108 protein-coding genes, 1 tRNA gene, 1 other RNA gene and 2 riboswitches (2 of these 112 cut by a window edge) are annotated in these 115343 nt (G+C 49.4%); of the genes, 89 read left to right on the top strand and 21 right to left on the bottom strand.

The genetic code is table 11. The features are described from left to right. Positions 1 to 93, bottom strand: partial view of a glycerol kinase GlpK gene (gene glpK, locus KNO66_RS07040; RefSeq protein WP_214741638.1) — the 5' end (the start) only. Its footprint begins 1425 nt before the window's first position; only the first 93 of its 1518 coding nucleotides appear in the window; its start codon is at positions 91 to 93; its stop codon lies beyond the left edge, outside the window. 28 nt (positions 94 to 121) lie between these two features. Next, on the bottom strand, positions 122 to 829 hold the full coding sequence (locus tag KNO66_RS07035) for an MIP/aquaporin family protein (protein ID WP_214741636.1): 708 nt from the start codon (positions 827 to 829) through the stop codon (positions 122 to 124). Between the two features lie 461 nt (positions 830 to 1290). Between KNO66_RS07035 and uvrB the strand changes: the two genes are divergently transcribed. The 3 genes from uvrB (at position 1291) to KNO66_RS07020 (ending at position 7370) form a co-directional block, all read left to right on the top strand. Next, a complete protein-coding gene (gene uvrB / locus KNO66_RS07030; protein WP_214741635.1) occupies positions 1291 to 3261 on the top strand; it encodes an excinuclease ABC subunit UvrB in 1971 nt (656 codons plus the stop codon). Further along, entirely contained in the window at positions 3262 to 6135 is a 2874-nt protein-coding gene (gene uvrA / locus KNO66_RS07025; RefSeq protein ID WP_214741633.1) for an excinuclease ABC subunit UvrA, read from the top strand. Positions 6136 to 6200: 65 nt separating this feature from the next. Beyond that, positions 6201 to 7370: a DUF4097 family beta strand repeat-containing protein gene (locus tag KNO66_RS07020; protein ID WP_214741631.1), complete on the top strand. Its 1170-nt coding sequence runs from the start codon at positions 6201 to 6203 to the stop codon at positions 7368 to 7370. Between the two features lie 38 nt (positions 7371 to 7408). Here the strand turns inward: KNO66_RS07020 and KNO66_RS07015 are convergent, their stop codons facing one another. Beyond that, the gene (locus KNO66_RS07015) at positions 7409 to 7765 is read right to left on the bottom strand and encodes a hypothetical protein (RefSeq protein WP_214741629.1); all 357 of its coding nucleotides are present in this window, start codon (positions 7763 to 7765) and stop codon (positions 7409 to 7411) included. A 147-nt stretch (positions 7766 to 7912) separates the two neighbouring features. On the opposite strand from KNO66_RS07015, the gene hprK reads away from it, so the two are divergent. The 13 genes from hprK to KNO66_RS06950 all read left to right on the top strand — a co-directional run bounded on the left by hprK (position 7913) and on the right by KNO66_RS06950 (position 18778). After that, positions 7913 to 8848, top strand: coding sequence for an HPr(Ser) kinase/phosphatase (hprK, locus tag KNO66_RS07010; RefSeq protein ID WP_214741627.1), 936 nt, complete (start codon positions 7913 to 7915; stop codon positions 8846 to 8848). A 2-nt stretch (positions 8849 to 8850) separates the two neighbouring features. Further along, entirely contained in the window at positions 8851 to 9669 is an 819-nt protein-coding gene (gene lgt / locus KNO66_RS07005; protein ID WP_214741625.1) for a prolipoprotein diacylglyceryl transferase, read from the top strand. Beyond that, complete coding sequence (ppaX, locus tag KNO66_RS07000) at positions 9669 to 10319, top strand: pyrophosphatase PpaX (RefSeq protein WP_214741623.1); 651 nt, start codon at positions 9669 to 9671, stop codon at positions 10317 to 10319. Before lgt ends, ppaX begins: the two co-directional genes overlap by 1 nt. Continuing rightward, positions 10312 to 10794, top strand: coding sequence for an acyltransferase (locus KNO66_RS06995; protein WP_214741621.1), 483 nt, complete (start codon positions 10312 to 10314; stop codon positions 10792 to 10794). The genes ppaX and KNO66_RS06995 overlap by 8 nt, the downstream gene beginning before the upstream one ends. A gap of 294 nt (positions 10795 to 11088) precedes the next feature. Continuing rightward, positions 11089 to 12561 (top strand): tetratricopeptide repeat protein, encoded by a 1473-nt coding sequence (locus KNO66_RS06990; RefSeq protein WP_214741619.1) that lies wholly within the window; start codon positions 11089 to 11091, stop codon positions 12559 to 12561. Positions 12562 to 12629: 68 nt separating this feature from the next. Then, positions 12630 to 13583: a thioredoxin-disulfide reductase gene (trxB, locus tag KNO66_RS06985; RefSeq protein WP_214741617.1), complete on the top strand. Its 954-nt coding sequence runs from the start codon at positions 12630 to 12632 to the stop codon at positions 13581 to 13583. Positions 13584 to 13703: 120 nt separating this feature from the next. Beyond that, positions 13704 to 14576 carry an RNase adapter RapZ gene (gene rapZ, locus KNO66_RS06980; RefSeq protein ID WP_031422867.1) on the top strand — a complete coding sequence of 291 codons (873 nt, stop codon included), beginning with the start codon at positions 13704 to 13706 and terminating at the stop codon, positions 14574 to 14576. A 1-nt stretch (position 14577) separates the two neighbouring features. Then, positions 14578 to 15573 (top strand): gluconeogenesis factor YvcK family protein, encoded by a 996-nt coding sequence (locus KNO66_RS06975; protein WP_214741615.1) that lies wholly within the window; start codon positions 14578 to 14580, stop codon positions 15571 to 15573. 34 nt (positions 15574 to 15607) lie between these two features. Then, positions 15608 to 16561 (top strand): DNA-binding protein WhiA, encoded by a 954-nt coding sequence (gene whiA / locus KNO66_RS06970; RefSeq protein WP_214741614.1) that lies wholly within the window; start codon positions 15608 to 15610, stop codon positions 16559 to 16561. A gap of 86 nt (positions 16562 to 16647) precedes the next feature. Beyond that, the gene (locus tag KNO66_RS06965; RefSeq protein WP_012726920.1) at positions 16648 to 16884 is read left to right on the top strand and encodes a hypothetical protein; all 237 of its coding nucleotides are present in this window, start codon (positions 16648 to 16650) and stop codon (positions 16882 to 16884) included. Positions 16885 to 16977: 93 nt separating this feature from the next. Beyond that, positions 16978 to 17493 (top strand): DUF2179 domain-containing protein, encoded by a 516-nt coding sequence (locus tag KNO66_RS06960; protein WP_214741613.1) that lies wholly within the window; start codon positions 16978 to 16980, stop codon positions 17491 to 17493. Positions 17494 to 17582: 89 nt separating this feature from the next. Continuing rightward, positions 17583 to 18026: a hypothetical protein gene (locus tag KNO66_RS06955; protein WP_353048542.1), complete on the top strand. Its 444-nt coding sequence runs from the start codon at positions 17583 to 17585 to the stop codon at positions 18024 to 18026. A gap of 56 nt (positions 18027 to 18082) precedes the next feature. After that, positions 18083 to 18778 carry a MerR family transcriptional regulator gene (locus tag KNO66_RS06950; RefSeq protein WP_353048464.1) on the top strand — a complete coding sequence of 232 codons (696 nt, stop codon included), beginning with the start codon at positions 18083 to 18085 and terminating at the stop codon, positions 18776 to 18778. Positions 18779 to 18811: 33 nt separating this feature from the next. Here the strand turns inward: KNO66_RS06950 and KNO66_RS06945 are convergent, their stop codons facing one another. The 3 genes from KNO66_RS06945 to KNO66_RS06935 all read right to left on the bottom strand — a co-directional run bounded on the left by KNO66_RS06945 (position 18812) and on the right by KNO66_RS06935 (position 22534). Further along, the gene (locus tag KNO66_RS06945) at positions 18812 to 21577 is read right to left on the bottom strand and encodes a putative bifunctional diguanylate cyclase/phosphodiesterase (protein ID WP_214741610.1); all 2766 of its coding nucleotides are present in this window, start codon (positions 21575 to 21577) and stop codon (positions 18812 to 18814) included. 157 nt (positions 21578 to 21734) lie between these two features. Then, positions 21735 to 22310, bottom strand: a complete 576-nt coding sequence (gene clpP / locus KNO66_RS06940; protein WP_012726916.1) for an ATP-dependent Clp endopeptidase proteolytic subunit ClpP — start codon at positions 22308 to 22310, stop codon at positions 21735 to 21737. 151 nt (positions 22311 to 22461) lie between these two features. Beyond that, positions 22462 to 22534: transfer RNA gene (locus KNO66_RS06935), tRNA-Arg, on the bottom strand. 118 nt (positions 22535 to 22652) lie between these two features. Here KNO66_RS06935 and KNO66_RS06930 point away from each other — a divergent pair. From KNO66_RS06930 to KNO66_RS06830, 21 genes are all read left to right on the top strand, one after another. Beyond that, a complete protein-coding gene (locus tag KNO66_RS06930) occupies positions 22653 to 23798 on the top strand; it encodes an RNA polymerase factor sigma-54 (RefSeq protein WP_214741609.1) in 1146 nt (381 codons plus the stop codon). 5 nt (positions 23799 to 23803) lie between these two features. Then, a complete protein-coding gene (locus KNO66_RS06925) occupies positions 23804 to 24061 on the top strand; it encodes a glutaredoxin family protein (RefSeq protein WP_251128070.1) in 258 nt (85 codons plus the stop codon). Between the two features lie 109 nt (positions 24062 to 24170). Continuing rightward, positions 24171 to 25199: a sugar-binding transcriptional regulator gene (locus KNO66_RS06920; protein WP_012726913.1), complete on the top strand. Its 1029-nt coding sequence runs from the start codon at positions 24171 to 24173 to the stop codon at positions 25197 to 25199. 59 nt (positions 25200 to 25258) lie between these two features. Next, entirely contained in the window at positions 25259 to 26266 is a 1008-nt protein-coding gene (gene gap / locus KNO66_RS06915; RefSeq protein ID WP_214741605.1) for a type I glyceraldehyde-3-phosphate dehydrogenase, read from the top strand. 97 nt (positions 26267 to 26363) lie between these two features. Further along, positions 26364 to 27548 (top strand): phosphoglycerate kinase, encoded by a 1185-nt coding sequence (locus KNO66_RS06910; RefSeq protein ID WP_214741603.1) that lies wholly within the window; start codon positions 26364 to 26366, stop codon positions 27546 to 27548. Positions 27549 to 27566: 18 nt separating this feature from the next. Then, positions 27567 to 28319, top strand: a complete 753-nt coding sequence (tpiA, locus tag KNO66_RS06905) for a triose-phosphate isomerase (protein WP_078147302.1) — start codon at positions 27567 to 27569, stop codon at positions 28317 to 28319. After that, positions 28320 to 29858 (top strand): 2,3-bisphosphoglycerate-independent phosphoglycerate mutase, encoded by a 1539-nt coding sequence (gpmI, locus tag KNO66_RS06900; protein ID WP_214741601.1) that lies wholly within the window; start codon positions 28320 to 28322, stop codon positions 29856 to 29858. It begins immediately after the preceding gene. 36 nt (positions 29859 to 29894) lie between these two features. After that, positions 29895 to 31187 (top strand): phosphopyruvate hydratase, encoded by a 1293-nt coding sequence (gene eno, locus KNO66_RS06895; RefSeq protein WP_012726908.1) that lies wholly within the window; start codon positions 29895 to 29897, stop codon positions 31185 to 31187. Between the two features lie 248 nt (positions 31188 to 31435). Continuing rightward, positions 31436 to 32233 carry an aminoglycoside phosphotransferase family protein gene (locus KNO66_RS06890; protein WP_214741600.1) on the top strand — a complete coding sequence of 266 codons (798 nt, stop codon included), beginning with the start codon at positions 31436 to 31438 and terminating at the stop codon, positions 32231 to 32233. A gap of 232 nt (positions 32234 to 32465) precedes the next feature. Next, positions 32466 to 33347 (top strand): UTP--glucose-1-phosphate uridylyltransferase GalU, encoded by an 882-nt coding sequence (gene galU / locus KNO66_RS06885; protein ID WP_214741598.1) that lies wholly within the window; start codon positions 32466 to 32468, stop codon positions 33345 to 33347. A gap of 21 nt (positions 33348 to 33368) precedes the next feature. Then, positions 33369 to 34577: a glycosyltransferase family 4 protein gene (locus KNO66_RS06880; RefSeq protein ID WP_251026342.1), complete on the top strand. Its 1209-nt coding sequence runs from the start codon at positions 33369 to 33371 to the stop codon at positions 34575 to 34577. Continuing rightward, positions 34574 to 35914: a glycosyltransferase gene (locus KNO66_RS06875; protein WP_078147299.1), complete on the top strand. Its 1341-nt coding sequence runs from the start codon at positions 34574 to 34576 to the stop codon at positions 35912 to 35914. Before KNO66_RS06880 ends, KNO66_RS06875 begins: the two co-directional genes overlap by 4 nt. Positions 35915 to 35961: 47 nt before the next feature. Continuing rightward, complete coding sequence (locus KNO66_RS06870; protein WP_012726903.1) at positions 35962 to 36849, top strand: YitT family protein; 888 nt, start codon at positions 35962 to 35964, stop codon at positions 36847 to 36849. Positions 36850 to 36922: 73 nt separating this feature from the next. Beyond that, a complete protein-coding gene (gene secG, locus KNO66_RS06865) occupies positions 36923 to 37147 on the top strand; it encodes a preprotein translocase subunit SecG (RefSeq protein ID WP_012726902.1) in 225 nt (74 codons plus the stop codon). Between the two features lie 102 nt (positions 37148 to 37249). Continuing rightward, complete coding sequence (locus tag KNO66_RS06860) at positions 37250 to 37990, top strand: alpha/beta hydrolase (RefSeq protein ID WP_074033592.1); 741 nt, start codon at positions 37250 to 37252, stop codon at positions 37988 to 37990. Between the two features lie 15 nt (positions 37991 to 38005). Beyond that, positions 38006 to 40411: a ribonuclease R gene (gene rnr, locus KNO66_RS06855; RefSeq protein WP_214741596.1), complete on the top strand. Its 2406-nt coding sequence runs from the start codon at positions 38006 to 38008 to the stop codon at positions 40409 to 40411. A 54-nt stretch (positions 40412 to 40465) separates the two neighbouring features. Then, positions 40466 to 40936, top strand: coding sequence for an SsrA-binding protein SmpB (smpB, locus tag KNO66_RS06850; protein WP_012726899.1), 471 nt, complete (start codon positions 40466 to 40468; stop codon positions 40934 to 40936). Between the two features lie 49 nt (positions 40937 to 40985). Then, positions 40986 to 41341: a transfer-messenger RNA gene (gene ssrA, locus KNO66_RS06845) on the top strand. Between the two features lie 114 nt (positions 41342 to 41455). After that, the gene (locus KNO66_RS06840; RefSeq protein WP_214741594.1) at positions 41456 to 41599 is read left to right on the top strand and encodes an alcohol dehydrogenase; all 144 of its coding nucleotides are present in this window, start codon (positions 41456 to 41458) and stop codon (positions 41597 to 41599) included. Positions 41600 to 41775: 176 nt separating this feature from the next. Then, positions 41776 to 42378 (top strand): hypothetical protein, encoded by a 603-nt coding sequence (locus KNO66_RS06835; RefSeq protein WP_214741592.1) that lies wholly within the window; start codon positions 41776 to 41778, stop codon positions 42376 to 42378. A 67-nt stretch (positions 42379 to 42445) separates the two neighbouring features. Further along, positions 42446 to 43405 (top strand): HNH endonuclease signature motif containing protein, encoded by a 960-nt coding sequence (locus tag KNO66_RS06830; RefSeq protein ID WP_214741590.1) that lies wholly within the window; start codon positions 42446 to 42448, stop codon positions 43403 to 43405. A gap of 37 nt (positions 43406 to 43442) precedes the next feature. Here KNO66_RS06830 and KNO66_RS06825 read toward each other — a convergent pair whose 3' ends face one another. After that, positions 43443 to 43943, bottom strand: a complete 501-nt coding sequence (locus KNO66_RS06825) for a hypothetical protein (protein ID WP_214741588.1) — start codon at positions 43941 to 43943, stop codon at positions 43443 to 43445. An 84-nt stretch (positions 43944 to 44027) separates the two neighbouring features. After that, on the bottom strand, positions 44028 to 44216 hold the full coding sequence (locus tag KNO66_RS06820) for a hypothetical protein (RefSeq protein ID WP_047795099.1): 189 nt from the start codon (positions 44214 to 44216) through the stop codon (positions 44028 to 44030). A 135-nt stretch (positions 44217 to 44351) separates the two neighbouring features. Here KNO66_RS06820 and KNO66_RS06815 point away from each other — a divergent pair, with 135 nt between their 5' ends. The 3 genes from KNO66_RS06815 to KNO66_RS06805 all read left to right on the top strand — a co-directional run bounded on the left by KNO66_RS06815 (position 44352) and on the right by KNO66_RS06805 (position 48699). Continuing rightward, positions 44352 to 45764, top strand: coding sequence for an NAD(P)H-binding protein (locus tag KNO66_RS06815; RefSeq protein WP_214741586.1), 1413 nt, complete (start codon positions 44352 to 44354; stop codon positions 45762 to 45764). Positions 45765 to 45922: 158 nt separating this feature from the next. Continuing rightward, positions 45923 to 47005, top strand: a complete 1083-nt coding sequence (locus KNO66_RS06810; protein WP_251128069.1) for a hypothetical protein — start codon at positions 45923 to 45925, stop codon at positions 47003 to 47005. 134 nt (positions 47006 to 47139) lie between these two features. Further along, complete coding sequence (locus tag KNO66_RS06805; RefSeq protein ID WP_214741584.1) at positions 47140 to 48699, top strand: SulP family inorganic anion transporter; 1560 nt, start codon at positions 47140 to 47142, stop codon at positions 48697 to 48699. On the opposite strand, the gene KNO66_RS06800 is transcribed toward KNO66_RS06805, so the two are convergent. Further along, complete coding sequence (locus KNO66_RS06800) at positions 48696 to 49025, bottom strand: YolD-like family protein (protein ID WP_214741582.1); 330 nt, start codon at positions 49023 to 49025, stop codon at positions 48696 to 48698. The two genes, KNO66_RS06805 and KNO66_RS06800, sit on opposite strands and share 4 nt — an antisense overlap. Continuing rightward, positions 49022 to 50317 (bottom strand): Y-family DNA polymerase, encoded by a 1296-nt coding sequence (locus tag KNO66_RS06795; protein ID WP_214741581.1) that lies wholly within the window; start codon positions 50315 to 50317, stop codon positions 49022 to 49024. Before KNO66_RS06795 ends, KNO66_RS06800 begins: the two co-directional genes overlap by 4 nt. Positions 50318 to 50570: 253 nt before the next feature. On the opposite strand from KNO66_RS06795, the gene secA2 reads away from it, so the two are divergent. The 6 genes from secA2 to KNO66_RS06765 all read left to right on the top strand — a co-directional run bounded on the left by secA2 (position 50571) and on the right by KNO66_RS06765 (position 60097). Further along, entirely contained in the window at positions 50571 to 52937 is a 2367-nt protein-coding gene (secA2, locus tag KNO66_RS06790) for an accessory Sec system translocase SecA2 (protein ID WP_214741580.1), read from the top strand. Next, positions 52937 to 53740 (top strand): SLAP domain-containing protein, encoded by an 804-nt coding sequence (locus KNO66_RS06785; RefSeq protein ID WP_214741579.1) that lies wholly within the window; start codon positions 52937 to 52939, stop codon positions 53738 to 53740. Before secA2 ends, KNO66_RS06785 begins: the two co-directional genes overlap by 1 nt. A gap of 133 nt (positions 53741 to 53873) precedes the next feature. Then, positions 53874 to 56627, top strand: a complete 2754-nt coding sequence (locus KNO66_RS06780; protein WP_214741577.1) for a bifunctional 2',3'-cyclic-nucleotide 2'-phosphodiesterase/3'-nucleotidase — start codon at positions 53874 to 53876, stop codon at positions 56625 to 56627. Positions 56628 to 56812: 185 nt separating this feature from the next. Next, positions 56813 to 58255, top strand: a complete 1443-nt coding sequence (locus KNO66_RS06775) for a carbon starvation CstA family protein (RefSeq protein WP_012726873.1) — start codon at positions 56813 to 56815, stop codon at positions 58253 to 58255. A 95-nt stretch (positions 58256 to 58350) separates the two neighbouring features. Next, entirely contained in the window at positions 58351 to 59022 is a 672-nt protein-coding gene (gene trhA, locus KNO66_RS06770; protein ID WP_214741575.1) for a PAQR family membrane homeostasis protein TrhA, read from the top strand. 157 nt (positions 59023 to 59179) lie between these two features. Further along, positions 59180 to 60097, top strand: coding sequence for a proline dehydrogenase family protein (locus KNO66_RS06765; RefSeq protein ID WP_012726871.1), 918 nt, complete (start codon positions 59180 to 59182; stop codon positions 60095 to 60097). 87 nt (positions 60098 to 60184) lie between these two features. Here the strand turns inward: KNO66_RS06765 and KNO66_RS06760 are convergent, their stop codons facing one another. Together KNO66_RS06760 and KNO66_RS06755 are read right to left on the bottom strand one after the other, a co-directional pair. Continuing rightward, positions 60185 to 60610, bottom strand: a complete 426-nt coding sequence (locus KNO66_RS06760) for a hypothetical protein (RefSeq protein ID WP_214741573.1) — start codon at positions 60608 to 60610, stop codon at positions 60185 to 60187. A 239-nt stretch (positions 60611 to 60849) separates the two neighbouring features. Continuing rightward, positions 60850 to 61752: an SDR family oxidoreductase gene (locus tag KNO66_RS06755; RefSeq protein ID WP_214741571.1), complete on the bottom strand. Its 903-nt coding sequence runs from the start codon at positions 61750 to 61752 to the stop codon at positions 60850 to 60852. A 214-nt stretch (positions 61753 to 61966) separates the two neighbouring features. Here KNO66_RS06755 and KNO66_RS06750 point away from each other — a divergent pair, with 214 nt between their 5' ends. The 6 genes from KNO66_RS06750 to gcvH all read left to right on the top strand — a co-directional run bounded on the left by KNO66_RS06750 (position 61967) and on the right by gcvH (position 69021). Then, positions 61967 to 64378, top strand: coding sequence for a 3-hydroxyacyl-CoA dehydrogenase/enoyl-CoA hydratase family protein (locus KNO66_RS06750; protein ID WP_214741569.1), 2412 nt, complete (start codon positions 61967 to 61969; stop codon positions 64376 to 64378). A gap of 18 nt (positions 64379 to 64396) precedes the next feature. Beyond that, positions 64397 to 65569, top strand: a complete 1173-nt coding sequence (locus KNO66_RS06745; protein WP_012726865.1) for an acetyl-CoA C-acetyltransferase — start codon at positions 64397 to 64399, stop codon at positions 65567 to 65569. A gap of 13 nt (positions 65570 to 65582) precedes the next feature. Beyond that, positions 65583 to 67367: an acyl-CoA dehydrogenase family protein gene (locus KNO66_RS06740; protein ID WP_214741567.1), complete on the top strand. Its 1785-nt coding sequence runs from the start codon at positions 65583 to 65585 to the stop codon at positions 67365 to 67367. 89 nt (positions 67368 to 67456) lie between these two features. Continuing rightward, positions 67457 to 68188 carry a hypothetical protein gene (locus tag KNO66_RS06735; protein ID WP_214741565.1) on the top strand — a complete coding sequence of 244 codons (732 nt, stop codon included), beginning with the start codon at positions 67457 to 67459 and terminating at the stop codon, positions 68186 to 68188. 47 nt (positions 68189 to 68235) lie between these two features. Next, positions 68236 to 68589, top strand: coding sequence for an arsenate reductase family protein (locus tag KNO66_RS06730; protein ID WP_214741563.1), 354 nt, complete (start codon positions 68236 to 68238; stop codon positions 68587 to 68589). 48 nt (positions 68590 to 68637) lie between these two features. Then, entirely contained in the window at positions 68638 to 69021 is a 384-nt protein-coding gene (gene gcvH, locus KNO66_RS06725; RefSeq protein WP_012726861.1) for a glycine cleavage system protein GcvH, read from the top strand. 40 nt (positions 69022 to 69061) lie between these two features. On the opposite strand, the gene KNO66_RS06720 is transcribed toward gcvH, so the two are convergent. Next, on the bottom strand, positions 69062 to 70117 hold the full coding sequence (locus tag KNO66_RS06720) for a PTS sugar transporter subunit IIC (RefSeq protein ID WP_251127311.1): 1056 nt from the start codon (positions 70115 to 70117) through the stop codon (positions 69062 to 69064). A gap of 150 nt (positions 70118 to 70267) precedes the next feature. Here KNO66_RS06720 and KNO66_RS06715 point away from each other — a divergent pair, with 150 nt between their 5' ends. The 11 genes from KNO66_RS06715 (at position 70268) to KNO66_RS06665 (ending at position 81427) form a co-directional block, all read left to right on the top strand. After that, complete coding sequence (locus KNO66_RS06715; RefSeq protein ID WP_353048541.1) at positions 70268 to 70555, top strand: thioredoxin family protein; 288 nt, start codon at positions 70268 to 70270, stop codon at positions 70553 to 70555. A gap of 449 nt (positions 70556 to 71004) precedes the next feature. Beyond that, a riboswitch (SAM riboswitch) is annotated at positions 71005 to 71111 on the top strand. A 76-nt stretch (positions 71112 to 71187) separates the two neighbouring features. Then, a complete protein-coding gene (locus KNO66_RS06710) occupies positions 71188 to 72216 on the top strand; it encodes a methionine ABC transporter ATP-binding protein (protein WP_214741558.1) in 1029 nt (342 codons plus the stop codon). Beyond that, positions 72206 to 72868 (top strand): methionine ABC transporter permease, encoded by a 663-nt coding sequence (locus KNO66_RS06705; RefSeq protein ID WP_214741556.1) that lies wholly within the window; start codon positions 72206 to 72208, stop codon positions 72866 to 72868. The genes KNO66_RS06710 and KNO66_RS06705 overlap by 11 nt, the downstream gene beginning before the upstream one ends. Before the next feature lie 30 nt (positions 72869 to 72898). Further along, entirely contained in the window at positions 72899 to 73732 is an 834-nt protein-coding gene (locus tag KNO66_RS06700) for a MetQ/NlpA family ABC transporter substrate-binding protein (protein WP_214741553.1), read from the top strand. 101 nt (positions 73733 to 73833) lie between these two features. Further along, the gene (locus KNO66_RS06695; protein WP_214741551.1) at positions 73834 to 75048 is read left to right on the top strand and encodes an MDR family MFS transporter; all 1215 of its coding nucleotides are present in this window, start codon (positions 73834 to 73836) and stop codon (positions 75046 to 75048) included. Between the two features lie 178 nt (positions 75049 to 75226). After that, the gene (sufC, locus tag KNO66_RS06690) at positions 75227 to 75988 is read left to right on the top strand and encodes a Fe-S cluster assembly ATPase SufC (protein ID WP_214742399.1); all 762 of its coding nucleotides are present in this window, start codon (positions 75227 to 75229) and stop codon (positions 75986 to 75988) included. Between the two features lie 12 nt (positions 75989 to 76000). After that, positions 76001 to 77269: a Fe-S cluster assembly protein SufD gene (gene sufD, locus KNO66_RS06685; protein ID WP_074036358.1), complete on the top strand. Its 1269-nt coding sequence runs from the start codon at positions 76001 to 76003 to the stop codon at positions 77267 to 77269. Between the two features lies 1 nt (position 77270). Next, positions 77271 to 78491 (top strand): cysteine desulfurase, encoded by a 1221-nt coding sequence (locus KNO66_RS06680; protein ID WP_031422927.1) that lies wholly within the window; start codon positions 77271 to 77273, stop codon positions 78489 to 78491. Then, positions 78481 to 78915 (top strand): Fe-S cluster assembly sulfur transfer protein SufU, encoded by a 435-nt coding sequence (gene sufU, locus KNO66_RS06675; protein WP_026825487.1) that lies wholly within the window; start codon positions 78481 to 78483, stop codon positions 78913 to 78915. The genes KNO66_RS06680 and sufU overlap by 11 nt, the downstream gene beginning before the upstream one ends. A 19-nt stretch (positions 78916 to 78934) precedes the next feature. Beyond that, positions 78935 to 80332 carry a Fe-S cluster assembly protein SufB gene (sufB, locus tag KNO66_RS06670; RefSeq protein ID WP_214741549.1) on the top strand — a complete coding sequence of 466 codons (1398 nt, stop codon included), beginning with the start codon at positions 78935 to 78937 and terminating at the stop codon, positions 80330 to 80332. A gap of 111 nt (positions 80333 to 80443) precedes the next feature. Then, entirely contained in the window at positions 80444 to 81427 is a 984-nt protein-coding gene (locus KNO66_RS06665; RefSeq protein WP_214741547.1) for an L-lactate dehydrogenase, read from the top strand. Positions 81428 to 81462: 35 nt separating this feature from the next. Here KNO66_RS06665 and KNO66_RS06660 read toward each other — a convergent pair whose 3' ends face one another. Continuing rightward, positions 81463 to 82845 carry an alanine/glycine:cation symporter family protein gene (locus tag KNO66_RS06660; RefSeq protein WP_214741546.1) on the bottom strand — a complete coding sequence of 461 codons (1383 nt, stop codon included), beginning with the start codon at positions 82843 to 82845 and terminating at the stop codon, positions 81463 to 81465. Between the two features lie 92 nt (positions 82846 to 82937). On the opposite strand from KNO66_RS06660, the gene KNO66_RS06655 reads away from it, so the two are divergent. From KNO66_RS06655 to KNO66_RS06620, 8 genes are all read left to right on the top strand, one after another. After that, complete coding sequence (locus KNO66_RS06655; protein ID WP_214741545.1) at positions 82938 to 83210, top strand: acylphosphatase; 273 nt, start codon at positions 82938 to 82940, stop codon at positions 83208 to 83210. Positions 83211 to 83414: 204 nt separating this feature from the next. After that, positions 83415 to 84734 carry a branched-chain amino acid transport system II carrier protein gene (brnQ, locus tag KNO66_RS06650; protein WP_214741544.1) on the top strand — a complete coding sequence of 440 codons (1320 nt, stop codon included), beginning with the start codon at positions 83415 to 83417 and terminating at the stop codon, positions 84732 to 84734. Positions 84735 to 84839: 105 nt separating this feature from the next. Beyond that, positions 84840 to 86021 carry an MFS transporter gene (locus KNO66_RS06645; RefSeq protein WP_214741542.1) on the top strand — a complete coding sequence of 394 codons (1182 nt, stop codon included), beginning with the start codon at positions 84840 to 84842 and terminating at the stop codon, positions 86019 to 86021. 11 nt (positions 86022 to 86032) lie between these two features. Next, a complete protein-coding gene (locus KNO66_RS06640; protein WP_214741540.1) occupies positions 86033 to 86878 on the top strand; it encodes a DUF72 domain-containing protein in 846 nt (281 codons plus the stop codon). Between the two features lie 9 nt (positions 86879 to 86887). Then, positions 86888 to 88234: a bifunctional metallophosphatase/5'-nucleotidase gene (locus KNO66_RS06635; RefSeq protein ID WP_214741538.1), complete on the top strand. Its 1347-nt coding sequence runs from the start codon at positions 86888 to 86890 to the stop codon at positions 88232 to 88234. A gap of 48 nt (positions 88235 to 88282) precedes the next feature. Next, positions 88283 to 88651 carry a YutD family protein gene (locus KNO66_RS06630; RefSeq protein ID WP_047795125.1) on the top strand — a complete coding sequence of 123 codons (369 nt, stop codon included), beginning with the start codon at positions 88283 to 88285 and terminating at the stop codon, positions 88649 to 88651. A 158-nt stretch (positions 88652 to 88809) separates the two neighbouring features. Further along, entirely contained in the window at positions 88810 to 89115 is a 306-nt protein-coding gene (locus KNO66_RS06625; protein WP_012726838.1) for a hypothetical protein, read from the top strand. Positions 89116 to 89216: 101 nt separating this feature from the next. Then, positions 89217 to 89888: a DUF975 family protein gene (locus KNO66_RS06620; RefSeq protein ID WP_214741536.1), complete on the top strand. Its 672-nt coding sequence runs from the start codon at positions 89217 to 89219 to the stop codon at positions 89886 to 89888. A 44-nt stretch (positions 89889 to 89932) separates the two neighbouring features. Here the strand turns inward: KNO66_RS06620 and glpX are convergent, their stop codons facing one another. Then, complete coding sequence (gene glpX, locus KNO66_RS06615) at positions 89933 to 90913, bottom strand: class II fructose-bisphosphatase (protein ID WP_214741534.1); 981 nt, start codon at positions 90911 to 90913, stop codon at positions 89933 to 89935. 158 nt (positions 90914 to 91071) lie between these two features. Between glpX and KNO66_RS06610 the strand changes: the two genes are divergently transcribed. Continuing rightward, entirely contained in the window at positions 91072 to 91515 is a 444-nt protein-coding gene (locus KNO66_RS06610; protein WP_214741532.1) for a DUF86 domain-containing protein, read from the top strand. A gap of 4 nt (positions 91516 to 91519) precedes the next feature. Beyond that, a complete protein-coding gene (locus KNO66_RS06605) occupies positions 91520 to 92299 on the top strand; it encodes a TIGR01457 family HAD-type hydrolase (RefSeq protein WP_214741530.1) in 780 nt (259 codons plus the stop codon). Positions 92300 to 92318: 19 nt separating this feature from the next. On the opposite strand, the gene KNO66_RS06600 is transcribed toward KNO66_RS06605, so the two are convergent. Then, the gene (locus KNO66_RS06600) at positions 92319 to 92546 is read right to left on the bottom strand and encodes a NifU family protein (RefSeq protein WP_012726833.1); all 228 of its coding nucleotides are present in this window, start codon (positions 92544 to 92546) and stop codon (positions 92319 to 92321) included. Between the two features lie 129 nt (positions 92547 to 92675). Here KNO66_RS06600 and KNO66_RS06595 point away from each other — a divergent pair, with 129 nt between their 5' ends. Both KNO66_RS06595 and KNO66_RS06590 read left to right on the top strand, forming a co-directional pair. Beyond that, positions 92676 to 92963 carry a YuzD family protein gene (locus KNO66_RS06595; protein ID WP_214741528.1) on the top strand — a complete coding sequence of 96 codons (288 nt, stop codon included), beginning with the start codon at positions 92676 to 92678 and terminating at the stop codon, positions 92961 to 92963. A gap of 198 nt (positions 92964 to 93161) precedes the next feature. Next, positions 93162 to 94448 (top strand): globin-coupled sensor protein, encoded by a 1287-nt coding sequence (locus KNO66_RS06590; protein ID WP_214741526.1) that lies wholly within the window; start codon positions 93162 to 93164, stop codon positions 94446 to 94448. 37 nt (positions 94449 to 94485) lie between these two features. On the opposite strand, the gene KNO66_RS06585 is transcribed toward KNO66_RS06590, so the two are convergent. After that, entirely contained in the window at positions 94486 to 95541 is a 1056-nt protein-coding gene (locus KNO66_RS06585) for an NAD(P)/FAD-dependent oxidoreductase (protein ID WP_214741524.1), read from the bottom strand. A 98-nt stretch (positions 95542 to 95639) separates the two neighbouring features. Here KNO66_RS06585 and KNO66_RS06580 point away from each other — a divergent pair, with 98 nt between their 5' ends. The 3 genes from KNO66_RS06580 to KNO66_RS06570 all read left to right on the top strand — a co-directional run bounded on the left by KNO66_RS06580 (position 95640) and on the right by KNO66_RS06570 (position 97992). After that, the gene (locus KNO66_RS06580; protein ID WP_012726828.1) at positions 95640 to 95876 is read left to right on the top strand and encodes a YuzB family protein; all 237 of its coding nucleotides are present in this window, start codon (positions 95640 to 95642) and stop codon (positions 95874 to 95876) included. Positions 95877 to 96079: 203 nt separating this feature from the next. Beyond that, positions 96080 to 97291 (top strand): NupC/NupG family nucleoside CNT transporter, encoded by a 1212-nt coding sequence (locus tag KNO66_RS06575; RefSeq protein ID WP_214741523.1) that lies wholly within the window; start codon positions 96080 to 96082, stop codon positions 97289 to 97291. Positions 97292 to 97452: 161 nt separating this feature from the next. After that, positions 97453 to 97992: a 2'-5' RNA ligase family protein gene (locus KNO66_RS06570; RefSeq protein ID WP_214741521.1), complete on the top strand. Its 540-nt coding sequence runs from the start codon at positions 97453 to 97455 to the stop codon at positions 97990 to 97992. Between the two features lie 60 nt (positions 97993 to 98052). On the opposite strand, the gene KNO66_RS06565 is transcribed toward KNO66_RS06570, so the two are convergent. Beyond that, entirely contained in the window at positions 98053 to 98640 is a 588-nt protein-coding gene (locus KNO66_RS06565; protein ID WP_012726825.1) for an ECF transporter S component, read from the bottom strand. Between the two features lie 163 nt (positions 98641 to 98803). Further along, positions 98804 to 98946, bottom strand: a riboswitch (FMN riboswitch). A 98-nt stretch (positions 98947 to 99044) separates the two neighbouring features. On the opposite strand from KNO66_RS06565, the gene KNO66_RS06560 reads away from it, so the two are divergent. Further along, positions 99045 to 99401 carry a HesB/IscA family protein gene (locus KNO66_RS06560; RefSeq protein WP_214741519.1) on the top strand — a complete coding sequence of 119 codons (357 nt, stop codon included), beginning with the start codon at positions 99045 to 99047 and terminating at the stop codon, positions 99399 to 99401. A 110-nt stretch (positions 99402 to 99511) separates the two neighbouring features. After that, positions 99512 to 100366 (top strand): Rossmann-fold NAD(P)-binding domain-containing protein, encoded by an 855-nt coding sequence (locus KNO66_RS06555; RefSeq protein WP_214741516.1) that lies wholly within the window; start codon positions 99512 to 99514, stop codon positions 100364 to 100366. A 41-nt stretch (positions 100367 to 100407) separates the two neighbouring features. Here the strand turns inward: KNO66_RS06555 and KNO66_RS06550 are convergent, their stop codons facing one another. Next, positions 100408 to 101385: an NAD(P)/FAD-dependent oxidoreductase gene (locus KNO66_RS06550; protein ID WP_074033516.1), complete on the bottom strand. Its 978-nt coding sequence runs from the start codon at positions 101383 to 101385 to the stop codon at positions 100408 to 100410. A gap of 263 nt (positions 101386 to 101648) precedes the next feature. On the opposite strand from KNO66_RS06550, the gene KNO66_RS06545 reads away from it, so the two are divergent. The 6 genes from KNO66_RS06545 to KNO66_RS06520 all read left to right on the top strand — a co-directional run bounded on the left by KNO66_RS06545 (position 101649) and on the right by KNO66_RS06520 (position 109112). Beyond that, positions 101649 to 102860 carry an NAD(P)/FAD-dependent oxidoreductase gene (locus KNO66_RS06545; RefSeq protein ID WP_214741514.1) on the top strand — a complete coding sequence of 404 codons (1212 nt, stop codon included), beginning with the start codon at positions 101649 to 101651 and terminating at the stop codon, positions 102858 to 102860. A 127-nt stretch (positions 102861 to 102987) separates the two neighbouring features. After that, positions 102988 to 103305: a YuiB family protein gene (locus tag KNO66_RS06540; protein ID WP_214741512.1), complete on the top strand. Its 318-nt coding sequence runs from the start codon at positions 102988 to 102990 to the stop codon at positions 103303 to 103305. A 116-nt stretch (positions 103306 to 103421) separates the two neighbouring features. Further along, a complete protein-coding gene (gene glcT / locus KNO66_RS06535) occupies positions 103422 to 104255 on the top strand; it encodes a glucose PTS transporter transcription antiterminator GlcT (protein ID WP_251128066.1) in 834 nt (277 codons plus the stop codon). Positions 104256 to 104475: 220 nt separating this feature from the next. Beyond that, complete coding sequence (gene ptsG / locus KNO66_RS06530; protein ID WP_214741510.1) at positions 104476 to 106002, top strand: glucose-specific PTS transporter subunit IIBC; 1527 nt, start codon at positions 104476 to 104478, stop codon at positions 106000 to 106002. A 110-nt stretch (positions 106003 to 106112) separates the two neighbouring features. Next, a complete protein-coding gene (gene ptsG / locus KNO66_RS06525) occupies positions 106113 to 108152 on the top strand; it encodes a glucose-specific PTS transporter subunit IIBC (RefSeq protein WP_214741508.1) in 2040 nt (679 codons plus the stop codon). A gap of 126 nt (positions 108153 to 108278) precedes the next feature. Then, the gene (locus tag KNO66_RS06520; RefSeq protein ID WP_214741506.1) at positions 108279 to 109112 is read left to right on the top strand and encodes an aldo/keto reductase; all 834 of its coding nucleotides are present in this window, start codon (positions 108279 to 108281) and stop codon (positions 109110 to 109112) included. A 49-nt stretch (positions 109113 to 109161) separates the two neighbouring features. Here the strand turns inward: KNO66_RS06520 and ptsP are convergent, their stop codons facing one another. Next, positions 109162 to 110880, bottom strand: a complete 1719-nt coding sequence (gene ptsP / locus KNO66_RS06515; protein WP_214741504.1) for a phosphoenolpyruvate--protein phosphotransferase — start codon at positions 110878 to 110880, stop codon at positions 109162 to 109164. Between the two features lie 325 nt (positions 110881 to 111205). Here ptsP and KNO66_RS06510 point away from each other — a divergent pair, with 325 nt between their 5' ends. Together KNO66_RS06510 and KNO66_RS06505 are read left to right on the top strand one after the other, a co-directional pair. Beyond that, the gene (locus KNO66_RS06510; protein WP_214741502.1) at positions 111206 to 112648 is read left to right on the top strand and encodes a leucyl aminopeptidase; all 1443 of its coding nucleotides are present in this window, start codon (positions 111206 to 111208) and stop codon (positions 112646 to 112648) included. A 132-nt stretch (positions 112649 to 112780) separates the two neighbouring features. Next, positions 112781 to 113440, top strand: coding sequence for a DUF429 domain-containing protein (locus KNO66_RS06505; protein WP_214741500.1), 660 nt, complete (start codon positions 112781 to 112783; stop codon positions 113438 to 113440). A 10-nt stretch (positions 113441 to 113450) separates the two neighbouring features. On the opposite strand, the gene ytvI is transcribed toward KNO66_RS06505, so the two are convergent. Beyond that, entirely contained in the window at positions 113451 to 114584 is a 1134-nt protein-coding gene (gene ytvI, locus KNO66_RS06500) for a sporulation integral membrane protein YtvI (RefSeq protein ID WP_214741498.1), read from the bottom strand. 85 nt (positions 114585 to 114669) lie between these two features. On the opposite strand from ytvI, the gene KNO66_RS06495 reads away from it, so the two are divergent. After that, positions 114670 to 115343, top strand: the 5' portion of a protein-coding gene (locus KNO66_RS06495) for a MazG nucleotide pyrophosphohydrolase domain-containing protein (protein ID WP_251127310.1). It continues 100 nt past the right edge of the window; the window shows 674 of its 774 coding nt (coding positions 1-674); the start codon lies at positions 114670 to 114672; its stop codon lies off the right edge, out of view.

Below are 115343 nucleotides of genomic sequence, written 5' to 3'. Positions count from 1 at the left end.
TGTGACGATTTTTCCATCATGATCAAAAATGATTGCCCGTGAACTTGTCGTTCCTTGGTCCAATGCTAAAATGTAACGTTTTTCTTTCGCCATATGTGAGTTCCTCCTTCAAAATTATGTGTTAAGGGACGAGAATGCCATAAACGAGAGCGGCGATGACGGCACCGATGATCGGACCAACGACCGGGATCCATGAGTAACCCCAATCTGAAGAGCCTTTTCCTTTAATCGGAAGAAATGCGTGTGCGATACGTGGCCCGAGGTCACGTGCAGGGTTGATCGCATAACCCGTTGTTCCACCGAGTGAGAGACCGATTGACACGATCAAGAAACCGACGATGAGCGGATTGAGTCCATCTGCGAATGTGTTTGCCCCGAATGACAATAATGCAAAGACAAGGACGAATGTTCCGATAATCTCACCAATCAAGTTCGATGGCGTGTTGCGGATTCCTGGAGCTGTCGAGAACGTCGCTAGTTTCAAACCAGGATCGTCTGTCGCATCATAGTGTGGCTTGTAGTGGACATAAACCAAACATGCCCCAATGATGGCTCCAATAAACTGGGCAAGGATGTAGAGTGGGACATCGGCCCATGGGAATTCGCCTGCTGTCGCGAGACCAATCGTGACGGCAGGGTTGATGTGTGCGCCTCCGTAAATACCGGCTGCGTAGACCCCGACCATAACGGCAAGACCCCAACCCATTGTGATGACAATCCAGCCAGAGTTTTCCGCTTTGGAATGGCGGAGGACGACGCCGGCGACGACACCGTTACCGAGCAGAATCAATAGCATCGTACCAATAATTTCACTGACAAATGCTGACATGTGATACTCCCCTTTCTCCCTTATCAAATTGACTTACCACTTCATTATATGCCCAAAATGTAAGCGTTTTAAAACAGTGTTTTTCAAAAATCCTACTTTATTCCTACAAATGTTCACATTTACAGCTGTAAACTTCACAAAAGAGGTAAGGGACAGAGCGAAACGTTCACGAAGTGGATGATTTTTTAAAAAATTTCAGGCGTTCCACTTCATTAGGAACATAGTCCATTCTGTAATCTGTAATCCCTTATGCCACAAAAGTGATTCAGTTGAAATCGTGTTGTGATGATTTGACTGTAACAGGATGTTTCTTTTGAGACGGTAAAGGAAAAAGAAATGAACAGTAGATCGAATGTAAAAAAGAAATGAAATTCATTAGTCTAAAAGCTAATAAGCGAATATTTGTTCGTGTCTATGGTATAATCAAAGCACTTATGAAATGAGAAGGTGAGGAGTATCTTATGGAATCGATTCCGTTTGCATTACAATCTGAATTTCAACCAGGAGGCGACCAGCCTGAAGCGATTCGACAGCTTGTCGAAGGCGTGAATCGGGGTGACCGGTATCAGACGCTCCTCGGTGCGACGGGGACGGGGAAAACGTTTACCGTCTCAAACGTCATCCAAGAAGTGAAGAAGCCGACACTCGTCCTCGCTCACAACAAGACGCTCGCCGGTCAGCTCTATTCGGAGTTCAAAGAGTTCTTCCCGAACAACGCCGTCGAGTACTTCGTCAGTTATTACGATTACTATCAACCGGAAGCGTACGTACCATCGACGGATACGTTCATCGAGAAGGACGCCTCAATCAATGATGAAATCGATAAGCTGCGTCACTCGGCGACGTCGGCTCTGTTTGAGCGCGATGACGTGATCATCGTCGCATCCGTTTCCTGTATATACGGGCTCGGTAACCCGGAAGAATACCGGAGCCTCGTTTTGAGTCTTCGCGTCGGCAAAGAGATGGGACGTGACGAGATGTTACGTAAACTCATCGACATTCAATATGAACGGAACGATATCGATTTCCAGCGTGGTCGTTTTCGTGTCCGTGGGGACGTCGTCGAGATCTTCCCGGCATCGCGTGACGAACATTGTATGCGCATCGAGTTTTTTGGTGACGAAATCGACCGCATCCGTGAGATGGACCCGTTGACGGGGGAAATTATCGCGGACCGTGACCATGTCGCCATCTTCCCGGCATCCCACTTCGTCACACGTGATGAAAAATTGCAAAAGGCAATCGTCAACATCGAAGCGGAACTCGAAGCACAGCTTGAGAAATTCCGTGAAGAAGGGAAACTGCTTGAAGCGCAGCGACTCGAGCAACGAACGCATTACGATTTGGAAATGATGCGTGAGATGGGGTATTGTTCAGGAATCGAGAACTATTCGCGCCACTTGAACTTGATGCCGGAAGGTTCGACTCCATACACGTTACTCGATTACTTCCCAGAAGACTTCTTGCTCGTCGCCGATGAGTCGCACGTGACGCTCCCACAAGTACGGGGGATGTATAACGGGGACCAGGCACGGAAACAAGTGCTCGTCGACCATGGCTTCCGTCTCCCTTCGGCGAAGGATAACCGTCCACTCAAGTTTGATGAGTTCGAGAAGAAAGTCTCACAAGCCATCTTCATCTCGGCGACACCAGGGCCATACGAGCTCGAACATACACCGAATATGATCGAGCAGATCATCCGTCCGACCGGGTTACTCGATCCGACAATCGAGATCCATCCGATCAAAGGTCAGATTGACTACTTGATGGATCAGATTCGCGAACGCATCAAGCGTGATGAGCGAGTGCTCGTGACGACGCTCACGAAGAAGATGGCAGAAGACTTATCCGATTACTTGCGCGAAGCGGGAATCAAGGTCAACTATATGCACTCTGAGATCAAAACGCTCGAACGAATCGAAATCATTCGTGACCTTCGTCTCGGAAAATATGACGTCCTCGTCGGAATCAACTTGTTGCGGGAGGGTCTCGACATTCCAGAGGTCAGTCTCGTGACGATTCTCGATGCCGACAAGGAAGGGTTCCTTCGTTCGGACCGCTCGCTCATCCAGACAATTGGACGAGCGGCACGTAACGCGAACGGACATGTCATCCTGTTCGCAGATAAGATGACCGACTCGATGGCACGTGCCATCGAAGAAACGGATCGTCGTCGGTCGATTCAACAGGCTTATAATGAAGAACATGGCATCACCCCGCAGACGATTCGTAAAGACGTCCGTGGTGTCATCCGGGCGACGGTCGAGGCAGAAGAGGAAGCGCTCGAATCGCTCAGTACGATGAAGCCGGCCGAACGCGAGGCGGCGATTGCCAAATTAGAAGAAGAAATGAAGCAAGCGGCGCGCGACCTCCAGTTCGAACGCGCGGCCGAACTGCGTGACTTAATCTTGGAGTTGAAGGTAGGGAATTAAATGGCTGAAAAGAAAAATGCGATTGTCATCAAAGGGGCACGCGTCAACAACTTAAAAAATATTGACATCGATATCCCCCGTGACCAGCTTGTCGTCTTGACGGGCTTGTCCGGCTCCGGAAAATCGTCACTTGCGTTCGATACGATTTACGCGGAAGGACAGCGACGCTACGTCGAGAGTTTATCTGCCTATGCTCGTCAGTTCCTCGGACAGATGGATAAGCCGGATGTGGATACGATCGAGGGACTTAGTCCGGCCATTTCAATCGACCAGAAGACGACGAGTCGTAACCCTCGCTCGACGGTCGGGACGGTAACAGAGATTTATGATTACCTGCGTCTATTGTTCGCAAGAATCGGAAAACCGGTCTGTCCGAACCACGGCATCGAGATCTCGAGTCAAACGATCTCGCAGATGGTCGACCAAGTGATGGAATTGCCGGAACGGACGCGACTCCAAATTTTGGCGCCGATCGTTTCAGGACGTAAAGGAACGCACGTGAAAGTGTTCGACTCGTTGAAAAAAGAAGGATTCGTCCGTGTCCGCGTCAATGGCGAAACGATTGAATTGACGGATGAGATCGAGCTCGATAAAAACAAGAAGCATTCCATTGAGGTCGTCGTCGACCGTCTCGTCGTCCGACCCGATGTCGAAGGTCGTCTTGCGGATTCACTCGAGACGGCATTACGTCTCGCTGACGGACGCGTCATCATCGATAAGATGGACGGGACCGAGCTTCTCTTTAGTGAGCATCATGCCTGCCCAATCTGTGGTTTCTCAATCGGTGAGCTTGAACCACGTATGTTCTCGTTCAACTCGCCATTCGGGGCATGCCCGACGTGTGATGGTCTCGGGACGAAACTAGACGTCGACCCAGAACTCGTCATCCCGGACCCGTCGAAGACGTTGAAAGAAGGGGCGATCGCCGCATGGCAGCCGACGAGTTCCCAATACTATCCGCAACTGTTGGCTGCGATGTGCCAACACTTCAATATCGACATGGACGTGCCGTTCGAGCGCCTATCGAAGCGTGACCAAGACCTCGTCTTGAACGGGTCTTCAGAGGAATCGTTCCTTTTCCGCTACGAGAATGACTTCGGTCAAGTACGGACGAACACCATCTTCTTTGAAGGCGTGCTCCGGAACATCGAGCGCCGTTACCGTGAGACGACATCCGACTACATCCGTGAGCAGATGGAAATGTATATGGCGACACATGCGTGCCCGACATGTCACGGCTATCGCTTGAAAGAAGAGTCGCTCGCCGTCAAAATTACGGGCCAGCACGTCGGACAAGTGACGGAGAAGTCGGTCGTGAACGCGCTCGCGTTCTTCGAGGAACTTAACGAGCAGTTGAGCGAGAAAGATATCGCCATCGCGCGTCTCATCCTACAAGAGATTCGGGAGCGACTCAGCTTCTTGAATAACGTCGGTCTCGACTACTTGACACTCTCTCGTGCCGCAGGGACCCTCTCCGGTGGGGAAGCACAGCGGATTCGTCTCGCAACACAAATCGGGTCTCGCCTCACAGGTGTCTTGTACGTCCTTGATGAACCATCGATTGGTCTTCATCAACGTGATAACGACCGGTTGATTGCGACCCTTAAACAGATGCGGGACATCGGCAACACGCTCATCGTCGTCGAGCATGACGAGGACACGATGATGGAGGCCGACTATTTAATCGATATCGGACCAGGCGCCGGGGAACATGGCGGACAGGTCATCGCTGCCGGGACACCGAAGCAACTGATGAAAAATAAAAACTCACTCACCGGTCAATATCTTGCCGGGAAGAAGTTCATCCCACTTCCGGCTGAACGGAAGATGCCGGACGAGCGTTTCTTAAAAATCGTCAAGGCAGAAGAGAACAACTTAAAAGACGTCGACGTCTCCATTCCACTCGGGATGTTCGTTGCCGTAACGGGCGTCTCGGGATCGGGTAAATCGACCCTCATCAATGAGATTCTCTATAAATCGCTCGCCCACAATATGAACCGTGCGAAAGCAAAACCTGGGAAGCATAAGAAGATTGAAGGGCTCGAGCATATCGATAAAGTCATCGATATCGATCAATCCCCGATTGGGCGGACCCCTCGTTCGAACCCGGCGACGTATACGGGCGTATTTGATGACATTCGCGACGTCTTCGCCTCGACGAATGAAGCGAAGATGCGCGGCTATAAAAAAGGTCGTTTCAGTTTCAACGTCAAGGGTGGTCGTTGTGAAGCATGTCGCGGTGACGGGATCATCAAAATCGAGATGCACTTCCTACCGGACGTCTATGTTCCGTGTGAGGTCTGTCACGGGAAACGTTATAACCGGGAGACGCTCGAAGTGAAATATAAAGGGAAAACGATCGCGGACGTCCTCGATATGACGATTGAGGAAGGTCTCGACTTCTTTGACAAGATTCCAAAAATCAAGCGGAAGATTCAAACGATCTATGATGTCGGTCTTGGCTATATGAAACTCGGTCAGCCGGCGACGGAACTCTCCGGTGGGGAAGCCCAGCGTGTCAAACTCGCCTCAGAGCTCCACAAACGGTCGACCGGGAAGACGATTTATATTTTGGATGAACCGACGACTGGACTTCATGTCGATGATATCGCGCGCTTGTTGAAAGTGTTGCAACGCCTCGTTGAGAACGGGGATACGGTGCTTGTCATCGAGCACAACCTCGACGTCATCAAGTCGGCCGATTATTTGATCGATCTTGGGCCAGAAGGCGGCGATGGCGGGGGACTCATCGTGGCGACGGGAACGCCGGAAGAAGTAGCCGAAGTATCAGGTTCCTATACCGGTAAGTATTTGAAGCCGGTTCTTGAGCGAGACGCCGCTCGTGTGAAACCAAAAGCAGGAAAAAAGAAATAAGTATAGAAATGGTGAGAAACGGGAAGCTAATTGACGTGCAACCAAATTGAAGGGGGAAAATGAACGTGAAACAAGAAATGCGTGAACTGATTCTCCAGCAAGTGAAGGAAGGCAAGATGACGATCGAGGAAGGGATGACACAACTGGAGCGTCTCGAACGACTTGAGCCGGAACAGGTCCAGTCTCTCGAAGCGCGACAGGATACCGAAAAGGTGGATGCCTATTCGGTCGAATCGCTCACGACGAAACTGACATCTGCAGTGGAGGGGCTCGTCACGAAACTTCGTGACAGCGACTTCTCCTTCAGCTCGAACTTTGGACCGGAAGTGACGTATTCGAAGTCGTTCCCATTCACAGGCAGTGAGATTTCGCTCGATCTCTTCAACGCATCGGCGACGATTGTCTCGTCAGATGCCGAAGATTGTGAGCTGATCGTCACAGGTCGTCCGCTTCGTCAACAGGATGCAGACAAAGCGCTCGAACAATTACAGTCGGCGGTCAAACATTCCGTCATCGGCGACCGTCTCGTCGTTTCGCTTCGTGACAAGCTCGTCCGTGCCCACGTGGAACTGTACGTCCCACATCATCATTTCAATCATCTGCATGTCCAAACGTTGAACGGGGAAGTCCGTGCCGATGGACTCGATGTTGATAACGTCCGTGTCCAAACGGCGAACGGTCGTGTCGTTCTCCATGATGTGCATGCATCGGAACTCTTATTGAATACCGGAAATGGAACGGTCGAGGTTGAAGGCGTCGAAGCGGAGCTCGTTCATGTTCGTACCGGAAACGGTGCTGTCATCGTCGGTGGGAAGTATGATAAAGCATCCCTTAAGACGGGGAACGGGAACATTCGTGCAGAACTGGCGACAGCTCGTCCAGCCAAATTCGAACTCGCGTCACTCGCCGGTAACATTCGACTCGTGTTACCACACGGCGTCGAGGTCGAAGGGGAGCTCGAGACGAACTTTGGTGGTCTGCACTGCCTGCTCGACGAACTCGAGATCATCCGTGACCGCAAGGACGTCGCGCAGCGTCGCCTTGAATTCTTGTCCGGTCGTGGTCAAACCCCGCGCATCGAAGTCGAGGCAGGAACACGAACGGGTACGATCGATTTGGAGCATGGTTCGGTCTATACGCCATCCACGTTCCTTGACGAAGAGAAGACGGAACCGTCTGACCCGGTCGATCCCGTTGACCCGGGCGATTTGAACAATCCGTTCCATCAACAATAAGCAAATCCCGAAGGCTGAGCCTTCGGGATTTCTTTTGTTCATAAATTCATTTCGTACTCCATCTGTTGCCAGTCCATCATCTGAGAATCAAACATGGCAAAGGAACTAATAACAAATACGATAAAGAGCACCGGCCCGATAATTAAGAGAATGAACCCGAGCAGTCGCATCGATCTCGAGCGGTTCCAGTAGAAGATGATGGCGACGATCATGGAGATGAGCGCGCCCGATAAAAAGAAACCAATGATGTTTAAAATGAACAGGAGTAAAACCGTTTCATTTTTTGTCGAGGCATATTCCGTCCACATGTCAATCAATGATTTGATGATATAGACGAGTGAGCCGATCCCGATGACTAGCGCAAATAAGATGACAATACCAAAGAAGCCTTCCATTCTTTCACCTCCTGTTAAGTCTGTATCTTACATACGAAGATCAAGTGGGAAGGTTTCAACAATTTTTTGACACGTTGTTCATCACTTCCCTAGCCCTTCCTCGAAAGAGCTATGATACAATAATGAGCGTGAAAGGGGCAGATACTGATGCAAAATATCGTACGTACAGCTCAAGTCGTTGAGCGTTTTAAACTTCAAGTCATTGCGGGAGAAGAGGGGCTTCATCGTCCGGTCGCGACACCTGACCTGAGTCGACCGGGTCTCGTCCTTGCCGGCTACTATACGCACTATGCGAAGAACCGCCTGCAAGTGTTAGGAAAAACAGAGTTAACGTTTTATGCGAGTCTCTCAGAAGAGAAACGCCGGGAGCGTGCCCGCATTTTATGTACGGAACAGACACCTGGGATTTTGATCACACGCGGCTTTGACATTCCGAAAGAGATCGAAGAGGAAGCGGAAGCGGCGAACGTCCCTCTCATGCGGACGAATGCGGTGACGACATCCATCGAGTCACAAATCACGAACTTCTTGGAGATGGAGCTTGCACCGATGACGGCGATGCACGGCGTGCTCGTCGACATTTACGGTGTCGGTGTCCTCATCAAAGGACAAAGTGGTGTCGGTAAATCGGAGACCGCGCTTGAACTCGTCAAACGGGGGCACCGTCTTGTCGCGGATGACTCGGTCGAGATTCGTCAAACGGGTGACCAACTCCTGGTCGGGTCAGCGCCGAAGCTCATTCGTCACTTGCTTGAGATTCGCGGGATCGGCATCATCGACGTCATGACATTGTTTGGTGCGGGTGCGGTTCGGTCACATAAAAAGATCAGTCTCATCGTCAACTTGGAAAACTGGGATCCGGGCAAAGTGTACGATCGTGTCGGACTTGACCATAACACGATGAAAATCATCGATAGCGAAGTCCCGCTTCTGACGATTCCTGTTCGACCTGGTCGAAACTTGGCGGTCATCATCGAGGTGGCAGCGATGAACTATCGTCTGCAAAACATGGGAATCAATACGGCTGAAGAGTTTGCGGAACGTCTCGCGAACGCGATTCAGGACACTGAAGGAGACTTGTGATCATGGTAGAACCGACATTTGATCGTGTAGCGTTTGAGATTGGCTCTTTACCAATCTATTGGTACGGCATGATTATTGCCTTTGGCGCGATGCTTGGACTCATCCTCGCCTTATTCGAAGCCAAACGAATCAACTACGACTCAGAACGACTCGTTGATGTCGTCATCTGGTCGATTCCAATCAGTATCATCTTTGCCCGGATTTATTATGTGACGTTCCAATGGGATTATTATTCAGAAAACCTTGGTCAAATCATCGACATCCGTCAAGGTGGGATTGCCATCCACGGGGCCATCTTTGGCGCACTGCTTGTCGTCATCGTTTACTGCATGCGAAAATCGATGTCGTTCTGGAAAGTGACGGACATCTTGGCACCATCGCTTCTCTTGGGACAAGCCGTCGGACGCTGGGGAAACTTTATGAACCAGGAAGCCCATGGCGGCGAGACGACGCGTAGTTTCCTTCAGGATACGCTCATGCTACCGGACTGGATCGTCAATCAGATGTATATCGACGGGGCTTATTACATTCCGACATTCTTATATGAAAGTGTGTGGAACATCACAGGGGTCATCCTCCTTGTCGCATGGCGCATGATCGGAAACCCACGACGCGGGTACATCTTCTTGTCTTATCTCGTCTGGTACTCGATTGGACGTTTCTACATCGAGGGACTTCGTACGGACAGTCTCATGTCAGGCGATTTGCGTGCGGCCCAGATGGTGTCCATCGCTATGATTCTGTTCGGGATCGTCATGATGATCCTTCGTCGCAATGCGAAACGATATAACGACCCATCAGAGAAAGGACTGTTTGATTAATGGATACGCTCTTATTTGACTTAGACGGCACATTGCTTGATACGAACCCGCTCATCATCGCAAGTTTTCGTCATACGTTTGAATACTATTTCCCGGAACAGACGTATCGGGACGAAGACATCTATCGCTTCATCGGACCTACGCTTGAAAAATCGTTCCGGGAACTAAATGAACCGGAGTGGAAAGAGATGCAGGCGTTCTATCGAAGCTTCAACATCGCGATGCACGACCAACTCGTCGCAGAGTACCCGGGTGTGATTGAAGGGCTGTACCGACTCCATGCAAAAGGCTATAAGATGGGAATTGTGACGTCGAAAGGGCGTCCTGTCGTCGAACGTGGACTCCGTTTGTTCGACATCGACCACTTGTTTGACGTCGTCGTGACGGCGGACGATGTGAAAAACGAAAAGCCCCACGCTGAGCCGGTCGAACGTGCCCTTCAAGCACTCGGTTCGTCAGCGGAACGTGCCGTCATGGTCGGAGACAACGACACGGATATCTTCAGCGGGAAGAATGCTGGAACGAAAACGGTCGCTGTCGGTTGGGCCCTCAAGGGGCGCCCGTTCCTCGAATCGCTCGAACCTGACGTCATCATCGACTCGATGGAACATTTCGAGGCATGGCTCGACGAGGTCGGCGTTCATGCGTAAGACAAAACGGTATCGAATCGATGGACCGAACCCGCTATGGCAGATGTATCGGACCATTCGATTCCTACGTGTCTTCAAAAACACGTCAGTCGTGCTCATCGGACGTTACTTTCCGTCTGTGAAGGCGAAACGTTGGCTTTACCAGACGTTCCTCGGAATGAAGATAGGCGAGCATAGTGCGCTCGCCCTTATGGTCACACCGGACGTCATGTTTCCAGAACGCATCACGATCGGCCGGAATACGGTCATTGGCTTCAACTCTACGATTCTCTGTCATGAATATCTCGTCGACGAATATCGGATCGGAGACGTCATCATCGGTGACGAGGTGTTGATTGGGGCGAACGTCACCATCTTGCCGGGCGTGACCATCGGAGACGGAGCAGTGGTCGGCGCGGGTGCGGTCGTTCATCGTGATGTCCTACCGGGAGAACGGGTCGTCGGTGCAAAGCTTCAATCGTTGACACATATTTGACACAATTTTTCGCAAAATGATTTCACGACGATTTTGTTTAAATGTGATCAAGAATACTTGAGCGGTATCACTTTTTTTTAAAGAGATGCCGTTTTTTTATGGATACTTGTACAGAAATGCCGTCATCATATTTTCGTTCAAAAACAATTTTTGGACCTAGTAAAAAATATTCATTATAGAGGGAATATAGTCGCAATTTTTTTTAACTTTTTCAGTTGCTCTCGTTGTTCGAGTGCGGTATTCTTATCCCTGCAACTAAAAAAAGATTTAGAGATGATGTGGAGGATTTAGAATATGGAAGCGAACTATGAAGCAGTATTGACGCTACCCGAACCAGAATCTCCGCTCGCTGCGGAGCTCCACTACTATAGAGGTCGTCGTGCGTTACGAGAAGGTCGCCTAGATGAAGCGACTTTTTTCATGGCTGAAGCGACAGCGGCAGCCACGCATCGCGTCGACTATCATAAACAGTATGCAGAACTGTTATTTGAAGTAGGGGAGGTCTACCACGCCAATGATGTGTGGAAACGAGTATTAGAGCTCGATGAGACCGCAACAGAGGCGCTATACCATTTAGCCAGTAACTGTGCCTATGTCTCTCAATATGAAGAAGCGGCGAACTATGCGTCCGAGTACCTTGCGCGTGACACAAAAGGTCACTACACGGAAGCCGTGCAGTCCCTTCTCGAACTGATCGAACTCGAACAGGAGCTCGAAGACGAAGAGGAAGACGAATTGATCACGTGGCATACGGAAGCACAACGTCAAATCGATAAAGGACGGTTATTTGCGGCGAAAGCTACGCTCGAACGTCTGATCGGACAGTACCCTTCGTTCTGGCCGGCCTATAATAACCTATCGGTCGTCAGCTTTTACCTCGGTGATGATCAAGCGGCATTTCGGACACTCGAATATGTGCTCGATCAAAATCCAGGTAACTTGCATGCCATCTTGAACACGATTCTCTTGCTTCATGAAGCGGGACAATCGGAAGCCGCGGTGCAATTGTCAAAACCGCTCACCCATGTTCGGCCGCTCCAATTTGATTTACGTTATAAATTGGCGACGACACTCGCACTCGTCGGGCATTACGACCGTGCGTATGAAGAATTGCGTTTATTGAAAGACCGCGGATTCCGCGGGGACCCATTGTTCGGGCATTGGCTCAGTGTGTCTGCCTATAAGACAGGACGATTCGAAGAGGCGGCCACTTACTTGAACAAGGAAGAAATGAAACAGTTCGAAGAGAAACAGAGCTTCGATATCCGAGAAAATCTCGAATTTCGTTCGGCGCTCGTCCAAGGACTGCGTCAAGAGAGTGATTTAGCTCGAATCGAGATCATCCGAATCATCTCCAACTTAAAGGATGACGAGGCGTTTGAAGCGCTCGCGTTGACAAACGTAGTGACAGAAAATGAAACGGTCCGTGCATTCGCCGAGATGTGTCGTGCCGACCTTTGTCAGCAACCGTTCACAGGTGATGCTCGGGTCAAACGCGCGTTTGACGCGCTCGTCTTGGCGGAAGCGCATGTGTCAGAAGCGGAACGGATGAGCCTTGAAGGTGATTTCTATGAGCGTTTCGCGACACTTCTCATGTCGGATGAAGCATTTATGGACGTAACGGCATCGGCCGCTGCGCTCGTCTGGATGTTTTATACGAAACGAGATGCGTTGATTCTCGAAGACTGTGCGAATGCCTTCCACCTTTCAGTCGACACGTTGACGGAAACGGTCCGTTCGTTCAAGCAGACACTCGAACAAGCATAAAGATAGACGATACCCATACAGGTTTCTTATACTAAAGGCAATCAATTTCTTGCAGAGGTGGAATCAACATGACAGAAGAAAAAATTTATGACGTCATTATCATCGGTGCCGGTCCTGCCGGAATGACCGCTGCGCTATATGCTTCACGTGCGAACCTTTCAACGCTTATGATCGAACGCGGGATTCCAGGTGGCCAGATGGCCAACACGGAAGACATCGAGAACTATCCAGGGTACGACAGCATTCTCGGTCCTGACTTGTCTCAAAAGATGTTCGACCATTCGAAAGCGTTCGGAGCGGAGTATGAATATGGGGACGTGCAACGCATCTCGGATGAAACAGAATATAAAATCGTGCATGCGCACAATCGTGACTATAAAGCACGTGCGATCATCCTCGCCTCTGGTGCTCAGTATAAGAAAATCGGCGTACCGGGTGAAGAAGAACTCGGTGGCCGTGGCGTATCGTATTGTGCGGTATGTGACGGAGCCTTCTTCAAAGGAAAAGAGTTATTCGTCATCGGTGGTGGCGACTCGGCTGTTGAGGAAGGTGTCTTCTTGACACGTTTCGCGGATAAGGTGACAATCGTTCACCGTCGCGATGAGCTCCGTGCGCAAAAGATTCTTCAAAAACGTGCGTTCGACAATGAGAAAATCGACTTCATTTGGAACCACACATTGAAAGAAATCACGGAGAAAGACGGTAAAGTCGGTGGCGCTCGACTCGTTAGCACGGTCGACGGTACAGAGACAGACTACGAGATCGATGGTGTCTTCATCTATATCGGGATGAACCCGATCACTGGATTTGTCCAAGACCTCGGCATCACAAACGAGCAAGGCTACATCGTCACGAACGAGGCGATGGAAACGAATATCCCTGGGATCTTCGCTGCCGGTGACGTGCGTGAGAAAACGCTCCGTCAAGTCGTCACAGCGACGAACGACGGATCGATTGCCGCTCAGAACGCTCAACACTTCATCGAGGGGCTCCTCGAATCGTTGCAAGAACAAAACGCATGATTCAAGACGGGAGGACTGCGGGGAACCGCGGTCCTTCTCTTTTTTTCGGACGTTCGTTATACTAGATGGAGAGAGCTACACACACGGCTCGGTTGTCAATTTTAAGGGGGCGTCAGCGAGATGGAAGATTTTAAAGGATTAGAAGAATTGATCATCATCAGTGGGATGAGTGGGGCTGGGAAATCAGTCGCTATGAATAGTTTTGAGGATCTTGGCTATTTCTGTGTCGATAACTTGCCACCGGTTCTCTTGCCACAATTGATCGATGTCATCAGCTCGGTCCGACCGAAAATCGCGGTCGCCATCGATACACGTACGAGAGACTTTATCGATAGCCTGTTCATCGTCATCGACGATTTAGAAAAGAAAAATGTCCATCCGCATCTCCTATACTTAGAGACACGAGACGATGTGCTCGTCCGTCGCTATAAAGAAACGAGACGGTCCCATCCGCTCGCACCGGAAGATGCACCACTCGTCGGCATCAAGATGGAGCGTGAGCTGTTAGAAGGATTCCGTGACCGGGCTCACACGCTCTATGATACGAGTGAATTGAAGCCGCAGATGTTGAAGGACCGCATCCTTCAACAATTCAATGAGGAACGAATCCCGTTCACGGTCAACTTTATGTCGTTTGGTTTCAAACATGGGGTGCCGCTCGATATCGACTTGTTGTTCGATGTCCGTTTCATCACGAACCCGTTCTACATTCCGGAACTCCGTCCGCTTACAGGTCAGACGACGGAAGTGCAGGAGTATGTCATGTCCCATCCAGAGGCGCGAGCGTTTTATAAGAAGTTGATCGACATGCTAGAGTTCCTCCTCCCGCAATATAAGCGAGAAGGAAAGACGCAAGTCGTCGTGGCATTCGGCTGTACCGGTGGGAAGCATCGGTCGATCACATTCGCCGAGAAAGTATCGGAACATTTCGCTGAGCGTTATAACGTGAAGACGGTTCACCGTGACCTCGCTCATGCGACAAAGGAGAAGTGACATGAGACGAGAACGGAAAGTAGTCGCCATCGGTGGGGGGACAGGATTGTCCACTCTTGTCCGTGGACTGAAACATTATCCGCTCGATATTACGGCAATCGTCACGGTCGGGGACGACGGTGGAAGCTCAGGGCGGCTTCGTGACGAGTTTCATATGTTACCGCCAGGAGACATTCGTAACGTTATCTTGGCCTTATCGGAAGTCGAACCGTTAATGGATAAGATTTTGCAATATCGCTTTGATACCGGATATGGCTTAGAAGGACATTCGCTTGGGAACTTGATGCTCACGGCAGCGACCCACATCTGTGAGGGTTCGTTCGTGAAAGCGATCGATGTCATGTCGCAACTCTTGAACGCGCAAGGAAAGGTATTGCCTGTGACAGAGACGCTCATGACGCTCGCGGCCGAGTTTGAGGACGGTACCATCATCAAAGGGGAATCCAAGATTCCGCTCCATCAGCAACCGATTAAACGTCTGTTTTTACTCGAGGATGGCATCGAGCCTGCCGCGGGCGTCGTTGAGGCCATTGAAGCGGCGGACGTCATCGTGCTCGGTCCGGGGAGTCTTTATACGAGTATTATCCCGAACCTGCTCATCCCAGCGGTCCGAGAAGCCATCGTCCGCTCAAAAGTCCCGGTCGTCTACATTTGTAACGTCATGACACAGCCGGGTGAGACGAAAGGCTATGATGCGATGAGGCATTTGAAAGTCATCGAATCGTATCTTGGGAAGGCATCGATCGATACCATCGTCGTCAATAATGAGCCGATTGATGAAGAATATTTAGAGCGTTACCGGGAGGACGGATCGGAAGAGGTCCGTTTCGACCGCAAGAAACTTCGGAACTATGGCACGAACGTCCTCGCAGGGGACATCGTCGATTATAACCGGGAGTACATCCGTCACGATTCCGACGCCATCGCCGGACTTGTCATGCAACGGGTGCTCCGCATCAAGAAGCCACGCTCGTTTCAAGAATTAGAATTGAAATAAGGAATGTTGGAAAGAGAGAAAGGAGGGGGACTCGATGAGCTTTGCATCAGACGTGAAAAAAGAATTAACACAACTTGAAGTGAATGACGCTGAAGCGAAAGCAGAATTATCGGCACTCGTTCGAATGAACGGCGTCATCTCGCTCGCCCTTGGACGAGGCATGACCCTCGATGTCTCGACAGAAAATGCCTCGATCGCCCGTCGCATGTATTCATTGATGAAACGCCTGTATGATCATCCGTTAGACTTGTTCGTCCGGAAGAAAATGCGTTTGAAAAAGAATAACGTCTACATCGTCCGGGTATCACAGCATGCGGAGACGATGCTTCGGGACCTAGAGATTCTCGGGGAGAACTACGAGATGATCCGGACATTGAACTCGGATATGACAGGTGACGAGAATCTGGCGCGTGCTTACTTGCGTGGCGCTTTCCTCGCGGGTGGTTCCATTAATCATCCAAAAACGTCGTCGTATCACCTCGAAATCTATAGTTTATATGAGAACCACAACCATTCGCTACGTGATTTGGCGAACCGATTTGAGCTGAACGCGAAGACGCTCGAACGGAAAAAAGGACATATCCTATATATGAAAGAAAGCGAGAAAATCTCAGACTTCCTCAAGTTGATTGGGGCGACCCGAGGTATGCTGGAGTTTGAAGATGCGCGCATTATTAAAGATATGCGCAACTCTGTCAACCGCCTCGTCAACTGTGAGACGGCCAACTTGAATAAAACGGTCGGGGCGGCTTTGCGTCAAGTCGAGAATATCAAATTCTTGGAGCGGACGGTCGGGCTTGACGTCTTACCGAAGAAATTGCGCGAAATCGCCGAACTGCGTGTCACGCACCAGGATGTCTCGTTACAGGAACTCGGTGAAATGCTCGAATCCGGTCCGATTTCGAAGTCAGGAATCAACCATCGACTTCGCAAAATTGATCAGATTGCCGAACGTGTGCGTAGCGGTGACGAAATCGCATCCTCGTGACGCGGTTGCACCAAAACCATTCTTCCTATATAATAAGCAATTGTGTATAGGTTTTATGAAAAGCGAATTAAAGGAGCTTCATCATTATGTCGAATGAAAAGAAAAGATTATCGCTCACGATTGACGCTAAGCTCGACCAGGTCATCACAGAGCGCGCAAAAGAAATCGGGATTCCAAAAAGTGCACTCGTCACGTTTGCCACTAGCCTCTTCTTGAATCAGCTTCGTGCGGAAGAGTTGTTGAATGGAGATAAGAACGCGATCTACGAAGTCATTCGTAAAGACTACGAGTTGCTCACAAGCGTAAAGAATCTAGATAACTAAGTGAAAGGTTGACTTCGGTCAGCCTTTTTTAGTTGCATCTCTGTTGGAAATTTGGAATAGTGGTGGTAATGAATTTGAACGGAGGTCGATTGAATGGGTCAAATCTTACTCATCCTACTGCTACAACTTGTTTACGTTCCGGTATTAACGCTACGGACGATCATGCTTGTGAAAGGGAAGACCGTCATCGCCGGTTTATTTGGAACGCTAGAAACGCTCATCTATATCTTTGCGCTCGGGATCGTGTTCCAAGATTTGACGACGGTCGGAATGATTGTGTACGCGGTCGGATTCGGACTTGGGATTTTACTTGGTGGCTTTGTCGAACGGAAGCTCGCCATCGGTTACAACATGATTCAAGTGCATACGAAAGAATATCCGGCGGAACTCATCCAACAGATGCGCGACAATGGATATGGTGTCACGCATTATCAAGGGCAAGGACGTGACGGGGTTCGTTATCGTCTCGACGTATTGGCGGCTCGGACACGAATGAAAGAGTTGCGTGAACTCGTTGAGAAGCATGAACCAAAAGCATTCCTCGTCGCATTCGACCCGATCGACTTCAAGGGCGGTTATATGATGAAAGGACTGCGTCGTCCGAAATGACGCAACGGACTCACGAAAGTGGGTCTTTTTTTGTGGAAGTAGGGATTTTACGTCATCACAGGGAACTAGTGAAGAAAGGAGATGAGACCGTGAAGCGTAATCGACGTTTTTGGATTGTCCTGCTATGTTTACTTGTTGGGGTGGGCGTCATCTATTTTGCGGTGACGTTGTTTGGTGACGGGGAAGATCCAGTCAAACCACCGCTCCCGACGGTTCGGGTCGGATCGGTGACAGCGGAAGTAGAACAGTCAACGTATTGTTGGGAATCCGGTAATCAAGCGACATGTGCAGACTATGGGATGCCGGAAGCGGATGACCTTCAACTGATTACCGTCAAACCGGGCGACCGAATCGATGTTGTCTATCATGCCGACCCGATGGAGTCGAGTTTCAATCGAATTGAGTATGGCGAACTCGTCCCTTCAGAAGCAATCGTCCCAGATGAACCTGGGGTCTATCTGTATGAAATCGGTGGGGAGTGGAAACAAGGCGATAGTCGTTATGTATTCGGTGTCCGAGTTCCTGAAAAGTAAGCCTTGACCTGCCTCTAAGGGACGACTGTACAGTGAAGATAGGAGGTGGGAAAACAGTGATTCCGGTTGGGAGAGTGGCACATGTGACCGGGTTGTCGGTCAAAGCGATCAAATTTTATGAAGAACGTGGATTAGTCCGTCCGACACGTACCGACAATCAGTATCGAATGTACGGAATGGAAGAAATTCGACGGTTGAGTGAAATTAAGCGATTGCGCCAAATCGGACTCCGTCTAGAACAAATCCAGTCGGGTCGATCGATTGGAGTACTATTGGAAACACGATTGGATGAAGTTCAAGCAGAAATGGAACGCCTTCATCGAATCGAGAGGCAGATTCGATTGATGCAATCAGGAGGGAACGACATGAAGATTCGATACGAGACGTTGAATGAAGCCACCCCTGTCTATGGATATGGTGGTACATTAAAGGAGATTCCGAAATTGTGGGGCAAGCTTCAACTAGAATTGACGACGGACGAGTCGTATGGGGTTTGTCTTCCGCAGGAGAACGGTTATGTCGCGGGGATGACAAAGCCGGTGTCGGCGGAAGGCGCGCGCTGTGTTGAACTGACGACAGGGAACTACATCGTCGCCACGGTGGAAGGAGGCATCCCGATGATCCAATCGACGTATGAACAGTTGTTGAACGTTCCGGACGTGACGTTACGAGATGCGGTCGACTTTGAACGGTATATCCACGGGCAAGGGGGAGCGGACGACATCATTGAGATTTGGATGCCCATCGAATAGAGAAAAGAACGCATCCACTGATGCGTTCTTTTCTTAAAGGAAATGATGGAGATGTAACGTATTTTTAGCTTGCTCCGGAGTGAGATGGAAGGCATGCTCAGTAGCGCCCTCTAGTAAATTCTGTTCAATTGGTTCTAGTTCATATGTGTAAATCCCGTCCTTGAGGTCGGGAGTTCCGATGATGGTTACGGGAATCGGATGTTCTAGCGATTTCATTAGAATGGAGAACTGTAAAAAATCGTTTGGCGGTAAGAATAGTGTTGTATACAACTTGAACGACTTGTTTTCTTCCATCGATACTAAAGCCGGTGCGCGGCCCAAATCAGACAGGAACGACTGGATGCGAGAAAAAATCATTTGAACGGGAATCAGCATCGTGTGACCATCGAGTGAACTCACTTCCGTTGGGGGTAAATACGTTTGGTCAAGAAGACGAATCATCTGCTCGCTCTCGACTGGCGGACTGAAAAGATAACCTTGAATCGTTTGCACGCCATGGTCTCGCAACCAGTTCAAGTCACGGAAACATTCGACACCTTCAACCACAACCTCCATGCCAAACTCTTTCGCAATATACATCAAGCTTCGGACGATGGCCTGTGATTTCACATTTTCATGAATGCCATGTGCAAAAATCCGATCAATCTTAATAATTTGGACATTATAATCCTGCACGTATGCGAGTGAGGAGTAACCGGTCCCGAAGTCATCGAATGACACAGTGATGCCATAAGAATTTAACGTCTCAAACACGGCCTTCATTCGATCACGGTTTTCCAGCAGCGTCGATTCCGGAATTTCAATTTCTAAATAACGAGGAAGGATGTTGTGTTTCGTATAGGATTGCTGAATTTGTTGCATATAGTTATCTAGATAGAAATAGGAAGCCGGAATATTTATTGAAATCGGGATGCACGTAGGTAGCTGATTCATAAATCGACATACTTCTTCGATTAAAAAATCCGTCAGTTCCACAATCTGTTGGTTGTGCTCAATCAAGGGAATAAACTCAACAGGCGAAATAGGTCCCCAAGTCGGATGCATCCATCGCATTAGTGCCTCAGCACCAACAATTTTGCCTGTCCACGCATGAACTTTCGGTTGATAGACAACAAACAGTTCTCGATTCTTGATGGCGGTGCGTAAATCATTAATCAACGTATAGCGACGCAAGGATGGTAAATCGACACTCGATGAGTAAAATGCCAAATTAGAATGTCCTTGTGTGTAAGCGTGATTCGTCACCTGAACGGTATGGGCAATCAGTTCGTTTGCCGTCATCCCGTCATGTGGGGAACGACAGACACCGACAGAAACGTGTGGGAAGATTTCATATTCACTGATGCTATAAGCGCGTTCAGATAAGGTGATTAACTTTTCACCGAAACGCCGGGTTCTCTCGTCCGTCCAATAACAAGGAATGACGATGCAATATAAATCCTCATAAATGACAGCTAATAACGCATCATCTGGGACGTAAGGTTGGAGCTCGGCAATCGTTACTGCATTCCATTCATCTGCCAATTCAAAGCCGAGTGTCTCTTTCACCTCTGTGTAGTGATTGAAAGAAATTCCGATCATGGTGACGGATTGCGCGTCTCCTAACAGTTCTTCGATGTGTGTCTTTAATGTATCTCGATTGGTGATTCCCGTAATCGGATCTACTGTTCGTAATGTGGTGATTTCTTGTTCCTGTTCTTGCAGTCGTGTAATATTTTTTAAATAGGAACGGTAACCGGTTACATTTTTATCTGGATCCCATAGCGGTTCACGCTTCTCTTCAACCCATTTCAATTCATCGTTCACATATACGCGGTATATGTAAGTACCGGATTCACCCTTTAACGTCTCATGACGAGAGGAGATGAGCAGTTCCAGATCTTCCGGATGAAGAAATTGCTTCCAAAATTCGAGAGTGATGTCAGCGGGCTCGATCTCAAATCCGATCATACGGAATAGACCGGGGGAAACGTGTTGGAATGTATCGCTCTGGAAGTCAAACTCCATCATCCCGGCTTCGATAAACTGATTGAACTTCTCAATCTTCTCATTGTCGGTTTGGTAGATGGATTGATCAATCACCGCGCAAGTGAGTAGTTTTCGATCCGTGGATAAATGACTACGTACAATGAAGGGATAGTATTGCGACTCATCCAAATGAAAGATGCGCACAACAGACTCCCGCATCTCCATCTCAGGGTCAATCATCAACTCACCAAGAATCTTTAAATACACATTCAAATCATCAGGATGGAGTAACTGTTTAAAGAGTAGTGGTGTATGTGTTTTAGATGAAAAAGAGGCGAGTCCGAACATATTTTTCAATGATCCAAATGTTTCGAAATAGTGAGTCTCTAAATTGAACTCAAATAAGGCGAGACCGTGGATGTCGCCAAAAACTTGACGATAAGCATCGAAGCGTATGCGTTCTCGTGCGAGCTCAATCGCATTCGTTCGTTCCATCACTGTGAACACCATAGTGATTTCAGGGTAGACGGAGACAGGGACGGGCATCAATTGAAATAGACGGTTCGACGATTGAAGATGAACTTGAATCTCATCGCCTACCGTGGGATTTGATTCCGCTAATGGAATCAAATCGTTCGAAAGTGTTTCAACAAATATGTCGATTGATTCTGAAAGCAACTTTTCGAACGAAGGATTGACGAGCAAAATTCCGTCATCTTTGGTAAGGGCACATATGGCTTCAGGTGAATGCATCCAATACTCCAATAATGAGACATGACCATACGAATCATCAAACGGAATAATTGAACTGAAATGTAATAATTTTTTCAAAATAAACCTCCCGATTTGGCTTATATAATCTATTTATTCCTATTTATTATAGGATTATCGCTCTAAAAAGGGGGTCAATATCTTTTTGAACTGTAGATTGTCCAGTTTGATCTAAAAAAAGACACACATCCAATCAGGATTGTGTGTCTTCAGAAAATTAACGTGTCATGACCTTGTCGATCAGACCGTAGTCTTTCGCTTGGTCAGCTGCCATGAAGTAGTCACGCTCTGTATCGCGCTCGATGACTTCAAGTGGCTGGCCAGTGTTTTCTGCCATGATTTGGTTTAACTTTTCACGCATTTTGATGATGCGTTCCGCGTGAATCTTAATGTCTGACGCTTGGCCTTGCGTGCCGCCGAGCGGTTGGTGAATCATGATCTCTGCGTTCGGTAATGCGAAGCGTTTTCCTTTTTCACCGGCTTGGAGCAAGAAGGCACCCATCGATGCAGCCATTCCGATACAAATCGTCGACACGTTTGGCTTGATGAAGTTCATCGTGTCATAAATCGCCATACCCGCTGTAATCGAACCTCCTGGGCTGTTGATGTAGAGTGAGATGTCCTTCTCTGGATCCTCAGCTGCGAGGAAGAGGAGCTGTGCGACAATCGAGTTCGCCACGTTGTCGTCAATCGCACTTCCGAGAAGGATGATACGGTCTTTGAGCAAGCGTGAGTAGATGTCATACGCGCGCTCCCCACGGCCTGTCTGTTCGATAACTGTTGGAATTAACATTGAATCTGCCTCCTTTATGTAGGTTGTAATTTCATCATACCTGTATAGTCAATGTTGGTCAAACGATAGTCATCGTTTTTCACCTATTCCACGATTTTTGCGTCGTGAAACGAAAAAGAGGCCAGGCAATCTGCCTGACCTCAACATCTGATACACCCGGAGAGATTCGAACTCCCGACACCTGGTACCGGAAACCAGTGCTCTATCCCCTGAGCTACGGGTGCATATGTGTGACACGAATTTATTATACATTTGTTTTATTAAAAAAGCAATCCTGTTCGTTATGCTTTTTTGAGCATGAAGGAAGCGGGTTCGTTACAATGGAAGTGAGGGGGGAGAGCGATGCAACGGCAAGAGCAAAAACAAGTCCAACAGCAACAGATGACGCAAGATCTCATGCAGCGGTTACCGGTGCTTGAAGCGGACCGTCTCGCACTTACGTTTCGTCTAGCGCGTTTGGCGCGACACAATTCAAACATTCATGTTGGGAGTGGGGACCTTGGATGGGTCGCGGATGCGGCGAGCGCGTTCGAAGAGAAGTTGTTCACCCAGATCCGGGAAGGGAGCGGGAGCGAATCGGAACAAGAACTTAGACGACAACTTGTCCTCTTGCTCGATCATCGGGGACTGTTGCCGGACACGAATGAGGTGTTGGCGGAACGACTCGGTGTCGACGTCGCCCAAATCGAACAGGCGAGACAGGCACTCTTATTCCTTGAACCGACGGGGATCGGAGCAAAGACGGAACGAGAGTGTCAGTATCGGCATGCGATTGAACATGAGGACCCTCGTGTCGTCGATGTATTCGATGCGATTGAGAGTGGGGTAAGCTATCAACAGATGGCAAGCGTACTCGAAATTACAGATGAAGAGATCGCACGTCTAGAGCGCATCGTCGCGACACTTCCAAAACGTCCTCTATTATATGAAGAAACGGGTCAGGTTTTTCCAGAAGTTGAAGTACGATACGAAGAGGGAAGACTTGTTACAAAATGGCTCAGTCCGGAACTCGACGAAACGCGTGTCGGGAATGACCGTGAGGCGAAATGGTGGATGACATCGCTTGCGATGCGGAATGAGACGTTACGTGAAATCTGGTCAGTCATCGAGTCTCGTCAGACCGAGTGGCTAAAAGGTGAACTCGTGCTCCATCCGCTGACCCGCCGGACCGTGGCGCAACAAATCGGAAAGCATGAATCGACGGTCGGGCGAGCGATTCAAGGGAAGTTCGCTAAGACTGAAGGTGGCATCATGGAGTGGCGACACTTTTTTGTCCGTTCGACGAGTCATGGACATTCGCCATTTATGATCAAACGAACGCTCGCAGAACTGATTCAACGGGAAACGGCACCGCAAAGTGACCAGACACTTGCGAACGAGCTCGCTCGATACGGCTATCACGTAACAAGGCGGACCGTGACGAACTATCGGGAAGAACTCGGATTCGGTAACTCGCGTGAGCGCGAGCGACAGTTGTGGAAGGGATGACAAATATGAAATTTACATTATATAAACGTGACAATTGTTCACTGTGTGACGAGGCGCTCGTCATGCTCGAATGGTTACAAGAAGATTATCCAATCGAACTCGAACAGGTCGACATCACGGGAGACGAGGTACTCGAGGCGAAGTACCTCTTCGAGATCCCTGTTCTCATACACGAAGGGAAAGTCATCAGTCAAGGGCGATATGATGACAACAAAGTTGAAGATTTTGTTAAGTATACGCTTACATCGAAAAAAAACGTTTGAAGGGGTTGCCAGACGGAAAAGTGATTGATAAGATGAACTCGTAGCGGTGGGACGCAAATAAAAAAGTGGGACAAAAATTGTCCACACTGAAAGTCGAGGGGGTATGAGCATGATCCAGCAACTGATTCACGTTCAGAAGCAAATTGTCCCTGACCTGCTCGATACGCTCCGACATCGTTACGATATCTTACATTATGTCCGCTTGATGCAGCCGATTGGCCGCAGGACACTCGCAACGAGTTTGGGACTGACCGAACGGGTACTCAGACGAGAAGTTGACTTTTTGAAAGACCAAGGTCTTCTTTACGTCGCTACTCAAGGAATTTCCCTCAGTGAGACGGGACGAAACGTCTTACGAGACTTGCACGAGATCATGGGAGAACTTCTCGGAATCTCAGAAGTGGCAAGAGAGCTCGAAGAGAAATTAGGGGTTCGCCAAGTCGTCATCGTACCGGGTGACTCAGATGAGACATTCTGGGTTCAACGCGATATCGGACGTGCGGCGGTCACGCAACTAAAAGCGCGGCTCGCACCGGATGATAATGTGATTGCGGTAACGGGAGGAACGACGATGGCATCGGTTGCGGCGATGATGTCGCCCGATAAAAAAGAACGCCCGATGCATTTTGTGCCCGCACGTGGGGGTCTCGGAGAAACGCTTGAGCTTCAAGCGAATACTGTCTGCTCACGCATGGCGGACCGGGCCCACGCAGACTATCATCTTCTACATATTCCGGATGAAGTATCGCAAGAAACGTTTGACCGGATGGTAGAGGAACCTAGCATTAAAAACGTGCTGGAAATGATTAGAGCGGCTCGAATTGTGGTACATGGAATTGGTGAGGCAGAAACGATGGCAAAGCGCCGTCACGCATCACCGGAGCATTTGCGGATGATTGAACGGCATGACGCCGTCGCCGAGGCATTCGGATATTATTTCAATGCTGAAGGTGAAATCGTCCATCGCGTCAAGACGGTCGGGATCCAACTCGAAGAGCTGGATGACATGGATACCGTCATCGCGGTTGCCGGAGGGAAATCGAAGGCACAGGCGATTGCCGCTTATGCGAAACACACGTCGAACATCATTCTCGTCACAGACGAAGGTGCGGCGAAAGAATTATTAACTTGTTATTAAAGAGTTGACCCCCCGTTGGCTCTTCAATAAATAGCTTCTACCCTAAGGAGGAAATTAACATGGCAGTAAAAGTTGGTATTAACGGATTTGGACGTATCGGTCGTTTGGCATTCCGCGAGATCATCAAAAACGAAGGAATCGAAGTTGTTGCAATCAACGACTTGACAGACACGAAGATGCTTGCGCACCTTCTCAAGTATGACACGACACAAGGTCGTTTCGACGGAGAAGTTGAAGTACACGACGATCACTTCCTCGTAAACGGAGAGAAAGTTATCACGCTTGCTAACCGTAACCCTGAAGAACTTCCATGGGGAGACCTCGGTGTAGACATCGTTCTCGAATGTACTGGATTCTTCACTTCAAAAGAAAAAGCTGAGCTTCACTTGAAAGCTGGCGCGAAGAAAGTTGTTATCTCTGCTCCTGCTACAGGTGACATGAAGACTGTTGTTTACAACACAAACCACGATATCCTCGATGGTTCTGAAACAGTTATCTCAGGTGCTTCTTGTACAACAAACTGCTTGGCTCCAATGGCTAAAGTACTTCAAGACCAGTTCGGAATCGTTGAAGGTCTCATGACGACAATCCACGCTTACACTGGCGACCAAAACACGCTTGACGCTCCACACCCGAAAGGTGACTTCCGTCGTGCGCGTGCAGCTGCAGCGAACATCGTCCCTAACACAACAGGTGCTGCAAAAGCAATCGGTCTCGTAATTCCTGAACTTCAAGGAAAACTTGACGGTGCTGCACAACGTGTACCAGTTGCTACAGGTTCACTCACTGAGCTCGTAACTGTACTCGACAAGCAAGTATCTGTTGACGAAGTAAACGCAGCAATGAAAGCAGCAGCAAACGAGTCGTTCGGTTACACTGAAGACGAAATCGTTTCTTCTGACATCGTTGGAATCACATACGGTTCACTCTTCGATGCGACTCAAACAAAAGTAATGACAGTTGGCGACAAGCAACTCGTTAAGACAGTTTCTTGGTACGACAACGAAATGTCTTACACTGCACAATTGGTTCGCACACTCAAGCACTTCGCTAACATCGCGAAGTAAGTTCGTGAACTAAATAGAATCAAATAGGAGCGGAAACAAGAGATTGTTCTCCGCTCTATTTATGAAATGACATGCACGACATATGGAGGCGAAAGTTATGAACAAACAGTCTATTCGTGACATCGATGTAAAAGGGAAACGCGTCTTTTGCCGCGTTGACTTCAACGTTCCACTCAAAGATGGCGTCATTCAAGACGAAACTCGGATCCAAGCTGCACTTCCAACAATCAAGCACTTGCTTGACGGTGGTGCGAAGCTCGTCCTTGCGAGCCACCTCGGCCGTCCAAAGGGCGAGAAGAACCCTGAGTTCTCACTTGCTCCAGTAGCGAAGCGTCTCGCTGAGCTCCTCGGAAAAGATGTACCGCTCGTCGAAGAAGCATACGGCCCGGTCGCAGAAGAAGCGGTCGCTAACCTCTCTGAAGGCGATGTCGTCGTTTTAGAGAACGTTCGTTTCTACCCAGGTGAAACGAAAAACGACCCTGAACTTGCAAAAGGATTCGCAGCACTTGCTGACGTATACGTCAACGACGCGTTCGGCGCGGCTCACCGTGCACACGCTTCAACTGAAGGGATTGCACACCACGTGGATACAGCTGTTGCTGGTCTCTTGATGGAAAAAGAACTTGAAGTTCTCGGTAAAGCTCTTTCTAACCCAGACCGTCCGTTCACGGCGATTATCGGCGGGTCGAAAGTAGCGGATAAGATCGGGGTCATCGACCACCTTCTTGACATCGTTGACACACTCATCATCGGTGGCGGACTCTCGTACACGTTCTCGAAAGCACTCGGGCACGAAGTTGGGACGTCACTCCTTGAAGAGGATAAGCTTGACCTCGCTCGTCAATTCATGAAGAAAGCAGAAGATAAAGGCGTGAAATTCTTAATGCCAATCGACTGCGTCATCACAAAAGAATTTGGCGAAGAAACGTATGTCGGCCCAGTCGATATCGACTCGATCCCAGCGGATCACATGAGTCTTGATATCGGACCGAAGACAGTCGAACTTTACGCGGATGCGATTCGCGAATCGAAACTTGTCGTTTGGAACGGACCGATGGGCGTATTCGAACTCGATAAATACGCAAACGGAACGAAAGGTGTCGCTCAAGCACTTGCGGACAGCGATGCATATTCAATCATCGGTGGTGGTGACTCAGCCGCTGCGGCAGCCAAGTTTGGTCTTGCTGACAAGATGAGCCACATCTCAACTGGTGGTGGCGCGTCACTCGAATTCATGGAAGGTAAAAAACTTCCAGGTGTCGAGGCGTTGAACGACAAGTAATTTAGAGGAGGGTTATCGATGCGTAAACCGATTATTGCAGGTAACTGGAAAATGAACAAAACACTCTCGGAAGCTGTCGCTTTCGTGGAGGAAGTTAAAAACAACATCCCGTCTACTGACAAAGTAGATGCAGCGATTGGTGCTCCGGCACTTTTCCTCGCACCGATGGTAGAAGCAGCTAAAGGGTCAAACTTAAAGCTCGGTGCACAAAACATGTACGACAAAGATAGCGGTGCCTACACTGGCGAAATTAGCCCAGTAATGGTCGCTGACCTCGGCGTGACGTATGTCATCCTCGGTCACTCAGAACGTCGCGAGTACTTCGGCGAATCAGATGCGTTCATCAACAGCAAAACGAAAAAAGCGTTCGAACACGGTCTTACGCCAATCGTTTGTGTCGGTGAAACACTTGAAGAGCGCGAAGGCGACAAGTTCGAAGAAGTCATCAAAACACAAGTCGAAGGCGGTCTCGCTGACCTCTCTGCTGATCAAGTCAAACAACTCGTCATCGCGTACGAGCCAGTTTGGGCAATCGGTACAGGTAAATCAGCGGACGAAGCTGACGCACAAAGCTCTTGTAAGTATGTTCGCGACGTGGTGAAAGGTCTTTACGGTGAAGACGTAGCGGCTGCAGTACGCATCCAATACGGTGGATCTGTTAAACCTGAGAACATCAAAGAGTACATGGCACAAGAAGACATCGACGGCGCACTCGTCGGCGGTGCTTCACTTGAAGCCGCTTCGTTCCTCAAATTGTTGGAGGCGATTTAAATGGCTAGACCAGTCGCACTCATCATCTTAGATGGTTTCGGGATGCGTGACGAATCGTTCGGTAACGCGGTCATGGCTGCGGACAAACCGAACTTCGATCGCTACTGGGAGCAGTATCCACATACGCTCTTAAACGCAAAAGGCGAGTACGTCGGTCTTCCAGAAGGACAGATGGGGAACTCGGAAGTCGGTCACTTAAACATCGGTGCCGGCCGAGTCGTCTATCAGTCACTCTCACGCGTCAACAACGCAATCAAAGACCGTTCGTTATTCGACCGTCAGGCGATGAACCATTTGGCAGGACATGTGAAGAAGCATGACTCGAGCCTTCATATCATGGGCCTCGTATCAGATGGCGGGATTCACTCGCACATCAATCACATGTTTGCTATCGTTGAGTTCGCAAAACTCCACGGCATCGAAAAAGTGTACATTCACGCGTTCACGGACGGCCGTGACTGTGATCCGAAATCAGGAGCTGGTTTCCTCAAGGAAACAGAAGAAAAGCTTGCTGAGCTCGGTGTCGGTCAAGTCGCTAGCGTGTCTGGTCGCTACTATGCTATGGACCGCGACAACCGTTGGGAGCGCGTCGAGAAAGTATATGACGTCCTCGTAAACGGCAAAGGCGAAGTCGGTACGGACCCAGTCGAGGTTCTCGAGAAGTCGTACGAGAACGATTTGACGGATGAGTTCGTCTTACCGACTGTCATCGAAAAAGATGGCAAGCCAGTCGCAACAATCCAAGACAACGATGCGATCATGTTCTTCAACTTCCGTCCGGACCGGGCAATCCAGTTGTCGAAAGTGTTCAAAGAGAAAGCCGGATTCGAAGGCTTCAAACTCTCGGACAAACATCCTGAGAACCTTCTCCTCGTTTCGATGACGAAGTACTCGGATGACGTCGACACGGATATCGTGTTCCCACCGGAAGATTTGAAAAACACACTCGGGGAAACACTCTCTGCACAAGGATACAAACAACTCCGTGCCGCAGAAACAGAGAAGTACCCACACGTCACGTTCTTCTTGAACGGACAAAAAGAAAAACCATTTGAAGGGGAGGATCGTCTCCTCGTCCCTTCACCGAAAGTCGCGACATACGACTTGCAACCGGAGATGAGCGCGTACGAACTTACGGACGGCTTGCTCGAGCGGATCGAGTCGGATGAGTATGATGCATACATCATCAACTTCGCGAACCCGGATATGGTCGGTCACTCAGGGAAGCTTGAGCCGACGAAGAAAGCGATTGAAGCGGTCGACGAATGCCTCGGTAAAGTAGTGGACGCATTACTTGCTAAAGGTGGCGCGGCCATCATCACAGCGGACCACGGGAACGCAGACATCGTCACGAACCCGGATGGCTCGCCGATGACGGCGCACACGACGGAACCTGTTCCGTGTATCGTCACAAAAGAGGGAGTCGAACTGAAACCAGTTCTCGAAGGCGCACTTTGCGACCTCGCCCCAACCCTTCTCGACCTTCTCGGTGGAGAGCAACCAGCTGAAATGACTGGTTCGTCAATCGTTACAAAATAATACAACTATTTTTCAAGCGAAAAGGAGCGATTTTTCATGTCAATGATTACAGAAATTTACGCACGCGAGATTTTAGATTCACGCGGTAACCCATCAGTAGAAGTAGAAGTCTTCACAGAAGACGGCGGTTTCGGCCGTGCCCTCGTCCCATCAGGCGCATCAACAGGTGAGCACGAAGCAGTTGAGCTTCGCGATGGCGACAAGTCACGTTACCTCGGTAAAGGTGTCTTGAAAGCAGTTGCGAACGTGAACGACACGATCGCACCAGAACTTATCGGCTACGATGTCTTCGACCAAAACGCAATCGATGCGAAAATGATCGAACTCGACGGTACGCCAAACAAAGCAAAACTTGGTGCAAACGCAATCCTCGGTGTGTCAATGGCAGCCGCTCACGCAGCAGCAGATGAGCTCGGTCTTCCACTTTACACATACCTCGGTGGATTCAACGCGAAGACACTTCCAACACCAATGATGAACATCATCAACGGTGGTTCGCACGCGGACAACAACGTGGACTTCCAAGAGTTCATGATCATGCCTGTCGGCGCGCCAACATTCCGTGAAGCGCTCCGTATGGGTGCTGAAGTATTCCACGCCCTCAAATCAGTTCTTTCTGGTATGGGTCTTAACACAGCTGTCGGTGACGAAGGTGGTTTCGCACCAAACTTGAAGTCTAACGAAGAAGCAATCACAGTTATCCTTGAAGCGATCGAAAAAGCTGGTTACAAACCAGGTGAAGACGTCTACCTCGCAATGGACGTTGCCTCTTCTGAGTTCTACGACAAATCAACTGGTAAATACGAACTCGCTGGCGAAGGCAAGTCACTCACAACTGCTGAGCTTGTAGACTTCTACGCTGAGCTCGTTGACAAATACCCAATCCTCTCAATCGAAGATGGTTGTGACGAAAACGACTGGGATGGCCACAAGCTTCTCACAGACAAAATCGGCCACAAAGTTCAACTCGTTGGGGATGACCTCTTCGTAACGAACACATCGAAACTTGCTGAAGGTATCGAAAAAGGAATCGCAAACTCGATCCTCATCAAAGTTAACCAAATCGGTACGCTCACAGAAACATTCGACGCGATCGAAATGGCTAAAAAAGCTGGTTACACAGCAGTCGTCTCTCACCGTTCTGGTGAAACAGAAGATGCGACAATTGCAGACATCGCTGTTGCGACAAACGCTGGACAAATCAAAACTGGTTCACTTTCACGTACAGACCGTATCGCGAAATACAACCAACTTCTCCGCATCGAAGACATGCTCGGCGATGTAGCGAAATACGACGGCATCAAGTCGTTCTACAACCTCAAAAAATAATTGATTGTTTCAGGTCCGCTTTATGGCGGACCTGTTTTTTTATGGATGTTTTTCAACCCGTCCTGGCGGCACCGGTGCTTTCTGCAGGCAATCCACGGAGCCTCCTCGCGCTTACGTGCTTGCGGGGTCTCCGCGAGATTGCTTTCCTGCAAGAGTCACGGTGCCGCTTCGACGGGCGCGAACGCTCTGTGTCGAACCACCTCGTGTTGTATACTGAACGTGACTGACAAAAAGTAGGGGGAAATTGGATGAACCAATCGAATGAGCAAGAAAAAAGGTTGAGCGGTGGGAACGTGTCAACTGTCTATAAAAAGGGGAATTACGTCTATCGCACTCAAAAGGAAGGCAGCGAGCGTATTCATCGATGGTTACGTCACTTGGAGGCAAAGCAACTTTCCGGAGTACCGCGTTTTATTGGAATCGATGATCGAGGAAGAGAAGTGTTAACTTACTTGGAAGGAGAAACCGCAGACTATCCCTTGAAGTCTTACATGTGGTCCGATGAGGCGATTCAGGATGTTGCACGACTAATGAGACGTATACATGATGCGTCGACAGATTTTGAGTGGTCGTCAGATTGGTCACCGATTGACAACACGCCTCAACCGCTAGAGGTCATCTGTCATAACGATTTCGCCGTCTACAATACGATTTTCCATGAAGGAAAAGTGGCGGGAGTCATCGATTTTGATTTGGCCGCACCGGGACCGCGGGCTTGGGATATCGTCTATGCCCTTTATACGTTCGTTCCGCTCAGTCGTCGCCATCAAGCTGAAACAGGGGAAGTCGTCTATTATGATGCCGATCGAGACGATGCAATCTATAACAAGCGGGTATCCTTGTTTCTCGATGCCTATGGTTGGGAGCAAGCGGAGGTCGACTTGTTCGACATGTTACAACGACGCATCGAAGCGCTCTGTCTGTTGATGAAACGAAAAGCCGCGGAAGGAGACATCGCCTTCCAAAAGATGATAGACGAAGGGCACTACGATCATTATCAAGAGGAACTTCGATTCATTCGAACGCATGGACGGGAGTGGTTCTGAAACATTCGGGAGCGGGAATATATAAAGTGAAGGACGAGTAAGGGGGCGATTCTCGTGATGATGTTAGGATTCCTCTTCTTAGTATTGCTCATCGGATTCGGCATTTGGTACTATCTCAAATCGCAGCGAGATGACGATTGGTCGTGACATTTTTGTCACGACCTCTCTTTTGTGTCAGAACACACAAAATTTGGGTATACTCTCTACATAACGAGTAAAGGAGCCAATGCTTATGACACGAGTACGTAAAGCCATCATCCCAGCCGCCGGTCTCGGCACCCGCTTCCTTCCTGCCACGAAAGCCATGCCGAAAGAAATGTTGCCGATCGTCAACAAGCCGACCATCCAGTTCATCGTCGAGGAGGCCGTCGCTTCAGGTATCGAGGACATCATCATCGTCACGGGGAAGAACAAGCGGGCGATTGAAGACCATTTCGACCGTGCGCTCGAATTGGAGCAGAACCTTGAATCGAAAGGGAAGACGCGCTTGCTCGAATCGGTCCGACACTCCTCGAACTTGGCGAACATTCACTACATACGCCAACAGGAGCCGAAAGGTCTCGGTCATGCGATCTGGTGCGCCCGGAAGTTTATCGGGGACGAACCGTTCGCCGTCTTACTCGGGGACGATATCATCGAATCCGACGTGCCGGCGACGAAGCAGTTGATTGACCAATATGAGGCGCACGAACGTTCGATCATCGGGGTACAGCGTGTCCCGTATGAAATGACGAACCGATATGGTATAATTGACCCGCTTGCCGTCGAAGGGAAGCTCATCCCGGTGAAGACGTTTGTCGAGAAACCACCTGTCGATGAGGCCCCGTCGAACTTTGCCATCCTCGGTCGCTACATCTTGAAACCGGACGTCTTTGAGGCGTTATCGGGGCAAGAGGCAGGAGCCGGGGGCGAGATTCAATTGACGGATGCGATCGCACGCTTGAATGAGGCGCAGACGGTCTTCGCCTACGAATTTGACGGTCGACGTTACGACGTCGGAGAGCCGATCGGGTTCGTCGAGACGACGATTTGCCACGCGCTCAGCGATCCTGATTTAAAAGATGACGTCCATGCCCTATTGAAACGGCTCGTGGACGAACTTGATCAACAGTAAGGTGTGTTATTTTTGAAAACAATGCTTATGGTGTGTCAAAACTATTATCCGGAGATCGGCAGTGCCGGCAACCGGATGCAAAACATTACGCATTTGATGAAACAGCGCGGGTATGAAGTCGAGGTCATCACGGCCGCTCCTTCGTACCCGAGCTTTGATATGTACCAGGACGACCGTTTCTGGAACGACCAAGAGTTGAACGACCAACCGTTCATCAAGCGACTCATCACGAAGAAACGGAAGCATACGTCCAACATGGTCAGTCGTCTCTTCCTGTTCCTCGAACAGATGGTCAAAGGAATCCGGGAAGTCCGTAAGCTCGAATTGAAGCCAGACGTCGTCTTTGCGACGACCCCTTCTTTTTTTATGGCGTTTGTCGGTGCTTACGCGAAACGAAAGTATCGCGTCCCGTTCATCTTGGACGTCCGTGACCTTTGGCCAGAATCGGTGAAAGGGGTCGGTGTCTTCAAGTACGATTGGGTGCTCACGCCAGCGTTTTGGATGGAGAAACGACTGTATCGTGTCGCCGATGAAGTCATCATCAACTCGGAAGGATTCCGTAGCTATCTTCGTCAGCGCGGTGTGCCGAATGAGAAGATTCACTACATGCCGAACTCGATCCGGGAAGCGGAGCGCACGCTCGAGCGGACGATCCCACCGGACGACCGGATGGAGATCTTATACGCCGGGAACATGGGCCTTGCCCAAGATGTGTCGTTGTTACTCGAACTTGCCGAACGATTCCGGGACGAACCACGGATTCATTTCAAATTGATCGGCTACGGTTATCGGAAAGAAGAGTTGAAGCAGACGATCAAAGACCGTGGCTTCCAAAACTTCTTGTTCCTCGAGGCGATGCCACGGACAGAGGCGTTTCAGGCGATTAAAAATGCGGACGTCGCATTCGTCAGTCTGATCGAACAAGAAGTGTTCGATACGGTCATCCCTGGGAAACTCATCGACTATATGGCAGTCGGCAAACCGATTGTCGCAGCAGTGTCAGGCCATGCGGCGAATGTCATTGAAGCGGCGGAAGTCGGCTACGTGTCACGGAAACGTGATATCGATGAGATCGAGCGGATCCTACGGAAGCTCCTCGACCGACCGGATTTACGGGAGGCACTCGGGGCGAACGGGATTCGTTACGTCAAAGAGAATTTATGTTGGGAAGAGAATATCGACGTGTTAGATCAAGTCGTACAACAGTTAGTGATGGAGGAAACACGATGAAGTCAGTATGTATGTTTGTATGGAACCATTTTACGAATGATGCGCGCGTCCTTCGTGAGTGCTCGGCACTCGCCGAGGCAGGCTATGAAGTCGATTTGATTGCGCTTCAAGATCCGAAAAATAAAGAGCTTCCAAAAGAAGAGATGCGTCCGGAAGGCTTCCGCGTCATCCGCGTGAAGCGTCAACCTTCGATTCTCGTCAATGCGCTCAAGTTTGCGAAGAAGACCTATCAATGGGTGAGCGAGAAGCGGACCCGCCAAATTGGGGCTGGACTCGTCGGTGCCGGGTTGTTCCTACTCGCGCCGATCACGATGCTCGCACTTGGAGCGGCCGTCGGGACAGTCTTGTTGCCGCAAGTGCGTAAGCAAATCGTCAACGCGAGTGCGATGCTCGAGATGGTGTTCGCTTCGACGAAAAAATCGTATGACTTTTATCATGCGAACGATTTGAACACGCTCCCGCAGGCACTCCTTGCGGGAAAAGTGTTCAACAAAGGTCGGATCGTCTACGATTCGCACGAGGTACAGACGGACCGTACGGGTTACGGCTACATCCAAAGTAACCTTGAAGGCTGGCTCTTGCCGTTCGTCGATACGATGATGGTCGAGAACCATACGCGTGCGGCGCACAACGAAGAGTTGTACGGATTCTATCCGTACGTGCTCCACAACTATCCGTTCTACCGTCCGCTCGACTTCTCGCTCCGTAAGGACTTGCATGCACTCCTCGACTTACCGAAAGACGAGAAGATTCTCTTGTATCAAGGGGGCATTCAAGCGGGGCGCGGTCTCGAACAGCTCGTGCTCGCGGCGAAAGACTTCAAAGAAGGCACGCTCGTCATGATCGGGGACGGGAAGCTCAAACCGACGATTCAACAGTTGATTGAGACGGAAGGGGTCGGCGACCGCGTCAAGATGATTGACAAAGTACCGGTCGAAGCGTTACCTTACTATACGATGAACGCCTATTTAGGCTTCCAAGTATTGAACAACGTCTGCTTCAACCACTACTCGGCCTCGTCGAATAAATTGTTCGAGTATTTGATGGCCGAAGTACCGGTCGTCTCATGCGACTTCCCTGAAATCGAACGGGTCGTTGCGGGGAACGATGTCGGGGTGCTCGTCGATTCGCACGATCCACAATCGATCGCGGACGGCGTCAACCGGATGATTGAAGACCAAGCACTCTATGCGCGTGTCAAAGAGAACACGAAGACCGCGCGTGAGAAATATAACTGGGATTTGGAAAAAGAGGCACTCTTGAACGTCTACGCGAACGCCGCGGAGCGCAAGTTGCCGATTATGAAAGACGGTGCGCCAAAGCCAGTACAATCTTAAGACTGCGGCTTTTGCCGCGGTCTTTTTTCTATGGAGGGAGGACATTTATGAAACGTCAACAACAACATCTATTGCGCCAACAAGTATGGCGCAAGCTACAAACCATCTCGGTGAAGGACATCGCCTGGATCATCGCGGGCTCCTTCATTCTCTCGTTCGGGGTCAACTACTTTACCGTACCGAACGACTTCTCGGAAGGTGGCCTGCTCGGGGTCACGATCATCCTGTACTACGTGTTCGGCTGGGATCTCGGGCTCACGTCGATTATCGGGAACGGGATTCTCTTTATCGTCGGCTATAAGCTGCTCGACCGTCGGACAATGGTCTATTCGGTCATCGCCGTCATCGCGACGTCATTCTTTCTCAGTCTGACGCACGACTGGGGCAGCCCTGCCGAGGACAAACTGCTTGCGGCCGTCTATGCCGGAATCATGATCGGGGTAGGGATCGGCATGGTGCTCCGTGTCGGCGGGACGACCGGCGGGGGCGTCATCATCGCCCGTCTCATGGAGCGCTATCTTCACTTGAGTGTCGCCGTCTCGATGTTCATCATCGATGCGATCGTCGTCGCCACGTCCGGCTTCTTCTTAGGGGAACAAGTCGTCCTCTATACGCTCATCGCCATTATCATCGGTTCATGGGTCATCGACCTCGTCGCGGAAGGTCTCAACATCCGCAAAGCCGTCACGATCATCAGCGATAAGCAAGAAGAGCTCGCCGTTGTCTTAACGGAGACACTCGGACGCTCGGCGACGATCATCCATGGACACGGCTACTATACGAAGCAGGATAAGAACATGTTGTATATGATCGTCGACAAACGTCAGATCGCGCCGCTCAAAAAAATCGTCCAAGTAACGGACGACCGTGCCTTCGTCGTCATCCACCAGGTGAAGGAAGTCATCGGGGAAGGGTTCAGCTACCCGTCCCGATAATTTGAATGCTGGTGTTTTATTGATAACTTCTATATAATAAAAGGCGTGTAAATAGAAGGAGGAACTGACTACTATGCAAACGATCGCTACAATCAGCCTACTTGTCGTGGCTGTCTTATTGATTGTCGTCGTACTGCTCATGTCAGGTCGGTCGCAAGGTCTTGGAGCGATTGCAGGTGGCGCGGAGCAGTTGTTCGGACGCCAGAAAGCACGCGGCTTCGATGCTGTTTTGAACCGAACTGCAGCTGTACTAGGCACTTTGTTTTTCATTTTAGGATTACTAGTCGCATCATTATGATGATAAGGCTGATCGTTCTCGATTTTCACGTGAGGCGGTCAGCTTTTGTTTTTTCGATTTATTTTTTGGGAATAATGTAGATACGAGGAGATGACAGATAAAATGAAAGTAACAGCACCAAAACCGTTCTTCTTCGAGGGCGGAAAACGTGCCGTGTTGATGTTACATGGCTTCACTGGATCGAGCGCGGATGTCCGCATGCTCGGTCGCTTCCTTCAAAAAGAAGGATACACATGTATGGGACCGATCTATCGTGGTCATGCCGTCCCACCGGAAGAATTACTCCAATATGGACCAGAAGACTGGTGGGAAGACGTCTTGAACGCCTACCAGACACTCGTCGACAAAGGCCATGAGGAGATCGTCGTCTGCGGACTCTCGCTAGGTGGCGTGATGTCGCTCCGTCTCGCCGAGGAGAAAGACGTCAAGGCGGTCATCCCGATGTGCGCGCCGACGGGAATCGATGCCGAGGACCGCTTGTATAAAGGAGTCCAGGCATATGCCCGAGAATATAAGGGTAGAGAAGAAAAGTCGCCGGAACAGATCGAGCAGGAGATGGCAGAGTTCAAACCGATGCCAACGCTGAAAGATCTCCGTGCCTTCGTCCGCGACACGGCGTCGAAGCTCGAGGACATCTTCGTCCCGACACTCGTCGTCCAAGGCGCCAAAGACAACATGATCGACCCGGAATCGGCGAATCAAATTTACGAGGCGGTCAACACGTTCCAAAAAGAGTTGCTCATCTATGAGAACTCGGGACACGTGATCACACTCGACAAAGAAAAAGAGAAACTGCACCAGGACGTGCTCGATTTTCTCGAAACGTTAGACTGGTCAGTCTAAGAAGGAGGTGTCACGTTGAATTTACGTGACCAATTACTAGAGATCTTGCAGGCGAGCGAGAAACCGCTCTCTGTCGATCAACTGACCGAGCGATTACAGCTCGCGTCGACGGATGACTTTAAAGAGCTCATCCGCACATTGAATGCCCTCGAGGAAGAGGGCGCCATCGGCCGGACGCGGACGAACCGTTACGGGACGCTCGCCACGCTCGGACAAGTCGCGGGAATCATCTCGATTCACCAGCGCGGCTTCGGCTTCTTGTCGGTCGAAGGGGAAGCGGAAGACGTGTTCTTGCCGCCCGACCAACTGAAGGACGTCTACCATGGCGATACGATCCTCGTCAAAAAACGCGAGGACAACCGTGGCAAGACGGAAGGGATTTTATTGAAAGTACTGAAGCGCGGACTCTCCGAATTCGTCGGGACGTATACGCTCCCAAGCGGTCGACTCGACCAGTTCGCCTTCATCGAGCCGGATGACAAACGCATCAACTTCTGGCCGGTCGTCAACCCGGACAAGTCACTCGGTGCCGTCGACGGACATAAAGTCGTCGTGCGCATCACGAAATATCCGGACGGACGCTTCGCCGGTGCCTGTGACGTCGTCCGCATCATCGGGCATAAGAACGACCCAGGTGTCGACATCTTGTCGATCGTCTATAAGCACGGCATTCCGACGGAGTTCCCGGAGGACGTGATCGCTCAGGCGAACGCGGTACCGGACGAGGCGGACGAGAAAGACTTCATCGGCCGCGTCGACCTTCGTGACGAGACGATCTTCACGATTGACGGCGAAGATGCGAAAGACTTGGACGATGCCGTCCACGTCAAGAAACTCGATAACGGCAACTACGAGCTCGGTGTCCATATCGCCGACGTCTCACATTACGTGAAAGAGGGCTCACCGCTCGACGTTGAGGCGCTCGAGCGCGGGACGAGTGTGTATCTCGTCGACCGCGTCATTCCGATGTTGCCGCACCGACTCTCGAACGGGATCTGTTCCCTTAACCCGCACGTCAACCGCTTGACGCTCAGCTGCGTCATGGAGATCTCCCCACAGAACGGGAAGGTCGTTCGCCATGACCTGTTCCCGAGTGTCATCAAGACGACGGAGCGGATGACGTATACGAACGTCCGTGAGATCATCGAACGTGATGACGAAGAGACGTTGAAAAAGTACGAACCGTTCATCGGTGAGTTCGACCTCATGGCCGAGCTTGCGGAAGTCCTTCGGAAACGCCGGAATTCGCGCGGTGCCATCAACTTCGATTTCGCCGAGGCGAAAGTCGTCGTCAACGAGGAAGGGAAGCCGGCAGATATCGTGCTTCGTCCACGTTCGGTCGCCGAGAAGTTAATCGAGGAGTTCATGCTCGCGGCCAACGAGACGGTTGCGGAACACTTCCACAAGATGGACGTGCCGTTCATCTATCGTGTCCACGACAATCCGAAGCCGGACAAGCTCGACTTCTTCTTCGACTTTGTCGCAAACTTTGGCGTGCATATTGAACGCATCAAAGGGCAGACAGTCGAACCGAAGACGCTTCAAAAGATTTTGAAGGCGATCGACGGAGAACCTGAAGAGCCGGTCATCAGCACGATCATGCTTCGTTCGATGCAACAGGCGAAATATGACGACGTCTCGCTCGGTCACTTCGGACTCGCGACAGACTTCTATACGCACTTCACGTCACCGATTCGTCGTTATCCGGACTTGATCGTCCACCGTCTCATGCGCACGTACGTCTTCAACAACGATTTGTCGGAGCAGACGATCGCGAAGTACGAGGACCGTCTCGGGGCGATTGCCGAACAGGCATCGAAACGGGAACGTCGCTCGGTCGACGCAGAGCGCGAGACACAGGCGCTCAAGAAAGCCGAATACATGGAAGCCCATCTCGGTGAAGAGTTCGATGGTGTCGTCGCCGGCGTCACGAACTTCGGGATGTTCGTCGAGCTTCCGAATACGATCGAAGGGCTCGTTCGTCTCCAGTCGATGGATGACTACTATCACTTCGATGAGTCACAGCTTATGCTTCTCGGGGAGCGGACGAAACGTCAGTTCCGCATCGGGGACGCCGTCCGTGTCAAAGTCGACGCTGTCAACTTAGACGAGCGGACAATCGACTTCACGGTCGTTGGTATGCCGAAAAGGGAACAGTCAAGCCGTCGCCAACCGACGACGATCAAAGCGAAAGGCGGCCGTCCGAAGAAGGACGAGAAAGACCGTCGTGGCGGTCGCGGTCGGGACGACAAGAAGAAGCGTGGCAAACCAGGAAGACCTGGCAAGCCGGGCAAACCAGGTGAGAAACCGAAACGAGACAGGGAGAAGTCTTCCCAAGGTCGTTCGGCACTCGACCTGAAGAAGAAAGACAAGCACAAACGAAAAGGCGACGCCAAACGAGGTGCGAAGAAGCGTCGCTGACGGGGAAGGGGTCGTCCCTTCCTCCGTATCTTGTAGATAAAGGACTGAATGTGTATGGCCAAGAAGAAAGATTCGAACGCACTCGCCCAAAACCGCAAGGCGTCCTTCGATTACGCAATCGAAGATACGATTGAGGCGGGCATGGTGCTCACAGGGACGGAAATCAAATCGGTCCGTCAATCGAAGATCAACATCGCGGATGCGTACGTCCGGTTCGATGGGGGCGAGGCGACGCTTCACAACTGTCATATCAGCCCGTTCGAACAGGGGAACCGCTTCAACCACGATCCACTCCGCGTCCGAAAGCTATTGTTGCATAAGAAGCAGATCAATCAGCTCATCGGAGCATCAGGGCGTGACGGCTACACGATCATCCCGCTCAAAGTGTATATCAAGAATGGGTTCGCCAAGTGCCTGCTCGGCGTCGGAAAAGGGAAGAAGAAGTACGACAAACGCGAGGACTTGAAGAAGAAAGACGCGAAGCGTGACGTCGACCGTGCGATGCGCGATCGGCAAAAATACTGACAACGGATCCTAATTGTGGTATATTAAATAAAGTACCAATTACCACCCCGGGGACGTTATGGATTCGACGGGGGTAGGTCGGTCGTATGTGGCGTGTCGAGGGGTCGGCCTCGTTAAAACGCAAACGCCTATAACTGGCAAAACTAACACACAACTCGCAGCAGCCTAAGTGCCCTGCGGATCCTGACATCCATCGCTTGTGTGGATGATTTTCAGGGTCTCAAACTAAGCAAGCTACGCTTCAACCTCGCCGTCTGAGGGCGCGAAGAAGAGATGAAACAGACTGGATGCGACAACGCCTGTTTATCGGCAGTGTCACATCGAGATTCAATAGATAAACTACACACGTAGAAGCATACGTTACGATGCCTTCGGACGCGGGTTCGACTCCCGCCGCCTCCATTTTGAAGCAGTCTGTAACGACTGCGATCAATGATTTTCATGAAGACCTTCTAATTTCATTGAGATTAGAAGGTCTTTGCTTTTGATTGAATCCAGAAAGAAAGGAAGGTGAAGATTATGGGAAAATATCAATTAGACAAGAGAAGCAAAGTGGCTGCGGCGAAATACCAGGACGGCAAAAAGCCGACTGTCTCGAACAAGAAGGAACGGTTGAACCAGCTTCGTGAAGCGTATTTGCAGAAGAAACAAGAGAAGAAGTGATCTGACAAAGGATTATTGAGTACCTGCTCATTAATCCTTTTCTTATGGATAGCGGACACCGGTCATTAGGTTTTTGATGGGAATCAAGGGATTGAGCATTGTTTTGTTGAATAGAAACTACGAGTTGTTTTTTGAAAAAACGTCAAATAAACATACATACCATAGGAGGAGTTCACATGTCTAAAAAATCGACGGAATTGATTGTGAATGGGGTCAAAAAATATGGCCCGACAGTAGGGAAACTTGCATTAAAACATAACAAAGAAATCATGGGGGCTTTAGGGTCAATCAATTTAAAGAAACGACCTAAGAACACGGATGACTCGGAGCAAAGCCCTAAAAAAGCCAAGAACAAACATCCGCGAAAGCAACGGTATCAGTACTATTTAACTGAAGTGACGCCTACGCTAGACACTCGAAATCGAGATGAGTTGTTTCAATATAGATTAGAAGTGGAGCAATGCATTCAACAAATCAAAATGGAGCAAGCACAAGACATCGTCATCAAAAAACAAATTCATGAGGGGCGGATCAAAGAGTGGGAATCCATTCTCTCTCACATCGTGAGTCAAATGACCATCAAGGACTATATGGAATATTTGAGACTGTTCAACAACCCGGAGTATCAAAGTGACTATTTCACGGGCTTTGAAGGCGATGTAGAGAAGTTCAAAAAATTGAATACGGTCGAACAGTATGATGCGCTCGTTCAGTATGTTCATGAAAAGACAATGATTGAAATCGAACAAATCAAAAGAGAGTTTTCTGCTCCTGTATGAAGCGCCGCGATCCACTTCTTTTCTGCATTCGCTATAATCAATAGTGTAATGGATGGAGGTGGAGTCGTTGGGATGGGATTTAAGTGTCGCTGAGGCGAAAGATGTGTATTTAACCGAATCAGACCTATGGCGCTTTACACAACAATTTCTGATGAACGCTTCTCATACGACGACGTACAAACACGTATTGATGAGGGCGTTACTTGAATGTACGACAGAATTGAATGAATCAGGAGTCCTGTCATTTCATCAGATTGCCAAGCATGTGACGAAAATCTATTGGAATCTCATCGTCAAGCATGGGCTGACACAGATGAATCAATTGGGGAAGCAGAGCGTTGTTGAAAAAGCGATGGTCTCCTTTCAGAAAGAACACAATATTCCATCTGTTTGGAACTTCGACCGTTTACCAGAACATCAACAAAATCAATTGATTCGGAACGTGAATCAATTTTATAAAAAATACGTATACGGTTCTTTCTATCGCTCCTTTAACGAAACGATTTACTCTTTCAATCGAAAAGAAGAGTGGATTCAACTCGTTCCAGCGTATGTCGTTTTCTTTGAAAAATATAAGCGTATTCTCATGAACGTGACAAACTATCAGTTAGCCATCTTTTTAGAAAAATACAATTCCCAGGATGCGATGGAACGAATTTTGAGCAAGCTGGAGTTTGTGTCTGCCCGTCAGTCGCTTGAGGAGTTTAAACAAATTTTATTAAGTCACGGGCACTCAATGTGCTTCTATTGCCTAAAGCCTGTAAAACAAATTCACGTGGATCATTTCATTCCTTGGTCTTATATGCAAAATGATGTCTTATGGAATTTTGTGCTGTCATGCCCGACATGTAATACGAGTAAAAATAATCGATTAGCGAATATCGATTATCTTTACAATTTGGTAGAACGAAATCATGAACTGCGTACGGCAGAACACATGTCTACATACAAAGAATCGAAACTCATTCATTTGTATCACTATGCCGTTCAAAATGGCTATGAAAACAATTGGACTCCGAAGGCATGAAAAAAGTCGAACCTCGTCAAATAGGTTCGACTTTTGTTCAGTCAAACACTCGACTGATCCAGCGTTTGAAAAAGGGTTGGCCTGATTGTGTCACGCTATGATTGTCGAGCTCCACCTCTTCGATCGTCTCATTCGGAGACCTCAATTGAATCGTCATCTCGTCACCTAGCCCGGTCGTGACACCACTTTCAAATTGAAGATTTCTTGTCACATAAGCGTTTGCGTATAAGAAACCGCCTTTTTCATCCACTTGTACATCCTGAATCGTATAGTGGAATTGCTCGACCCAATCTCGTTGACCGAGGAGTAGCCGGACGACGTCATCTTCGTGTGACAGTTTCGTTCGCTCAATGTTATCGAGTGGAGTATGTGCTTCAATCGCTGCTTGCTGCGCTTCTAAGATATCTTTGAAGTGATGTGTCGCAACTTCCGTCGTCCATGCAGCGGAACCTGTCTTCGACTCGGTCGCATAATGGAAAAGAGCAAATCCAATCAAGGCGAATAACGCCAGGACACCTACTCGTTTGAACTGTTTCATCGTCGAGCTCCTTCCATATCAATTCAAGATTGAAGACGTTAAAAGGTAGTCAATGAACCTCTCGCTATTACTCGAGGACATGACTTATCGACCGGTGATTTGATCCAACCAATTCGCGACCAAGTCCGCACTGCCATCTTGGAACATAAATATGGATACCCCGACCATCACAAGTCCGACTAAAATCAGTCCACCTTGTTTCGCGCTACTTGCAATCCCTCGCACGATGAGGATTACTCCCAATCCAAGCAAAAGAAAGTACCAAAATCCCATGAATATCCCTCCTTTTTCTAATTATTCTCATTTTAGTATGAATCGGTCGAGCAGGCTCTACATACTTAGACTGATTTATCTTTTTAAAAAGACGGGTACATTACCTCTATGCGAATAATTAGGGGAGTGACCATTATGCGGAAAACGATTGTCATTGCGGGGGCGAGCGGCTATATCGGCTCGAACGTGATGGAGCAGCTGAAAGAAGAGTATGACATCATCGCTTTATCGCGATCGACGAAGAATAAAGAAGATGAGACCCATATCACGTGGCGTGCCTGTGATTTGTTTTCATATGAGGCAACAAAAGAAGCATGTGAGGGCGCGGATTACGCGATGTTCCTCGTGCACTCGATGATTCCGAACGGCGGCTTGACGCAAGCGACGTTCGAGGACATGGATGCGCTCATTGCGGATAACTTCGCTCGGGCGACGAAGGAGAACGAAATCAAGCAAATCGTCTATTTGAGTGGGATCATCCCGAAACAAGAGAAGACGTTGTCGCGTCACTTGAAGAGCCGACTCGAGGTCGAACGCATCCTCGGCGGGCAAGGGATACCGGTGACGACGATTCGGGCTGGACTCATTATCGGTCCGGAAGGTTCGTCGTTCCCGATTTTAGCGAAGCTCGTCAAACGATTGCCGTCGATGATATTGCCACGCTGGACGAAAACGGAGACACATCCGATCGACATCCGTGAAGCCGTTCAAGCGCTCATCTCGGTCGTCGGTGCCGAGTCGCTTTATGACCGTCATATCGACATCGGGGGTCCCGAGGTGATGACGTATCGGAAGATGATTGAACAGACAGCCGAAGTCATGGACAAGCGTCGCGTCTTAATCGACTTCCCGTTCCCGACAATCAAACTATCGCGGCTGTGGGTCATGGCCGTCACGGGTGAACCGAAGGCGACCGTCTATCCGCTCGTCGAGAGCATGGGGCATGCGATGGTGGCGGAAGATACGGTCGAAGGCATCGGACAAGGAGAGATTCCGTTCAAACAGGCGGTCGAGCATGCGCTTGAGGAAGAAGAGAAGCAATCCTCGGGCGGTAAGAAGAAAAAACAACCGAAATCGTATACGGTCCGTTCGATTCAGCGGTTCGGTCTGCCGCAAGAGAAGTCGGCACTTTGGATGGCGGACACGTACTTCGAGTGGCTCGGTCGTTTCATGTATCCGCTCATTCAGACGACAAAAGAAGACGATGATTGGGAGATCGCGCTGCTCGATCCATCGTTCGTCGCGCTTCATCTATCGCTTGAACGAGAAGCGACGGACGATATGGCATCCTTTGCGATTGATGGGGGCAAGTTTGTCAAGTTGAGTGAAGAGAATAAGACAGGGCGTCTCGAGTTCCGGCGATTACCAGAATCGGATGAAGGACTCGTCGCCATCCATGAGTTCGTACCGGCCCTCCCGTGGTGGTTCTATACGAAGACACAGGCGAAAGCCCATCTCGTCGTCATGTGGTTATTCGGTCGTCATGTGAAGTTGCTGGCGAAAGACGCGGAAGATGGCGATCAAGTCGTAGAGGCTCCGACGAATTGAAGGGAGACGCATCGAAAGGTGCGTCTTTTTTGATTCCAATTTTCGGAAGTACGGTACAATCAATGTAATCTCGTCAAAAGTAGAGAGGTGTACCCAGGACAAAACACCTAAATTCGAATCAAAAGCTTGAGGTTGAAAATAGAGGAGTGATCAGATTTATGATTCAACAAACGAATAATGAAAAGCGACTCAAAGTGTTTAGGCATGCCGAGGTCGCTGAACCGAGATTTCTTGGTGAGGGTGCGTGGCATGAGGCGTGGAAAGTCGTAAAAGATGGTTGTGAACGGGTTCTGCGGATTCCGAAAGAAGTGGCGTATGGAAAGCGAGTGATGTTCGATTCCAATGCCTTGACGGCAGAGTACGCGGCTACGAAGCTATATTACCAGTCCGTCAACCAAGCCGCTCCTGGAGCGGCGCCTGATTTTTACGAATTTTACGTGTCTCCTGATTTCACGTATACATTAGAGTCGTTCGGAGGCGATTCGCTTTCGTTACATACAATGACGATAGAGCAAGCTGCCCATATCGGAGTCCAAGTAGGGGAAATCTATCGGAAAACGGATCAAATTGAACACGGTGTCGAAGGACTCGGATATTTGATCTGGACGGAAGAAAAGAAGCTGCATGGTAGCTTGAGCGGGGACCTACATACGTTTGTCCGAGAAGAAAGTGATGAACAGTTGTCAGATTTTAAAGCGTTATGTGAAGCATATCCTGAAATTCAAGACGATGTAGTAGCACAAATGCTTCATGCGGCGACAGAATTGCGGAACAAACAGGTTTCTGTCCCAAGTCTTGTTAACCAAGATGCGTCTCCTGAAAATATTTTATTGAAAGGGGATCGAGTCTGTTTAATCGACCCGTACCCGATTGTCTATGCACCGCGAGGCATGGCAGGGAACTTCATGAATTTATATGAGAACTACTTTCTCGCGTTGTCACAAACGGAGCGCTACCGAAAGCATCAGTTTGATACGTGCGAAGACCAGTTGAAAGCCATCGCAACAGGATTTCTCGAAGGTTATTGTGACGGAGACGAAACCATCATTCGTGAAGTTCGAGGAGAACAACTGCTCCAATTACTGGAGACGGTGTATCTCCATCACCAGTTGTTAAGCCAAGAAGAATTGACGCGAGAAGATATCATTCGTTATGGAGATAAGCAGGCCATCACCACTCGGTTATTCGAATTGAACGATTCGCTCAAACAGCTTGCTAGGACATGTTTGACCGAACAATGATCGCTGTACCCAATCATAGACATGGTGCTTGTTTTGTACATTCTGTTAACGTTTTTCTCAATCCGTTTACAAGCCCTCTTTCCAGGCGTACACTGAACTCGTTTTTGAACTGATTGGAAAGAAGGAATGTATGTATGATGCAAGACTCACTCTCCACGCGTGAGATGTGGCAAAAGGATATCTCGGCCGGAATCACAGTCGGTGTCGTCGCCATCCCGCTCGCCATGGCATTCGCCATCGCCTCAGGGGTCCCACCGGTGTACGGGCTCTACACGTCCATCTTCGCCGGAATCCTCGTCAGCCTGTTCGGAGGCTCGACGTTCCAGATTGCCGGACCGACGGGGGCGTTCATCCCGATCGTCTCCGGTGTCGTCCTCGCATACGGGTATGAAGGGTTGCTCGTCACGACCGTCCTCGCCGGAATTTTGCTGCTCCTCATGAGCTTGCTTCGGGTCGGACGGCTCATCCGTTTCATGCCTCGTGCTGTCACGATTGGCTTCACGGCTGGGATCGCGGTCGTCATCTTCGTCGACCAGCTCGATGAGTTGTTCGGGGTCACCTTTGAGAAGGCACCACATTTTCATGAGAATCTGCTTCGTCTCGGTCAGGCGTTGCCCGAAGCGAGCCCTTGGCCGATTGTCATTGCCGGAATCGGCTTTTTGACGCTTTGGCTCGTCCCGAAGCTGCCGTTCCGTTTACCGCTCTTACTCATGGCGATGCTCGTCCCGACGTTTGTCAGTGTCCTCATCCCGGGTGAGGTCGCGACCATCGGAAGTGCATATGGCGGTATCCCGAGCGGACTGCCGGAATTCAACTGGCTTGCGATCGACATCAACCTGATCACGACGCTCCTCCCGTCCGCATTCGCGATTGCCTTCCTCGGTGCACTCGAGTCACTTCTTTCGGGAACGGTCGCCGACGGGATGGCAGGGACGAAGATGAAACCGGACAAGGAACTGTTCGGACAAGGGCTTGCAAACGTGATCACGCCATTCTTCGGTGGGATCCCATCGACAGGTGCCATCGCCCGGACGGCGACGAACATTCAGGCGGGAGCGGTCAGTCGACGTGCCGGGGTCATTCACGGACTCACGGTGCTCGTTGCGGTACTCGTCCTCGCGCCGTTCGCGAGTTACGTACCACTCGCCGCACTCGCTCCGATTTTGATGCGGGTCGCCTGGAACATGTCCGAACGCCATCACGTGATGGCGATGTTGCGTCATCGTTCATCCGAGTCGCTCGTCCTTCTCGTCACGTTACTATTGACGGTATTCGTCGACTTGGTCGTCGCCGTCGAGGTCGGCGTCATCTGTGCGCTCGCGCTCTTCGCGAAACGAATGGCCGATACGATCGATGTACGCGAACGGACAGAACGGTACGTCACACGAGACGGCCAAATCGTCTTCAGTGTCGAAGGTCCGCTCTTCTTCGGTGCAGTCGAGTTGTTCGAGCACGTCCTCCATCACATTCATCGGGAACCGAACGTGTTCATCTTCAACTTCCACCGCTGTCCCGTCATCGACGTGACCGCGGTCGAAGAGTTGCGGCGTGTCATCACCGAACTGAAAGCGGCCGAACGTCACGTCATCTTCGCGCATCTGTCACCCTCGGTCCGCGCGACGCTTGCTCACTATGGTCTGCTTGACGGAATCGAGACGTTCGAGACGACCCAGGAAGCGATCGAGGCATCTTAACGAACGGACAAGATGTCGCCGAACGGGACGCGGCGCACCTCGCCGTCGAACAGCTCGACCTCGCGCTCGGCATAATAGATGGCGTGGACGTAGCCGCGCATGCTTTTCGTCAAGCCGTCCACGAACAAGGTCACCTCGACTTGGTCGCCTTCACGGATGGCCCGTTCGAGCTCGGTTTGCCAAAGATAGAGGAGCTGTTCGTCCAAGTCGGGTAGTTCGATCTTTTGGATTTGGGCATAATAACGTTTCAGTAGGGCGACGTGCTCGGGCATGAGAAATGGGATCCATTTCAACTCACCCCGGTCACGATAGCTGGTCTTGCTCATGAGGAATCGCCTCCTTGTTTATGTCCGCCGATTAGACGTTGGCGCGTCCGGAGCGGACTGTCTTTTAGTAGGCTCGACGCCGGTCGGATTGTGCCACGACCGAACCGGACGTTCAAACCGTCAATCAAATCGAGGAAGTCGAGCCGTTTCGCTTTCGCCCATTCGTCTTCAAAAAAGGATAACTGGACGTGGTCGCTCCGTGGCTCGAGTTTGCCGAGAGCGACCGACACGTAACGGACGGCCTCCGTCTCTTCCCAGCCGTCTAAAAATAGTTGCAATAAGATGGGGAGAAACTCTTGCTCGTCCGCTGTGAAGCGGGGGAGCTTCTTTTGTTTACTGAAGCCACCCCGGTCGCTCGTCCGCGTATAGCGCACCCCGAGATGAATCGTCCCTCCGACGAGTCCCGCTTGCCTGGTTCGCATCCCGACTTCGACCGCGATCGCCTGTAGGACGAGCCGGATTGCGGAATACGTCGTGTAATCTTTCATGAGGGTGATGCCGTGTCCGATCGACTTCGGTCGCGTCCGTTTCGCCCCGAACAAGGAGCTCGCCGGCAGGATGGTCGGGGATTCGTCGATGCCCCAGGCGTGATGCCAAAGTTCTGCACCGATGACACCGAACTTTTCATGAAGGGATTCGAGCGGATAGCAGGCCAAGTCCCCGATCGTCCAGATGCCGAGCCGCTGCAGGTGGACCGCCATCTTCGTGCCGACGCCCCACATCTTCTCGATCGGCGCCGGGTGGATAAGCCGTTCGACGTCGTGGAGAAGACACGTGGCGACCCCTTCCTTTTTCGCATGCAAATCGAGGACGAGCTTGGCGAGGACGTTGTTCGGTCCGATGCCGATGGTGACGGGAATGCCCGTATAGCGAAAAATCGTCGCACGCATGAGGTGGGCGACGTGCTCGTCACTTCCGAACAGCCGCTCCGTCCCCGTCATGTCGACGAGCGTCTCATCGATCGAATAGACGCGAATCGCCTCGGGCGGGGCGAACTGATGGAGGATGTGGATGATTTGGATGGAGACGTTCAAATAATGACTCATCCGCGCCTCGGCATACAAAACGTCCCGTCGTTCGTGCCACGGGAGGCGGTCGATGTGGAAGCGGCGTGACCCGGTCTTGATGCCGAGCTGCTTCATCTTCGGGGTCGCGGCGAGGACGAGTGCCCCGCTGTCCTGCAGGTTCGAGAGGACGACGAGCTTCGTCTTGTAAGGATTTTTGTTGCGCGCGGCACACTCGCAACTGGCATAGAACGAGACGCTGTCGATACAAAAGATTCGTCTGCGCATCGTCACCACTCCTTTTTACGAACAAATGTTCTGTTTTTTTTCATCGTAACACGGTCTCACGTCATCTCAAATAGTGAATTGAAAATATTTTTACAAATACTTTTTGAAAATTAACCAAAATTTATAGGTTTTCACGTGTCTAAAAACCAACTTTTAGGAAGTTTTCGTAAAAAAGTCTCCGAATTGGTTCGATTTTCGTTATAATAGACGAGTATGTAAGTGATGAATTGATAGAAAGATGGAGGCTATTAGTGTGATCCAATTTGTAAAACAGTTAACGAATGATCAAAGCCGGCGTTTGAAAGCGTACGAACGACGGGTCGCGCGTATTAATGAATTAGAGACAACGATGAAAGCCCTCTCGGATGACGAGATGCGTACATATACGGAGACGCTCAAAGCACGTCTCTTGAATGGAAAGAAAGTGGATGACATCGCGGAAGAAGGGTTCGCTCTCGTCCGCGAAGCGTCAGTCCGTGTGCTCGGCATGCGTCACTATGACGTCCAGCTCATCGGTGGGTTCGCCCTCCTCGAAGGGAACATCTCGGAGATGCCGACGGGGGAAGGGAAGACGCTTGTCGCCGCTTTGCCGAGTTACGTCAAGGCGCTCGAAGGAAAAGGCGTCCACGTCATCACGGTGAACGATTATTTGGCGAGACGTGACGCGGAACAAATTGGGAAGATTCACGACTTCCTCGGGTTGACGGTCGGTTTGAACGTCCCGGACATCGAAGCGGACGAGAAGCGTTCCGCATATCAGGCGGATATCACGTATGGGGTCGGGACAGAGTTCGGGTTCGACTACTTGCGTGACAACCTTGTCCATAAGCCGGAAGAACGAGTCCAACGTCCGTTCCATTTCGCCATCGTCGATGAAGTCGACAGCATCTTGATTGATGAGGCGAAGACGCCGCTCATCATCGCGCAGAAGGACCGGTCACATATCCGCTTGAAACAGTTGGCGCAACAGATCATTTCTGAGTTCGAGGAGACCGACTACGAGGTCGACCTCGAGTCGAAATCTGCGACGTTCACGGAAGAAGGAATCGTCAAGATTGAAGAGCTGTTCGCCATCGATAACCTGTTCAGCGCCTCACACCAGGTGCTCTATCACTATCTCGTCCAGGCACTCCGTGCGAACGTCTTGTTCGAACTTGACGTCGACTATATCGTGCGTGAAGACAAGATCGAACTCATCGACTTGTTCACGGGACGCATCATGGAAGGTCGGAGCTTGTCAGAAGGGTTGCATCAGGCGCTCGAGGCGAAAGAAGGCGTCACCATCACCGAAGAGAACAAGACGACGGCGGAGATTACGATTCAGCACTATTTCCGGATGTATCCGCTCGTCGGTGGGATGACGGGGACGGCTCAGACGTCACGTCAAGAGTTCTTGAAGACGTACAACATGGACGTCGTCCAAGTGCCGACGAACCGCGAACGTCAGCGTGTCGACCATCCGGACCGCATCTTCATGACGACCGAGCAAAAGTATGCGGCGGTCACTGAGAAAGTGGCGGAACTACATGCGACGGGACGTCCGGTCTTGATCGGAACGACCTCGATCGCACAATCGGAAGCCATCAGCAAGCACTTGAAGAAGAAGCGGATCGAACATGACGTGTTGAACGCGAAGACGGTCGCTCAGGAAGCGGATATCATCGCGGACGCCGGTCAATTCGGCAAAGTGACGATTGCAACGAACATGGCCGGACGTGGGACGGACATCACGCTCGACGCAAAAGCGAAGGAAGCGGGCGGTCTCTTCGTCATCGGGACGGAGCGCCACGAGTCAAAACGTGTCGACAACCAGCTCCGCGGTCGTTCGGGGCGTCAAGGCGACCCGGGTGCGACCGAGTTCTTCGTCTCGCTCGAAGATGAAATCGTGAAACGCTATGCGGCGCAGAAGTTAGAGCGCGTGGAGAAAAAATTGAAGCCGAGCGCGACAGGTGAAGTCTCGTCGAAAGATGCGATCGAGATCATCGAATATGCGCAGACGACAATCGAAGGACTCGGCGTCTCGATTCGAGACTACTTGTTCAAACTCGATGACGTCTTGAACGAGCAACGGAATATCATCTATATGATTCGTAACCAGGCCGTCAACGCAGATGCGGACGCCATCACGAAAAACGTCCTCGGCATGATGCGTCTCGCCCTCGAGAACAGCATCGACATGCATGTGTCGGATGAACTCGTGCCTGAGGAATGGCCGATCGATGAGTTGAAAGATGACTTGCGCTACTTGACGATGCAGGAGCCGACATGGGCGAATGACATCGCGGATACGCGTGAACTGAAGGATGCTTTAAACGACTGGATGGAGGCGATCATCGCTACGACGGCGTCGCGCCTCGAACAGGACGACATCGTCCTCTTCGCCAAAGAGTCGCTTCTCCGCGCCGTCGACATGAAGTGGACGGATCATTTGACGACGATGAGCGGATTGAAAGAAGGGATCGGGCTTCGCAGCTACGGTCAGGAAGACCCGAGCCGTCAGTTCGGAAAAGAAGGATTGGAAATCTTCGAACAGACGTATATCAATATCGCCCGGGATGTCACGACGGAACTATGCCAGCTCGACCGTTATTTCGCTGAGATGGCAGAGGAGGAAGTATAATGTTAGGATTTCGTAAACGTAAACAGATTGAGACAGGAAATAAAGAGGGAGGGCGCCAATTGACGCTCGTCATCGACGACGCGATGGGGATCCCGAAAGAGGACGAGTACGTCTTCCGTTATCATGCGAAACGACTCCCGCCACTTCTCGATAATCAGCTCTCGATTGAGTTATTGAATGCCGAATCGCTCGGGCATGACTTGTCGATTGTGGCGTTGTTCCGCAACACGCTTCCGAGCTCATTCGAGATCAACGAATTGCCGGTCCTCTTGTTGGACGCGAATAATGTCCCGATTGGCCGGAAAGTCCTCGGACGTTCTGAACTGCCGAGCTTTGAGGCGTGGACGAGCAAACCGGTCTACTTGGATTTCTTCTTGGATGAGATGTTCGGAGAAATAGAATCCTACGACTCGCTCCGACTCGTCTTTCAAATGAACCCGATTGACCCGCTTCAGCCCGTGTCACCGGGAGAAGAAGCGAAGTTCTCGACACGCGCATGGCAACAGCTCATGCGGACAAACATCTCGACGCCACCAGTCGGGGAAAACGAGTTCAACTTGATGCTCGTGTCGGTGGAGAAGGAAGAGACGGATGTCACGGCGACGATTCTCCTTCGCAACGGATACGACCGCCACTTGAACGTCGAGAAACTCCCGCTTGAACTCGTGAGTGGCGAGGACGTGGTCGGCTTCACGATGATTCGTCTTGAAGAGCCGGTCTACGGTAAGCACGCATACCCGGTATCGGTCACATTTGAAGAAATCGAAGGCGATGGACCGTTCACCGTTCGCATCAAACAATAATAGGAGGATAGACCTAATTTTTGTAAAGGAAATTAGGTCTATTTTTATACGAAAATTTAATAGGAGGGAAAGACAGCTGGTGTTATATTGAATATGGTTAGACAATTATCAACCAAAAAAAGGGGACAATCACATGAAAACTGCATTGAAATGGTCAATCGCGACCGCGCTCGTGTTACCAACCGTTTTGCCGCTACAGGCACCGAACGTCATGGCGGAAGTCGACCAGGATATCGTCAAGCTTCGTTTCTTAGAGACGACAGACTTACATACGAACATCACGAACTACGATTACTTCCAAGACAAAATCGATAACACGATTGGATTGACGAAAGTCGCGACACTCATCAATGAACATCGTACAGCCGCTGGGGAAACGAACACATTCTTGTTCGATAACGGGGACACGATTCAGGGGACACCGTTTGGCGATTATGTCCGTGAAAGCCAGGCTGGAAAAAATGAAGCGTTTGAACATCCGATGTACAAGGCGATGGCCGCATTGAACTATGATGCCGTCACACTCGGGAACCATGAATTTAACTTTGGTCTCGAATTCTTATACAACGCGATGGAGGGATCGAAAGGGAAACTTCGTTTCGTCAACTCGAACGTCAAAGATTTAGAAGGCAACCCGATCGTCTCGAAGTTCAACGTAGATGGACAAGAGGTCCAAATCATCGAACGAACGGTTACAGACATGGATGGAGAAACGCATACGATCAAAGTCGGTGTATTTGGAGTCGTCCCTCCGAAAATCATGTCATGGGATTCGGGGAATCTTCAAGGTCGTGTGACGGCAGAGGATATCATCCCGTCCGCACGTGAAGCGGTTCAAAAATTGAAAGACCAGGGAGCGGACGTCGTCGTCGCCCTCGCGCACTCAGGTATCGGTGACAGTGCGACACTTGCAGATGAACAACTCGACAGCGAAGAGAACGTCGGTTACGCACTCACGAAGATTGACGGACTCGACATGGTCATGACGGGGCACCAACACGGTCGCTTCCCGGATGCGAAAGGCATGTTCGCTTCATTCCCGAACGTCGATATGACAAAAGGGACAATCAATGGCAAACCGGTCGTCATGGCGAACAACCAAGGGAAAGACCTCGGTGTCATCGACTTCGAGCTTGAACTTGTAGACGGCAAGTGGCAGATTCTTGACGCGTCGGCCGCGCTCGACTCGGTGACGGCAGATACGGCGGTGGATCCGACGATTCAAGCGTTGATCGAAGACGACCACGTGGCGACAATCGACTACATCAACCAACCGGTCGGTGAGATTCAAGATGATATCCAGAGCTACTTCGCACTCGTCCGTGACGATGCATCGGTTCAGTTCGTGACGAACGCACAGAAGTGGTATGTCGAGAAAGAGCTCGAGACGAACCCAGAACTTTCTGCATATAAAGAGTTGCCGCTCTTATCAGCGGGTGCGCCGTTTAAAGCAGGTGGACGTGAATTGACGGACGCAAGCTACTACACGAATATCCCGAAAGGGCAAATCGCTTTGAAAAACGTTGCGGACCTTTACGTGTATCCGAACACGCTCGAAGTCGTCAAAGTGACAGGGAAAGATGTCATGGATTGGCTCGAGATGTCAGCGGGTGCGTTTGACCAAATCGAAGAAGACGACGAGAACTTACTCAACCTTCAATTCCGTAGCTACAACTTCGACATTCTCGACGGTTTGACGTATGAGATTGATGTCACGGGTCCTGCGAAGTTCGATGTCGGTGGGAAGCTCGTCAACGAGAACGCGAACCGCGTGAAGAACGTCGAGTACAATGGACAACCGATCAAGATGGACCAAGAGTTCTTGGTCGCGACGAACAACTATCGTGCGGGTTCTTCATCGTTCCCAGGTCTTGGTGGCGGCAAGAACATCGTCTATCGCTCAGCGTATGAGACACGTAACGTCATCTCGGACTACATTGTGTCGAGTGGCAGTAACTTGGACTACAAAGCCGACAACAACTGGAAGATTGTCGCGGACGCAAAACGTTCGGTGACGTTTGAAACAGCGGATGCAGGGAAGCAGTACTTGAACCTTTATGAAGGAATTGAAGCGACGGACGCGACACGTGAAGATGCGGCAGGTCGTCTCTTCCGTACCTATACGACGGAGCTCGAGGCAGCACCGGTTGATTTGACGCTTTCGGTCGATGTGATCAAACCGGGTGCAAAAGTTGTAACCGGGAAAACGGCGCCAAATGCGAACGTGACATTGAAAGATGGCCAAACGATTCTCGCGACGACGACAGCCGATGCAGAAGGGATGTACCGTTTGACGGTCAAACCATTGAAACTTCGTCAGTCGTTGACGATTGAAAGCGAATTGAATGGGAAGATGATGTCAGAAACGAAAGTCGTCGGTGCAGGATTTGTTGGGACACCGGCAATCTCGAAGCGTTTGACGTACACAAATTCAACCGTGTTGACAGGAAAAACGACGGCAGGAGCTACACTCGTCCTTAAACGGGACGGAAAAAAAGTAGACTACGCGAAGGCTGACGAGAATGGGAACTTCACGTTCAAGAGAAGCACAGGATTCTTTGCGGCGAAATATGAAATCGAAGCGAAAGACGTATCAGGAAAAGAAGTCAAGACGACATCGTTTGAATTGAAAAACGTAATAATTTCAACACCGAAGACAACAAAAGGTGTGAAGGCCGGCACGCGTGCCTTGGTCGGGAAAACAACACCAGGTGCGACGGTCGTCTTGAAAGACGCAAAAGGCAAGCAAGTCTCGAAAGTACAGGCGAGCTGGTCTGGAACGTATACGTTCACATTCAAAAAAGGTCTTGCGAAAGGAACGTACAAAGTCATCGCAAGCGAAGCGAACGGTTCTGGGTCAAAACAATCGATTCTCAAGTTGAAATAAGTACGGAACGGCGTCCAATTCGGGCGTCGTTTTTTGTCGAATAAAAGTGTCTAGAATGTGAATGAAAGCCCTTACAATATCATTTGGTCTTATGTATAATCAAACATGTAATCGGTTACATGACACGTGTAAACCGAAGAGCCGATGGGGTTCGGCTACATATGTACGGAAAAGGGGACTGACAGATGATTACATTCTTCGTCGCACTCGCACTACTTTTGGTCGGGTATTTGGTATATGGTCGTTACGTCGAGAAGACGTTCGGCATCAAGGAAGAGCGGACGACGCCTGCCTATGCGTCTCAGGACGGCATCGACTACGTGCCGATGGGTAAAAAACGGAACTCGATGATTCAATTGCTCAACATTGCCGGTGTCGGACCGATCTTTGGACCGATCATGGGGGCGCTCTATGGACCGGTCGCCTTCCTTTGGATTGTGTTCGGGTCCATCTTTGCCGGAGCGGTACATGACTATTTGACAGGAATGATTTCCCTTCGTAATAACGGGGCACACTTGCCACAACTAGCGGAGAAGTTCCTCGGACGTTCGCTCCGCCATATCGTCAACGGATTCGCACTTTTACTTCTACTTCTTGTCGGGACGGTGTTCGTCACGTCTCCGAGTAACATGATCAACAACTTGTTCGATGGGAACGCATCGACGCTCACCATCGTCATCTTCGCTGTGTTCGCTTACTACATCTTGGCGACGCTTCTCCCGGTCGATAAGATCATCGGGCGCATCTACCCGTTCTTCGGGGCGCTACTTGTCATCAGTGCCATCGGGATCGCGGTCAGCTTGTTCGCACAAGGATACAAGATTCCAGAGATGACATTGACGAACATGCATCCGGACGGCTTACCGATCTGGCCGCTCCTCTTCTTCACGATCTCATGTGGGGCGCTATCTGGTTTCCATGCGACACAGTCACCGATCATTTCGCGGACGACGATGAAAGAAAGCAACGGTCGTGAAATCTTCTACGGCATGATGATTGCCGAAGCGGTCATCGCGATGATTTGGGCTGGAGCGGCGATGGCCATCTTTGAGCCAGGTGAATTACTTGGACTCATCAGTGCGGGCACTCCGGCACTCGTCGTGCAAGAAGTGGCGACACTCATGCTCGGCAGCATCGGCGGCACGCTCGCGATTCTCGGAGTCATCGTCTTACCGATCACGTCAGGGGACACGGCATTCCGTAGCGCACGGATGATCATTGCGGACTACATGTCGATCGCACAGAAGAAGTTCTCGTCACGTCTTTGGATTGCACTTCCACTCTTTGCAATCTCATACGTGCTCACGAATATGGACTTCCAGATGCTTTGGCAATACTTCAACTGGGCGAACCAGACGACGGCGGTCATCGCACTGTTCGTCGGGGCGATGTACCTTTACATTAAAGGGAAAAACCACTACATCGCGCTCCTTCCAGGGACGTTCATGTTGTATGCGGTTTGGTTCTACATTTTGACAGCGCCAATCGGCTTCAAACTGGACGGAGTTCTTCCGTACGTCATCTCGACACTCGGGACGTTGACGCTTCTCGTCTTGTTCCACAAGCGGGCACGCGCGATGCGAGCTGCACAAATGGAATGTGACGTTCCGGTGAAAGAAGTCGCATAATCTCGACACGGGCTAATCGGTAGCCCGTGTTTTTGATTGCGTTCAAATCGGGAAATGTCCATACTAGAAGGAACAGTTACGGAAGGTGGGAGCACATGAAACAAGATCAACTCAAAGAGATGCTCCATGCCGACACGCTCGGGGAAGAGATTGCGAGCGCGGTCACGCACGGCTTAGGAGTCATCTTCAGCATCGTCGCCCTCGTCCTGCTCATCATGAGCGCGACAGAAAGTGGGAGCACATGGAACGTCACGGCGGTCAGTGTGTTCGGGGCATCGATGATTTTACTCTATCTCTTCTCGACACTCATGCACGCGATTCCGCATCCACGGGCGAAGCGGGTGTTGCAAGTGTTCGACCATGCGGGGATTTACTTACTCATCGCAGGAAGTTATACGCCGTTCGCCCTCGTGACCCTTCACGGGACGCTCGGTTGGACGTTATTCGGGATTGTGTGGGGTGTCGCGATTCTCGGGATTGTGTGGAAACTGTTTTCGACCGGAAAGTACATGTGGGTGTCCAATGTGACATACCTCGCACTTGGCTGGATCTGCATCATCGCCATCCGTCCGTTGTATGAATCACTCGGTCATCAAGGGTTCATGCTTCTCCTCGCAGGAGGGATCGCCTATTCGGTCGGCATCGTGTTTTACGTGTGGCAAAAACTGCCGTTCAACCATGCCATTTGGCACTTGTTCGTCCTAGCGGGAAGTGTGTTCATCTTCCTCAGTATTTTACTCTATGTCGCACCTTCGACAAGCCTATAAGACAGCCGTCCTACGGGGCGTCTGTCTTTTTTGAAAAGTTGGGAAGAAAGTGCTGCAAACGGTTACAAAAATACAGACGAAATGACGTTTGTGTGTCATAATAATTGCAGACATCATCATAGAGATAGATGGGTGTAAAAGTAAGGGGGAAAATCAGATGGAAAAAGTGTTGCGCGATGGATTTATCTACATGTCACAAAACAAAACACTCAACAGTTTGGCAAAGAAATATGGCCTACGATTTGGTGCATCACGCTTTGTAGCGGGGGAAGACTTTAAGGCTTCTGTCCCGACGATTCGCGAATTGAACGCGAAAGGGTTGTCGGTCACGGTCGATCATCTCGGGGAATTTATTAAGACGGTTGAAGAGGCGAATACGAATCGCGACGAGATCATGCGTGCGATTGAAATTATGGCAGAAGAGCAATTAGATGCCTATATGTCACTCAAGCTGACGTCACTCGGATTCGATATCTCGGACGAGTTGATTGAAGACAACATGCGTCAAATCTTGACGGTCGCACAACGAGTCGGGGTCTTTGTGGCCATCGATATGGAAGATGAGCAGCGCTGTGAGAAGACGCTCGAATTGTTCAAAAAGCTGAAGTCTGAATTTGACGGTCTCGGAACGGTCATCCAGTCGTACTTGTACCGCTCAGAAGATGACATCAATCATCTCGCGCCGCTCAAGCCGAACCTTCGTATCGTCAAAGGGGCATATAAAGAGCCGGCGACGGTCGCGTTCCCTGAAAAAGAGGACGTGGACCATAACTACGTGAAGCTCGTCAAACTCCATCTTGCGAACGGGAACTACGCATCCATCGCGACACACGATGACCATATGATTGACGCCATTATCGAGCACGTCAAAGAGAACAACATCCCGCTCGACCAGTTCGAGTTCCAGATGTTATACGGCATCCGCGTCGAGCGTCAACTCGAGCTCGTGCGCCAAGGATACAAAGTCCGTGTCTACGTGCCATACGGTCGTGACTGGTACGGCTACTTCATGCGCCGTCTCGCGGAACGTCCGGCAAACGTGGCGTTCGTGTTAAAAGGCATGGTGAAGAAATGAGAAAAGCACGAACGTCCGTCGAGGACGTTCGTGCTTTTTGATGTATAGATCACGTCGATGCGTTCGGTCATCTAACTACCGGAGGTGTTACGATTTCTTGTTCTCGTCCTCGCTTACCCAAAAATCTGGACCGATTTGATCGGACAGCCAAAAGAACAGTTCTTGATGTTCTTCTGGATGCACATCGCGTAGAGCACCTGGATTGAATATATACTGTTTATTTTGAATGAAATCTTCTCGGATAAAATCAGTCATATGGTACGGACCATATCCGTAGGAAGTATTTACGTCAGGCGGAGGATTTTCTTCCATTCGAATAGACATATGTGTTTGCGCTAAAAATGTAAACATTCGCGCAAGGGCGAGATAGCCTTCAGCGTTGCCGACGAAGTTGACGCCTGATTCATTCAAATTGATTTCCATCTTAGCATCATGGTCAAAATGCGGGTCGAACTCTAAAATATCTTCGTCGTGCTCTTCGTCATACGCATCATCATTGTATGGGTTTGTCATTGACTAGCCTCCATATTTACCTATTTGTCATTAGTATACTTGGTGTACGACGTAGATGGTCATGTTATTTTTCAGTGGTCCGTCGGCGCCCTGACTCATGCAGGAAAGCAATCCGACGAAGACCCCGCAGTGCCGGGAACGGCGCGAGGAGGCTTCGGGATTGCCTGCTGAAAGCATGGGCGCCGAAAGGACGCACTGCACAAAAAGAAGACTCAGCTACGAACTGAGTCTTCAATCCATTATCCGTTAATCACTGTACCACCGTTTACGTGAATGACTTGACCACTGACGTACGTCGAATCATCGCTTGCGAGGTAGACATAGGCCGGTGCGAGTTCGGCCGGTTGCCCCGGTCGTTTCATCTCGGAAGAGTCACCGAACGATTTCACTTTCTCCGCGTCAAACGTTGACGGGATGAGCGGCGTCCAAATCGGTCCCGGGGCGACCCCGTTGACGCGAATCTTCTTGTCCGCCAAGTTTTTGGCAAGCGAGCGAGTGAATGCCGTGATGGCACCTTTCGTCGACGCATAGTCAATTAATTGGTCGTTTCCTTCATAGGCCGTGATTGAGGTCGTATTGATGATGCTCGCGCCTTCTTTTAAGTAAGGGAGCGCCGCTTTCGTTAAGTAAAACATGCTGAAGATATTCGTGCGGAACGTCTTCTCGAGTTGATCGTCCGAAATGTCGAGGAGCGATTCCTGTGGATGCTGCTCGGCGGCGTTGTTGACGAGGATGTCGATCCGGCCGAACGTCTCGAGCGTCTCTTCGACGACTCGTTGACAGAAAGAAGATTCTCCGAGGTCGCCTTGAAGTAATAGACAGGCTTGACCTAAGTCCTCAATCCGTTCTTTCGTCGCTTCCGCGTCCTCGAGTTCGTTCTGGTCCTTATAGACGATGACGGAGTTCGCACCTTCGTGGGCGAAAAAGATGGCGACCGACTTTCCAATCCCAGAATCCCCACCGGTGATGATGGCGACCTTATCTTTTAACTTGTCACTTCCTTTATAATCTTCCCGTTCATAGATGGGGAAGGGTTCCATTTTCGAATCGATTCCCGGTTGGTGTGCCTGTTCTTGTGCCTTCTTTTTAAATGCCTCAAAATCTTTTCGACTGCCTACGGTGTTCAGACGATTATCGCGCATGTATACATTCCCCTTTCTGAATTTGACTCTTTTTGTCTATACCACACCCATTGAAAACTAATCGCTCATTCAAAAAATGGAATGAAATTGAAAAATGAACGCTTGCGAATGAATGTTCATTCATTTATGATAGAAGAGTAAACACGATGGTGATTGCGATTTTTTTTACGCGTGAAATGAATCACTATTCATTCTCATTTTAGGGGGGAACACTATGACGAGTCACATCGAACAATCAACCGACCTCCGTTTGACGAACTCAATTCGTTTTGCGGTCGTCATCGGTTCAGGAGTAATGGGGGCGGGGATTGCGGCTCACTTGGCGAACGCGGGGATTCGTTCGCTCATGCTCGACATCGTACCACGTGAATTGACAGCTAAAGAGGAAGCGAAAGGGTTGACGCTCGAGTCACCAGAAGTACGCAATCGCATCGCCTCAGAAAACCGTCAAAAACTATTGAAACAAAATCCAGCACCACTCGCGACAGCCGATCATCTCAACTTCATCGAAGTCGGGAACTTAGAAGATGACTTAGAGCGTTTGAAAGAAGCGGATTGGGTCATCGAAGTCGTCGTCGAACGTCTTGATGTGAAGCAACAACTCTTCGAGAAGATTGCACCTTACATCCGTGAAGATGCGATTCTCAGCTCGAACACGTCAGGGATCTCCATCGAAGCGATGGCAAGTGCCCTTCCGGAAGGATTGAAATCACGCTTCCTCGGGACGCACTTCTTCAATCCACCGCGCTACTTGAAGTTGCTCGAACTCATCCCGACGGAGAAGACAGCACGCCCAGTCATCGACTTCATGTCACGTTTCGCGGAAGATCGTCTTGGAAAAGGTGTCGTCGAAGCAAAAGACACACCGAACTTCATCGGGAACCGCATCGGGACGTATGGTCTTCTCGTCACGTTCGAAGAGATGCTCAAACAAAACGCTTCAATCGGAGAGATGGACTCGATCACAGGTCCACTCATCGGTCGTCCGAAATCGGCGACATTCCGCACACTCGATGTCGTCGGAATCGACACGTTCGTCCACGTGGCGGGTAACGTCTACGAGACGCTCGAAGCTGGGGAAGAGAAGGACACGTTCGACGTTCCTTCAGAAATGAAGCAACTCGTCGAAAAAGGCTGGATCGGACAAAAGGCCGGTCAAGGCTTCTATAAGAAAGAAGGCAAGGTCATCCAGGAATTGAACCTTCAGACGTTTGAGTACGAACAATTGAAAGCGATTACAGGTCCTGAGCTCGATCAAATCAAGTCACTTCCAGGCTCAAAAGCGAAGTTGAAAGGTGCCATCTTGAACAAAGGTCGCGTCGGACAATTGCTCTGGCCAATCACGGCGAAGACGCTCGCTTACTCGGCACGTCTCACTGGTGAGATTGCCGATACGATTGTTGCGATTGACGATGCGATGAAGTGGGGCTTTGGTTGGAAATTCGGACCGTTCGAGATGTGGGATGCCCTCGGTGTGGAGAAATCAGTCGAGCGTATGAAAGCGGAAGGCTATGACGTCCCGGCATGGATCGATGAGATGCTTGCTGCAGGCAACACGTCATTCTACAAGGGAGACCAGTATTACGATAAAGCGTCGAAGGCGTATGTCGAGAAGACCGTCAACCCGAAAGAATTGAAACTCAAACCGCTCGCAAAATCAAACGGCATCATCTTAGAAAACGGTGGGGCACGCCTCGTCGATATCGGCGATGACGTCGTCGCACTCGAATTCACATCACCAAACAACGCGATCGGTGTCGACATCATGCAGATGATCGAACAGTCGATCGACCGCGTCGAGCAAGACTTCAAAGGAATGGTCCTCGCCAACGACGGCAAGAACTTCTGTGTCGGTGCGAACCTTGCGATGATGCTCATGGAAGCCGAAGACGAGAACTGGTTCGAACTCGATTGGATCATCAACAAGTTCCAACAAGTCGTTCAAAAGATTCGTTATTCAAGTCGTCCGGTCGTTGCTGCACCGTACGGTATGACGCTCGGTGGTGGAACGGAAATCAGCTTACCGGCAGCCCGTATGCAAGCCGCACTTGAGACATACATGGGTCTTGTCGAAGTCGGTGTCGGCCTCATCCCTGGTGGGGGCGGAAACGTCAACACGTACCGTCGACTCCTTGAGCAGACACCAAAATCGATGCAAAATATCGAGAAGGCTGCGCAACAGACGTTCGAGAACATCGCGATGGCGAAAGTATCGAAGTCGGCATTTGATGCTAAAGCACTCGGTTACCATCGTGCGGTCGACGGCATCTCGATGAACCGCGATCACTTGACGTTCGATGCGAAACAAACGGTCCTTGAACTGGCTGACGGGTACACGGCACCGGTTCGTGAGAAGTTACCGGTCGTCGGTCAAACAGGTAAAGCGACGCTCGAACTCGCGGCGTACGAAATGTTCTACGGTGGTTATATTTCAGAGCACGATTTGAAGATTGCGAAGAAACTCGCACACGTCATCAGTGGTGGCGACTTGGCATACGGTACGCTCGTCGATGAGCAGTACTTCCTTGACATCGAACGCGAAGCTTTCTTAAGCCTCATCGGAGAGCCGAAGTCACAACAACGGATGCAACACATGCTCGTGAAAGGCAAACCACTACGGAACTGATAAAGGGGGACAATACAGATGAGGGAAGCAGTCATCGTAGCCGGCGCACGGACGCCGGTCGGAAAAGCAAAACGCGGATCGTTCCGTAACGTTCGTTCGGACGAACTCGCGGGATATGCCATCAAGGCAACGCTTGAGCGTTCAGGATATAAAGGCCCGATTGATGACGTCATCATGGGTTGTGCGATGCCAGAAGCGGAGCAAGGGATGAACATCGCTCGCTATGCGGCGGTCCGGGGGGGACTGTCGCACGAAGTTCCAGCGATCACCATCAACCGCTACTGCTCGTCAGGCCTTCAAGCCATCGCGGACGCGGCGGCCAAAATCATGATCGGTCAAGCGACGGCAATCATCGCCGGCGGTATGGAATCGATGAGCCAAGTGCCGATGGGTGGTCACGTCATCCGTCCAAACCCACATATCATGGAGACGGCACCAGAGTACTACATGAGTATGGGGCATACGGCAGAACGTGTCGCAGCTGAATACAACATCTCGCGCGAAGACCAAGATGCATTTGCCATCAACAGTCACCAAAAGGCGGCGGCAGCCATCGCTGGTGGCAAGTTCCAGGAAGAAATCGTTCCTGTGACGGTCATCGAGCACGTACTCGGTGAAGACGGGAAAGTCGCGGAAGTGGAGAAAGTCGTCAAGCATGACGAAGGTGTCCGCGCCGATTCGACAATCGAAGCGCTCGGTAAACTTCGCCCGGCTTTCAAAATTAAAGGGTCGGTCACGGCGGGTAACGCTTCACAAGTATCCGACGGAGCAGCAGCAGTTCTCGTCATGGATCGTGAAGAAGCAGAACGCCAAGGGTTGCAACCGATGGCCAAGTTCCTCTCGTTCGCGGTCGGCGGTGTCCGTCCGGAAGTGATGGGAATCGGACCAGTCGTCGCCATTCCGAAAGCACTCGAGATGGCTGGCGTGAAGTTAGAAGAAGTCGGATTGTTCGAGTTGAACGAAGCGTTCGCGAGTCAGTCACTCGGTGTCATCCGTGAACTCGGCATCGATCCATCGAAAGTGAACGTGAACGGCGGCGCCATCGCCCTCGGTCACCCACTCGGATGTACTGGAGCAAAACTCTCTGTTTCGATCTTGCATGAGATGAAACGACGCAATGAGAAGTATGGGGTTGTCACGATGTGTATCGGCGGCGGAATGGGCGCGGCTGGTGTCTTCGAATTACTTTAAGGGGGAATCGGATATGGAACGTACAGAACATGAATTGATTAAAGGCGGTAGCTTTGTCATTGACGCACTCGACGCAGAGCGTCTCTTCACACCAGAGGATTTCTCAGATGAGCATAAGATGATTGGGGACACGACGGCTGGATTCGTCGATGACCGCGTCATGCCAGTTCTCGAGCGCATCGAGAAACACGAGTTCGACCTCTCTGTCGAATTGTTGAAAGAAGCGGGCGAGCTCGGTCTTCTCGGAGCAGACGTTCCAGAAGAGTACGGCGGTTACCAACTCGATAAAATCTCATCTTCGATCATCACGGAGCGCTTCGCGAAAGCACGTTCGTTCGCACTCAGCTACGGCGCACACGTCGGGATTGGGACGCTTCCGATCGTCTTCTTCGGATCAGAAGAGCAAAAGCACAAATACTTGCCAAAACTCGCGACAGGCGAATGGATCGCGGCTTACGCCCTCACTGAGCCAGGCTCAGGGTCTGACGCCCTCGGTGCGAAAACGACAGCTGTCTTGAACGAAGCGGGCACGCACTACGTCTTGAACGGTGAGAAACAATGGATCACAAACGCTGGCTTCGCAAACGTCTTCGTCGTCTACGCGAAAATCGATGGCGACAAGTTCAGTGCCTTCATCGTCGAGCGTGACTTCAAAGGAGTCTCAACAGGCGCAGAAGAGCAGAAGATGGGAATCAAGGGCTCGTCGACACGTACGCTCATCCTTGAAGATGTCGAAGTACCAGTCGACAACCTTCTCGGTGAAGTCGGAAAAGGTCACGTCATCGCCTTCAACATCTTGAACGTCGGTCGTTACAAACTCGCAGTCGGAGCAGTCGGTTCATCAAAACGTGCGTTCGACCTCTCGGTTCAATATGCGAACGAGCGTAAACAGTTCAAGACACCGATCAGCCAATTCCCACTCATCCAAGAGAAGTTGGCGACGATGGCAGCGAACATCTATGCGATGGAAAGTTCAGTCTATCGTACGGGCGGCTTGTTCCAAGATAGCTTGGACGCACTTGGTGACGAGAACATGCGTGACGGATCAAAAGTCGCACAAGCGATCGCAGAATATGCGATCGAATGCTCACTCAACAAAGTATTCGCTTCTGAAACGTTCGACTACGTTGTCGACGAAGCCGTCCAGATTCATGGTGGATACGGATTCATGGCAGAGTATGAAGTCGAGAACCTCTACCGTGACTCGCGCATCAACCGCATCTTCGAAGGAACGAACGAAATCAACCGTTTGATCGTCCCAGGTACGCTCCTCAAGAAAGCGATGAAAGGTGAATTGCCGCTCCTCGCAGAAGCACAAAAACTTCAAAAAGAGCTCATGAGCTATATGCCACAAGAATTGGATGGCTCACCGCTCGCTCGCGAGAAGATGCTCCTTTCGAACATGAAGAAGATCAACTTGATGGTCGCAGGTACGGCTGTCCAGAAGTATCAACAAGACCTTCAAAACGAACAAGAAATCTTGGCGAAGATTGCAGACATGATCAGTGCCATCTATGCGCTTGAAGCAGCCATCGCTCGTACAGACAAAGCGATTGGACGCACAGGCGAAGAGAAGAACACGCTCAAAGTCCGCTATACAGAAATCTTTGCGGAGCAAGTATTCAAACAAGTCGAACTCATGGCGAAAGAAGTGTTGTACGCAGCGGCGTCTGGCGACGAGCAGCGTATGCTTCTCTCGGCAATGAAGAAGTTCAGCCGCTATCAGCCGATCAACGTGATCGGGACGAAGCGCGAAGTCGCAGCGAGCCTTATCAAAGCGAACAAGTTTATCGTCTAATCAAATGGACAGAAAGGGTGGACCGGACGCGGTCGACCCTTTCTTTTTTTGAGCTCTGCCACGTACAATAGAGACGAGGGGGAGAGACGATGACAAAACGAGATGTATTACTCGACCGGATGGAACGAATTGGGGAATCGGTCGCCGCACATGAAGGAACGCTTATGTTGCTTGCACTAGGTTCGATCGGACAAGAGACGGAGCGGTTGGATGAGTATTCAGACCTCGATTTCTTTTTGATTGTCGAGGATGGGCAGAAGGCGCGCTTTATCGACCGACTCGACTGGCTCGAGGTCGAACCGCTTCACTATCAGTTCCAAAACACGAGAGACGGACATAAGATCATGTATCATGACGGCATTTATGGTGAGTTCGCCGTGTTTGAACTGCACGAACTGGCGACCATCGCCTATACGCCAGGACGTGTCGTCTGGCGACGTGACGAGGCGCTTGAGGTATTTGCAACACCACATCTTGCAATCTCCCGTGAAGCAGCGGCTTATTATTTTGAAGAAGCGTTGACGAACCTATACGTCGGCTTACTACGGGAACGCCGTGGTGAGACGCTCGCCGGATTCGAACTCATTCAGGTCGCGGCCGTTCAGAACGTGTTGAAGGCGATGGGGGAACAAGGGGATCCATTCAATCCAACACGTCGGGTCGAGTCGAGACATCCAAAAATGATTTCTTTCCTGTTGTGCGGGGTATTAGGATATGGCAAGTCAGGCGTCGCGGCAGCGGCAATCTTACGTTTTATCGAAGCGAGATATGAAGTGAATGCGACGATGAAGCGAGAGATTGAACGGTTACTTGAGACGTGAATAGAATTCTCTAGATATGCTACATTGAAGAGAGAGGTGATGAATAGATGGTGACACTATATGGCTATCCACCATGCAGTACATGTAAAAAAGCAGAAAAGTGGTTGAAGGAACAAGGCATCGAGTATACATATGTCCATATCGTCGAATCGACGCCGACGAAAGAGGAACTCGCGGAATTGTGGAGACAATCAGGTCTACCGCTCAAAAAGTTCTTTAACACGAGCGGGCAAGTCTATCGGAACGAAGGGATCAAGGACAAGCTACCAAATCTATCAGAAGACGAACAACTTGAGCTATTAGTGAGCAATGGTATGCTTTTGAAGCGACCAATCGTCACAAACGGCGAAAAAACGACCGTCGGATTTTCAGAAAAGTCCTTTACGGACGTTTGGGGCTAAGTGCTATAATACAGATGTGAGTCTAATTTATTTGAGGGGGAAGTTAGGATGAGCAAAGTACCAGCAAATTTACGTTATTCAAAAGAACATGAGTGGGTAGAAGTGAACGGAACGAAAGCCCGCATCGGCATCACGGATTTCGCACAAAGCGAACTAGGGGATATCGTGTTTGTCGAACTCCCAGAAGTCGATGGTACGATTTTGCTCGACGAGCCATTCGGTTCAGTCGAATCAGTGAAGACGGTCTCTGAGTTGTATGCACCAGTATCAGGTCGCATCACGGCAGTGAACGAGGACCTCGCGGATTCTCCAGAACTCGTCAACGAGTCACCGTTTGAAAACGCATGGATGATCGAAGTCGAGTTGACGGAAGAGTCGGACCTCGACAAACTCATGTCTGCAGAAGAATACGAAGCGATGATTCAAGGATAAGTAAAACCGGCCTCTCCATTGGAGAAGCCGGCTTTTTTGTTTACTCGAAATCGAGACGGTAATGATCCGATTGGACGAGCGTCGCCCGTTCAAACACACGATAGAAGAAAATTCCGAGTGCGACCGGAATGAGTCCGAACAAGACGATGACGAGCAGGACGTTGAAGAGAGCGAATCCACCTGGCATGAGATGAAGGGCGTTCACCGGACCGATAAGTCCTGACACTCCGAACCCGGCGCTAATAGGCGTTCCCTCAATTTTTAGGATTCCTGCGAGCGCACCGAGAATCGCCGCATTCGCTAAAATAGGAAGCATCATGATGGGACGTCGGACAAAATTCGCCATCTGAATTTTCGGAGACCCGAGGAAATGGGCAATCGATGTGCCGGTCGCGTTCGCCTGCCATCCGGCGATGGCGAGACCGAATCCAGCGGCGACGACGCCAAGGTTCGCCGCACCCGCCGCAACACCGGACAAGCTGATGGCTGTTGCAATCCCGACAGTCGAGATCGGTGAGACGATTATGAGTGAGAACGCCATGGCGATCAAGATCCCCATGAGCACCGGTTGAAGGTCAGTCATCGTCATGATGAGTAGACCGATATACGTCGTGATCTGTGAGATGTACGTCAACAAGAAGGCCCCGATGCCTCCTGCAACGACAATGATGGTCATCGGCATAACTATGACCGTATACGTCTTCAAGTGGGGAGCGAGCTTCATGACAAGAAGCGTAGCAATCGCAGCGGTCACACCGGCTGTGATCACGTCACCGATGCCCGCCATCACGAACGCCCCTTCGTCGATTCGAACGGCGCCACTACCGACATACGTTGCAATCGCAATCGTTCCTGCCTCTAAAATCGATCGTCCGAACTGCATGGCGACTGCAAGACCGATTATGGCCGGGAGGAGTCGCATCGCAATCGTCGTCGCATCCAATATGAATTGAAGAGAAGGAAAATACGGAAGTATGGCTTTCGTTAATTCGCCGAGCAACGCGCTCGGGATGAGGGCAATCAGAATCGCCATGCTGAGACCGTTTAAGACGTTCATCGTGAACTGTTTCATCGTACCTGTAGCTTGTTCCGTCATCATTCATTCACCTGTCCTTCTTCTTTACTGTTATGTACAAAAGCGATAAAGTTAGAACCCATATTATTCCTCTCTCTAGAAAGAGTCAAGTGAATCATTGAAAAATTCTGAAATTTTACGAGAGCACGATTTTTGAACGGGACTCGATCGATGATTATAATGACAAGAGAGGTGAGGAAAATGATTACAGACGGATTCTTATATATATACGCCCCGATGTGTGGTACATGCGCTGTGGCAGAAAAAATGTTGACGGTTGTCGAAGCGGTCGACCCTGAAATTAAAATTGAAAAGCGCGATGCGAACTATATCCCAAAGGAACTTGAAGCTTATCAAGTGATGAGCGTCCCAGCGTTATTAAAGCTTGATAATGGCGAGGTTCGGGATCGTCTTTATGCCTTTCAGAACGTGCAACACGTCCTCTCTTTCGTGAAGTGAGAGAGGAACATTAGAATAATCTGAAAATTTTAAATAATCAGTTGACACAGAAAGTTCACGAATGGTATATTCATTACAACATCTTACTTGAACACAAAATAGGACGCGATTTTCCCGATATCAAGACGTTTTGGCGAAGCCGCTGCTACCTTTATACGAATACACGTCAGTCTTCCCTTCGATTGTCCCCCAAAAAAATCAAGCGAAGATAGATGTTCCGTATAATCGCACGGTCCAAGTCAAGATCGAGTGATGATTGGTGAATCTCCCCCATGTAAGGATGTAAATCTTGAACGGGCAAAAGATTTACATCTATGGGCTGTCCTTCCGTGACTCAAGGTGCTACGTTCTGTGTCGTCCTCGGACGGCACCTTTTTTTATTTTTTTGAAAAAAGGGTTTGACAGCAGAAAAAGCTGTCGCTATGATAAAGCTAATCGAATACACAACACTCTTATCAAGAGAGGCTGAGGGACTGGCCCTATGACGCCCAGCAACCGCGGAGCAATCCGAAATGGTGCTAATTCCAGCAAGGTGAGAAACCTTGACAGATGAGAGCAATCGTTGTCCGTACGATAAAGTGCGCACGTTTGCTCAAACGTGCGCGCTTTTTTGTTGTCAGGAGGGAAAGGTATTGATTCAATTACGAAACGTCGCCAAATGGTTCGATACGAAAAATGGTCGTGTCCAGGCGGTCGATGATGTATCACTAACGATTGATCGCGGTGAAATTTTTGGAATAATCGGATATTCGGGGGCGGGAAAATCGACGCTCATCCGATTACTCAACCGTCTCGAGTCACCGTCAAGCGGTGAAATCGAGGTCGCCGGGAGTGAGCTCACGAAGCTTAGCCCGAAAGAACTACGAGGAGTTCGCAAGAACGTCTCGATGGTTTTCCAGCACTTTAACCTTCTGTGGTCGCGCACGGTCGCAGAAAACATTAGTTTCCCACTCGAACTGATCGGGGTACCGGCAAGTGAGCGGAAACGACGCGTCCAGGAACTCGTCGAGCTCGTTGGCTTGGCTGGTCGCGAGGATAGCTATCCATCGCAATTATCGGGCGGTCAAAAACAGCGAGTCGGGATTGCCCGCGCGCTCGCTACGAATCCAGAGGTTCTCCTCTGTGACGAAGCGACAAGCGCGCTCGACCCGAAGACGACGGATTCGATTCTCGAACTGCTCGTCAGCATCAATAAGAAGCTCGGATTGACGATTGTCCTCATCACACATGAGATGCACGTCATCCAAAAAATCTGTCACCGCGTCGCCGTGATGGAAGCCGGAAAAGTCGTCGAGACGGGTCAAGTCTCTGACGTGTTCCAACATCCGGAACAACCGATCACGAAAGAATTCGTTAAACAAATCGGAGCGGTGGATGACATGTCGCTTACGTTCGAACACTTAAAAGAACGGTATCCGAGCGGTCAAATCGTCAAATTGAAATTCTTGAACGAGACGGCAGAACAACCAATTTTGTCTGACGTCCTCAAAACGCATGACATCGGATTCAACATCATCGGCGGAAACGTGACCCAGTCACAGGTAGGTGCGCTCGGTACGCTATTCATCCAACTGATTGGGGAAGCAAGTGAAATCGAACGTGCCATCACGTCGATTCGTTCGCAATCCGTAGAAGTGGAGGTGGAAAGCGATGTTTCCTAACGTAGACTGGCAAATCATGATGGAACAGACCTGGGAGACACTCTATATGACGCTCGTCGCAGGTGTGGCGACGTTTGTGATCGGACTCGCTTTAGGGTTGATTCTCTATATTACAAACGAATCACTTTTATTGAAGAATCGTCCGATTTACGTTTTTGTCAGCGCGGTCGTCAACGTGTTCCGTTCGATCCCGTTCATCATTTTAATTATCTTACTCATCCCATTTACGTTGTTCCTACTCGGTACGATGCTCGGTTCGACGGCGGCGCTTCCAGCGCTCATCATTGGAGCGGCACCGTTTTACGCCCGTATGGTCGAACTTGCGCTTCGTGAAGTCGACCGTGGGGTCATCGAGGCGGCCGAGTCAATGGGAGCGACGAAATGGCAGATCATCTATAAAGTCTTGATTCCGGAAGCTCTTCCGGCAATCGTGTCGGGACTCACGGTGACAATCGTGGCAATCGTCGGTTATACGGCGATGGCGGGAGTTGTCGGCGGTGGTGGACTCGGGAACTTGGCCTTCTTAGAAGGATTCCAACGTTCACAAAACGACGTCACGTTCGTGGCGACGGTGTTCATCTTGATCATCGTGTTCGTCATCCAATTTATCGGTGACCGACTTGTCACGAAGATTGATAAACGTTCAGCATAATTACACATATACCATTTGGAGGGATTCATAATGAAAACTTGGAAAACAGTACTCGGATTGACGGCATTATCAGCATTCACAGTTCTCGCGGCTTGCGGCGGGGAAGAGGCAGAAACAGGTTCTGGCGATGACAAAACATTGATCGTCGGTGCGTCAAACGTACCGCACGCTGAGATTTTAGAGCACGTACAAGAAGAATATGAAGCAAAAGGATACAAGCTTGAAATCAAGAAGTTCCAAGACTATGTGCTTCCGAACAAAACGCTTGCGAGCGGGGAACTCGATGCGAACTACTTCCAACACGAGCCATACCTCAAGTCACAAATGGCTGAGAACAAGGACTACAAATTCGCATCAGCAGGTGGCGTGCACATCGAGCCGATTGGTGTCTACTCACAAAAATACAAATCGCTCGACGAACTTCCTAAAGGGGCAGAAATCATCATGAGCTCATCAGTGGCTGACCACGGACGCATCCTCACGATGCTTCAATCAGAGGGTCTCATCACACTTGCGGAAGGTAAAACAGTCGATGCGACAGTCGCTGACATCGTCGACAACCCGAAAGACTTGAAGTTCAAAACAGATGTGGAAGCAGCACTTCTTCCGACGGCATTCAAGAACGGAGAAGGTGATGCGGTCCTCATCAACACGAACTATGCAATCGATGCAGGTCTCAACCCACTTGAAGATGCGATTGCACTCGAAGGAGAAGATTCACCATACGTCAACTTGATCGTTACACGTGAAGGGGACGAAGACGACGAGCGCGTCAAAGCACTCCTCGAAGTATTGACGTCTGAAGAGACACAACAGTGGATCTTGGATGAATACAAAGGTGCGGTCGTACCGGTCAAACAATAAGTCATCTCGACCCTGGAGACTTCCTCCTGGGTCTTTTTTTGTCTAGTGTTCTTTCATAAAGAGAAGTACACTACATATATGAAAGAAAAGGGGGGATTTGGATGAAGCTCAGACAGATTCATCCACTGACGTGGGGCGTCCTTTTTGGGACGTTTTTTGCACGACTGGCGACGTTTTTTGTCATGCCATTTTTTGCGATCTATCTGGCCACGCTCGGCTTTTCAGCGAGTGTGATCGGAACGATCTTTGCCGTGACGGCACTTTCAGGTCTGTTCATGAGTTTCTTCGGGGGAACACTCTCTGACCGGTATGGGCGGAAACAGCTCATGTTGATCGGGATCGTGCTCAATGCCGTCACCTTCGCAGGACTTGCGCTTGCGACGGAACTGTTTTGGTTTTACATGCTATCGATATTGATGGGGATGTCACGGTCTTTCTTAGAACCGGCTTCACGTGCGCTCATCAGTGACACGACGCAGGCAGACCAACGGGTCATCGTCTATAACGTCCGTTACTTTATGATCAATATCGCCGCGGCTATCGGTCCACTCTTGGCGGTCGTTTTGTCACTCACCGGTGTAAAGACCGCGTTCTTCGTTGTGACGGCTGTCTACATATTATATGGAATCATTATATCCATCTTATTTTATAAGTATCCGTTTGAAGAAGGAGATGGGGTCAAAGTACGCCCGCGCTTGACGGAGACGTTTCGGGTCCTGCGGGACGACCGGACGTTTCGGGCGGTCATTATTGGGATGATCTTTGCGATTATCGGCTACAGTCAGTTCAATTCGACGCTCCCGCAATTCATCGCGTTACGCGACGGACTTGAGGATGGTTCGAGATTGTTCGCCTATTTATTGACGACAAACGCCATCACGGTCCTCGTCGTCCAATATCCGATCATGCGTTTCGGGATTCGAGTCTCCCCGATCAAGTCACTTTTCTTCGGCATTTCGACGTTGTCATTTGGACTTTTGCTCATCGGATTTGCGACGGTGGAGTGGGTACTCTTTGTCGCAATGGCCATCTTTACGGTCGGAGAAGTACTGATGTTCACGATGACGGACGTTTTGACAGATGAACTCGCGCCAGAACATTTACGGGGGACGTATTTCGGGGCGATGGGATTAACGTCACTCGGACAGACAATCGGACCGATTATCGGGGGTGTATTACTCGATACATTCGGCCAGTCTTCGCTTCCTGTATTCGGAAGTTTGGCAATTTTGACGGGGTGCGGTGCCTTCTTCTTTGCGGCTGCCGTACGGGAGCGGAAAGCCGTCCTCGCAATCATTGAAGAGAATGCCGGATAATGTCTTGATTTCCTACTATTAGCATTCTCAACTTTTATCATTCTATTGAGAATGAATTCTAAGGTGAGTCGCTTGAAATAAAAAAATGACTAGTCTAAGATTAGAATATATCTAATCTACGCCATTCACTATGGCGAGAAAATACGGAAGGGGTATCCGAATGTCTAACGTACCACAAATGAAAATTGATGACCTCCGCGTCTCAATCGAAGGAAAAGAGATTGTCAAAGGTCTTAACCTAGAAATTAAAGGTGGCGAAATTCATGCCATCATGGGTCCGAACGGGACTGGTAAATCAACACTCGCATCAGCACTCATGGGTCATCCACTTTATGAGGTCACTGGGGGAAGCGTCGAATTAAACGGCGAAGATGTCCTCGAAATGGAAGTCGACGAGCGCGCACAAGCAGGGATGTTCCTTGCGATGCAATACCCGGCTGAAATCAGTGGCGTGACAAACGCGGACTTCTTGCGTTCAGCAATCAACGCACGTCGTGAAGAAGGTCAAGAAATCTCGCTCATGAAGTTCATCCGTGAACTCGATGCGAAGATGGAACTTCTCGAAATCCCTTCAGAAATGGCACACCGTTATTTAAACGAAGGATTCTCAGGCGGTGAGAAGAAACGTAACGAAATTCTTCAAATGATGATGATTCAACCGAACATCGCCATCTTGGATGAAATCGACTCAGGTCTTGATATCGATGCCCTTAAAGTCGTTGCCAAAGGCGTAAACGAAATGCGTTCAGAAGAGTTTGGCTGCTTGATTATCACGCACTACCAACGTCTCCTCAACTATATCGAACCAGACTTCGTACACATCATGATGGAAGGTAAAATCGTCATGTCTGGTGGCAAAGAGCTCGCACAGCGACTCGAAGCAGAAGGTTACGACTGGGTGAAGCAAGAACTCGGAATGACAGTAGACACAGAAGCGTAAGGAGGCTGTACGATGACCGTACAATTTGAATTGGATGCACAAGCGTTGTCGGCACGTGCAGAAGCGCTCGGCGGACCAGCATGGATGGTCAACCGTCGTAAAGAGGCAGCAGAACTTGCGCCGACACTTGCTTTGCCAAAAGTTGAAAAGATTAAGATTGATAAATGGGACTTTACAGCAGGAGATGTCGAGCTCGAACAAAAAGACGGTTTGACAGCAGATATCGAATCACTCCTCGGAGACCACCGGACAAACGTGCTCGTTGAACGCAACGGTCATGTCGTCTACAACGAATTATCGATGCCAGAAGGCGTCTTGTTCATGGGAATCAAAGAAGCGATGGAGCAACATCCAGAGCTCGTTGAGAAATACTTCATGACTGAAGGCGTACGTGTCGATGAAGAGCGTCTTTCGGCGTTGAATGCTGCCCTCACAAACGGTGGTGCATTCATCTATGTACCGAAAAACACGCAATTGAAAGATCCGCTTCAAGCCATCTTCACGATGGAACAGGCGAACGGTGCCCTCTATCACCACACGATTCTCGTCGCAGACGAAGGCAGTGAAGTGACATACATCGAAAACTTCCTTTCTGGCACGAACGAACCGCACACGGTCAACGTCGTGACGGAAGTATTCGCTGGAGAGAACGCGAAAGTCGTCTTCGGTGGTGTCGATCAGCTCGCTGAATCAGCACTTACGTTCATGAACCGTCGCGGTGTCGTCTATGCGAACGGTCGCCTCGATTGGGCGCTCGGTCACATGAACGACGGGAACTCGGTCGTCGAGACGAAGACTCACCTCGTCGGCGACAACACGTATTCAGATACAAAAGCTGTGACAATCGGTCGCGGTGCACAGAAACAAAACTTCAACATCCGTACCGACCACTTCGGGAAAGCATCTGAAGGGTTCATCTTGATTCACGGTGTCCAAAAAGACGCAGCCACTGCAATCTTCAGCGGGACATCGATGATTCACCACGGTGCGTCAAAATCGAACGGTGTTCAAACAGAGCGCGTCTTGATGCTCTCTGAAAAAGCACGTGGGGATGCCAACCCGATTCTTCTCATCGATGAAGATGATGTTATGGCAGGTCACGCAGCATCGGTCGGTCGTGTCGATGATGTTCAATTGTACTACTTGATGAGCCGTGGATTGTCTCGCCAAGAGGCAGAGCGTTTAATCATCCATGGATTCTTGACGCCTGTCGTCGAAGAACTCGCAATCGATTCGGTCAAAGACCGTCTCCGCGAAGTCATCGAAGGGAAAGTACGTTAAGATGTTGAACGCCTCGATTCGTGAACAGTTTCCGATTTTAGATCAGGAAATCAATGGACACCCGCTCGTTTATCTTGATAGCGCGGCGAGCTCACAAAAGCCGCTCGCTGTCATCGAGGCGATCGAGGACTATTATCGTCGCAACCATTCGAACGTGCATCGTGGCGTCCATACGCTCGGGACGCAAGCGACGGATGCGTATGAAGGAGCGCGCGAACGCGTCCGCTCATTCATCCATGCGGCGGTTCCTGAAGAAATCATTTTCACTCGTGGGACGACGACGGCCATCAACTTGGTCGCATCGAGCTACGGGGATGCGAATGTCGGTGAAGGCGACGAAATCGTCCTCACTCCGATGGAACACCATGCGAACTTGATTCCGTGGCAACAACTCGCCAAACGTAAAGGCGCGACGCTTCGATACGTCGAACTCACGCCGGATGGACGTGTCACACTCGATGCCGTTCAAGCGGTGTTATCAGACCGGACGAAGATCGTCGCGATGAGTCACGTCTCAAACGTACTCGGTACGATTAACCCGATTGCCGAAGTCGCGCGACTCGCGCATGAAAAAGGTGCCGTCATGGTCGTCGATGCCGCACAAAGTGCACCGCATCGTAAACTTGACGTCCAAGCACTCGATTGTGACTTCCTTGCCTTTTCTGGACATAAGATGCTCGGACCGACTGGAATCGGTGTCTTATACGGGAAGAAACAACTTCTTAAAAACATGGAGCCGGTGGAATTTGGTGGCGAGATGATCGACTATGTCGATTTGTATGAATCGACGTGGAAGGACATCCCGTACCGTTTCGAAGCTGGGACACCGATTATCGCCGGAGCGGTCGGACTTGCGGCTGCCATCGACTTTTTAGAAGAAATCGGTCTTGAGAACGTCGAAGCACACGAACGTGAACTCGCGTCTTACGCGATTGAACAGATGAAAACGATTGAAGGGATCGAGATTTACGGTCCTGAAGATCGCGTTGGTCTCGTCACGTTCAACTTGAAGGACGTGCACGCGCACGACCTCGCGACCGTTCTCGATATGCAAGGCATCGCGGTTCGTGCCGGTCATCACTGTGCACAACCACTCATGCGTCTTTTGAAGCAATCATCGACGGCACGGGCGAGCTTCTATTTGTACAACACAAAAGAAGAAGTCGACCGCTTCATCGAGGGATTACGTCAAACGAAGGAGTATTTCAATTATGAGTTTTAATAATCTCGACATGTTGTACCGCCAGGTCATCATGGATCACTATAAAAACCCAAGAAACCGCGGCGTCATCGAAGATGGCGTGACGGTGGACTTGAACAACCCGACGTGTGGGGACTCGCTTCGTCTTCAACTACAAGTCGAAGACGACATCGTTAAAGATGCGAAGTTCGAAGGGGAAGGCTGCTCGATCAGTCTCGCCTCGGCATCGATGATGACCCAGATCGTCAAAGGAAAAACAGTAGAAGAGGCGCTTCAACTCGCCAACATCTTCTCTGAAATGGTTCAAGGAAAAGAGTACGACACGGATACGTTTGACCTCGGTGATATCGAGGCGCTCTCAGGCGTATCGAAATTCCCGGCTCGAATCAAGTGTGCCACGCTCGCGTGGAAAGCGCTTGAAAAAGGAGTAGACGAGGACGCGTAAGGAGAAGGAGGAGACCGATATGGCAAAGAATATGCCGGAAATTGGCGATTATAAATACGGCTTCCATGATCGGGACGTTTCGATTTTCCGTTCAGGCCGCGGCTTGACGACAGAAATCGTAGAGACGATCTCGCGTATGAAAGAAGAGCCACAATGGATGCTCGACTTCCGTTTGAAGTCGTTGGATCACTTCAACAAGATGGCGATGCCGACATGGGGCGGAGACCTCTCGGCACTTGATTTCGACGAAATCACGTACTATGTCAAACCATCTGAAAAGACAGAACGCTCATGGGACGAAGTACCAGAAGAAATCAAGTTGACGTTTGATAAGCTCGGTATCCCAGAAGCAGAGCAAAAATACTTGGCAGGTGTCTCGGCTCAGTATGAGTCTGAGGTTGTCTACCACAGCATGCAAGAAGACTTCGAAGAAAAAGGTGTCATCTTCAAAGATACCGACACAGCACTCAAAGAAGACGAAGAGATCTTTAAAGAGTACTTCGGGAAGTTGATCCCGCCGACGGACAACAAGTTCGCGGCTCTCAACTCTGCTGTTTGGTCGGGTGGCTCGTTCATCTACGTACCAAAAGGCGTGAAACTCGAGCAACCGCTCCAAGCCTACTTCCGTATCAACTCGGAAAACATGGGGCAGTTCGAGCGTACGCTCATCATCGTCGACGAAGGCGCATCGGTTCATTACGTCGAAGGATGTACGGCACCGGTCTATACAACGAACTCGCTTCATTCAGCGGTCGTTGAGATTTTCGTCAACAAAGATGCATACTGCCGTTACACGACAATCCAAAACTGGGCGAACAACGTCTACAACTTGGTAACGAAACGTGCAGTCTGTGAAGCGGGTGGATCAATGGAGTGGATCGATGGAAACATCGGCTCGAAGCTCACGATGAAATACCCGGCTGTCATCTTGAAAGGGGAAGGCGCACGCGGGATGACACTCTCAATCGCCCTCGCTGGTAAAGGACAGCACCAAGACGCTGGCGCGAAAATGATTCACCTCGCACCAAACACGTCGTCGTCTATCGTCTCGAAATCGATTTCGAAACAAGGCGGAAAAGTATCGTACCGTGGAATCGTCCACTTCGGCCGTAAGGCGAAGGGCGCGCGCTCGAACATCGAGTGTGACACGCTCATCATGGACAACGAGTCAACGTCAGATACAATCCCGTACAACGAAATCTTGAACGACCAAGTGTCACTCGAGCACGAAGCGAAAGTCTCAAAAGTGTCAGAAGAGCAACTCTTCTACCTCATGAGCCGTGGAATCTCGGAAGAAGAAGCGACAGAAATGATCGTAATGGGCTTCATCGAGCCATTCACAAAAGAATTGCCAATGGAATATGCGGTCGAAATGAACCGTCTCATCAAATTCGAGATGGAAGGTTCGATTGGATAATTGCTTGAATAACGGACTCCCTGTAAAAAGGGGTCTGTTTTTTTTGTTATGTCCATGCCGTATGTAGGGTATGCTAAATAAGAGAATGATTCATGGAAAGGAAGGATCTACATGACACGTATTCCGCATAAAGATGATATTGACCCGAAAGATATCACTCGCATCGCCGTCATCGGTGCGGGGTGGGTCGGAGTCAGTTTTGCTTATCAATTATCGACAGCAGCCCTTTGCGAGGAGCTCGTCCTGATCGACTCGAATCATGCCAAAGCAGAAGGGGAGGCAATGGACCTGAATCATGGGATCTCGTTCGCCCCGACACCGGTCCGAATCTGGGCAGGGGATTACTCGGATTGTAAAGACGCAGACATCGTCGTCATCACGGCAGGAGCTGCACAAAAACTCGGCCAAACACGGATGGACCTCGTCGAGCAAAACGCGAAAGTCGTCCGCACCGTGACACAAGACTTGATGAAGAGTGGATTTGACGGCATCTTAGTCGTCGCGACGAACCCGGTCGATGTCATGGCACACGTCGCTTGGAAAGCATCGGGTCTACCGAAAGAACGTGTCATCGGGTCAGGGACCGTCCTCGATACGGCGCGACTCCGTTACAAGCTCGGAGACTATTTCGAACTGTCGCCACGAAACTGCCACGCTTATTATATGGGGGAACATGGCGATACTGGATTTGTCGCATGGAACAACGCGCGCATCTATGGAAAGAGTATCGATGAACTGTTGGCAGAGAACGAAAAGTATCAGTTTGAGGACTTGGAATCCATCTATACAGATGTACGCGACGCTGCTTACCAAATTATCGAGTATAAGAGTGCCGCTTATTATGCGATCGGGGTCGGCTTGCTACGTATCATCCGGGCCATCGTTCGAAATGAAAATTCCGTCGTCACGATTGGAGCTCATTTAGAAGGCGAGTACGGGGCGAGTGACGTGCATATCGGTGTACCGGCCTTGATTGACCGGAGCGGCATCCGCAAGATTATCGAGATTGAATTGACGGACGAAGAACAACAGAAGTTTGATGCCTCCGTACAAGCCATCAAAGCTGGAATCGAGAAAGTTGAACCGGCATCCTAAAAAAGATCCGACTGCGTGAGCAGTCGGATTGTTGGTTAAGACGCCTCTTCCTCGGCGATATCTTTCTTATAGTACTTCTCGGACGTGAAGAATTCGGTCGTCAATCGTTTCACTTCACCACTTAGAAGCAAGACGGCAATCATGTTCGGGATAAGAATCATCGCGAGCATCAAGTCAAGGAAGTTCCAAATCATTTGGGCGCCTCCAATTGAACCGATGACGATCGAGCCGATATAGACGGCTTTCATGATTTTTCCTGCCGTCAAACCGAACAAGTACTCGGCCTGACGTGAGCCGTAAAAGATGATGACGATGATGGTCGATAGCACAAAGAAAATGAGCGAGACGGTGACGAGTAGGCTTCCTGTGTAACCGAAGTATTCATTGAAAGCGATCGTCGTTAAGGCCGCTGGGTCTTCCATCGCACCGTCTGCAGTCCAGACACCTGAAGATAAGACGACGAAGGCAGTCGTGCTACAAATGATGAGCGTATCGATGACGATGCCGATGACGGCCCAGAACCCTTGACGTACCGGATGATCCGTCTGTGCAGCGGCATGGGCGATCGGCGCTGTTCCAAGACCCGCTTCGTTCGAATAGAGTCCACGGGCAAACCCCCAACGAATCGTTTCGGCAACGGCGGCTCCGGCAAATCCACCAAACGCGGCCATCGGTTCGAACGCGTACGAGAAGATGAGACTGAGAACGTTTGGAATCTCAGAGATGTTCATCAAGACGATGACGAGTCCGGCTCCGACATAGACGAGTGCCATGCCGGGAACGACAACCTCGGTCACTTTCGCGATGCGCTTCAGTCCACCGAAAACGATAATACCGACAAGAATGGCGACGACAATCCCGGTGATGAGCGTGTTCCCATTGAACGTCTCGCGGACTGCCGAGCTGACAGCGTTCCCTTGTACCATGATACTCGGGATGAGTTCGATCATGAGGGCGAAGGCGAACCAAGTCGCAAGCCATTTCCAACGAAGTCCTTTTGAAATGTAGTAGACAGGTCCCCCGACGAATTCGCCGGCGTCATTCTTCTCACGATAGTGAACGGCCAGGACGCTCTCTGAGAACTTAATGGCCATGCCGATGATGGCGATGACCCACATCCAGAAGATGGCACCCGGTCCCCCGAACATGATCGCTGCAGGTACACCGATGATGTTCGCGGCCCCGACTGTTGAAGAGAGCGCTGACGTTAAGGCTTGTCTAGGGCTTATATCGCCTTCACCTTTTGGCTTTTTAAAGATGCTACCGAACGTTTGCTTAAATATGTAGATGGGATAACGAAACTGAAAGAAACCGAGCTTGATGGTGAGAAACACACCGGATAAGACGAGTAACGAGATGATTGGCACACCCCAAAGCCAGTCGGAGACCTTCGTGACAAGATTAATAACATCATTCATATAACCACTCCAATTCCATTATTTTACTTAAATACTGTTTCCTAAAGTAAGGACCTCTAAACATCTTTGTCAAAATAAAGGAGGAATGTAGAATGAGAGTCGCTAAACAGTTGATTGTATCTGGACGTGTCCAAGGTGTCGGGTTTCGATACTTTTCACAAGAGACCGCTCACCAATACGGAGTCAAAGGATGGGTGCGCAATCTTAGTGACGGGACGGTCGAACTTCATGTTGAAGGCACACATGAAGACATCGAGTCATTTCAAAAAGCTTTACAAGACGGCAATCGTTTCGTCGGCGTCGAGCGAATTGACGAAGCGAAGGCAGATGATCAAGGATTCCGTAAGTTTGATATCCGTTATTAACCGCTTACATCTCCCTACGTGTGAAAGGGAGATTTTTTTGTGAAATCCACACTTCTAAAAAATAAACCTCGAATTTTGGAGATAGGGTGGTCAAATGATAGGAAGTGTGTATAATGGAATAGACCAAGCGATATATTGTCAGAAAATTTAGTTATTATTTTTTTGTTAAGTCGTTCGGAATATCAAGTGTATGGAGGTAGTTGTATGAAAAAATCGACATTGTTCCCGTTAGCGTTTACGATTTTTGCTTTATTCTTTGGGGCCGGGAACTTGCTGTTCCCACCAGAGCTCGGCGCCTTGGCGGGGGAAAACCTCGTACCGGCGATGATCGGGTTCGTCATTACGGGTGTCGGTTTACCGCTTCTTGCTTTGTTCGCAGTCGCTCGGGTCGGTGGCGGAACAGATCAAATTGCTCGTTATATTCCAAAGCGTCTCGCTCTCATCTTGACTGGATTGATGTATGTGGCCATCGGACCATTCTTCGGAATCCCGCGTACGGCCGCTGTCACGTATGAAATGGGACTCGTCCCGTTTCTTGATGCTCCATCAACTTTGACACTTGCGATGTGCTCGACCGTCTTTTTCGGGTTGACGTTCTTCTTGACACTTCGCGCTCAAAAGTTAATCGAGGTCATTGGACGCATTATCACACCAATCCTCTTGTTCTTGCTTGCCGCGATTGGAATCACAAACCTCGTTTCACCTCTCGGGGAGCCAGGAGCTCCAGCAGAAGGATTTGAGACATGGGTCGGTGCACTCGGTCAAGGTTTCCAACAAGGTTATTTGACGATGGATGTATTCGGGGCCCTCGTATTTGGGGCAATCGTCCTCGTCACGTTGAAAGCCAATGGATTGAGTGACCAAAAAGAAGCGTCTTCACTCCTTCGCTCTGCAGGGATGCTCGCCGTTACTTGTTTGATGCTCGTCTATATCTCGCTCGGTTCAATCGGTGCGAACATGACAGTCGCAGAAGGAACGACGAGTGGTGCAAGCCTTCTTCAAGCGTTCGCTGGTACGTCTTACGGACAAGTCGGAATGCTCGCGCTCGGGTTAGCGGTCTTCCTCGCTTGTTTGACAACAGCAGTCGGACTCATTTCAGAGTTCTCACGCTTCATCAGCAACCAGTTCGCTTCACTTAAGTATCATCATGTTGTCATCGCGACAACGTTGTTCGGCTTTTTGATTTCACTCGTCGGCTTGAGCTCGTTGATTCAAATCGCCGTGCCGCTTCTCACACTCCTCTATCCAGTCATGATTGCCCTCGTGCTCGTATCGGTGACGGAACGTCTGCAGCGCAATCCTGGAGTGGCGATGAAGGCAACAATTTATATGGCGCTCGTTCTCTCGTTCTTTGAAACGTGGAACGGCATCCAGCCATCTTCGGCAACTTCTTGGATTGGAAGCTTGCCAATGTCGGATATCGGACTTGCTTGGGCCGTTCCAACGATGATCGTGTATGCGATCACGCTCCTCCTTCCGAAGAGCGCGAACGAAGAGTCTTTAGCTCAATCCCGCATCTCATAAGTCAAGCCCATCCTTTGGTCGAGGATGGGCTTTTTTCTGTCTTATTGTTTGCCCATATGTGAGCTCAAACAGTAAAATGAAGAGGTGAAAAGGGAGTGACGTGTATTGACGACAAAACAAAAAAATCAATTGGCGATTCTTATGTTAAATATGTTTATCGCCGTGGCCGGGTTTGGGATTATCATTCCAATTATTCCGGATTACTTAAAGATGATTGGCGAAGGAGGGACGGCGGCGGGACTCATGATTTCCGTATTTGCGGGAGCTCAGCTCGTCATGTCACCAATTGCCGGGAAATGGGCGGATGTGTATGGTCGCCGTCTCATGATTATTCTCGGACTGATCGGATTCACCATCTCGATGGGTGTCTTCTATCTTTCGGATAACTTATCGATTTTACTCGTGTCACGTGCCATCGGTGGTGTCGGGGCTGCGCTCTTGATTCCTGCCATCTTTGCGTACGTAGCAGATATCACGACACTCGAGCAGCGAGCACGTGGGAACAGTTATATTTCCGCGGCAATGTCGCTTGGAATCGTAGTCGGACCAGGAATCGGTGGGTTCTTTGCAGAATTCGGCTTGAAAACTCCGCTACTCGTTTCGGCCATCGTCTCATTCGTCGCCGTAATTTCTTCGGTTCTTCTACTTAAAGAGCCTGACCGAGCTCCTTACGTGGCACCAAAAATCAAAGAATCGTTACCGACACAACTGGTCATGTCGACACGAAAACCATATTTCTTCGTATTAATCATCAACTTGGTTATGGCGTTTGGTCTGATGGCGTATGAATCGGTACTTGGGCTCTATGTCAGTGAGATGTTCAGTGCGACACCACAAGAGATTGCCATTATGGTAACCGGAACGGGGATTGTGAGTGTCATCGTTCAATTGTTTGCGGTGGACCGTCTCGTCGAATGGTTGGGAGAGGTCAAGGTCGTTCTTGCCTTCATCGCACTCGCTTCTTTTGGTTTCTTGTTGTCCTTATTTGCGGGGACTTATATGCTCTTCTTCGCAGTGACACTCGTGATTTTCTTATCGACATCTATTTTACGACCGGTGTTGAATACGCTCGTGTCGAAACTGGCTGGTAATGAGCAAGGTCTTGCGATGGGGATGAATAATGCGTATATGAGTATTGGGAATATTTTAGGACCGACACTTGCGGGGATTGCCTTTGATATCGATATGCGTTATCCGTTCGTCATGGGACTCGTCCTGTTACTCGTCACGTACGCAGGAACTTGGAATTGGTCGAAACGGAAAGCATCTGCCATTTCAGAGACATAAAGGAGGACGTTATGATTTACGTAGGTGTGACGGGGTGGGGGGACCACGATTTATTATATACGACCCCAGAAGAACGAAAACATAAATTAGCGACGTATGCGGGACATTTCCCGACCGTCGAAGTCGATTCGACCTTTTATGCGATTCAGCCTGTCAGGAATTTTGAAAAGTGGGATGCTGAAACACCGGATCACTTTCAATTCATTGTGAAAGTTTCCAGGGAAATGAGTGGGCACGACCGTGAACCAAAAACACCTTTGATTGAGTTGTTTGAGCGTTATCGTGTTTCTGTCGACCCGTTGAAGCAGGCAGGGAAGTTACGTGCCGTGCTCGTCCAACTCCCTCCTTGGTTCGATGTGTCAAAACCACATCTTGACTATTTGCGAACACTTCGTTCGGAGCTCGCCGATTATGAAATCGCCATCGAGTTCCGGAATCCGACCTGGTTCTCGGAAGCATTTCGGGATCGGACGCTTCAATTTTTAGTGGAACAGCGGTTCATCAATACGATTTGTGATGAACCACAGACGAAAGAGAGTAGCATCCCGTTCGTACCAGTCGTCACACATCCAGACGTGGCGGTCGTTCGCTTACATGGGCGGAATACATCAGGCTGGCTCAAGAAACCGGGAATGACGAGTCAGGAATGGCGACATGTTCGTTGCCTGTACCGATATAGCGAGGAAGAATTACAGGAGCTCGCGACCTCGCTTCGCGAGATTGACCACGAAGCGAAAGAAGTATATGTATACTTCAACAATAACTCGGCGGGAGACGCGGCACCGAATGCCAAGCGCTTGATTGAAATTCTTGGACTCGAATATGAACTCGCACCAAGACAAATCAGTTTGTTTTAGAAAGAAGGAATGGCCGTGACGAAACTTACTATTTTTCACTATAATGATCTTCACTCAAAGTTCGACCAATGGCCGAAACTTGTTTCATTTTTAGAGAAACATCGAACTGACCAAACACTCTATTTCGATTTGGGGGACCATGCCGATCGTACCCATCCCGCTACTGAAGTGACGCGTGGGAAGTTGAATGTTCGTCTACTCGAACGACTTCGTCCGACAGCCGTCACGATTGGTAACAATGAAGGCATCACGTTTCCACATGATTGGCTCGCGGAGCTATATGAAGATGCGACGTTCCCGATTTTACTTGGGAACGTATATGAATCGGACGGGTCGCGACCAGACTGGGTCGACGAGACGCTTGTTCTTGAACAAGATGGATTGAAAATCGGTTTGTTTGGGGTGACTGCTCCGTATGAAGAGTTGTATCCCGAACTCGGTTGGCAAATCGAATCACCTGTTGCGGCTACAGAGCGGGCATTGCATCAACTTGCTGGATGTGATGTGATTATCGCACTTAGTCATCTCGGTTATTATGCGGATGAACGTTTGGCGAATCGATTCCCTGAAATCGATGTCATTCTTGGTGCGCACACACATCACGTCTTGGATGAAGGCGTGACAATGAACGGCGTGTTGATTGCACAGGCCGGGAAATATGGAAAGTATGTCGGTGAGGTCACACTTACACTGGATGAAACAGGTGTGACGACAAAAGAAGCACGTCTCCACGAGTTATCCCATCAGGATGACAGTGTAGATACATTGGCTTTATTAGATTCAGAAGGAGCAGAAGCCGAGCGGCTCCTCGATATCACGATTGCGGAGACAGACGGATACGCTTCCGATTGGTTCGGTCCTTCTCCACTTGCTGATCTACTGGTGGAAGGCATGACGGATTGGTGTGAGGCTGATGTCGGAATCATTCCATCCGGTGTCGTGCTTGAAGGGCTCGCTCCCGGCAAGGTGACACTAAACATGTTGCATCGAATCTGTCCGCATCCCATCAACCCATGTCTCTTAACACTTGACGGGAAGACGTTAGCACGTTTTCTAAACGATGCGAGTGAAGACACGTTTACGAACATGCATGTGAGAGGGCTTGGATTCAGAGGGACAGTGCTCGGCGAACCGAGTCTTTATCAAATTGAACAACGCGACGGTCACTACTACGTAATGGGGGAACCGTTGAACCCGAATCGCACGTACCGTGTCGCGACGGTCGATATGTTGACGTTCGGTCCGCTCCTCCCGTATTTGGCAGATCAACCGAAGCGATATTTCATGCCTGAACTGCTGCGGGATGTGCTACGAGAAACCATCGTTTCTCGCCATGAAGTGATTCGAAAAGGATAGAGCGGTTCGCATTTGACATGCTATGATAACAGAGTGGAGGTGGAAGCGATGATTCGAGTGAATCGCCACGGATATACCGTTTTAGAAGAGAAGCGTGACGGATTTGATGAAGAAGCGTTTATCGCAAGGTATAGTGACGTGCTTGATAAATACGACTATATTGTCGGCGACTGGGGACACGGACAGCTGCGTTTGAAGGGGTTCTATGAACCGCAATCAAAGTTAGCGACGTATGAGAACCGGATTGATCACGTGATGGACTATGTATACGAGTATTGCAACTTTGGATGTCCTTATTTCGTTTTGAAGAAAGAAACGGAAATCAACGAAGAAGAGAGTGGTCCCGTCTTTGGGGGGACGAAACAAAAACTGAAGTTGAAACGAAAGTTCAACAAGACCGATGAATCAAATGTGTGAAGTGCTGAGCCGTCAGCACTTTTTTTATTACATTTGATTTCCAAATATTTCGTTTAGGTAAAAAGTCGTGACTTCCGGTTTTGAGGTTGGAAAAATGTGATAAATTGTCATTAAGGATAGTTATGTCGTTTTTGGTTTTAATCAGTGAGGTGATTTGGATGCAACATGTACAAACGACCGTCGGGGATCGGGATGACGTCCATAATCGAATTCATAATTTCGGACTCGGGATATTGGCCATGTTCTTTTTTGGCTTCCATATTATGATGACCTTTTATTTTACGGCGGCAGTCATTCTATTTGAACTCGTTCATGTGTTGATCATCCGCCGCTTTGAATATAGCCATTCGTTCTTGCGTAGCCGCGTATTCAAAGTCACATCTCACCTTGTGTTATCACTCGGGGTGTTGTTATTGATCTTATCTATGTCTCAGTTCTTTTTAGGAAACGTGATGATTCGCTAAGCGGGAAGGAAAAATCCTTTCCCTTTTTTTATGAATTTTTGAAACGTATTTTAGTCTTTTCACGTACACTATAGAAAGACTATGAAAAAGGATGGGTTACTATGAGATCTGAATGGAAACAACATGCACGGCACGCTTTGAAAGGGAAATGGTGGTTGATGGCCGGATTAGCTCTTTTATTCATCATCATCAATGGGATTCCGCAATGGTTCGCACCTGAGATGGACGTCAACTCACCAGAACCGTTCACGTCGACGGACCTTACGTTAAGTTTCGTAGCGAATGTCTTGCAAATCTTGATTGCTCCCCTTGCCATCGGTTGGTCATGGCTCGCGCTCGGCGTATCACGTGAAAAGGATGCATCCCTCTCGACGATGTTTAAACCGTTTCAAACACGTTACGTGAAACATGTCATCACGTCATTCGTGATGGGTGTGTTTCTCGTGTTATGGACATTGTTACTCATCGTACCTGGAATCATCAAAGGATTCTCGTACTCGCTGACGCCGTATATCTTACGCGATCAGCCTGAGCTTTCCGCACTCGAGTCGATCACAGAATCACGTCGTCTCATGGACGGACACAAGATGGAAGCGTTCATGCTCTTCTTGTCGTTCTTCGGTTGGTTCCTCGTCGGGATTTTGACACTCGGAATCGGTTTCTTCTTCATCGGACCTTACTTCTCGACGACGTATGCGACGTTCTACGATTCGATTCGCGACAACCAAGTTGGTTCGGACGAGCCGGTGCACGGAACGGAACAAGGCTTCTAATTAACAAAACGCCTCGCTCATTTTATTGAGCGAGGCGTTTTTGATTAGGCGTTGACTTCGGTTTTTTGTAAGTATGGCTTCAATGACAAGTGGTGTTCGGCCACTACTTTACGAATCGTACGAGTCTTCGAACGCATGACGAGTGATGTCGTTTCGACGATGTCATCTGTCAAGAACTTGACGCCATCGAGCAACTCGCCCGTTGTGACACCTGTTGCGGCGAAGATGCAGTCGTCACTCTTGACGAGGTCGTCGAGTGTGAGAAGTTGGAGGGGATCTTCTAATCCCATTGAAATGACGCGAGCCGATTCTTCTTCGTTCATCGGGTGTAGTCGAGCCTGCATATCTCCACCGAGCGCTTTGACAGCGGCGGCAGTGATGACACCTTCAGGGGCACCGCCTGTACTGATGAAAATATCGATTGGGTTCGTTTTGACGGCAGCTGCGATTCCAGCGGATACGTCTCCATCTTCGAATAGTTTGACGCGTGCGCCGACGTTCATGACGGCTTGGCGAAGATGTTCGTGACGGTCACGATCCTGCATGATCACCGTCACTTCTTCAATCCGTTTATTGTTATATTTCGCCGCTTTTTCGATGATCGACTCGAGTGGTTCATCGAGCGAGACTTTTCCTTTAAGGTTTGGACCGACGACGAGTTTATCCATGTACATATCTGGTGCGTGGAGGAGGGCACCTTGATCCGCTACGGCGATAACGACCATCGCATCTCCGAGGCCTTTTGCGACAATGGATGTTCCTTCGAGTGGGTCAACGGCGATGTCGACTTTTGGGCCGAATGTCGTGCCGAGTCGTTCACCGATGTAGAGCATCGGTGCCTCATCGAGTTCACCTTCTCCGATGACGACCGTTGCGTCCATGTTGACCGTTCCGAGGACTTCGCGCATCGCTGACGTCGCTGCGTCATCGGCCTCGTTCTTTTGCCCACGTCCAATCCATTTCGATGATGCAAGTGCTGCTGCTTCTGTTGCCCGTACGATTTCTAATGCTAATTCACGTTCCATTGTGTTGTACCCTCCGCTTTATCTCTGTTAAATGTGTTATACTTTTTACGGCTTAAATCCGTTGATTAGTGTATCACAATTTTATAAATGATGTAAATAGGACAGATTCTTTTCTCCAGAACGAAAAAGGATTAGTATTAACAACAGGGGGGATCATCATGTATTTTGTGAATAGAGAGAAGATTAATCAGACACTGGAACAAATGGAGAAGATGTTAGCACATACCGACCAACTGAGCGGCGATGCGTTCACGGTAGAACTCGCGAAACAACGAATGGCTGTCCTCCTGATGGAAGGGGTCATCGATGTAGGGAACTCGATGATTGACGGATTCATCATGCGAGACCCGGGTAGCTATGAAGATATTGTCGACATTTTACTCGATGAACGTGTGCTCGATGAAAAGACGGGTAATGCAACCAAAGCACTCGTTGGATTGCGTGCGTACTATGTCCGTGAGTTCGTCGATGCCGACGCGTCACGCTTTGATGAATGGGTGAAGACGTCAAAACAAGATTTTACAGCGTTCTCCACGCAAGTTCGTCACTATTTAGAGGTCGAACTTGGACCAGTGTCCGCATTCTTACCAGAAAGCGAGTGATTGGATGGAACCGATTAAAGGATATTTATTTGATTTAGATGGTACGATGTATGCCGGAACGGAGCCCGTTCAAGCGGCCGTTGATTTCGTCAACGAGTTAGAAGCGACGGGCGTGCCATACTTATTCGTCACGAATAACGCCTCAATGACGCAACAACAGATTGCGGATAAATTGATTTCAATGGGGGCAAATGTGAAGGCGGAAAACGTCTTGACGAGTGCGATGGCGACGGCTTTTTATATTGAGAAGATGTCTCCGGGGGCGAGCGTTTATGTGATTGGAGAAGATGGACTGCGACTCGCTCTTGAATCTCGTGGATTTCACGTCACGGATGAACCGAAAGCGGATTATGTGGTCATCGGTCTCGACCGTCACATCACGTATGAGAAGTTGGCGCGAGGGGCGATCGCCATTCGGTCAGGAGCCCGATTCATTTCGACGAATGGGGATATCGCCATCCCGACAGAACGTGGATTTTTACCAGGGAACGGTGCACTCACATCCGTATTGACGGTGACGACCGAGAAAGAACCGTTCTTCATCGGGAAGCCGGAACCGGTCATGATCGATATCGCGCTCGACATGATTGGGTTGACGAAAGAGGATGTCGTGATGGTCGGGGACAACTATCATACGGATATTCTATTTGGAATCAATGGTGGGATTCGTACCCTTCACGTCAACTCGGGTGTGCACGGTCCAGCATTTGTTCAGGAACAAGAAAAACTCCCAACCTACATGGTTGAGAGTCTAGATGAATGGAAGCACGAAAAAAAGGGATGACACATGTCTCCCTTTTTGCTTAGAATACTTGTTCTACTTCGACAATGCCTGGTACTTCTTCGATGAGCGCACGCTCAATACCGGCTTTAAGCGTGATTGTTGAAGACGGGCAGCTGCCGCAAGCACCCATCAAACGGAGCTTGACGATGCCTTCTTCCACATCAACGAGTTCGACGTCTCCGCCGTCACGAAGCAAGAACGGACGCAATTTATCGAGCACTTCTTGGACTTGATCAAACATTTCCATGGTATCTACCCCTTTCTCGTTCTACTTTATTCTAGCAAGTTTGAGAGTGTTTCTCAATCATTTACGCTGAGCGTTTCGTCATCGAGAGAAGGGGAGATTTTTGTATAATGGTTTCGAGGGGGAATGAAGATGAAAATTACAGTATATGGGGCAGAGGTTCAATGTGCCAGTTGCGTCGGCGCGCCGAGTTCGACCGAGACGTATGAGTGGCTTCAAAGTGCGCTCGGCCGCAAGTATCCGGAACAGTCCTTTTCGTTCGAGTATATCGATTTCGAACAGAGTGAAGATGAGTTTGCCCAGGCGCTTAAAGACGATGAGTGGTTTTATCCGCTCGTCTTGCTCGACGGGGAAGTGATTGACGAAGGGGTCGTTCAATTACGAAAAGTGTACGCGGCGATTGAAGCAAAACAAAATTAATTCAACCGTAGTATTTCAATCATGAAAGTGAATAGTTAATGACGAACCATGCGGTTGCAAGGTTCGTTTTTTGTTTACCTATTCTTTCGAAAACGATTTTACAACTTTTGACTAACGAGCTAAACTGAACATAACCTGTATAATTTTTATAATATTTTGAAAATTGATTCGAATCCATTACTGAAGGAGGACTGTTCAATGTTTGCCCGAAAACGAAATATGCCAATCCATTTAGACACCTCGTCCCAAATGGAGCACTTGTTGATCGATTTACCGGATGAGTTGGAACGACAACGTCAGTTGATTCGTCTCGAACGTGAAGATCTCGCCTATCTGCGTGCTTATCAACAGGAACTGCGTCAACTGACACCCCGGTTAGTTGATGTGTTTTATGAAGAGCTTGAAAAGATTGACGAGATGAAAGACTTGATTCGGCAACATTCGTCTTCGGACAAATTAAAATTGACCCTTTCCAATCATATTATGGAAATGTTTGAAGGGAAGTTGAATGAAGCATATATCGACCGACGACTTGCCATCGCCAAACGTCATTATCTGATCGGTCTGAAAGGGAAGTGGTATATGGCTGCCTTTCAAAAAATATTTGAGACGCTCGTCTTATCGATTCAACATGAGCAGCTCGATGCGGACTCGAAAATGAAACTTATGATGGCCGTCTCAAAAATCTTTAACTTCGAGCAACAAATCGTCCTCGAGATGTTTGATGATGAAGCGGACGTCGTCCGTGACCAGATGCAGCACGTGAAAGATGAAATCAGTCAGACGATCCAACAGGCGAGTGAAGATTTGGCAGCCCTCTCCCAAGAGGTCATGGCCAGTTTTCAGTCGATGAATGAACGGGCAGATGATATGAAGCATTCAAGTTCACTGACGCAGACAAAACTTAGGACGGTACTTCACTCTTCGGTGAGCGGGAAAGATACGATTTTATCAGAGACGGGACGACTTGACGAGATTGCACGGGACCTGTCCGATTCTGCTCAAGAGATCAAGGCACTTGAAAGATTGATGAATGAGATCATGACGATTGCAGATTCAGTCAAACAAATCGCCAATCAGACGAACCTACTCAGTTTGAATGCTGCGATTGAAGCGGCACGGGCAGGAGAGCAAGGAAAAGGATTCCAAGTCGTCGCATCAGAAGTACGAACGCTTGCGAGTCAGTCAAAACAAGCAGCGGAAGAAGTCGAAGATTTGGTGAAGCGGCTAACGAATCAGATGGAAGAGACATCAAGCCGAGTCCTCTCAACCGAGCAAGAGATGAAGCAGACGATGGGACGAATCAATCAAGTGACAGATGCCTTCCTCCAAATCTCTGGCGATTCGGAACACGCCGACGGACAGATGGGCAGTCTCGCTGGAGACATTGATGAAATCGTAGAGTCGATTGCCGAGCTCAAGCGGGCGACGACACAAATTGCAACGTCATCGACACAGTTAATGGATACCGCACAACGTTTATAAAAAGAGTGGCAGTCCGGCGACTGCCACTCTTTCCTGTTTATTTAATGACTTTATGTTTCCAAAGGATGCCGGACTTCAATAGTCGGGCGACTTTACCGGTGAGTGATTGTTTCCCCATGAACACCCCAAAGCCAGCCTTCTTCCCGAGGGAACCGAGCGTCCCTTTCAGTTTGATGTCTGGTAACTCCGGATAAGACAGTCCCTTCCACTTACAAAGAAGAACTTGGACGATTTGTTCGGCCTGAGCTTCTGCGAGTTGTCCGGATGGTGCATATGGCAAGCTTGCATTGTCACCAACGACAAATACGTCCGGGAGTCCCGGGACGAAATGATGTTCTGTCAACTTCACACGTCCGCCCCCATCAAGTTCCCAACCTTGATTACGTACAACGGCCACCGGTTGAATCCCGGCCGTCCAAACGGTCAAGTCAGACGGGAACAAGTCTTCATGGTTCCATAAACCATCGGCATCGACACGCGTAATGTTGGCGTTGTTGATGACTTCGACGCCGTGTTCCTCGAACCACGACTGAACGTACATCGAGACACGATTGGATAAGAACGAGAGCACCGAAGGTCCACGGTCGAACAAACGGACCGTCAAATCAGGACGGCTCTCACGCAATTCACTTGCGAGTTCGACACCGGATAGTCCGGCACCGACGACAGAAACGACCGAGCCTGGTCGTAGACCGTTGATGGCTTGTTGTGTCTTACGTGACTCTTCAAGTGTTTGAATACTGTACGTGAACTCCGCAGCCCCTTGAACGTTGTGGTATTTGTCTTCACAGCCTAGTCCGATGACGAGGTCATCATAAGGCACTTTTTCTCCACTCGCGAGCAGAACCATCTTGTCTTCGGTGTCGATGTCCGTTACTTGTCCGTATATGTAATCAATTTCTTCCGGAAAGTCGATGCGAATATCGCGGTCCGAGACCGTTCCTGCGGCCAGTGCGTAATACTCTGTTTTTAATCCATGATAAGGCAAGCGATCGACGAGCGTGACCGAGATGTCTTGTAACTGATGTCCAAGTACTCTCTCGATGACACGCATTCCCCCGTAACCGCCTCCTAAGACGACTAATTTGCGCATAATAATCCCCCTTTGTTACTCTTCAACTGTATCATGTTATAATCTGCCGTAGAAGAACCATTTTCCGATAATTCACATATAGAAAGACGGTGACATATATGATGAATCCAATCATCGAATTTTGTGCCTCGAATTTGGCGATGGGCTCACAGATTGCCCGGGCTAAATTAGAATCCGATCCAGACCTTGATGTGGTCGAATATGGCTGTACAGGCTACTGTGGTGTCTGTTCCCTTGATCTCTTTTGCCTTGTCGACGGGGAAGTCGTGACGGGTGAAACACCTGAAGAACTTGTGACGAAAGTGTATGAAAAAATTGAAGAGATGGCATGGTAAAAAGTTTGAGGGATGACCTCAAACTTTTTTATTTCACCCGTTGCATTTTAAAAAAAGGGATGTTATATTCTAAGAGGTTCGAATGTAGGTTGTCTGACGTTTAACAACGGAGAAAAAGAAAGCGTTTCAAACGGTAGGGCACATCTCTTTTCGGGTATGACACATATAATCGCTTTGTTTAATATGAAAGGAGCACAATATCAATGAAAATCATGAGTGTGGTTGGTATTTTGGCACTAATTGCAATCGCTTACATCTTCTCTACCAACCGTAAAGCCATTAAATGGCGCACGGTCTTGGCAGCATTTGCTGTTCAATTCGCATTTGCATTCCTCGTCTTGTATACGGCATGGGGACGTAAGGCACTTGAATGGATCTCGAGCGGGGTTCAAGCTATCTTGAACACAGCCGGTGACGGGATTGCCTTCGTATTCGGAACAGCAGTCGGTGGCGACAACTTCGTCTTCGCATTCCAAGTTCTTCCGATCATCATCTTCATGTCATCATTAATCGCATTGCTTTACTACCTTGGGGTTATGCAGTGGGTCATCCGTATCCTCGGTACTGCCCTCGCGAAAGCACTTGGTACGTCACGTAAAGAGTCACTTTCAGCAACAGCGAACATCTTCGTCGGTCAAACGGAAGCACCGCTTGTCATCAAGCCGTACCTTCCTACAATGACACAGTCTGAGCTCTTCGCAGTTATGGTCGGGGGTCTCGCATCAGTTGCCGGTTCTGTACTTGCTGGATACGCAGCACTCGGTGTACCACTCGAATACTTGCTCGCAGCGAGCTTCATGGCAGCACCAGCTGGTCTCTTGTTCGCGAAAATCATCGTGCCAGAAACAGAAGAGTATGATGATGACATCGAAATTGTAGAAGATGAAGAAGACAGAGCGGCGAACTTCGTCGATGCAGCGGCACGTGGTGCTTCTGACGGTCTCTTCCTTGCTTTGAACGTCGGTGCAATGCTTCTCGCGTTCGTTTCATTGATTGCGCTCGTCAACTTGATCCTCGGTTCGGTCGGCGGACTCTTCGGATTTGATAGCTTGTCACTCGAATTGATTCTCGGTTACGTCTTCGCACCACTTGCATTCGTGATTGGTGTACCATGGGCGGATGCTGTACAATTCGGTAGCTTCCTCGGTCAAAAACTAGTCTTGAACGAATTCGTTGCCTTCTCTGAGTTTGCGCCAATCATCGGTTCTGGTGATTTGTCAGCTCGTACAGAAGCGATGATCGCATTCGCACTTTGTGGTTTCGCAAACATCTCGTCACTCGCGATCCTTCTCGGTGGTCTTGGTGGTATGGCGCCAAACCGTCGTGGTGACATCGCACGCATGGGTGTCCTCGCGATTCTTGCAGGTACGCTTGCAAACTTGATGTCAGCTACATTGGCTGGACTTCTTCTTTAATCGGTATAAGAAAACGCGATCACTTCGGTGGTCGCGTTTTTGTGTTCAATGATCAGCGACGAAGGAATAAGTAGTGGTGTTTAATACATAACCGATTCGCTTAGAAAAATTTACAAAATTAATCCTCGGTGCGCTATTATTAAAGGTGAGGAGGGATTGTAATGTATGCTCTAGTAGCCTATTTTGACGAGAAAACGGATGCAGAAGTGCAGAAACTTTGGAATTCGTTAAAAGAAGAAGGAATCTCCAGCTACGCGTTTGAAATTAAAAATCTACGTCCTCATATCACGTTGGCGAGCTATAAAACGTTAGCAGTAGATACGTATATCGAGTGGTTGTTGCGGCATTATTCCAAAACGCAAGTGGTTCCAATCAATTTTGAATCGTTAGGGACTTTCATTGACTCGAAAGCAATATTTTTAGCTCCGACGTTGAATGATGGACTATCCAGACTTCATCAAAGTCACCATGCTCAACACGGAAACTTTGACGATTATTCGGATTCATTATACATACCTAACAAATGGATCCCCCACTGTACGTTGGCCAATCACTTATCCGACACGCAGATAGTAGCTGCATTTCAGTATTTGACAAAGCGTATTCAAAAAATCGAAGGGATGATTGAGTCCTTAGCATTGATTCAAGTCCCTGAGCGTAATCATGTGAAGACCCTCTATACAATAAAACTTCGTCATTGAAGCATGGGTATATACATAGAAAAAGCACCTAGAATTAAATTCTAGGTGCTTATTTATTGTTTACGCTTGAAGTTGTACGCGCTGACGTTCGATCCACGGCTTCAATTTCAAGAAGAGTGGGACGAAGAGCGCACTGATCAAGATCGCTTTAATCAAGTTGAACGGTAAGATCCCGTAAAGGACAAGGTCCGTTTTCACGGCCGGGTCGGCCATGTCTGCCATTCCGAAGAAGAAGGCGTAAGCTGGCAAGATGACGAGATAGTTTAAGATAGCGAGGCTGAGTGCCATTGTGATTGTCCCAGCAAGTAATCCAGAAGCGAGTGCTTTGTTCGACTTGCGCTTATGGTAGAACCAAGCGACCGGGTACATGAATGCGACACCTGCGAAGAAGTTTGCGACTTCTCCGACTGGGACACCGCCACCGTTAAAGACGTAGTACAAGACGTTTTTCAATCCGACGACCACGACTCCTGCGAGTGGGGAGAAGACGATTCCGGCAATGAGTGCGGGAATGTCACTAAAGTCCACTTTGAGGAATGGCGGTAAAAATGGGAGCGGGAAGTTGAATAGCATGAGTACGAACGAAATCGTCCCGAGCATCGCCAAAGTCACCATTGTTGTCAGTCGTTTGTTGCGCGTAGTTTTCATCAGAATCTCTCCTTTAGGTCGCTCCTCGATGAATGGCACCCGTCGCATATAAAAACCCGATTGCAATGAAGACAATCGGGAGAGTTTACGCGCATACGAAATAGATGTTTTCCGAAGTGGGAAAGTCCACGTCAAAGAAAACATCCGGATATCGGTCGGATGCCGCCATCTTCTCCCATCCAGACTATACTGTCGGCTTTCGAATCTCACGAAATCAGCAAGCAACGCCTTGCTCGCTCACGGGCTGAGAAGAATAAATTCTTCAATACCGCCGGTCGGGAATTTCACCCTGCCCCGAAGATGGAACGATTTAATTTTTTTTGTTACAGTTTAGTTATACAAGATAATCTACAAGATGACAAGTCAATTGACTTGAATTGAAGATAAAATAAGGAGGAGTTCAGATGATTCATTTAACAGAGTCAGCCGCACTTCAAGTGCAAGAGATGATGAAGCAGACCGAACGTCCGGATGCGCAATACTTGCGGGTTAAAGTTCAAGGTGGCGGATGTACAGGACTTTCATACGGAATGGGCTTTGATGAGGAAAAGACGGACAAAGACGTTCAATTCGACCATCATGGCGTCCGTGTCATCGTTGCAGAAGCAGACCATGGGGTCGTCGATGGGCTAGAGATTGACTACAAGCAGTCTATGCTCGGTGGAGGCTTCACGATTAAAAATCCGAATGCCATCGCCACATGTGGTTGTGGCTCGAGTTTCCGCACGGCAACGAACGCAGGTACACCAGGTAAATGCTAACCCTTTCGGACTATGGGAAACCATAGTCTTTTTTGTGCGATTCGACCAGTTACGGAACGTCGGGGAAAGGGAATGTAGGAAAGAGAATCGCATTGAAGGGGGTTAGGGTGATGAGGAAAGTATTGATTTTTGGAGGATCGCGTTATTTTGGGAAACGACTTGCCTTGCGACTCGCTGAGGCGGGGGATGATGTGACGATTGTGACGAGGGGGCAACTACAAGTACCGGAAGCCGAAGGGATTCGATCGGTCAAAGGAGACCGGCAATCGGTCGCGACGATGAAAGACTTGGCACGGGAACGGTACGATCTCGTCTATGACAATATTTGTTTTACGCCGTATCAGGCAAAAATCGCCTCGGATGCGTTCATGGACAAAGTCGGGAAATATGTGCTGACGTCGACGATGTCGGTTTATGCACCGGGACCTGATTTGAAAGAGAGCGACTTTAATCCGCTCCATTACGAATACCATCTCGAAGCCGAGCATGACTACGGGCAAGGGAAACGGGAGGCGGAGTCATTCTTCTTCCATCGCGCCTCGTTCCCAGTCGCGACCGTTCGCTTACCGATTGTACTCGGACCAGATGACTATACAGATCGACTCAAATTTTATGTGGATGCCATTCGGAATGAGGAACCGGTTGTCTTGCATCATCCGGAAGCGAAAATGGGCTTCATTTCGAGTACGGAAGCGGCTGCCTTCCTAGAATGGGTCGGACGTGCGAATGTGACAGGACCGTTCAATGCGGCGAGTGATGGTCTCATCTCCATGGGGGCTTTGATGGAACGGATCGGTCAACACGTCGGAAAACCTGTCCAGATCATAAAAGATGGGGAGTCGTCCCCATATGATTCGGATGTCGACTATTATATGTCAATCGCTGAGGCGAAGAAGGCGAGCTTTGTATTCACGCAACTCGATGACTGGATCGATCGGGTCATCGTTCAAACGATGAAAAGATAAAAAAACGCTTCTGTGGATGTGGTCCACAGAAGCGTCTTCAATTATTTCCCGGCAAATACAGATGTCGAGTGTTGTGGGTGACGAGCGGTCGGGTCCACAAGTTGCTTCACTTGGTTGATGGCGATTGGGGCTTCACCGAACCCAGTCGCAATCAATTTTACTTTCCCTTCGTATGTGGCGATATCACCGCAAGCGAAGATACCAGCGACTGTCGTTTCCATACGGGAGTCAACGCGGATCGTGTTTTTCTCGAATTCCATTCCCCAGTTCTTGATAGGACCGAGCGATGACACGAATCCGTAGTTACAAATCAAATCATCGATTTCAACGATTTTTGACTCGCCATCTTTATCCGTCAATTCGACAGATTCGATGTGTGTCTCGCCTGAAAGTGACTCGATGTTATAAGGCGTGAGGACGTTGATCGTCGATGCCTTCATCTGTTCGACCGTATGTTCGTGAGCGCGGAAACGGTCACGACGGTGAACGATGTGTACTTCTTTCGCGATGCCTTCTAGCATGAGTGCCCAGTCGACGGCTGAATCGCCACCACCGGCGATCATGACACGGCGATCACGGAATTTCTCCATATTGTCGACGAAGTAATGAAGGTTGGCGTAATCTTCGCAACCATCGAGCCCGAGAGGACGAGCCGAGAAGGCACCGTTTCCGGCAGTGATGATGACTGCTTTTGTGTGGTACTCTTCCTTGTTTGTCGTCAATACGAAAGTGCCGTCCTCGAGACGTTCCACCGTTTCAACCGTTTCACCGAGACGGTAATCTTGTTCGAATTGATCTGCTTGTGCTTTTAACTGATCGATCAAGTCTTGTGCCTTCACTTTCGGGAAACCGGCAATATCATAAATATATTTTTCAGGATAGAGCGTCGACAATTGGCCACCGAGTTGCGGTAAGCTTTCAATCAACGTCGTATCGAGTTGGCGCATGCCTGCATAAAATGCGGTGAACAGTCCGACAGGGCCGCCACCGATGATGATTACATCTTTCGTCGTCTTCATCGAATTCCTCCTCAAAGCGTATACATCTATTATAGTAAGTTTATTGAATTAAATCCATTCAGTACAAACATGCAACACTTTCAAAAAAAATTCAAGAAGATAAGCTTTTCCATTGAGAATTCAATATAAAGAGCGTACAATGGAACAGAAGCAATTGTGAACAGACGTTGAACAAGAAAAGGCTTTATTGTGAACATCTATGTGAAGAAACACACAACATGGTTGTTCAAAAAAACAAAACTTTAAACAAGGTGGAAATGAACATGAAACGACCTAACATTGTTATTCTTGGCGCGGGCTTTGGTGGACTCATCACAGCTGTCAACCTTCAAAAGACACTCGCTGCAGGTGATGCGAACATCACGCTCATCAACAAACACGATTATCATTACCAAACAACTTGGCTTCACGAACCAGCTGCTGGAACGATGAACCCAGACCAAGCACGCATTTACATTAACGACATTGTGAACCCATCACGTGTGAAACTTGTCAAAGGGATCGTCGATCGCGTCGATACTGCTGCAAATCAAGTGATGCTTGAAGATGGATCTGTCGTTGAATACGACTATGTCGTCATCGGTCTCGGCGGCGTACCTGAGACGTTCGGTATCCCGGGCTTGAAAGAAAACGCCATGACAATCAGTTCGTTGAACAGCGTTCGTAAAATTAAAGAACACATCGAATATTCATTCGCTCAATATAAAACAAACGGTTCTTCAGACAACTCGTACGTGACGATCGTTGTCGGTGGTGCTGGATTCACAGGAATCGAATTCCTCGGTGAAATCGTCAACCGGATCCCTGAACTTTGCAAACAATATGACGTTCCACGCGAAGCGGTTCGCATCGTCAACATTGAAGCAGCGCCAACAGTTCTTCCAGGATTCGATCCAGAACTCACAACATACGCACAGAAATGGTTGGAGCGTAACGGTGTCGAGATGAAACTTGGTAACGGCATCAAAGGTGTTGAGCCAGGTGTTGTCACATTTGGTCCACTTCAAGGTGACACGACTGAAACGATCCACGCCAACACAATCATTTGGACAGGTGGCGTGAGTGGTAGCCCAATCGTTGAAAAATCAGGATTCGAAGCCGTTCGTAACCGTGTGATGGTCGAAGTGGACAACCGTGCGCCAGGTCACGATAACGTCTTCATCATCGGTGATTGCTCAGCGGTCATGGACCCAGCATCAAACCGTCCGTACCCACCGACGGCACAAATCGCAACACAACAAGCGCACAACGTAGCGAAAAACATTGCGGCACTCATCAACGGTAAATCGACTTCGAAGTTCACTTACGAAAGCAAGGGAACAGTCGCTTCACTCGGACACAACGATGGAATCGGAATCGTGATGGGCAAAAAAATCTTCGGTCGCAACGCGTCATTCATGAAGAAAGTGATCGATAACAAACACTTCATCGAATTGAAAAAATATGGCCTTGTCCTTAAAAAAGGGAAGTTCTAATTTTCATTCTTGTACGGCTCGTTCTGATTCAGAACGGGCTGTTTTTCTTTAGAAATTGTCGTGCGAAGTTCTTTGACCTGATTGGTTGAAATTTTGTATAATGGAGAGCGGACAAGGGGGGCAACACATGCATATTATCCAAGCAGTCATTGGGGCCGTTTTATATATGACGATTTTCTTCAGTATCGGCTTCATTTTGAATATGTTACTTAAAAAGACATGGACACTCGTGTTCATTTATCCAATTTTTGTCATCATGATGATTGATAATGTCAAACTTTCGAGTTACGTGACCGAGACATCGACCGCACTTTCGAGTGTCTATAAAGGACTCGTCGGATTGCAGGTTCTCGATCTATTCATGCTCGGCTTTGGATTGCTCGGTGCAATTCTAGCTGGTGTGACGATTCGTTTCTTACGAAAGAGCGGTTATTCAATGTTTTAATTGGCGACAGAAATGTTCGCCTTTTTTGTTTTGTCCCTACTTTTTTAGGGCATGAACCGATATACTAGATAGCGAAACGATTTTTAGTAAGGGATGCGATGCGAATGACATTACCGATGTATACGATCAAAAAAGTGTTGAATAATAGCGTTGTCATTTGTCAACATGATACGGATCCGGAAGTCATTCTACTCGGGAAGGGGATTGGCTTTGGCAAAAAACCAGGCGACCTCGTCGACCCGGCCAGCGTCCCGGAGAAAGTGTATCAACTGACAGATAAAGAAGAGCAATCTCAATATCAGGAACTCGTCAAACATGTCGACGAGGACTTCATTGCGTTCATGCAAGAGATTGTCGGCTTCATTGAGACGAGTACGGGCAAGAAAGTGGATGAGCACATCCATATCGGCTTGACCGACCACTTGTTCTTCACGATGAAACGAATCGAGCAAGGGATGGAAGTGACGAATCCGTTTTTACTCGAGACGGAATCACTCTATCCAAACGAGTTTGCGCTCGCGGAACGAATCGTCGATATGTTCCATGAACGATTGAATGTTTTGCTCCCGGATGCGGAGACTGGATTCATTGCCCTTCATATCCATTCGGCGACGACGTTTAAAAATGTTCTCGAGGTCAATCGCCATAACCAAATCATCGGGCAGATTGTCCAAACGATTGAAAGTCGTTTGAACGTAAAAATGGACCGAACTTCACTCGATTATAAGCGCTTACTTCGGCACTTAAGGTACGCCGTTGAGCGGGTTGCGACGGGTGAGACGGTCGAGGCACCACAAAAAATTGAAAAGGTGTTGCGCGACGAATATCCGCTATGCTATAGTACTGCTTGGGAGCTGATGGGTATCATGGAACGCGAATTAAAGCGTCCGGTCCCACGAGGTGAAGCGACATACTTGACGATGCATCTCCAGCGCCTAACAAGTAGATAAATGATACCACGTGTCTTACGTGTTACTGATTCGATCAGGCATGAGTAAGGAGTGGAACGTTATGTGATTTCTCTTTGGGAGAGGTCTACGTTCTATCCTTATTCATGCCTTTTCTGTTTTTATAAACGTGATTTATGAAAACGTTTAGATACGTCGGTTGTCTGACATCTACATCGCTATCATATTGTTTATACGTACTTAAAAAAAGGAGGAAATGTTGATGTTTAAGCAGATTTTTGGTGTTCTTCAAAAAGTCGGTAAAGCACTTATGCTTCCAGTTGCAATCTTGCCGGCAGCCGGTCTTCTTCTTGCATTCGGTAACGCAATGCAAAACCCACAACTTACATCACGCGCTGGTTGGTTAACAAACGAAGGCGTTGTGAAATTCGCTCAATTGATGGAGCAAGCAGGTGGAATCATCTTCTCGAACTTGGCGCTCTTGTTCGCAGTCGGTGTCGCCATCGGTTTAGCTGGTGACGGGGTTGCCGGACTTGCCGCAATCGTTGGATTCTTGATCATGAACAAAGTTATGGGTGTTTGGCTCGAACTCACACCTGATGTGTTGGCTCAAGGTGACCCAGCATACGCGAACGTACTCGGTATCCCAACACTCCAAACAGGGGTATTCGGAGGGATCATCATGGGTCTCATCGCCGCATGGGCCTATAACAAGTACTTCAATATTGAATTGCCACAGTTCCTTGGCTTCTTCGCTGGTAAACGTTTCGTTCCAATCGTAACAGCAGTAGCAGCTGTCGTTGCTGGTTTGGTTATGCTCTTGATCTGGCCACCAGTTCAACACGGATTGAACTCATTCTCTAACTTCATGTTGAATGAAAACCGTACGTTGGCAGCATTTGTCTTCGGATTAATCGAACGTTCATTGATTCCGTTCGGTCTTCACCACATCTTCTATTCACCATTCTGGTTTGAATTCGGTTCATACACAGATGCAGCGGGTAACGTCGTTCGTGGTGACCAAGCGATCTTCTTCGCACAAATTCGTGATGGCGCTGAATTGACAGCAGGTACGTTCATGACTGGTAAATTCCCATTCATGATGTTCGGTCTTCCTGCAGCAGCACTCGCAATGTACCATGAAGCACGTCCTGAGCGTAAAGCGGTTGTCGGTGGTCTCTTGGCTTCTGCTGCCCTTACATCGTTCTTGACTGGTATCACAGAACCAATCGAGTTCTCATTCTTGTTCGTCGCACCACTTCTCTTCGCAGTACACGCAGTATTCGCGGGTCTTTCGTTCATGACGATGCACCTCTTGAACGTTAAGATCGGGATGACGTTCTCTGGTGGTTTGATCGACTTCTTGCTCTTCGGTGTTCTTCCAGGTCGTACGGCTTGGTGGCTCGTCATTCCAGTCGGTCTCGTGTTCGCAGTTGTTTACTACTTCGGATTCCGTTTCGTTATCCGCAAATTCAACCTCAAAACACCAGGTCGTGAAGATGAGGTTGTTGAACAATCAACAGCTACTGGTTCAGAACTTGCACAAGATATCCTCGTCGGTCTTGGTGGCTCACAAAACATCAAGCACCTCGATGCATGTATCACACGTCTTCGTGTCGAAGTAAAAGATAAGAACCAAGTCAACAAAGATGAGTTGAAACGTCTTGGCGCATCTGGTGTCCTTGAAGTTGGTAACAACATTCAAGCCATCTTCGGACCACGTTCGGACGCATTGAAATCAGAAATTCAAGCGGTCATCGCTTCAGGTAACGAGAAGAAAGCAAACTAATTGATGACCTAGACCAATCCTTCGGGGTTGGTCTTTTCTTTTTATATGAAACGGTTTCATCCAAACGTTAGAGGGAAAAAGTAAGTATTCTGACAAAGGAGGGAACCATGATGTGGAAGAAAGTGTTTGGTGTTTTACAACGGGTCGGGAAAGCACTCATGCTTCCGGTTGCGATCTTACCGGCAGCCGGTCTTCTCTTGGCGTTTGGTACCGCATTTCAAAACCCGGACCTCGTTGATTTACTCCCGTTTCTGGCAAATGACTCACTTGTCCTGATTTGGCAAGTCATGACGGATGCCGGGGACATCGTCTTCGCAAACTTAGGTTTGCTGTTCGCTGTCGGGGTCGCAATCGGCCTAGCGAACGGGGATGGGGTTGCAGGTCTTGCAGCCATTGTCGGTTATTTGATCATGAACAAAGTCATCAGCACGTGGAATGGGATTACCGCGGAAATCGCTCAAGGTGACCCGCAGTATGCAACCGTTCTTGGTATTCCGACACTCCAAATGGGGGTATTCGGGGGTATTATCGCAGGTCTTGTTGCAGCGTATGCGTACAACAAGTATTTCAACATCAAGTTGCCAGATTTCTTAGGGTTCTTTGCAGGAAAACGGTTCGTCCCGATTGCGACGGCCGCGTTCAGTTTGATTCTCGGGATTGCACTCGCGTATATATGGCCACCGATTGGGAATGCCATCAATACATTCTCAAGTACGGTCATTGAGGCAAACGTTGCGTTATCAGCATTTATCTTTGGATTGGTAGAGCGTTCCTTGATTCCGTTCGGTCTTCACCATATTTGGTATTCTCCGTTTTGGTTCCAATTTGGGGAGTATACGAACAAAGCGGGAGATCTCGTGCAAGGGGACCAGCGGATCTTCTTCGCACAACTTCGTGACGGTGTCGAATTCACAGCCGGGACATATATGACCGGGAAATTCCCATTCATGATGTTCGGACTACCGGCTGCCTGTCTCGCCATGTTCCACACGGTTCCGAAAGAACGTCGGAAAGACGTCGAAGGTCTCTACTTCTCGGCAGCTCTTACGTCGTTCTTGACAGGGATTACCGAACCGGTTGAATTTTCATTCGTCTTCGTCGCACCACTTCTCTTCGGGATTCACGCCGTCTTTGCCGGCCTCTCCTTCATGACGATGCATTTACTCAACGTCAAGATTGGGATGACGTTCTCTGGTGGTCTCATTGACTATCTGTTATTCGGTGTCTTACCGAACCGAACGGCATGGTGGCTCGTCATCCCGGTCGGTCTCGTCTTTGCGGTCATCTATTACTTCGGGTTCCGTTTTGCCATTACGAAGTTTGACCTGAAAATTCCGGGTCGAGATGTTCAAACAGGGGCGAAAGCGGATCGAGCCGGTATCGGAGACGACTTACCTTATGAGGTACTTGTCGGACTCGGTGGACCTGAAAACATCAAACACTTGGATGCATGTATTACGCGTCTTCGTGTCACAGTCAATGATGTGAAACAAGTCGACAAAGATCTTCTGAAAGATCTAGGTGCCGCCGGAGTCTTGGAAGTGGGCGATAACATTCAAGCCATCTTCGGACCAAAATCCGATACGCTCAAATCGCAAATCGCGACTATCATTGAAGGTGGCGAATATAAACCAAAAGAAAAAGTAGAGAAGGCCGTCATCACACCGGAGGCGGCTGAACAAGCCGACCATCGCTTCTTGGCCCCGATGTCAGGCGTGTTGCTCTCACTCGATGAAGTACCGGACCAAGTCTTCTCCGGTCGCATGATGGGTGAAGGATTTGCCATTGAACCGAGCTCCGGTCAGGTCGTTTCGCCGGTGACGGGTCAAATCACGACATTCTTCCCGACGAAACATGCAATCGGTATCTTAGCTGACGATGGACGAGAACTATTGATTCACGTCGGTCTCGATACGGTCAATTTAAAAGGGGAAGGATTTACGGCAAAAGTCGAAGAAGGCGCCCGGGTCGAAGCGGGAGACGTCCTTCTCGAAGTTGACCTCAGTGCGATTCGAGATAAAGTGCCGTCACTGATCACACCGATCATTTGGACGAACGGAGACGGAAAAGTCGTCGTCGTACCGTTCGGTGAGACGGTTGTGGCAGGGGAAGCGCTCGATTTTAGAGCCGATGACAGAGGACCAGAATAAACACCGTATTACGCCGCTCCTGACAAAGGAGCGGTTTTTTTGTGTAGTTACTTCAATGTGCCCTATTCCGGAAAGTGAGAATCCCGATTATAGTGAAGAAGAATTCTCACGAAAGAAGGGGTACAAATGAAACAATCTATAGAGTTGAATCACGGTCAGAAAGCCATTCCTACCATCGGACTTGGCGTCTTTAAAGTAGAGGACGGAGATACGGTCATCGATGCCGTCGTGGAAGCGATTCGTCAAGGATACCGCCACATCGATACGGCAGCTGTTTATGAGAACGAGGAAGGTGTCGGAATCGGAATTCGAAAAGGAATGGAGATGGCGAATATTTCCCGGGACGATCTATTCATCACATCGAAGCTATGGAACGCCGATCAAGGTTACGACGCCGCTATCGCCGCCTATGAGGCGTCGCTCGTTCGTCTTGGATTAGATCAATTGGATTTGTACTTGATACATTGGCCGGTAGAAGACAAAATTGTCGACTCTTGGCGTGCGCTTGAAACGTTGTATCGAGAGGGACGTGTCGGAGCGGTCGGAGTGAGTAACTTCCAGATTCATCACCTGGAGACATTGGCTGCAAACAGTGAACTCGTTCCAGCCGTGAACCAAGTCGAGCGGCATCCGTTGCTTCGTCAAACCGAATTAGCATCGTATATGACTGAGCACGGCATCGTACCGGTCGCTTGGGCACCGCTCATGCAAGGTGGGCTGTTCGAAGAGCAGACTTTAGTAGAGGTCTCGAAAGAAGTTAATCGTTCCGTCGCTCAAGTGATGTTACGGTGGCATCTTCAGACGGGGTGGGTCATCATTCCAAAATCGATCAAACCACATCGAATCGAAGAGAACTTCAGCGTATTCGATTTTGAGTTGAGTCTAGAACAAATGGAACGAATCGATGCACTCGACGAGCATAAACGTGTCGGACCGGATCCGGACGATTTTGATTTTTAATCAAGTACGCAAAAAATCCTTCTCTCGCTTGAGAGAAGGATTTTTGACGTTATTTTTTGATGTCGAACTTTTCGCTAAGGAAGTTCACGACATCTTCTGCTGTGTCCATGTTGAGGACTTCATTGACGATTGCTTCTGTTTCCGTCTTCGTCAAGCGCTTCACGAGGCTACGTGCACGAAGGACGCTTGAAGCGGACATCGAGAATTCATCGAGTCCAAGGCCGAGAAGGATTGGAATCGCGAGCTCTTCTCCAGCCATCTCTCCACACATGCCGACCCATTTGCCAGCTTTGTGTGCTTCTGTGATGACGTTATGGAGCAGGTTCAAGATGGCAGGGTTGAACGGTTGGTACAAGTAAGATACTTTTTCGTTCATCCGGTCAGCCGCCATCGTGTATTGAATCAAGTCGTTTGTACCGACTGAGAAGAAGTCGACTTCTTTTGCGAATTGTTTCGCCATGACAGCTGTAGATGGAATTTCAACCATCATCCCTGTTTCATATTGACCGACTTCGATTCCTTCTTCTTTCAACTTCGCTTCTTCTTCGAGAAGAAGGGCTTTCGCTGCGCGGAACTCTTCAAGTGTCGCAATCATTGGGAACATGATCGCGAGGTTTCCGTGAGCAGATGCACGGAGAAGGGCACGAAGTTGCGTGCGGAACAAGTCTGTTTCCTCGAGGCAAAGACGAATCGCACGATAGCCGAGGAACGGGTTCATCTCTTTCGGGAGGTCGAGGTAAGACAATTCTTTGTCGCCACCGATATCGAGTGTACGGATGACGACTTGCTTGCCTTCCATACCTTCAAGAACCGTTTTGTATGCTGTGTACTGCTCTTCTTCAGTCGGGAATGTTTCAGAGTCCATGTACAAGAATTCTGTACGATAAAGACCGATTGCATCTGAACCGTTTTTCAAGACGCCATCTAAGTCGTTTGGCGTTCCGATGTTCGCTGCAAGCTTCACTTTGTGACCGTCAGCAGTGACAGACTCTTCGTTGACGAGTTGCTTCAACTCTTCTTTGTAAGCTTCGAAATCAGCACGTTTCCCTTCGTACTCTTTGACGAGGTCTTCAGAAGGGTTGACGAACACGTCACCTTCCGTACCGTCGATGATGACGAGGTCACCGTTTTTGATTTCTTCAAGGGCCACTTTCGTACCAACGACCGCTGGAATTTCGAGTGAACGTGACATGATGGCGGAGTGTGATGTACGTCCACCGATGTTTGTCGCGAACCCTTTGACGTATTTACGGTTAAGTTGTGCCGTGTCTGAAGGCGTCAAGTCTTCGGCGATGATGATGACTTCTTCTGAGATTGATGCAGGTGTCACGAATGTCACTCCGAGAATGTGTGCCATGACACGTTTTGTGACGTCACGAACGTCAGCTGCACGTTCACGCATGTACTCATTGTCCATCGATTCGAAAATCATGATCATCGTTTGGGCAACTTCGTCAAGCGCCTTCGCGGCGTTCATGTTTTCGCTTTCAATTTTATCGTTCACTTGCGATACGATTTCTGGGTCCTCAACGATTAAAAGGTGAGCTGAGAAAATCTCGGCCTTGTCTGGTCCGAGTTCACGAAGCGTGTGCTCGCGGATTTGTTCTAGCTCCGTTTTTGATTGTGCGATTGCATCTTGGAAGCGTGCTTTTTCTGCAGCGACATCTTCAATCTTGTGTGATGGGATATCGAATGAAGGTGTCTCCATGACGAATGCTTTTGCAACTGCAATCCCTGCAGATGCACCAATACCTTTAATGTGTGACATAAGCGTAGTCCCTCTTTTCAAAGAAATAGTGTACTTTCCTGCCTCGTTACTTCATACCCGAAAAGAAAAAAGAACTAACGAGAACGAAGAAAGTTAAAGTAGCAACGGTCTACGACTAGGGGAAGCCTCGACCAGTCAAATTGGCCTCACTTCACGATGAAGAGAAGCCCGATTGCGTACTTTCTTATCCTATCATAAAATAAAACAACGTCACAACGAGGAGATAGCCCATGAATTCGAAGATTTCTTGACTCTTACGCATACTATTTCATTATTTTGGAGAAGTTCGTTATGCTTACCATATATATAGAAGGGAAGTGGCAATATGTATCAAATTGCGCAATTAAATTGGACCGATTCTTACGAGACAATCGTCGTCGGGATCGGAGCGGCTGATGCTATCGATGAAGGACTCGACGCGTTGTTTAATGGACGCGTCAAAACGCTTATTCAATCAGGAGACATCTCCACGAAAACAGGAGAAGTGACGGTGCTCCCGACATTCGCAGGTGAGACGACTCGTATCTTATTTGTCGGTCTCGGACAACGGAATGACATCACGACCGAGAACGTCCGGAACTGGTTCGGGAAAGTCGCGAAACAAATGAAAACCCGTGGATTGAAGGACGTTGCTGTGGCGCTTCATACGTTTACGGATGGTGCGGCACGCATGTTTACAGAGGCGTATGAAATGGCGACGTATGAACATCCTACATATAAGTCTGCTCCAAAAGAGGCGGTCGAAGAACCGACGATCACATTGCTCGGTGACGTGGACCAGACGGATATCGATACGGGTGTCGCCTACGGGAAAGGGGTCAATGTCGCCCGTACGTTGACGATGATGCCGGCCAATATTTTGACAGCGGAGACGCTTGCGGATTATGCAGTCGAGTTAGCAAAACGTCATGATTTCAAATACCGCATTCTTGAAAAAGAAGAGATGGAAGGACTCGGTATGGGCGCATTGCTCGCCGTCAACCAAGGCTCGACGATTCCACCCAAATTGATCGTACTCGAGTATCGTGGGGCAGAGGAAGAAGCTCCGATTGCCGTTGTCGGAAAGGGTGTCACGTTCGACACGGGCGGCTATTCAATCAAACCGAAAGATGGCATCGTCGGGATGAAAGGGGACATGGGTGGCGCGGCTACCGTCCTTGGATTGTTCGAGACCCTCGGATTGACGCGACCAAAACGGAACGTGATCGGAGTCATTGGAGCGACGGACAACATGATTTCTGGGGACGCGTTCAAACCGGATGATGTCATCACGGCCATGAACGGAAAAACGATTGAAGTGTTAAATACGGACGCGGAAGGACGCCTCGTCCTAGCGGATGCGGTCACGTTTGCGAAAACGTATGAGCCAACAGCAATCATCGATGTAGCTACGCTTACAGGCGGTGTACTTGTCGCACTTGGTACAGACGTGACGGGATGTCTGACGAACGATGATACGCTCTATCGTTCACTTGAAACGGCGAGTCGCGAAACGAATGAGCTTGTGTGGCAGATGCCATACTTTGATGTCTTTATCGACAAGGTGAGAAAATCGGAAGTTGCCGACTTGAACAACTCACCAGGTCGTTTCGGACATATGATTTTCGGCGGCGCGTTCGTCGGCGAATTTGTCGGCGATACACCGTGGCTACACCTCGATATCGCAGGAACGAGCGAACGTGCGGCAGCGAATGACCTCGGTCCGAAGGGGCCGACTGGTGTCATGGTTCGGACACTCGCACGGATGATTGAATCGTGGGAGCGATAAGAGCAGGTATATTAATCGGTTTGGCGATTCTGTGTGGCTTTTGCTACACGGTTTGGCCGAACCGGATTTGGTTAGGGAGTACAGTATTTCTCGCCGTATTTGGCGTGTTGATGATGTTACAGGAGGTACGACATGGTAGGAGTAGGAATTGATGGCGCACGTGGAGGCTGGGTACGAATCACTTATGATAGTATCTCTCTCTGCTTGACGATTTCGGAGTCATTAGAGGAATTGCTGATTGAGGATGCCATGCATTTTGTGGATATGCCGAAAGATTTAGGGACAGTCGACCATCCGAGTCGAGCGTGTGATGCGTGGATGCGGAGTCAACTCAGTCAACGAAAGTCGTCCGTCTTCACTCCACCGATTCAAGAGGTGTTGCATGAAGCGACATATGAGGAAGCGAACGAAAGAAGTCAGGCATTGGTTGGCAAAGGGATCAGTAAACAAGCGTGGAATCTCGTTCCTCGTATCCGTGAGTTTCAGCAGGTGAAAGCATCCGACGTTTACGAATCACATCCGGAAGTTTGTTTTTCCGTCATGATGGGTCAAGAAGCGGAACATCGAAAAAAAACGACTGAGGGTCAGGATGAGCGCATCGCGTTACTTCGAAAGTACTCAAAGAGTTCCCCTTGGAAATGGAAGATGTCCAACGTGCAAGTGGATGATATCATCGATGCCTGTATTTTAGCCGTCGCAGCGTATGAGGCCGGGACGAGTGGACTTTCAATCCATCCAAAGGAAACGACAGAACCGCATGTAGCCGTACCTCAAATGAAAAAAGAGCGATGAAATGTTGATTTCATCGCTCTTTTGCTGTCGTGGCTGTCGGTCCGACGATGAAGCGCCACATATAATGAAAGACCTTTGCATTGTATAAAGCCTTCAGTAGTACGGCGAGTACAGGACCTACGATGAAACCGAACACTCCAAATAGCTTCAGTCCCACAAAGATCGAGATGAGCGCGGCTAACGGGTTCAATCCGATATGCGACCCGACGATTTTTGGTTCGGCGAGGTTTCGTTGGACGATGACAATGACATACAGCACGATCAAACCGATTGCGACAAACCAATCGCCAGATACTGCGGCATAGGCGGCCCATGGAATGAGTAACGTCCCTACCCCTAAATAAGGCAATAAATCAAAGAAACCGGCCAGCAAAGCAATCGACAGCGGATTTTCGACACGGAGAATGAACATACCGACGAGTACGATTCCAAATGTGATGGAAATGAGCGTAAACTGTGCCCGGACATATCCGAATAAAGCGGACTTTAAGTTGATCATCACGTCCTCAAATTCCTTGAAGCCTTTCCGTTTATTCAAGCGATTTAGAGATTGGACGTATGCGGGCCAATCTTTCGTGATAAAGAACCAGGCAAGAACGATGACAACGACTAGTAATAGGACGAGCGGGAGTGCGCCTAACATACTTTGGAGAATACTCGCTACACCTCGGGACAGTACACCGATTGCAGCAGCAAGCTGTGCCCCCAGTTCAGTAATGCCCCCATCTAATGAAGTTGTTTGCCCAGGATTCAATTGTTGATAGCTCTCGTATGCGTCATTGATGAGAGGAGCGATTTTTTCATTGAATACGCGTTGGATAAATGCCGTGAACGTCTCAATTTGATCAGGCAATCGTTCGGCTGCGACTGTCGCATAATGGATTAATTGGATGATGACGATCGTGATGATACCTAATACGATACTGAGCACAATGACTAAAGAAATGAGTGTACCGAGGGCGCGTGGCATATTCGTTTTTCGCTCGAAAAAGTTGACGAACGGCACGGTGATCAAGGATAAAAGAAGGGCAAACACGAATGGATACGTATATTCGAATAGTATGTTCAGTAACCAGGTGACCAAACATAAGCCAATCACAACGAGTACAAATCGGAGCAATTGCCAAAGTCTTGTCGTTGACATGTAAAACCCATCCTTTCCGGACATCTAGGTTGAGCATAGTATATCATGTAGGCGGTAAATAAAGCAGAAAGACAGGTGAATGAATATGAGAGAAGTTCAACAAAAAATCGATACGATGATTCTTCATTTAGGAGGCTACTGGAGACCTTTATCCGGACTAGCGAGATTGTTAGAGGAAGTAGGGGAAGTAGGAGGCGCGTTAAGAAAGGATGCGCAGGATGAGTTAAAAGAGGAGTTGCTCGATGTCTTAGTAATCTCCACATGTCTCGCAAACCAGTATGCGATTGCATTACAACAACCAGAGGCAGAGGTAGGGGAAACGAAAGAGAGGCTATACTTTCAAATCGTTGAAGAAGCAGGGGAAGTGGCGCGGATTTTGAATGCTTATGAAGGCGACAAGAAGTTAAAACGGAATCGTCAAGGACAGTCGTTACAGCATCATATCGAGCAATTGCAACGTGCCGTCCTGTCGCTAGGCGCAATCCATCATCTCAATCTGTTCGATTCATTATTTGCACTGATTGAAGAAAAGTCAGCGCGTGATTTTGGACGGTTTGACCATACACCGGACCCGATTACGGAGTCTTCGGTTCGTGCGTATCAAATGCATCAATCAGGTCGCTATTGGGGTGGGGTCCCAGTTAAATCTTTCGAACGATTCGACCGATATATAGAGCGAGAACAACATATTGAGAGGTTCTATCGAATTGCAGGGATTGAAGGGTTGGATGGTTTTGTGATTCAACAGAAACGGGACGG

It is taken from the genome of Exiguobacterium sp. s48 (assembly GCF_018617395.1).
Classification (GTDB): domain Bacteria; phylum Bacillota; class Bacilli; order Exiguobacteriales; family Exiguobacteriaceae; genus Exiguobacterium.
This window is presented reverse-complemented; position numbering and strand designations above follow the sequence as displayed.

Excerpts from the sequence above, each read along its gene's own strand:
- KNO66_RS06880 (WP_251026342.1), top strand. The coding sequence starts at position 33,369 with ATGCTTATGGTGTGTCAAAACTATTATCCGGAGATCGGCAGTGCCGGC.
- secG (WP_012726902.1), top strand. The coding sequence starts at position 36,923 with ATGCAAACGATCGCTACAATCAGCCTACTTGTCGTGGCTGTCTTATTG.
- lgt (WP_214741625.1), top strand. The coding sequence starts at position 8,851 with ATGGTAGAACCGACATTTGATCGTGTAGCGTTTGAGATTGGCTCTTTA.
- galU (WP_214741598.1), top strand. The coding sequence starts at position 32,466 with ATGACACGAGTACGTAAAGCCATCATCCCAGCCGCCGGTCTCGGCACC.
- KNO66_RS06965 (WP_012726920.1), top strand. The coding sequence starts at position 16,648 with ATGTCGAATGAAAAGAAAAGATTATCGCTCACGATTGACGCTAAGCTC.
- KNO66_RS06910 (WP_214741603.1), top strand. The coding sequence starts at position 26,364 with ATGAACAAACAGTCTATTCGTGACATCGATGTAAAAGGGAAACGCGTC.
- gcvH (WP_012726861.1), top strand. The coding sequence starts at position 68,638 with ATGAGCAAAGTACCAGCAAATTTACGTTATTCAAAAGAACATGAGTGG.
- trhA (WP_214741575.1), top strand. The coding sequence starts at position 58,351 with ATGAAACAAGATCAACTCAAAGAGATGCTCCATGCCGACACGCTCGGG.
- clpP (WP_012726916.1), bottom strand. The coding sequence starts at position 22,310 with ATGTTAATTCCAACAGTTATCGAACAGACAGGCCGTGGGGAGCGCGCG.
- KNO66_RS06890 (WP_214741600.1), top strand. The coding sequence starts at position 31,436 with ATGAACCAATCGAATGAGCAAGAAAAAAGGTTGAGCGGTGGGAACGTG.
- ppaX (WP_214741623.1), top strand. The coding sequence starts at position 9,669 with ATGGATACGCTCTTATTTGACTTAGACGGCACATTGCTTGATACGAAC.
- KNO66_RS06960 (WP_214741613.1), top strand. The coding sequence starts at position 16,978 with ATGGGTCAAATCTTACTCATCCTACTGCTACAACTTGTTTACGTTCCG.
- KNO66_RS06610 (WP_214741532.1), top strand. The coding sequence starts at position 91,072 with ATGTATTTTGTGAATAGAGAGAAGATTAATCAGACACTGGAACAAATG.
- KNO66_RS06835 (WP_214741592.1), top strand. The coding sequence starts at position 41,776 with ATGTCTAAAAAATCGACGGAATTGATTGTGAATGGGGTCAAAAAATAT.
- KNO66_RS06780 (WP_214741577.1), top strand. The coding sequence starts at position 53,874 with ATGAAAACTGCATTGAAATGGTCAATCGCGACCGCGCTCGTGTTACCA.
- KNO66_RS06920 (WP_012726913.1), top strand. The coding sequence starts at position 24,171 with ATGATCCAGCAACTGATTCACGTTCAGAAGCAAATTGTCCCTGACCTG.
- KNO66_RS06775 (WP_012726873.1), top strand. The coding sequence starts at position 56,813 with ATGATTACATTCTTCGTCGCACTCGCACTACTTTTGGTCGGGTATTTG.
- whiA (WP_214741614.1), top strand. The coding sequence starts at position 15,608 with ATGAGCTTTGCATCAGACGTGAAAAAAGAATTAACACAACTTGAAGTG.
- KNO66_RS06755 (WP_214741571.1), bottom strand. The coding sequence starts at position 61,752 with ATGCGCGATAATCGTCTGAACACCGTAGGCAGTCGAAAAGATTTTGAG.
- smpB (WP_012726899.1), top strand. The coding sequence starts at position 40,466 with ATGGCCAAGAAGAAAGATTCGAACGCACTCGCCCAAAACCGCAAGGCG.
- glpX (WP_214741534.1), bottom strand. The coding sequence starts at position 90,913 with ATGGAACGTGAATTAGCATTAGAAATCGTACGGGCAACAGAAGCAGCA.
- KNO66_RS07015 (WP_214741629.1), bottom strand. The coding sequence starts at position 7,765 with ATGGAAGGCTTCTTTGGTATTGTCATCTTATTTGCGCTAGTCATCGGG.
- uvrB (WP_214741635.1), top strand. The coding sequence starts at position 1,291 with ATGGAATCGATTCCGTTTGCATTACAATCTGAATTTCAACCAGGAGGC.
- ptsG (WP_214741510.1), top strand. The coding sequence starts at position 104,476 with ATGTTTAAGCAGATTTTTGGTGTTCTTCAAAAAGTCGGTAAAGCACTT.
- KNO66_RS06520 (WP_214741506.1), top strand. The coding sequence starts at position 108,279 with ATGAAACAATCTATAGAGTTGAATCACGGTCAGAAAGCCATTCCTACC.
- ptsP (WP_214741504.1), bottom strand. The coding sequence starts at position 110,880 with ATGTCACACATTAAAGGTATTGGTGCATCTGCAGGGATTGCAGTTGCA.
- KNO66_RS06930 (WP_214741609.1), top strand. The coding sequence starts at position 22,653 with ATGCAACGGCAAGAGCAAAAACAAGTCCAACAGCAACAGATGACGCAA.
- KNO66_RS06575 (WP_214741523.1), top strand. The coding sequence starts at position 96,080 with ATGAAAATCATGAGTGTGGTTGGTATTTTGGCACTAATTGCAATCGCT.
- KNO66_RS06625 (WP_012726838.1), top strand. The coding sequence starts at position 88,810 with ATGCAACATGTACAAACGACCGTCGGGGATCGGGATGACGTCCATAAT.
- KNO66_RS06840 (WP_214741594.1), top strand. The coding sequence starts at position 41,456 with ATGGGAAAATATCAATTAGACAAGAGAAGCAAAGTGGCTGCGGCGAAA.
- KNO66_RS06795 (WP_214741581.1), bottom strand. The coding sequence starts at position 50,317 with ATGCGCAGACGAATCTTTTGTATCGACAGCGTCTCGTTCTATGCCAGT.
- KNO66_RS06735 (WP_214741565.1), top strand. The coding sequence starts at position 67,457 with ATGACAAAACGAGATGTATTACTCGACCGGATGGAACGAATTGGGGAA.
- uvrA (WP_214741633.1), top strand. The coding sequence starts at position 3,262 with ATGGCTGAAAAGAAAAATGCGATTGTCATCAAAGGGGCACGCGTCAAC.
- trxB (WP_214741617.1), top strand. The coding sequence starts at position 12,630 with ATGACAGAAGAAAAAATTTATGACGTCATTATCATCGGTGCCGGTCCT.
- KNO66_RS06660 (WP_214741546.1), bottom strand. The coding sequence starts at position 82,845 with ATGAATGATGTTATTAATCTTGTCACGAAGGTCTCCGACTGGCTTTGG.
- KNO66_RS06510 (WP_214741502.1), top strand. The coding sequence starts at position 111,206 with ATGTATCAAATTGCGCAATTAAATTGGACCGATTCTTACGAGACAATC.
- sufC (WP_214742399.1), top strand. The coding sequence starts at position 75,227 with ATGAAAATTGATGACCTCCGCGTCTCAATCGAAGGAAAAGAGATTGTC.
- KNO66_RS06720 (WP_251127311.1), bottom strand. The coding sequence starts at position 70,117 with ATGACGGAACAAGCTACAGGTACGATGAAACAGTTCACGATGAACGTC.
- KNO66_RS06585 (WP_214741524.1), bottom strand. The coding sequence starts at position 95,541 with ATGCGCAAATTAGTCGTCTTAGGAGGCGGTTACGGGGGAATGCGTGTC.
- KNO66_RS06715 (WP_353048541.1), top strand. The coding sequence starts at position 70,268 with ATGATTATAATGACAAGAGAGGTGAGGAAAATGATTACAGACGGATTC.
- KNO66_RS06655 (WP_214741545.1), top strand. The coding sequence starts at position 82,938 with ATGAGAGTCGCTAAACAGTTGATTGTATCTGGACGTGTCCAAGGTGTC.
- KNO66_RS06560 (WP_214741519.1), top strand. The coding sequence starts at position 99,045 with ATGATTCATTTAACAGAGTCAGCCGCACTTCAAGTGCAAGAGATGATG.
- ptsG (WP_214741508.1), top strand. The coding sequence starts at position 106,113 with ATGTGGAAGAAAGTGTTTGGTGTTTTACAACGGGTCGGGAAAGCACTC.
- KNO66_RS06730 (WP_214741563.1), top strand. The coding sequence starts at position 68,236 with ATGGTGACACTATATGGCTATCCACCATGCAGTACATGTAAAAAAGCA.
- rapZ (WP_031422867.1), top strand. The coding sequence starts at position 13,704 with ATGGAAGATTTTAAAGGATTAGAAGAATTGATCATCATCAGTGGGATG.
- KNO66_RS06705 (WP_214741556.1), top strand. The coding sequence starts at position 72,206 with ATGTTTCCTAACGTAGACTGGCAAATCATGATGGAACAGACCTGGGAG.
- KNO66_RS06765 (WP_012726871.1), top strand. The coding sequence starts at position 59,180 with ATGGAAAAAGTGTTGCGCGATGGATTTATCTACATGTCACAAAACAAA.
- KNO66_RS06620 (WP_214741536.1), top strand. The coding sequence starts at position 89,217 with ATGAGATCTGAATGGAAACAACATGCACGGCACGCTTTGAAAGGGAAA.
- KNO66_RS06580 (WP_012726828.1), top strand. The coding sequence starts at position 95,640 with ATGATGAATCCAATCATCGAATTTTGTGCCTCGAATTTGGCGATGGGC.
- KNO66_RS06740 (WP_214741567.1), top strand. The coding sequence starts at position 65,583 with ATGGAACGTACAGAACATGAATTGATTAAAGGCGGTAGCTTTGTCATT.
- KNO66_RS06680 (WP_031422927.1), top strand. The coding sequence starts at position 77,271 with ATGTTGAACGCCTCGATTCGTGAACAGTTTCCGATTTTAGATCAGGAA.
- KNO66_RS06565 (WP_012726825.1), bottom strand. The coding sequence starts at position 98,640 with ATGAAAACTACGCGCAACAAACGACTGACAACAATGGTGACTTTGGCG.
- sufD (WP_074036358.1), top strand. The coding sequence starts at position 76,001 with ATGACCGTACAATTTGAATTGGATGCACAAGCGTTGTCGGCACGTGCA.
- KNO66_RS06750 (WP_214741569.1), top strand. The coding sequence starts at position 61,967 with ATGACGAGTCACATCGAACAATCAACCGACCTCCGTTTGACGAACTCA.
- gpmI (WP_214741601.1), top strand. The coding sequence starts at position 28,320 with ATGGCTAGACCAGTCGCACTCATCATCTTAGATGGTTTCGGGATGCGT.
- KNO66_RS06550 (WP_074033516.1), bottom strand. The coding sequence starts at position 101,385 with ATGAAGACGACGAAAGATGTAATCATCATCGGTGGCGGCCCTGTCGGA.
- KNO66_RS07035 (WP_214741636.1), bottom strand. The coding sequence starts at position 829 with ATGTCAGCATTTGTCAGTGAAATTATTGGTACGATGCTATTGATTCTG.
- KNO66_RS06595 (WP_214741528.1), top strand. The coding sequence starts at position 92,676 with ATGAAAATTACAGTATATGGGGCAGAGGTTCAATGTGCCAGTTGCGTC.
- sufU (WP_026825487.1), top strand. The coding sequence starts at position 78,481 with ATGAGTTTTAATAATCTCGACATGTTGTACCGCCAGGTCATCATGGAT.
- KNO66_RS06810 (WP_251128069.1), top strand. The coding sequence starts at position 45,923 with ATGATTCAACAAACGAATAATGAAAAGCGACTCAAAGTGTTTAGGCAT.
- KNO66_RS06805 (WP_214741584.1), top strand. The coding sequence starts at position 47,140 with ATGATGCAAGACTCACTCTCCACGCGTGAGATGTGGCAAAAGGATATC.
- KNO66_RS06995 (WP_214741621.1), top strand. The coding sequence starts at position 10,312 with ATGCGTAAGACAAAACGGTATCGAATCGATGGACCGAACCCGCTATGG.
- KNO66_RS06825 (WP_214741588.1), bottom strand. The coding sequence starts at position 43,943 with ATGAAACAGTTCAAACGAGTAGGTGTCCTGGCGTTATTCGCCTTGATT.
- KNO66_RS06815 (WP_214741586.1), top strand. The coding sequence starts at position 44,352 with ATGCGGAAAACGATTGTCATTGCGGGGGCGAGCGGCTATATCGGCTCG.
- KNO66_RS06695 (WP_214741551.1), top strand. The coding sequence starts at position 73,834 with ATGAAGCTCAGACAGATTCATCCACTGACGTGGGGCGTCCTTTTTGGG.
- KNO66_RS06555 (WP_214741516.1), top strand. The coding sequence starts at position 99,512 with ATGAGGAAAGTATTGATTTTTGGAGGATCGCGTTATTTTGGGAAACGA.
- KNO66_RS06545 (WP_214741514.1), top strand. The coding sequence starts at position 101,649 with ATGAAACGACCTAACATTGTTATTCTTGGCGCGGGCTTTGGTGGACTC.
- KNO66_RS06665 (WP_214741547.1), top strand. The coding sequence starts at position 80,444 with ATGACACGTATTCCGCATAAAGATGATATTGACCCGAAAGATATCACT.
- KNO66_RS06605 (WP_214741530.1), top strand. The coding sequence starts at position 91,520 with ATGGAACCGATTAAAGGATATTTATTTGATTTAGATGGTACGATGTAT.
- KNO66_RS06800 (WP_214741582.1), bottom strand. The coding sequence starts at position 49,025 with ATGAGCAAGACCAGCTATCGTGACCGGGGTGAGTTGAAATGGATCCCA.
- KNO66_RS06820 (WP_047795099.1), bottom strand. The coding sequence starts at position 44,216 with ATGGGATTTTGGTACTTTCTTTTGCTTGGATTGGGAGTAATCCTCATC.
- KNO66_RS06875 (WP_078147299.1), top strand. The coding sequence starts at position 34,574 with ATGAAGTCAGTATGTATGTTTGTATGGAACCATTTTACGAATGATGCG.
- KNO66_RS06640 (WP_214741540.1), top strand. The coding sequence starts at position 86,033 with ATGATTTACGTAGGTGTGACGGGGTGGGGGGACCACGATTTATTATAT.
- KNO66_RS06635 (WP_214741538.1), top strand. The coding sequence starts at position 86,888 with ATGGCCGTGACGAAACTTACTATTTTTCACTATAATGATCTTCACTCA.
- KNO66_RS06600 (WP_012726833.1), bottom strand. The coding sequence starts at position 92,546 with ATGGAAATGTTTGATCAAGTCCAAGAAGTGCTCGATAAATTGCGTCCG.
- KNO66_RS06505 (WP_214741500.1), top strand. The coding sequence starts at position 112,781 with ATGGTAGGAGTAGGAATTGATGGCGCACGTGGAGGCTGGGTACGAATC.
- gap (WP_214741605.1), top strand. The coding sequence starts at position 25,259 with ATGGCAGTAAAAGTTGGTATTAACGGATTTGGACGTATCGGTCGTTTG.
- KNO66_RS06540 (WP_214741512.1), top strand. The coding sequence starts at position 102,988 with ATGCATATTATCCAAGCAGTCATTGGGGCCGTTTTATATATGACGATT.
- sufB (WP_214741549.1), top strand. The coding sequence starts at position 78,935 with ATGGCAAAGAATATGCCGGAAATTGGCGATTATAAATACGGCTTCCAT.
- glcT (WP_251128066.1), top strand. The coding sequence starts at position 103,422 with ATGTATACGATCAAAAAAGTGTTGAATAATAGCGTTGTCATTTGTCAA.
- KNO66_RS06975 (WP_214741615.1), top strand. The coding sequence starts at position 14,578 with ATGAGACGAGAACGGAAAGTAGTCGCCATCGGTGGGGGGACAGGATTG.
- KNO66_RS06630 (WP_047795125.1), top strand. The coding sequence starts at position 88,283 with ATGATTCGAGTGAATCGCCACGGATATACCGTTTTAGAAGAGAAGCGT.
- KNO66_RS06570 (WP_214741521.1), top strand. The coding sequence starts at position 97,453 with ATGTATGCTCTAGTAGCCTATTTTGACGAGAAAACGGATGCAGAAGTG.
- KNO66_RS06590 (WP_214741526.1), top strand. The coding sequence starts at position 93,162 with ATGTTTGCCCGAAAACGAAATATGCCAATCCATTTAGACACCTCGTCC.
- KNO66_RS06990 (WP_214741619.1), top strand. The coding sequence starts at position 11,089 with ATGGAAGCGAACTATGAAGCAGTATTGACGCTACCCGAACCAGAATCT.
- KNO66_RS06785 (WP_214741579.1), top strand. The coding sequence starts at position 52,937 with ATGTTAGGATTTCGTAAACGTAAACAGATTGAGACAGGAAATAAAGAG.
- KNO66_RS06870 (WP_012726903.1), top strand. The coding sequence starts at position 35,962 with ATGAAACGTCAACAACAACATCTATTGCGCCAACAAGTATGGCGCAAG.
- KNO66_RS06745 (WP_012726865.1), top strand. The coding sequence starts at position 64,397 with ATGAGGGAAGCAGTCATCGTAGCCGGCGCACGGACGCCGGTCGGAAAA.
- KNO66_RS06700 (WP_214741553.1), top strand. The coding sequence starts at position 72,899 with ATGAAAACTTGGAAAACAGTACTCGGATTGACGGCATTATCAGCATTC.
- KNO66_RS06760 (WP_214741573.1), bottom strand. The coding sequence starts at position 60,610 with ATGACAAACCCATACAATGATGATGCGTATGACGAAGAGCACGACGAA.
- KNO66_RS06860 (WP_074033592.1), top strand. The coding sequence starts at position 37,250 with ATGAAAGTAACAGCACCAAAACCGTTCTTCTTCGAGGGCGGAAAACGT.
- tpiA (WP_078147302.1), top strand. The coding sequence starts at position 27,567 with ATGCGTAAACCGATTATTGCAGGTAACTGGAAAATGAACAAAACACTC.
- ytvI (WP_214741498.1), bottom strand. The coding sequence starts at position 114,584 with ATGTCAACGACAAGACTTTGGCAATTGCTCCGATTTGTACTCGTTGTG.
- hprK (WP_214741627.1), top strand. The coding sequence starts at position 7,913 with ATGCAAAATATCGTACGTACAGCTCAAGTCGTTGAGCGTTTTAAACTT.
- eno (WP_012726908.1), top strand. The coding sequence starts at position 29,895 with ATGTCAATGATTACAGAAATTTACGCACGCGAGATTTTAGATTCACGC.
- brnQ (WP_214741544.1), top strand. The coding sequence starts at position 83,415 with ATGAAAAAATCGACATTGTTCCCGTTAGCGTTTACGATTTTTGCTTTA.
- KNO66_RS06925 (WP_251128070.1), top strand. The coding sequence starts at position 23,804 with ATGAAATTTACATTATATAAACGTGACAATTGTTCACTGTGTGACGAG.